The 112,264-nt window shown below is 72.0% G+C and carries 104 protein-coding genes and 2 pseudogenes (2 of these 106 only partly in view); 50 read left to right on the top strand and 56 right to left on the bottom strand.

Going from position 1 to position 112,264, the window contains the following annotated elements; translation table 11 throughout:
• The 4 genes from HHX37_RS24890 to HHX37_RS24875 all read left to right on the top strand — a co-directional run.
• On the top strand, positions 1–82 hold the 3' end of the coding sequence (locus tag HHX37_RS24890) for an ABC transporter permease (RefSeq protein ID WP_111697544.1). 842 nt of this gene lie to the left of the window's left edge; the window shows 82 of its 924 coding nt (coding positions 843–924); its start codon lies beyond the left edge, outside the window; the stop codon is at positions 80–82.
• A gap of 62 nt (positions 83–144) precedes the next feature.
• A complete protein-coding gene (locus tag HHX37_RS24885; RefSeq protein ID WP_182886964.1) occupies positions 145–1,161 on the top strand; it encodes an ABC transporter ATP-binding protein in 1,017 nt (338 codons plus the stop codon).
• The gene (locus HHX37_RS24880; protein ID WP_182886963.1) at positions 1,158–2,186 is read left to right on the top strand and encodes an ABC transporter ATP-binding protein; all 1,029 of its coding nucleotides are present in this window, start codon (positions 1,158–1,160) and stop codon (positions 2,184–2,186) included. The genes HHX37_RS24885 and HHX37_RS24880 overlap by 4 nt, the downstream gene beginning before the upstream one ends.
• The gene (locus tag HHX37_RS24875; protein ID WP_310740508.1) at positions 2,183–3,175 is read left to right on the top strand and encodes a GNAT family N-acetyltransferase; all 993 of its coding nucleotides are present in this window, start codon (positions 2,183–2,185) and stop codon (positions 3,173–3,175) included. Before HHX37_RS24880 ends, HHX37_RS24875 begins: the two co-directional genes overlap by 4 nt.
• Before the next feature lie 38 nt (positions 3,176–3,213).
• Here HHX37_RS24875 and HHX37_RS24870 read toward each other — a convergent pair whose 3' ends face one another.
• On the bottom strand, positions 3,214–4,320 hold the full coding sequence (locus HHX37_RS24870; protein ID WP_182886962.1) for an exo-beta-N-acetylmuramidase NamZ domain-containing protein: 1,107 nt from the start codon (positions 4,318–4,320) through the stop codon (positions 3,214–3,216).
• 30 nt (positions 4,321–4,350) lie between these two features.
• Between HHX37_RS24870 and murQ the strand changes: the two genes are divergently transcribed.
• From murQ to HHX37_RS24855, 3 genes are all read left to right on the top strand, one after another.
• Positions 4,351–5,253 carry an N-acetylmuramic acid 6-phosphate etherase gene (gene murQ / locus HHX37_RS24865; protein ID WP_182880883.1) on the top strand — a complete coding sequence of 301 codons (903 nt, stop codon included), beginning with the start codon at positions 4,351–4,353 and terminating at the stop codon, positions 5,251–5,253.
• A 28-nt stretch (positions 5,254–5,281) separates the two neighbouring features.
• Positions 5,282–6,391, top strand: a complete 1,110-nt coding sequence (locus HHX37_RS24860; protein ID WP_182886961.1) for a serine hydrolase domain-containing protein — start codon at positions 5,282–5,284, stop codon at positions 6,389–6,391.
• 74 nt (positions 6,392–6,465) lie between these two features.
• Positions 6,466–7,278 carry a DUF1206 domain-containing protein gene (locus HHX37_RS24855; protein WP_182880885.1) on the top strand — a complete coding sequence of 271 codons (813 nt, stop codon included), beginning with the start codon at positions 6,466–6,468 and terminating at the stop codon, positions 7,276–7,278.
• A gap of 100 nt (positions 7,279–7,378) precedes the next feature.
• Here the strand turns inward: HHX37_RS24855 and HHX37_RS24850 are convergent, their stop codons facing one another.
• Positions 7,379–8,563: a hypothetical protein gene (locus tag HHX37_RS24850; protein ID WP_182886960.1), complete on the bottom strand. Its 1,185-nt coding sequence runs from the start codon at positions 8,561–8,563 to the stop codon at positions 7,379–7,381.
• A 54-nt stretch (positions 8,564–8,617) separates the two neighbouring features.
• On the bottom strand, positions 8,618–9,124 hold the full coding sequence (locus HHX37_RS24845; RefSeq protein ID WP_182886959.1) for a hypothetical protein: 507 nt from the start codon (positions 9,122–9,124) through the stop codon (positions 8,618–8,620).
• A gap of 184 nt (positions 9,125–9,308) precedes the next feature.
• On the opposite strand from HHX37_RS24845, the gene HHX37_RS24840 reads away from it, so the two are divergent.
• On the top strand, positions 9,309–12,158 hold the full coding sequence (locus HHX37_RS24840) for a BTAD domain-containing putative transcriptional regulator (RefSeq protein WP_182886958.1): 2,850 nt from the start codon (positions 9,309–9,311) through the stop codon (positions 12,156–12,158).
• A gap of 75 nt (positions 12,159–12,233) precedes the next feature.
• Here the strand turns inward: HHX37_RS24840 and HHX37_RS24835 are convergent, their stop codons facing one another.
• Positions 12,234–12,818 carry a TetR/AcrR family transcriptional regulator gene (locus tag HHX37_RS24835; RefSeq protein ID WP_182880889.1) on the bottom strand — a complete coding sequence of 195 codons (585 nt, stop codon included), beginning with the start codon at positions 12,816–12,818 and terminating at the stop codon, positions 12,234–12,236.
• A gap of 141 nt (positions 12,819–12,959) precedes the next feature.
• On the opposite strand from HHX37_RS24835, the gene HHX37_RS24830 reads away from it, so the two are divergent.
• Entirely contained in the window at positions 12,960–13,916 is a 957-nt protein-coding gene (locus HHX37_RS24830) for an SDR family NAD(P)-dependent oxidoreductase (protein WP_182886957.1), read from the top strand.
• Here HHX37_RS24830 and HHX37_RS24825 read toward each other — a convergent pair.
• Positions 13,913–14,908 carry a helix-turn-helix domain-containing protein gene (locus tag HHX37_RS24825; protein ID WP_182886956.1) on the bottom strand — a complete coding sequence of 332 codons (996 nt, stop codon included), beginning with the start codon at positions 14,906–14,908 and terminating at the stop codon, positions 13,913–13,915. The genes HHX37_RS24830 and HHX37_RS24825 overlap by 4 nt on opposite strands.
• Positions 14,909–15,590: 682 nt before the next feature.
• On the opposite strand from HHX37_RS24825, the gene HHX37_RS24820 reads away from it, so the two are divergent.
• From HHX37_RS24820 to HHX37_RS24810, 3 genes are all read left to right on the top strand, one after another.
• Positions 15,591–16,613, top strand: a complete 1,023-nt coding sequence (locus tag HHX37_RS24820) for a zinc-dependent alcohol dehydrogenase family protein (protein ID WP_182886955.1) — start codon at positions 15,591–15,593, stop codon at positions 16,611–16,613.
• A gap of 95 nt (positions 16,614–16,708) precedes the next feature.
• Positions 16,709–17,254: a TetR/AcrR family transcriptional regulator gene (locus tag HHX37_RS24815; protein ID WP_182880893.1), complete on the top strand. Its 546-nt coding sequence runs from the start codon at positions 16,709–16,711 to the stop codon at positions 17,252–17,254.
• Between the two features lie 24 nt (positions 17,255–17,278).
• Positions 17,279–19,435 carry an MMPL family transporter gene (locus tag HHX37_RS24810; protein WP_182886954.1) on the top strand — a complete coding sequence of 719 codons (2,157 nt, stop codon included), beginning with the start codon at positions 17,279–17,281 and terminating at the stop codon, positions 19,433–19,435.
• 90 nt (positions 19,436–19,525) lie between these two features.
• On the opposite strand, the gene HHX37_RS24805 is transcribed toward HHX37_RS24810, so the two are convergent.
• From HHX37_RS24805 to HHX37_RS24765, 8 genes are all read right to left on the bottom strand, one after another.
• Positions 19,526–19,870, bottom strand: a complete 345-nt coding sequence (locus HHX37_RS24805) for an RNA polymerase-binding protein RbpA (protein ID WP_030509898.1) — start codon at positions 19,868–19,870, stop codon at positions 19,526–19,528.
• Between the two features lie 349 nt (positions 19,871–20,219).
• Positions 20,220–21,407 carry an acyl-CoA dehydrogenase family protein gene (locus HHX37_RS24800; protein ID WP_182886953.1) on the bottom strand — a complete coding sequence of 396 codons (1,188 nt, stop codon included), beginning with the start codon at positions 21,405–21,407 and terminating at the stop codon, positions 20,220–20,222.
• Positions 21,408–21,436: 29 nt separating this feature from the next.
• The gene (locus HHX37_RS24795) at positions 21,437–22,696 is read right to left on the bottom strand and encodes an acetyl-CoA hydrolase/transferase family protein (RefSeq protein ID WP_182886952.1); all 1,260 of its coding nucleotides are present in this window, start codon (positions 22,694–22,696) and stop codon (positions 21,437–21,439) included.
• Between the two features lie 195 nt (positions 22,697–22,891).
• The gene (locus HHX37_RS24785; protein WP_182886951.1) at positions 22,892–23,437 is read right to left on the bottom strand and encodes a MaoC family dehydratase; all 546 of its coding nucleotides are present in this window, start codon (positions 23,435–23,437) and stop codon (positions 22,892–22,894) included.
• 236 nt (positions 23,438–23,673) lie between these two features.
• Positions 23,674–25,023, bottom strand: coding sequence for an MFS transporter (locus HHX37_RS24780; protein ID WP_111697560.1), 1,350 nt, complete (start codon positions 25,021–25,023; stop codon positions 23,674–23,676).
• Positions 25,024–25,069: 46 nt separating this feature from the next.
• On the bottom strand, positions 25,070–25,867 hold the full coding sequence (locus HHX37_RS24775; RefSeq protein ID WP_182880896.1) for a glycerophosphodiester phosphodiesterase: 798 nt from the start codon (positions 25,865–25,867) through the stop codon (positions 25,070–25,072).
• Between the two features lie 57 nt (positions 25,868–25,924).
• Positions 25,925–26,506, bottom strand: coding sequence for a TrmH family RNA methyltransferase (locus HHX37_RS24770; RefSeq protein WP_259402832.1), 582 nt, complete (start codon positions 26,504–26,506; stop codon positions 25,925–25,927).
• Complete coding sequence (locus HHX37_RS24765; protein WP_182886950.1) at positions 26,503–27,153, bottom strand: class I SAM-dependent methyltransferase; 651 nt, start codon at positions 27,151–27,153, stop codon at positions 26,503–26,505. Before HHX37_RS24765 ends, HHX37_RS24770 begins: the two co-directional genes overlap by 4 nt.
• A 143-nt stretch (positions 27,154–27,296) precedes the next feature.
• On the opposite strand from HHX37_RS24765, the pseudogene HHX37_RS37915 reads away from it, so the two are divergent.
• From HHX37_RS37915 to HHX37_RS24750, 3 genes and pseudogenes are all read left to right on the top strand, one after another.
• Positions 27,297–27,704: pseudogene (locus HHX37_RS37915) on the top strand (RNA polymerase sigma factor); the annotation flags it as partial.
• Between the two features lie 125 nt (positions 27,705–27,829).
• Positions 27,830–28,321 (top strand): hypothetical protein, encoded by a 492-nt coding sequence (locus tag HHX37_RS24755; protein ID WP_310740530.1) that lies wholly within the window; start codon positions 27,830–27,832, stop codon positions 28,319–28,321.
• Between the two features lie 137 nt (positions 28,322–28,458).
• Positions 28,459–29,928, top strand: a complete 1,470-nt coding sequence (locus HHX37_RS24750; protein ID WP_182886947.1) for a hypothetical protein — start codon at positions 28,459–28,461, stop codon at positions 29,926–29,928.
• Here the strand turns inward: HHX37_RS24750 and HHX37_RS24745 are convergent.
• The 3 genes from HHX37_RS24745 to HHX37_RS24735 are packed head-to-tail and all read right to left on the bottom strand — an operon-like array spanning position 29,870 to position 32,774.
• Positions 29,870–30,817 (bottom strand): VWA domain-containing protein, encoded by a 948-nt coding sequence (locus tag HHX37_RS24745; RefSeq protein ID WP_111697566.1) that lies wholly within the window; start codon positions 30,815–30,817, stop codon positions 29,870–29,872. The two genes, HHX37_RS24750 and HHX37_RS24745, sit on opposite strands and share 59 nt — an antisense overlap.
• On the bottom strand, positions 30,814–31,734 hold the full coding sequence (locus HHX37_RS24740) for a DUF58 domain-containing protein (protein WP_182886946.1): 921 nt from the start codon (positions 31,732–31,734) through the stop codon (positions 30,814–30,816). Before HHX37_RS24740 ends, HHX37_RS24745 begins: the two co-directional genes overlap by 4 nt.
• Entirely contained in the window at positions 31,731–32,774 is a 1,044-nt protein-coding gene (locus HHX37_RS24735) for an AAA family ATPase (protein WP_138460648.1), read from the bottom strand. Before HHX37_RS24735 ends, HHX37_RS24740 begins: the two co-directional genes overlap by 4 nt.
• A 124-nt stretch (positions 32,775–32,898) precedes the next feature.
• Here HHX37_RS24735 and HHX37_RS24730 point away from each other — a divergent pair, with 124 nt between their 5' ends.
• Positions 32,899–33,651 (top strand): hypothetical protein, encoded by a 753-nt coding sequence (locus HHX37_RS24730; protein WP_220499102.1) that lies wholly within the window; start codon positions 32,899–32,901, stop codon positions 33,649–33,651.
• 25 nt (positions 33,652–33,676) lie between these two features.
• Here HHX37_RS24730 and HHX37_RS24725 read toward each other — a convergent pair whose 3' ends face one another.
• Genes HHX37_RS24725 through HHX37_RS37910 form a run of 3 tightly spaced genes read right to left on the bottom strand, consistent with a single transcriptional unit; the run spans position 33,677 to position 38,705 of the window.
• Positions 33,677–34,681 carry a pyridoxamine 5'-phosphate oxidase family protein gene (locus HHX37_RS24725; RefSeq protein WP_182886945.1) on the bottom strand — a complete coding sequence of 335 codons (1,005 nt, stop codon included), beginning with the start codon at positions 34,679–34,681 and terminating at the stop codon, positions 33,677–33,679.
• Complete coding sequence (locus HHX37_RS24720; protein ID WP_182886944.1) at positions 34,681–35,325, bottom strand: hemerythrin domain-containing protein; 645 nt, start codon at positions 35,323–35,325, stop codon at positions 34,681–34,683. Before HHX37_RS24720 ends, HHX37_RS24725 begins: the two co-directional genes overlap by 1 nt.
• Before the next feature lie 44 nt (positions 35,326–35,369).
• Positions 35,370–38,705, bottom strand: a complete 3,336-nt coding sequence (locus HHX37_RS37910) for a BTAD domain-containing putative transcriptional regulator (protein WP_182886943.1) — start codon at positions 38,703–38,705, stop codon at positions 35,370–35,372.
• Between the two features lie 207 nt (positions 38,706–38,912).
• On the opposite strand from HHX37_RS37910, the gene HHX37_RS24710 reads away from it, so the two are divergent.
• Together HHX37_RS24710 and HHX37_RS24705 are read left to right on the top strand one after the other, a co-directional pair.
• Positions 38,913–39,680 (top strand): TSUP family transporter, encoded by a 768-nt coding sequence (locus tag HHX37_RS24710; RefSeq protein WP_182886942.1) that lies wholly within the window; start codon positions 38,913–38,915, stop codon positions 39,678–39,680.
• A 115-nt stretch (positions 39,681–39,795) separates the two neighbouring features.
• Positions 39,796–40,146, top strand: a complete 351-nt coding sequence (locus HHX37_RS24705) for a hypothetical protein (protein WP_182880905.1) — start codon at positions 39,796–39,798, stop codon at positions 40,144–40,146.
• Here the strand turns inward: HHX37_RS24705 and HHX37_RS24700 are convergent.
• The 3 genes from HHX37_RS24700 to HHX37_RS24690 form a co-directional block, all read right to left on the bottom strand.
• Positions 40,107–41,345 carry an MFS transporter gene (locus HHX37_RS24700; protein WP_182886941.1) on the bottom strand — a complete coding sequence of 413 codons (1,239 nt, stop codon included), beginning with the start codon at positions 41,343–41,345 and terminating at the stop codon, positions 40,107–40,109. The two genes, HHX37_RS24705 and HHX37_RS24700, sit on opposite strands and share 40 nt — an antisense overlap.
• Positions 41,346–41,866: 521 nt before the next feature.
• On the bottom strand, positions 41,867–42,646 hold the full coding sequence (locus tag HHX37_RS24695) for a DeoR/GlpR family DNA-binding transcription regulator (protein ID WP_182886940.1): 780 nt from the start codon (positions 42,644–42,646) through the stop codon (positions 41,867–41,869).
• Positions 42,647–42,687: 41 nt separating this feature from the next.
• Entirely contained in the window at positions 42,688–43,080 is a 393-nt protein-coding gene (locus HHX37_RS24690) for an ArsR/SmtB family transcription factor (protein WP_182886939.1), read from the bottom strand.
• Positions 43,081–43,190: 110 nt separating this feature from the next.
• Here HHX37_RS24690 and HHX37_RS24685 point away from each other — a divergent pair, with 110 nt between their 5' ends.
• Both HHX37_RS24685 and HHX37_RS24680 read left to right on the top strand, forming a co-directional pair.
• Positions 43,191–43,628, top strand: a complete 438-nt coding sequence (locus HHX37_RS24685) for an ArsI/CadI family heavy metal resistance metalloenzyme (protein WP_182886938.1) — start codon at positions 43,191–43,193, stop codon at positions 43,626–43,628.
• 56 nt (positions 43,629–43,684) lie between these two features.
• A complete protein-coding gene (locus HHX37_RS24680; protein WP_182880909.1) occupies positions 43,685–44,386 on the top strand; it encodes a Clp protease N-terminal domain-containing protein in 702 nt (233 codons plus the stop codon).
• 190 nt (positions 44,387–44,576) lie between these two features.
• Here the strand turns inward: HHX37_RS24680 and HHX37_RS24675 are convergent, their stop codons facing one another.
• The 4 genes from HHX37_RS24675 to HHX37_RS24660 form a co-directional block, all read right to left on the bottom strand.
• Complete coding sequence (locus tag HHX37_RS24675) at positions 44,577–45,992, bottom strand: xylulokinase (protein WP_182887053.1); 1,416 nt, start codon at positions 45,990–45,992, stop codon at positions 44,577–44,579.
• 109 nt (positions 45,993–46,101) lie between these two features.
• Positions 46,102–47,871 (bottom strand): PQQ-dependent sugar dehydrogenase, encoded by a 1,770-nt coding sequence (locus HHX37_RS24670; RefSeq protein ID WP_182886937.1) that lies wholly within the window; start codon positions 47,869–47,871, stop codon positions 46,102–46,104.
• Positions 47,872–48,037: 166 nt separating this feature from the next.
• A complete protein-coding gene (locus tag HHX37_RS24665) occupies positions 48,038–49,114 on the bottom strand; it encodes a PQQ-dependent sugar dehydrogenase (RefSeq protein ID WP_182886936.1) in 1,077 nt (358 codons plus the stop codon).
• A 132-nt stretch (positions 49,115–49,246) separates the two neighbouring features.
• Positions 49,247–50,785, bottom strand: coding sequence for a nitrilase-related carbon-nitrogen hydrolase (locus tag HHX37_RS24660; RefSeq protein ID WP_182886935.1), 1,539 nt, complete (start codon positions 50,783–50,785; stop codon positions 49,247–49,249).
• Positions 50,786–51,015: 230 nt separating this feature from the next.
• Between HHX37_RS24660 and HHX37_RS24655 the strand changes: the two genes are divergently transcribed.
• The 4 genes from HHX37_RS24655 (at position 51,016) to HHX37_RS24640 (ending at position 54,500) form a co-directional block, all read left to right on the top strand.
• Positions 51,016–52,149 carry a sensor histidine kinase gene (locus tag HHX37_RS24655; RefSeq protein WP_182886934.1) on the top strand — a complete coding sequence of 378 codons (1,134 nt, stop codon included), beginning with the start codon at positions 51,016–51,018 and terminating at the stop codon, positions 52,147–52,149.
• A 4-nt stretch (positions 52,150–52,153) separates the two neighbouring features.
• Positions 52,154–52,834: a response regulator gene (locus HHX37_RS24650; RefSeq protein WP_182886933.1), complete on the top strand. Its 681-nt coding sequence runs from the start codon at positions 52,154–52,156 to the stop codon at positions 52,832–52,834.
• A 66-nt stretch (positions 52,835–52,900) separates the two neighbouring features.
• On the top strand, positions 52,901–53,893 hold the full coding sequence (locus HHX37_RS24645; RefSeq protein ID WP_182876774.1) for a helix-turn-helix transcriptional regulator: 993 nt from the start codon (positions 52,901–52,903) through the stop codon (positions 53,891–53,893).
• A 4-nt stretch (positions 53,894–53,897) separates the two neighbouring features.
• Positions 53,898–54,500, top strand: coding sequence for a class I SAM-dependent methyltransferase (locus HHX37_RS24640; protein ID WP_182880915.1), 603 nt, complete (start codon positions 53,898–53,900; stop codon positions 54,498–54,500).
• A gap of 93 nt (positions 54,501–54,593) precedes the next feature.
• On the opposite strand, the gene HHX37_RS35860 is transcribed toward HHX37_RS24640, so the two are convergent.
• Positions 54,594–55,181, bottom strand: a complete 588-nt coding sequence (locus tag HHX37_RS35860; RefSeq protein WP_259406723.1) for a DUF5937 family protein — start codon at positions 55,179–55,181, stop codon at positions 54,594–54,596.
• Positions 55,182–55,234: 53 nt separating this feature from the next.
• On the opposite strand from HHX37_RS35860, the pseudogene HHX37_RS37905 reads away from it, so the two are divergent.
• Together HHX37_RS37905 and HHX37_RS24625 are read left to right on the top strand one after the other, a co-directional pair.
• Positions 55,235–55,297 (top strand): annotated as a pseudogene (locus tag HHX37_RS37905) (hypothetical protein); the annotation flags it as partial.
• Between the two features lie 258 nt (positions 55,298–55,555).
• Entirely contained in the window at positions 55,556–55,954 is a 399-nt protein-coding gene (locus HHX37_RS24625) for a VOC family protein (RefSeq protein ID WP_182886930.1), read from the top strand.
• Positions 55,955–56,270: 316 nt separating this feature from the next.
• Here the strand turns inward: HHX37_RS24625 and HHX37_RS24620 are convergent, their stop codons facing one another.
• From HHX37_RS24620 to HHX37_RS24610, 3 genes are all read right to left on the bottom strand, one after another.
• Entirely contained in the window at positions 56,271–56,855 is a 585-nt protein-coding gene (locus tag HHX37_RS24620) for a TetR/AcrR family transcriptional regulator (RefSeq protein WP_182886929.1), read from the bottom strand.
• 123 nt (positions 56,856–56,978) lie between these two features.
• Positions 56,979–57,452, bottom strand: coding sequence for a DUF1348 family protein (locus HHX37_RS24615; protein WP_111697587.1), 474 nt, complete (start codon positions 57,450–57,452; stop codon positions 56,979–56,981).
• Between the two features lie 300 nt (positions 57,453–57,752).
• Positions 57,753–59,813, bottom strand: coding sequence for a cellulose binding domain-containing protein (locus HHX37_RS24610; RefSeq protein ID WP_182886928.1), 2,061 nt, complete (start codon positions 59,811–59,813; stop codon positions 57,753–57,755).
• A gap of 190 nt (positions 59,814–60,003) precedes the next feature.
• On the opposite strand from HHX37_RS24610, the gene HHX37_RS24605 reads away from it, so the two are divergent.
• Positions 60,004–60,483 carry a pyridoxamine 5'-phosphate oxidase family protein gene (locus HHX37_RS24605; protein ID WP_182880920.1) on the top strand — a complete coding sequence of 160 codons (480 nt, stop codon included), beginning with the start codon at positions 60,004–60,006 and terminating at the stop codon, positions 60,481–60,483.
• 41 nt (positions 60,484–60,524) lie between these two features.
• Here HHX37_RS24605 and HHX37_RS24600 read toward each other — a convergent pair whose 3' ends face one another.
• The 3 genes from HHX37_RS24600 to HHX37_RS37900 all read right to left on the bottom strand — a co-directional run bounded on the left by HHX37_RS24600 (position 60,525) and on the right by HHX37_RS37900 (position 63,135).
• The gene (locus HHX37_RS24600) at positions 60,525–61,136 is read right to left on the bottom strand and encodes a hypothetical protein (RefSeq protein ID WP_182886927.1); all 612 of its coding nucleotides are present in this window, start codon (positions 61,134–61,136) and stop codon (positions 60,525–60,527) included.
• Between the two features lie 301 nt (positions 61,137–61,437).
• Positions 61,438–62,211, bottom strand: a complete 774-nt coding sequence (locus HHX37_RS24595; protein ID WP_182886926.1) for an SDR family NAD(P)-dependent oxidoreductase — start codon at positions 62,209–62,211, stop codon at positions 61,438–61,440.
• Positions 62,212–62,355: 144 nt separating this feature from the next.
• Complete coding sequence (locus HHX37_RS37900) at positions 62,356–63,135, bottom strand: MarR family transcriptional regulator (RefSeq protein ID WP_310740506.1); 780 nt, start codon at positions 63,133–63,135, stop codon at positions 62,356–62,358.
• Between the two features lie 112 nt (positions 63,136–63,247).
• Between HHX37_RS37900 and HHX37_RS24585 the strand changes: the two genes are divergently transcribed.
• The 3 genes from HHX37_RS24585 to HHX37_RS24575 all read left to right on the top strand — a co-directional run bounded on the left by HHX37_RS24585 (position 63,248) and on the right by HHX37_RS24575 (position 68,921).
• A complete protein-coding gene (locus tag HHX37_RS24585; protein WP_182886925.1) occupies positions 63,248–66,535 on the top strand; it encodes an efflux RND transporter permease subunit in 3,288 nt (1,095 codons plus the stop codon).
• Between the two features lie 137 nt (positions 66,536–66,672).
• A complete protein-coding gene (purB, locus tag HHX37_RS24580; protein ID WP_182880924.1) occupies positions 66,673–68,100 on the top strand; it encodes an adenylosuccinate lyase in 1,428 nt (475 codons plus the stop codon).
• An 8-nt stretch (positions 68,101–68,108) separates the two neighbouring features.
• Positions 68,109–68,921: a GNAT family N-acetyltransferase gene (locus HHX37_RS24575; RefSeq protein ID WP_182886924.1), complete on the top strand. Its 813-nt coding sequence runs from the start codon at positions 68,109–68,111 to the stop codon at positions 68,919–68,921.
• Positions 68,922–68,929: 8 nt separating this feature from the next.
• Here HHX37_RS24575 and HHX37_RS24570 read toward each other — a convergent pair whose 3' ends face one another.
• From HHX37_RS24570 to HHX37_RS24560, 3 genes are all read right to left on the bottom strand, one after another.
• Entirely contained in the window at positions 68,930–69,307 is a 378-nt protein-coding gene (locus HHX37_RS24570) for a VOC family protein (RefSeq protein WP_117408956.1), read from the bottom strand.
• Entirely contained in the window at positions 69,304–70,104 is an 801-nt protein-coding gene (locus tag HHX37_RS24565) for an ArsR family transcriptional regulator (RefSeq protein ID WP_182886923.1), read from the bottom strand. The genes HHX37_RS24570 and HHX37_RS24565 overlap by 4 nt, the downstream gene beginning before the upstream one ends.
• Before the next feature lie 64 nt (positions 70,105–70,168).
• Positions 70,169–70,909, bottom strand: coding sequence for an HAD family hydrolase (locus HHX37_RS24560; protein ID WP_182876787.1), 741 nt, complete (start codon positions 70,907–70,909; stop codon positions 70,169–70,171).
• 156 nt (positions 70,910–71,065) lie between these two features.
• On the opposite strand from HHX37_RS24560, the gene HHX37_RS24555 reads away from it, so the two are divergent.
• The 3 genes from HHX37_RS24555 (at position 71,066) to HHX37_RS24545 (ending at position 73,574) form a co-directional block, all read left to right on the top strand.
• Positions 71,066–71,461: a metalloregulator ArsR/SmtB family transcription factor gene (locus tag HHX37_RS24555; protein WP_310740505.1), complete on the top strand. Its 396-nt coding sequence runs from the start codon at positions 71,066–71,068 to the stop codon at positions 71,459–71,461.
• Complete coding sequence (locus HHX37_RS24550) at positions 71,458–71,904, top strand: SRPBCC family protein (protein WP_182886921.1); 447 nt, start codon at positions 71,458–71,460, stop codon at positions 71,902–71,904. The genes HHX37_RS24555 and HHX37_RS24550 overlap by 4 nt, the downstream gene beginning before the upstream one ends.
• 194 nt (positions 71,905–72,098) lie before the next feature.
• Positions 72,099–73,574 (top strand): pectinesterase family protein, encoded by a 1,476-nt coding sequence (locus tag HHX37_RS24545; RefSeq protein ID WP_182886920.1) that lies wholly within the window; start codon positions 72,099–72,101, stop codon positions 73,572–73,574.
• Positions 73,575–73,698: 124 nt separating this feature from the next.
• On the opposite strand, the gene HHX37_RS24540 is transcribed toward HHX37_RS24545, so the two are convergent.
• From HHX37_RS24540 to HHX37_RS24520, 5 genes are all read right to left on the bottom strand, one after another.
• Positions 73,699–74,889 carry a tyrosine-type recombinase/integrase gene (locus HHX37_RS24540; RefSeq protein ID WP_182886919.1) on the bottom strand — a complete coding sequence of 397 codons (1,191 nt, stop codon included), beginning with the start codon at positions 74,887–74,889 and terminating at the stop codon, positions 73,699–73,701.
• A 97-nt stretch (positions 74,890–74,986) separates the two neighbouring features.
• The gene (locus HHX37_RS37090; RefSeq protein WP_244301850.1) at positions 74,987–75,433 is read right to left on the bottom strand and encodes a ribosomal protein L7/L12; all 447 of its coding nucleotides are present in this window, start codon (positions 75,431–75,433) and stop codon (positions 74,987–74,989) included.
• Positions 75,434–75,609: 176 nt separating this feature from the next.
• Positions 75,610–76,089, bottom strand: a complete 480-nt coding sequence (locus HHX37_RS24530) for a hypothetical protein (protein WP_182880931.1) — start codon at positions 76,087–76,089, stop codon at positions 75,610–75,612.
• 297 nt (positions 76,090–76,386) lie between these two features.
• Positions 76,387–77,253, bottom strand: a complete 867-nt coding sequence (locus tag HHX37_RS24525; protein WP_182886918.1) for a hypothetical protein — start codon at positions 77,251–77,253, stop codon at positions 76,387–76,389.
• An 86-nt stretch (positions 77,254–77,339) separates the two neighbouring features.
• On the bottom strand, positions 77,340–77,945 hold the full coding sequence (locus HHX37_RS24520; RefSeq protein WP_182880933.1) for a TetR/AcrR family transcriptional regulator: 606 nt from the start codon (positions 77,943–77,945) through the stop codon (positions 77,340–77,342).
• A 99-nt stretch (positions 77,946–78,044) separates the two neighbouring features.
• On the opposite strand from HHX37_RS24520, the gene HHX37_RS24515 reads away from it, so the two are divergent.
• Positions 78,045–78,773: an SDR family NAD(P)-dependent oxidoreductase gene (locus HHX37_RS24515; RefSeq protein WP_182886917.1), complete on the top strand. Its 729-nt coding sequence runs from the start codon at positions 78,045–78,047 to the stop codon at positions 78,771–78,773.
• A 208-nt stretch (positions 78,774–78,981) separates the two neighbouring features.
• Here the strand turns inward: HHX37_RS24515 and HHX37_RS24510 are convergent, their stop codons facing one another.
• Positions 78,982–79,122 (bottom strand): hypothetical protein, encoded by a 141-nt coding sequence (locus tag HHX37_RS24510; protein WP_182886916.1) that lies wholly within the window; start codon positions 79,120–79,122, stop codon positions 78,982–78,984.
• A gap of 708 nt (positions 79,123–79,830) precedes the next feature.
• Between HHX37_RS24510 and HHX37_RS24505 the strand changes: the two genes are divergently transcribed.
• Together HHX37_RS24505 and HHX37_RS24500 are read left to right on the top strand one after the other, a co-directional pair.
• Positions 79,831–80,316 carry a hypothetical protein gene (locus tag HHX37_RS24505; RefSeq protein ID WP_182880936.1) on the top strand — a complete coding sequence of 162 codons (486 nt, stop codon included), beginning with the start codon at positions 79,831–79,833 and terminating at the stop codon, positions 80,314–80,316.
• A gap of 672 nt (positions 80,317–80,988) precedes the next feature.
• The gene (locus HHX37_RS24500; protein ID WP_182886915.1) at positions 80,989–83,253 is read left to right on the top strand and encodes a tetratricopeptide repeat protein; all 2,265 of its coding nucleotides are present in this window, start codon (positions 80,989–80,991) and stop codon (positions 83,251–83,253) included.
• Between the two features lie 157 nt (positions 83,254–83,410).
• On the opposite strand, the gene HHX37_RS24495 is transcribed toward HHX37_RS24500, so the two are convergent.
• Positions 83,411–84,496, bottom strand: coding sequence for a diacylglycerol/lipid kinase family protein (locus tag HHX37_RS24495; RefSeq protein ID WP_220503105.1), 1,086 nt, complete (start codon positions 84,494–84,496; stop codon positions 83,411–83,413).
• Between the two features lie 29 nt (positions 84,497–84,525).
• Positions 84,526–84,921, bottom strand: coding sequence for a DUF3224 domain-containing protein (locus tag HHX37_RS24490; RefSeq protein WP_182886914.1), 396 nt, complete (start codon positions 84,919–84,921; stop codon positions 84,526–84,528).
• Positions 84,922–85,147: 226 nt separating this feature from the next.
• Between HHX37_RS24490 and HHX37_RS24485 the strand changes: the two genes are divergently transcribed.
• A complete protein-coding gene (locus HHX37_RS24485; protein ID WP_182886913.1) occupies positions 85,148–85,885 on the top strand; it encodes an ATP-binding protein in 738 nt (245 codons plus the stop codon).
• 30 nt (positions 85,886–85,915) lie between these two features.
• Here the strand turns inward: HHX37_RS24485 and HHX37_RS24480 are convergent, their stop codons facing one another.
• Complete coding sequence (locus HHX37_RS24480) at positions 85,916–86,365, bottom strand: universal stress protein (protein WP_138460676.1); 450 nt, start codon at positions 86,363–86,365, stop codon at positions 85,916–85,918.
• Positions 86,366–86,519: 154 nt separating this feature from the next.
• On the opposite strand from HHX37_RS24480, the gene HHX37_RS37895 reads away from it, so the two are divergent.
• The 3 genes from HHX37_RS37895 to HHX37_RS24465 are packed head-to-tail and all read left to right on the top strand — an operon-like array spanning position 86,520 to position 89,030.
• Complete coding sequence (locus tag HHX37_RS37895; protein ID WP_310740504.1) at positions 86,520–87,455, top strand: ABC transporter ATP-binding protein; 936 nt, start codon at positions 86,520–86,522, stop codon at positions 87,453–87,455.
• A 1-nt stretch (position 87,456) separates the two neighbouring features.
• Positions 87,457–88,230 (top strand): ABC transporter permease, encoded by a 774-nt coding sequence (locus tag HHX37_RS24470; RefSeq protein WP_182886912.1) that lies wholly within the window; start codon positions 87,457–87,459, stop codon positions 88,228–88,230.
• A complete protein-coding gene (locus HHX37_RS24465; protein WP_117409625.1) occupies positions 88,230–89,030 on the top strand; it encodes an ABC transporter permease in 801 nt (266 codons plus the stop codon). Before HHX37_RS24470 ends, HHX37_RS24465 begins: the two co-directional genes overlap by 1 nt.
• Before the next feature lie 73 nt (positions 89,031–89,103).
• Here the strand turns inward: HHX37_RS24465 and HHX37_RS24460 are convergent, their stop codons facing one another.
• A complete protein-coding gene (locus tag HHX37_RS24460; RefSeq protein ID WP_310740502.1) occupies positions 89,104–89,574 on the bottom strand; it encodes a MarR family transcriptional regulator in 471 nt (156 codons plus the stop codon).
• A 93-nt stretch (positions 89,575–89,667) separates the two neighbouring features.
• Here HHX37_RS24460 and HHX37_RS24455 point away from each other — a divergent pair, with 93 nt between their 5' ends.
• The 3 genes from HHX37_RS24455 to HHX37_RS24445 all read left to right on the top strand — a co-directional run bounded on the left by HHX37_RS24455 (position 89,668) and on the right by HHX37_RS24445 (position 93,098).
• Positions 89,668–90,687 carry an NAD-dependent epimerase/dehydratase family protein gene (locus HHX37_RS24455; RefSeq protein WP_220503103.1) on the top strand — a complete coding sequence of 340 codons (1,020 nt, stop codon included), beginning with the start codon at positions 89,668–89,670 and terminating at the stop codon, positions 90,685–90,687.
• A 155-nt stretch (positions 90,688–90,842) separates the two neighbouring features.
• Entirely contained in the window at positions 90,843–92,291 is a 1,449-nt protein-coding gene (argG, locus tag HHX37_RS24450) for an argininosuccinate synthase (protein WP_117409622.1), read from the top strand.
• Positions 92,292–92,387: 96 nt separating this feature from the next.
• Positions 92,388–93,098, top strand: a complete 711-nt coding sequence (locus HHX37_RS24445) for a helix-turn-helix domain-containing protein (RefSeq protein WP_220503102.1) — start codon at positions 92,388–92,390, stop codon at positions 93,096–93,098.
• Between the two features lie 95 nt (positions 93,099–93,193).
• On the opposite strand, the gene HHX37_RS24440 is transcribed toward HHX37_RS24445, so the two are convergent.
• From HHX37_RS24440 to HHX37_RS24420, 5 genes are all read right to left on the bottom strand, one after another.
• A complete protein-coding gene (locus HHX37_RS24440) occupies positions 93,194–93,592 on the bottom strand; it encodes a VOC family protein (protein WP_117409620.1) in 399 nt (132 codons plus the stop codon).
• A gap of 205 nt (positions 93,593–93,797) precedes the next feature.
• Positions 93,798–94,115 (bottom strand): DUF952 domain-containing protein, encoded by a 318-nt coding sequence (locus HHX37_RS24435; RefSeq protein ID WP_182880943.1) that lies wholly within the window; start codon positions 94,113–94,115, stop codon positions 93,798–93,800.
• Positions 94,112–94,756, bottom strand: a complete 645-nt coding sequence (locus HHX37_RS24430) for a TetR/AcrR family transcriptional regulator (protein ID WP_182886909.1) — start codon at positions 94,754–94,756, stop codon at positions 94,112–94,114. Before HHX37_RS24430 ends, HHX37_RS24435 begins: the two co-directional genes overlap by 4 nt.
• A 96-nt stretch (positions 94,757–94,852) precedes the next feature.
• A complete protein-coding gene (locus HHX37_RS24425; RefSeq protein ID WP_138460682.1) occupies positions 94,853–95,176 on the bottom strand; it encodes a DMT family transporter in 324 nt (107 codons plus the stop codon).
• Between the two features lie 118 nt (positions 95,177–95,294).
• The gene (locus tag HHX37_RS24420; RefSeq protein WP_182886908.1) at positions 95,295–96,494 is read right to left on the bottom strand and encodes a cytochrome P450 family protein; all 1,200 of its coding nucleotides are present in this window, start codon (positions 96,492–96,494) and stop codon (positions 95,295–95,297) included.
• 105 nt (positions 96,495–96,599) lie between these two features.
• Between HHX37_RS24420 and HHX37_RS24415 the strand changes: the two genes are divergently transcribed.
• Complete coding sequence (locus HHX37_RS24415) at positions 96,600–97,757, top strand: TetR/AcrR family transcriptional regulator (RefSeq protein ID WP_182887048.1); 1,158 nt, start codon at positions 96,600–96,602, stop codon at positions 97,755–97,757.
• Positions 97,758–97,982: 225 nt separating this feature from the next.
• On the opposite strand, the gene HHX37_RS24410 is transcribed toward HHX37_RS24415, so the two are convergent.
• The gene (locus HHX37_RS24410) at positions 97,983–99,011 is read right to left on the bottom strand and encodes a LacI family DNA-binding transcriptional regulator (protein WP_182876804.1); all 1,029 of its coding nucleotides are present in this window, start codon (positions 99,009–99,011) and stop codon (positions 97,983–97,985) included.
• Positions 99,012–99,452: 441 nt separating this feature from the next.
• Here HHX37_RS24410 and HHX37_RS24405 point away from each other — a divergent pair, with 441 nt between their 5' ends.
• The 5 genes from HHX37_RS24405 (at position 99,453) to HHX37_RS37890 (ending at position 107,793) form a co-directional block, all read left to right on the top strand.
• Positions 99,453–101,525, top strand: coding sequence for an alpha-galactosidase (locus HHX37_RS24405; protein ID WP_310740528.1), 2,073 nt, complete (start codon positions 99,453–99,455; stop codon positions 101,523–101,525).
• A gap of 5 nt (positions 101,526–101,530) precedes the next feature.
• Complete coding sequence (locus HHX37_RS24400; protein WP_220503101.1) at positions 101,531–102,493, top strand: carbohydrate ABC transporter permease; 963 nt, start codon at positions 101,531–101,533, stop codon at positions 102,491–102,493.
• 10 nt (positions 102,494–102,503) lie between these two features.
• A complete protein-coding gene (locus HHX37_RS24395) occupies positions 102,504–103,394 on the top strand; it encodes a carbohydrate ABC transporter permease (RefSeq protein ID WP_182886906.1) in 891 nt (296 codons plus the stop codon).
• Between the two features lie 49 nt (positions 103,395–103,443).
• Positions 103,444–104,811, top strand: coding sequence for an ABC transporter substrate-binding protein (locus HHX37_RS24390; RefSeq protein ID WP_182880947.1), 1,368 nt, complete (start codon positions 103,444–103,446; stop codon positions 104,809–104,811).
• A gap of 261 nt (positions 104,812–105,072) precedes the next feature.
• Positions 105,073–107,793, top strand: a complete 2,721-nt coding sequence (locus HHX37_RS37890; RefSeq protein WP_182886905.1) for a CBM35 domain-containing protein — start codon at positions 105,073–105,075, stop codon at positions 107,791–107,793.
• A gap of 51 nt (positions 107,794–107,844) precedes the next feature.
• Here HHX37_RS37890 and HHX37_RS24380 read toward each other — a convergent pair whose 3' ends face one another.
• The 3 genes from HHX37_RS24380 to HHX37_RS24370 are packed head-to-tail and all read right to left on the bottom strand — an operon-like array spanning position 107,845 to position 110,636.
• Positions 107,845–109,173, bottom strand: a complete 1,329-nt coding sequence (locus HHX37_RS24380) for a hypothetical protein (protein WP_182886904.1) — start codon at positions 109,171–109,173, stop codon at positions 107,845–107,847.
• Positions 109,174–109,182: 9 nt separating this feature from the next.
• Positions 109,183–109,686, bottom strand: coding sequence for a hypothetical protein (locus HHX37_RS24375; protein ID WP_182886903.1), 504 nt, complete (start codon positions 109,684–109,686; stop codon positions 109,183–109,185).
• A 26-nt stretch (positions 109,687–109,712) separates the two neighbouring features.
• Positions 109,713–110,636 (bottom strand): copper resistance CopC family protein, encoded by a 924-nt coding sequence (locus HHX37_RS24370; RefSeq protein WP_259406745.1) that lies wholly within the window; start codon positions 110,634–110,636, stop codon positions 109,713–109,715.
• A gap of 199 nt (positions 110,637–110,835) precedes the next feature.
• Between HHX37_RS24370 and HHX37_RS24365 the strand changes: the two genes are divergently transcribed.
• Positions 110,836–111,948: a radical SAM protein gene (locus HHX37_RS24365; protein ID WP_182886901.1), complete on the top strand. Its 1,113-nt coding sequence runs from the start codon at positions 110,836–110,838 to the stop codon at positions 111,946–111,948.
• Between the two features lie 111 nt (positions 111,949–112,059).
• Here HHX37_RS24365 and HHX37_RS24360 read toward each other — a convergent pair whose 3' ends face one another.
• Positions 112,060–112,264 carry the final stretch of an iron-containing alcohol dehydrogenase gene (locus HHX37_RS24360; protein ID WP_182876811.1) on the bottom strand. Its footprint extends 1,031 nt past the window's final position, so the window shows 205 of its 1,236 coding nt (coding positions 1,032–1,236); its start codon lies off the right edge, out of view; it ends in the stop codon at positions 112,060–112,062.

Here is a 112,264-nt window from a genome sequence, read left to right as displayed (position 1 = left end):
GATCCTGCTGCTCACGCTCGGCATCGTGCTGATCGTCGACGCGATGGACGAGATCTTCAATCCCCGGCTGCGGGAGGAATAGCCCCTATGACCGCTCACACGGCCGCACGTCACACGGCAGCACGTGACATGGAAGCACGTGACATGGAAGCACGTGACATGGAAGCACCGGGGGTCCGCATCCGGGACCTCACGGTCGTCTACAAGACGCCGGCGGGCGAGCTGCCCGCCGTCCGCGGCGTCGACCTCACCCTCGCCCCCGGCACGATCACCGGTGTCGTCGGCGAGTCGGGCTCGGGCAAGTCGACGCTCGCGTTCTCGCTGCTCAACGCCGTGCAGCCGCCCGGCAGGATCGCGGCGGGCAGCGTCGAGATCGACGGGCTCGGCGACGTGCTGGCGCTCCGCGGCGAGGACCTGCGCCGCACCCGCGGCCGCGAGGTCGGCTACGTCTTCCAGGCCGCGCAGAACTCGCTGAACCCGCTCAAGACCATCGGCAAGCAGTTGCTCGACCTCGGCCGCTCCCACGACGTGGAGGACCTGCGGGCGCTGGTGCGCGACGCCAGGGACCTGCTGGCCCGCATGGGCATGGACGGCGCCCGGGTGCTCGACTCCTACCAGCACGAGCTGTCCGGCGGCATGCGCCAGCGGGTCGGCATCATGCTCGCGCTCGTCCTGAACGCCAAAGTCGTCGTTCTGGACGAGCCGACCACCGCCCTCGACATGATCACGCAGGCGACGATCCTGCGGATCATCCGCGAGGTCCACGAGGAGCGGGCGCTCACCACCCTCGTCATCACCCACGACGTCGGCGCGGTCGCCGAGGTCGCCGACGACCTCGCCGTCATGTACGGCGGGCGGGTCGTCGAGCACGGGCCGGTGACCGAGGTGCTCGGCGACGCCCGTCATCCGTACACGCGGGGCCTGATCCGGGCGATCCCGCGCCTCACGGGCGACCTGTCCCTCGCCCGGGCGCTGCCCGGCCGCCCGCCGACGCTCGGCACGCTGCCCGCGCAGGGCTGCGTGTTCCGCGAGCGCTGCGAGCGGCGCATGGACGTCTGCGAGACGGACGACCCCGCCGCCGTCACCCGAGACGGGCGTACGGTCGCCTGCCACGCCACCGGCCGCCCCCTGGAGCTGGTCGGACGAGAGGAGCTGGTGTGATCACGGGAACCGGGATCTCCAAGACCTTCCGCCAGCGCGGCGGCGTGCTCGGCGCCCGCGAGGTGCCCGCGCTGCGCGACGTCGACTTCGCCGTCGAAAGGGGCGGAGCCGTCTCGTTCATCGGCGAGTCGGGCAGCGGCAAGACCACCCTCGGGCGGATCATCGCGGGCCTGGAGACCCACGACGCCGGCGAGATCGTCATCGACGGGGTGCCGATGTCGTCGCTCAGCCACCGGCGGCGCCAGCCGTACTTCCGCCGGGTCCAGCTCATCCACCAGGACCCCTACTCGGCGCTCAACCCCACGCGGACCGTCCACCAGGCGCTGGAGGCCCCGCTGGCGCTGCGCGCCCGCCAGACGGGCCGCCCGCGGTCGTGGATCGACAGCCGGGCGCAGGAGCTGCTGTCGATGGTCGGGATCGACCCCGGCTACGTGCTGCCGCGCTATCCGCACCAGCTGTCCGGCGGGATGCGCCAGCGCGTCGTGATCGCCCGCGCGCTCACCATGGACCCCGAGGTCCTGGTCGCCGACGAGGCCGTCTCGATGATCGACGTGTCGCTGCGGCTGGGCATCCTCGCGCTGCTCAAGGACCTGCGCGAGCGGGTCGGCGTCGGCGTGCTGTTCATCACCCACGACATCGCCACCGCCCGCTACATCGGCGACGACGGCGAGTTGTACGTGCTCTACCGGGGGCAGGTGGTGGAGCGTGGCGCCACCGAGAAGATCATCGCCGACCCGGTCCACCCGTACACGCAGTCGCTGCTGTCGGCGATCCCGGTCCTGCACGGTCTGGAGCGGCCCGGGGCCGAGCGGGTCGTGCCGAAGGAGCCGCGAGGCGAGTCTCAGGGGGAAGGGCGGCCGGGCGGGTGCCTGTTCGTCCCGCGGTGCCCGTTCAGCACCGAACGCTGCGAGCGGGAGACGCCCGTGCTGGGCCGCGACGGCGGGCCCGGACAGGAGACCGAGCAGGAACACGCCTGCTTCCACCCGAGGCGGCGTAGCGTGATCCCGGTGGGGGTGGGTGAGTGACGCAGGCCCAGGTGGAGGCGGTCGAGGTGGACGGGCGGCTGGAGCGCCTGGCCGCCGCCGCGCTGTGGGCCGAGTCCGAGGACGCCGCGCTGCTCGTACGGCGGCTCGCCGACCCGCCGCCGGGCCGTGAGTGGACCGTCCTGGCCGTGCCGGGCATCGAAGGGGCCGGTCGCGAGCGGAACGGCTCTGAGCCGGCCGGTCCCCAGAGCGCGGGCCCGGAGGGCACGGGTCTGGAGGGCACGGGTCTGGAGGGCACAGGTCCGCAGGATGCGGGGCTGCGGGGGGCGGTGTTCGCGTCGATCGGTGCGGACGGCGCCGGGCACGTCGACCTGATCGCCGTCGACCCCGCCGCGCGGGGCCGGGGGATCGGCCGGGCGCTGGTGGCCGCCGCCGAGGAGTGGATGCGGGAGAAGGGCGCCGCAGAGGCGAGGTTCGCCGGCAATCCGCCCTGCTACGCCTGGCCGGGCATCGACGTGCGGTACACCCCCGCGGCCTGCCTGGCCGAGAGCCTGGGCTACGAGCGCTACCGGGTCGCCTGGAACATGACGGCAGACCTGCCGGCCCGGTTCGACCCGGCCGAGCACGAGGCCGACCTGGCGAGGCTCGCCGACGCCGGGGTGACGGTCGCGGCGGCGCCCGCGGGGGAGCGGGGCGACGTCGTGGCCTTCGTCCGCGAGCAGTGGAACGACGCGTGGGCCTGGGAGGCCGAGCAGGCGACCGGGCTGCACTACGCCACCCGCGCCGGGGAGATCCTCGGCTTCGCCGCCTGGGGCGCCAGGCCGTCGTGGTTCGGCCCGATGGGGACGGCGGAGGCCGCCCGCGGGCTCGGCGTCGGCCGGGTGCTGCTGCGCCGCTGCCTGGCCGAGCAGGCCGCCGCCGGGCTGGCCTCGGCGCAGATCGGCTGGGTGGGCCCGCTGCGGTTCTACTCCCGGGCGGTGGCCGCCCGCGCCGAGCGGGTCTTCTGGCTCTACCGCCGCCGCCTCGGCTGATGTCAGCGCCGATGCCCGGACTGATCGCCGGGGCGGGGTCAGCCGTACAGCAGGTCTCCCTCCGGCGGCCCCGGCGGCGGGCACAGCCCGCGGGGGTCGCGTCCGGCCTCCAGGTGCGCGCGCAGCGAGTCGGAGCCCCACAGCAGGTCGAGGAACGGGTCGCAGGCGAAGTCACCCGGATACAGGGTGCGCAGCACGTGCAGCAGGGACACCCCGGTCAGCACCGGCGGGAAGGTCTCCCGGTCGGTCACGTGCAGCTGGACACCCCGCACCGGCACGCCCGCGTGCCTGCCGAATGCCGGGGTGAACGACGTGTCGCGGAAGCGCACGCCCGGCAGACCGAGATCGCTCAGCGCGGCGGCGAGCCGCCCGTCCGCGTACGGCGCGCCGACCAGCTCGAACGGCCGGGTCGTGCCGCGGCCCTCCGCGGCGTTCACGCCCTCCAGCAGCCCGGTGCCGGGGTAGACCAGCGCGGTGTCGAGGGTCGGCATGTTCGCCGACGGCATCACCCAGGGCAGCCCGGTCCGGTCGAAGTGCCACTCCCGGCGCCAGCCCTCCATCGGCACGACCTCCAGCGCGGCGCCGGCCGCGCGGTTGACGGACAGCGCGATCTCGCCCGCCGTGAGCCCGTGCCGGAGCGGCAGCGCGGCGCGGCCGACGAAGCTCGCGAAGGCGGGGTCGAGCACCGGGCCCTCGGCCACCGCGCCGCCGATCGGGTTGGGCCGGTCGAGCACGGTGAACCGCAGCCCGAGGCGGGCCGCCGACCCCATCAGGTCGCACATCGTCCACACGTAGGTGTAGAACCGGGCGCCCACGTCGCCCATGTCGAAGACCAGCTCCTGCACGCCGGACGCCGCGACGAGCGCGTCCAGCTCGGCGCCCGTACGGCCGTAGGTGTCGGCCACGGGCAGGCCGGTGACGGGATCGACGGCGGCGGCCTCGCCGCCGCCCGCCTGCGCCGTGCCGCGCAACCCGTGTTCGGGACCGAAAAGCGTGGTCACGCGCGTTCCCGCGGCCAGCAGGGCCGGTGCGGCGGGGGTCAGATCGGGCAGGACTCCGGTGGGGTTGGTGACGAGACCCACCCGCTCCCGCCCGGGCCGCGGCGTGGCCGTCAGCCGTTCCAGTCCCGTACGCACGCGATCCATCAGTACCAGGCACTCCGAAGCTGAGGAATCATGACGCACTCACTCGCCGCTCTCGCCACCGAACAGAGCGATCCCCGCTACAGCGGAATCGACACCCTGCCGACGGAGGAGATCGCGCGCCTGATGAACGCCGCCGACGCCGCCGTCCCGGCCGCGGTGGGCCTGGCGGTCCCGGCGATCTCCGCGGCCGTCGACGCGATCGCCGCCCGGATGGCCGGCGGAGGCAGGCTGCTCTACGTCGGCGCGGGCACCTCGGGGCGGCTCGCGGTGCTCGACGCCTCGGAGTGCCCGCCGACCTTCGGCACCCACCCCGACCTGGTGCAGGGCATCATCGCGGGCGGTGAGGCCGCGCTGGTGCGCTCGGTCGAGGGCGCCGAGGACGACGCCGGGGCGGGCGCCGCCGTGATCCGCGACAAGCAGGTCGGCCCGCTCGACTCCGTCGTCGGGATCTCCGCCAGCGGGCGCGCGCCGTACGTCGTCGGGGCGGTCGAGGAGGCCCGGCGGCGCGGCGCGCTGACGGTGGGCCTGGCCTGCAACACCGGCACCCCGCTCGCCCGGGCCGCCGAACGGGAGATCGAGGTCATCGTGGGGCCGGAGGTCGTCACCGGCTCGACCCGCCTCAAGGCGGGCACGGCCCAGAAGCTGGTGCTCAACATGATCTCCACGATCACGATGATCAGGTCGGGCCGCACGTACGGGAACTTCATGGTCGACGTCGTGGCCAGCAACTCCAAGCTCGTCGACCGGGCGGCCCGCATCGTCTCCGACATCACCGGCGCGGACGTGCCGGACGCGCGGGAGGTCCTGGAGGACGCCGGACGCGACGTGAAGACGGCCGTGGTGATGATCGAGCGCCGAGTCGGGGCCGACGACGCGAGGGCGCTGCTCGCCGCGCACGGCAACCGGCTCGGCCCGGCACTGCGCGGCGCCTGAGCAACCCGGCGGATCTGGAAGCGACCCCATGTCTTACTTTGTAAAGGCGCGTGGCCCGGTACTGGAAGAGGTCCTGCGCGCGGCCGTGCCCGAGGTCGCCTCGGCGGCGGTCGCCGTGATCGCCCTGAACGGGCGCACGGTCGCCGCGGCCGCCGTGGGGGAGGCGGTCCGGTACGCCGGACCCTCCGGAGAACCGCTGCACGGGCTGGATTCAGTGCTGCCGCCCGGGCTGGATTCAGGGCTGCCGCCCGGGCGGCCGGCCGTGGCGATGGACGCGCTCTTCGACATCGCCTCGCTGACCAAGATGTTCACGGCCGCGGTGGTGGTCTCGCTGGCCCAGGAGGGCGTGCTCGGCCTCGACGAGCCGGTGGCCGCGCGGCTGCCGCGGTTCTACGGGCATCGGCCCGAGATCACCGTACGGCACCTGCTGACGCATTCGGCCGGCCTGCCCGCGAGCCGCCGGGTGGAGAGGGAGCCGGAGGAGGCCCGCTGGGACCTGGTGCTGTCCACCCCCGCGCAGGGGCCGCCGGGCACGCATCTCTACTCGGACGTCGGCATGATCACTGCCGGGCGGGTGGCGGAGGCGGCCGGCGGCGCGCCGCTGGACGTGCTCGTGCGTGAGCGGGTCACCGGGCCTCTCGGGCTCGGCGCCACGACGTACGGGCCGGTCGAGCCGGGGCGGGCCGTCGCGACCGAGTTCAAGCGGGAGCGGTGCGCCGGAGGCTGCGTCAGAGGTGAGGTGCACGACGAGACGGCCCACGCGCTGGGCGGCGTGACCGGCCACGCCGGGCTGTTCTCCACGGCCGCCGACCTCGTGCGCTTCGGCGAGGCGCTCCGCACCGGCGGCGGCCCGATCCTCTCGCCCGAGTGGACCGCCGAGATGCTGCGCGACCAGGGTGTTCCGGGCGCCGCCTTCCGGCAAGGGCTCGGGGTGCGGATCGATGACCCGGCCATCGTGGGCCCGCTCACCGGCGCGTTCGGCCATTCGGGCTTCACCGGCACGTCGCTGGTGGTCGACCCGGCCCGCCGCCTGACCGTCGTGCTGCTCACCAACAACGTCCATCCCCTGCGGGGGCGGCCCGGCATCCGCGACCTGCGGCACGCCGTCGCCGCCGAGGCCCTGCGCCTGTCCGGCTGAGCAGGCAGACGTTTAATCCTCCTCGTCTGGGTCAGCGGGAAGATCGATCCGCCTCCAGAGGGAGAGGTACTGTGATGACGACCGCGCATCAGACCGGCCGGCGATTGGAAGGCGCGGCCCAGAGGGCGGCTGACCATCCCGCTCTCGAGAAACTCGCCAAGGTCGGCTTCGCCGCCCGGGGCGTCCTTTACGCGATCATCGGACTGGTCGCGCTGCAGATCGCCTTCGGCGGCGGCGGGGAGGCCGACAAGAGCAGCGCGCTCCAGATCGTGCGCGACTCGCCCCTGGGCGACCCCCTGCTGTGGATCATGGCCGTCGGCCTGGCCGCGCTGGTGATCTGGCAGGTCTCCGAAGCCGTCTGGGGCCGGCCCGAGGCCAGGGAGCGCGTGGAGGCCGTGTCCAGGGCCGTCGTCTACGCCGCCCTCGTGTACTCGATGGTGGCGCTGCTCACGCAGAACAAGGGCGCCTCCTCGTCCGACAGCCAGTCGGAGGACGCCACCAAGGCGCTGTTCGACCTGCCCGCCGGGCAGTTCCTGGTCGGCCTGATGGCTCTCGGCGTGATCGCCCTCGGCGTGTACTGGATCTACGAGGGCTGGACCGAGAAGTTCATGCGCGACATGCACGTGACCGAGCCCCGCGCCCGCGGTGTCGTGGTGAAGCTCGGCAAGGCCGGCTACATCGCCCGCGGCGTCATCGCCCTGGCCGCCGGCGCCCTGATCGGCCAGGCGGCGCTCACGTACGACCCGGACAAGGCGGCCGGTATCGACGACGCGCTCAAGGCGCTGGCCGACACCCCGGCCGGTCCGTGGCTGCTGGTCGTGGTCGCGATCGGCCTGGTGCTGTTCGCCGTCTACTGCTTCGCGGAGGCCCGCTGGCACCGGGTGTGAGCGGCTTCACCGGGACCCTGGGGCCGGCCGCGCGCGGCGAAGCGCGCGGCCGGCCTCTTGCCGTAGCCGCGGATGATGGGCGGCGCCCTTGGCCGGCTGATCACCCGTCGCGGGGTGGTTCGGCCCACCGAGGTGTCCCGGCGCCGTCGACGACCACGAGGCCTCCCGTCTCCGTGTAGCGCGCGGACGACACTCCGGCGGCGCGCACCAGGGTGCGCCCGGCCTGGTCGACGATCTCCAGGCCCGCCTGGCCGGAAAGCGCGAACTGCCGTCCGGACGGGTGAGCCGCCACTTCCACCTCTGCCGGAACGTCACGTGCCCACGTCTCCCGCCCGGTGGCGTCGACGCCCCGAAGGGCCGTGTGCGCGGTGCCGCCGGCGTCGATCCATCGGGCCAGCAGCACGGCGCCGTCCCGGCCCGCGGCGCATTCCCCCACCTGCGGCAGGTCCGAGGTCAGCGGCGCCGGCGTGCCGTGGGCCAGCAGCGTTCCGCGCGGACCGGCCAGGATCGCCGGACCTCGCACGCCACCCAGACAGCCGCCCCAGGACTCCGCCACCGGCCGGGGCGGACCGCCGGGACGCCACCCACGGCCGTCCCGGCGGAACGCCAGCACGCTCGTTCCGGCGTGGCCCGGTCTGCGGTAGACGGCCAGGGCCGCCGAGCGGCCGGCGTCCTCCACCCACAGCACGCCGGCCGTGTCGGCCACGTCGACAAGCACCCGGGTACGGTCGGTGCGGTCCACCCGGATGCGGGCCCCCCGCCCACCGCGGCCGTCCTCGACGAGGACCGCGTCGGAAGGTCCCCGTACGGCCAGTACGCGCCGCACGGGCGCCCGGGCCGGGGCCGTCAGGCGGGCCCGCGTCCCGGTCCGCAGCCGGACGCGGTTCGTCCCGTCCCGCCCGGCGGCGGTGATCACCGCGTCCGGGCACCGGGCGGCGCAGACCACTTCGGCGTCGTTCCGGTAGGCGTCCCGGTCGATCCAGGAGAGTTCGCCGGCGGAGGTGTAACCGCGGTAGGACCTCGTGGCCGGATCGGCGACGACGGCCCCGCTGGACGACGCGGCCAGGACCACCGCGCCCGGCGCCGCGCCCGGTTCGAGGCCCGCTTCGAGGCCCGCTTCGAGGCCCGGTGCCACGGGCGCGTGCCCCCGCGGCACGCCCGAGGCCGATGCTCCCCGGGACGGTGTGGCCGGAGCCGCTGGGGGCGCGGGACCGCGGCCGGAGCAGGCGGCCAGCATCACCGCCGCGGCCGTGCCCAGGGCGAGCGTCGCGTGGCGCGGGAACACGAATCGGCCCTCCAGGAGGTTCGCCGCCCCGCCCGGGGGCGGGGCGGCCCGTGGTCAGATGTTCTGGGTGTGGCTGCCGCAGCGGGGGTCGGTGCCCTTCTTGTCGAAGACGGCCTTGAACTCGACGTAGGCCTTCTTGTTCTTCGCCACCTTGACGCCGCCCTTCGGCACCGGGCGGTAGTCGTTCGCGGACGTCAGCTTCGAGTAGCCCTTGCGGGTGTTGTCCAGCGAGATCCAGGTCCAGTGGATGGTGTCGTGCCCCGCCGTGTTGTGGTGCTTGACCCGCAGCTCCACGTTGTTCTTGTTGCGGACGCCGCTGCCGCCGATGCTCCAGTCGAAGGAGGTGAAGACGTGGTAGCGGCTGCTGTTGTGGTAGTAGGCGTTGAAGTTGATGAAGGCGCCCTTGTTGCTGCAGGAGCCGCTCGTCGACGCGGCGCGGGCGGTGGCGGCGTTCACTCCCGCGGCCGCGCCGGTGCCTGCGTGGGCCGGCGCGGTGAGCCCGGCCAGAGCGGCCAGCAGCCCCGCCGTCGTCGCGACCGCGATGATTCTCGTGCGTGCCATTTCGCTTCCCCTTCTTCTCGGGTTGTCCATTTACGGAACTGGTCCGAGTGTGCAAACCGCCGCGTTAGTGCCGCTTTCATAACGCCTTAGTGGCTGGTCAGAGCCGTTTGTGTGGAGTGCGGTGATCGAGCGTCAAGTGGACGGGCTAGCGTATGTTTCGCAGGGGCATGCCCTGGGAGGTGGCGTGACGGAAGCCGTTGGAAGGGTCCGGTATTCGCTGCTCGGCCCGATGAAAGCGTGGCGGGACGGGGAGGAACTGGATTTGGGCTGGGCCAGGCAGCAGGCGGTTCTGGCGGTGCTGCTGCTGGAGATGAATCGGCCGGTGTCCGTCACGGCGCTCGTCGACGCGGTGTGGGGCGCCGATCCGCCGCGTAACGCCCGCAGCACCGTGCAGACATATGTCAGCCGGTTGCGTCGTGTCGTGGAACCGGGCCGGGCGTCGACCGCGCGGAACGCGGTGCTGGTTTCCTCCGACGCCGGCTACCAGGTGCGCGGCGACCCGTCGGAACTGGACGTCGCGATTTTCGAGCGGCATCTCACGGCGGCGGAGGACCTGCGGGCACAGGGAGACCTCGCGGCGGCCGCCGGGAAGGTCGACGCGGCGCTGGCCCTGTGGCGGGGTGAGCCCTTCGGCGGCCTTCAGGGCCCGCGGCTGGAGGCCGAGCGACGGAGACTCCAAGAGCGACACGGGTTCGCCGGGGAACTGCGGGCGACGATCAGAGTCGAACTCGGCCAGAACACGGCGGCCATCGCCGAGCTGACGCGGCTGATCGACGAGTTCCCGCTGCGGGAACGCCTTCGCGGGCTGTTGATGCTCGCGCTGTACCGGGCGGGCCGTCAGGCGGACGCCCTGACGGCGTTCCACGACGTCCGCCGGCTGCTCGCGGAGGAGCTGGGCATCGATCCCGGGCCGGAACTGCGGGACCTGCATGAGCGGATCCTGCGCGGAGACAAGGAGCTGGACGGGCCCGCGCCCATGACGGTGCGGCCCCTCGCCCAGGGACCGGGCGGCGGCCCGGAGCCCGTCGGCCCGGACGGCGCGCACCGCCTGGACCGGGCGGCGCTCGAACTCGCGCTGGGGGTCGCTCAGCAGTGGACGGCGGAGGCCGCGGCCCGGTACCTGCACCGTCCGGCACCCGTCCGGCTGCGCTGGTCCAGCACGGGCCGGTCGATCGCCGCCACGGCGTCCGCGGTGCTGGGTGACGACAACGACGCGACCGGCCGCGACGATCGCGTGGACCTCCGCGGCGACCTGGACGACCTGGTCGACGCGTTCCGGCGGCTCCCGGCACGTCAGCTGGTCATTCTCGGCGAGCCGGGCGCGGGCAAGACGGTGCTGGCGATCCTGCTCACTCTCGGGCTGCTCGGCACCGCCCGGCCAGGCGAGCCCACACCGGTGCTGGTGCCGCTCTCGTCCTGGAGCCCGCGACGCGAGCACCTGCACACCTGGTTCGCCCGCAAGCTGGTCGAGGAATACCCGGGGCTGGCCAACAAGGCGGCGTACGGACCGGACGCCGCGGCGCGCCTGGTGAGCACGGGACGGGTGCTGCCGGTTCTCGACGGCCTCGACGAAACCCCGCCCGGCCTGCACGCGGCCGCGATCGACGCCCTCGACGAGGCCGTCGCCGGTGGCCGCCCTCTCGTGGTCACCTGCCGCAGCACCGAGTACGAGAAAGCGGTGCGGCGCGGAGGCGCCATCCTGGCCAGGGCGGCCGTCGTCGAGATCGAGCCTGTGGAGGCCGAGGACGCCATCGCCTACCTCACCGCACGCCGGCTGCTCGGCGAGGACCGCTGGGACCCCGTCGCGGAGCATCTGCGGGCACACCCTCGCGGACCGCTGGCGTCCGCGCTGTCCACCCCTCTCATGGTCGACCTCACGCGCACCGCCTACGCCGACGCCGCCGCCGACCCCACCGAGCTGCTGGACGTCGCCCGCTTCCCCGGCCCGGCCGAGATCGAAGACCACCTTCTCGACGCGTTCCTGCCCGCCGTCTACCGCCACCATCCGCCGGCGCCGGGCACCAGGCCGCACCCGTCCCCCCGGTACCGGAGCGAACACGCCCTGCGGTGGCTCACCTTCCTCGCCGGTCACCTGGGGCGCAGGCACACCCACGACTTCGAGTGGTGGCGGCTGGCCGACACCGTTCCGCACCGCACCAGAGGGGTGGTGTTCGGACTGCCACCCGCGGTCCTGTGCGCACTCACCGGCGGCCTCGCGGCCGGGCCCGTGATCGGGCTCGTCTACGGGCTGTCGTTCGGGCTGGCGGGCGTCGTCGCGAACGCACGTGGCGGGCGGCCGGGGCCGGTACGCGTCGAGATCCGGTTCCGCGGCACCGCGAGACGCTTCCTGAGCCGGTTCGCCATCGGCCTCGCGATCGGTGTGGCGCTCGGGCTCGGCTGGGCGCTGCCGCCGGTCCTGACGCTCATGCTCTGCGTGGTCTTCGGCCTGGCGACAGGGTCGCATGTGTGGCTGGACATCCCCGCTGACGCGACCCGCGCGTCCAGCCCGTCGGCCATCCTGAGACAGGACCGCGTCGCCACCCTGTGGTTCGCGCTGTCCATCGCGGTGACACTGGGCCTGTTCTACGCGACGGCCTACACCTTCAGCCGGGACATCCGGGCGGTTCCGGTCCTCGGCGGCGTCTTCGACCTCGAACTCGCCGTGCCCGCCGGGATCGCGGCGGCGATACTGGGCCGCTCCCTGTTCGGCCGTCTCGGCAGCGTGACCTACGGGCTCGCGGCCGCCGTGATGGGCGGCCAGGTGATGACGCCGGCCGGCGCGCTCGCCACCGGGCTCGCGGCAGGGGGTGTCTTCGGACTCGCGGTCGGGCTGACCGTGGCGTCGTCGAGAGCCTGGGGGGCGTTCACCGTCGCCCGGATCTGGCTGGCCCTGACCGGACGGACACCGCTGCGCCTGATTCGGTTCCTCGACGACGCCCATCGGCGGGGCGTTCTGCGGCAGACAGGAGGGGTGTACGAGTTCCGGCACGCCCGGCTGCGGGATCACCTGGTCGGCAGGAGCGGTCACGCATGACCGGGACGGAGGCGAGCCACGGCGCCGGAGACGGCCGACAGGCCTTCGCCGGCTCCGCCGGGCCGGCTTCGCGCGTCAGCCGGCACCGCCGGCGCCGTGGCGCAGGCCGTCCACGAGCAGGTCGATCACCCGCCCGGCCTGCTCGCGCTGCGCGGGCTCACCCGCGGCGAGGCAGGCGCCGTTCATGCCGGTGAGCAGATCCTCGGCCGCCACGTCCCGCCGGAACACCCCCGCGGCGGCCCCCGCCTCGATCAGCGTGCCGATCGCGCCGACCAGCCGGTCGCGGCTGTGCGCGTACGGGTTGGCGCCGGCGGCGATCACCGCGCGGAGCGCGTCCGCCATGCCCCGCTTGGTCGCCAGGTAGTCGACGAAGCGGTCCATCCAGGTGCGCAGCGCCACGTCGGGCGGCATCTCCTCCAGCAGTCCGGCCGCCGCGTCGCACAGCTTCGCCAGTTCGTTGCGGTAGGCCGCCTCGATCAGCGCCTCCCTGGTGGGAAAGTGGCGGTAGAGCGTGCCGATGCCGACGCCCGCCTCCTTCGCGATCGCGTCGAGCGTGACGTCCGGCCCGTCCTGGGAGAACGCCCGTACGGCGACGTCGAGCAGCCGCTCGCGGTTGCGCCGGGCGTCGGCGCGCAACGGCTTGGGTCCGGGGGTGGACACGGCTCCTCCACGGCGCGGGTTGCTAACCGGAGGAAGCTCCGGTTAGAGTCGTGAGCGTACCGGAGGTTCCTCCGGTTTGTTCTGATTGTAGCGGCCCGGACTCCCAGGGGCCCGCGCCGCCGTACGGGACGGGGAACGAACATGACTCGGAACACGACTCAGGCCACGCGCGTCACCACGCCGTTCACCGCCGGGTCCACCGCCGCCGAGGTGATCGAGGGCGTCGACCTGCGCGGGCGGCGGGCCGTCGTGACCGGCGGCGCGTCCGGCATCGGCGTCGAGACCGCGCGGGCGCTGGCCGCCGCGGGGGCCGAGGTGACGATCGCGGTCCGCGACCTCGGCGCGGGCAAGCGGGTCGCCGACGACCTCGCCCTCGGCACCGGCAACGCGCGGGTGCGCGTGGCGCCGCTCGACCTGATGGACCGGGCGTCCGTCGCGTCGTTCACCGCGACCTGGGAGGGGCCGCTGCACATCCTGGTCAACAACGCCGGCGTGATGGCCTCGCCCGAGGCACGCACGCCCGAGGGCTGGGAGTCGCAGTTCGCCACCAACCACCTCGGGCACTTCGCGCTGGCCGTCGGCCTGCACCCGGCGCTCGCGGCGGCCGGAGGCGCCCGCGTCGTGTCGGTGAGCTCCAGCGCCCACCTGCGCTCGCCGGTCGTCTTCGACGACATCCAGTTCCGGGAGCGCCCGTACGACCCGTGGCTGGCGTACGGGCAGTCCAAGACCGCCAACGTGCTGTTCGCGGTCGAGGCGGGCAGGCGCTGGGCCGGCGACGGCATCGAGGTCAACGCGCTCATGCCCGGCGCGATCCCGACCAACCTCCAGCGGCACGTCACCGAGGAGGAGCTTGAGCGCCTGCGCACCCAGATGGGCGGCGACGGCCCCGCCTGGAAGACGGTCGAGCAGGGCGCGGCCACCTCCGTGCTGCTCGCGGCCTCGCCGCTGGTCGAGGGCGTCACCGGTCGCTACTTCGAGGACTGCCAGGAGGCCGGGCCGCATCGCCCGGGCACCCGCCGCGGCGTCGCCGAGTACGCGCTCGACCCGGAGGCGGCCACCCTGCTCTGGCAGGTGTCGGCCGACCTGCTCGACCTCTAACCGACCCCGGGATCCTCCGAAGGGCCGTCGCCCGCCGCCAGCTTGCGGTGATCGCGGGGTGACATGCCGTACGCGGAGCGGAAGGCCCGGCTGAAGGTGGCGGCGTCGGTGAAGCCCCAGCGAGTGGCGATGGCCTGGATCCGACGGGAACGCTGCCGGGGATCGGCGAGATCGCGGTGGCACTGTTCCAGCCGGCATCGGCGGATCCAGGCCGCCACCGTGACGCCCTGCTCCTCGAAGAGCTTGTACAGGTGCCGGACGGAGATCTGGTGTGCCGCGGCGATCGTCTGAGGGGTGAGGCCGGGGTCGCCGAGCCGCTGCCGGACGAAGTCGTGGATCAGCGACAGCAGGGCCTGGCGTCGCGATTCCGGTGACAGCAGGGCGGTGGCCTCCAGCCGGTCGGCGCAGGCGGCCGCGACCAGGTCGAAGGTGACGTCGGCCACCGTCTCCGCGTCACGAGACGTGAGACCGTCGGCGTTCTCCGCCAGGTGCTTGAGATGCCCGGCCAGGACGCCGGTGATGCCGTTCCGTACGGGAATCGGCGCGGCGGTGAGCTGCCCGACCATGTCGGACCGCAGGCCGAGCGCGGCCCGGGGGAACTGGATGATCAGTGACCTGGCCGGATCGTCGGCGGATCCCCGCCACCCCCCGAACGGCCGGGAGGAGTCGATGAGGAGCAGCTGTCCCGCCTGGAAGGCGGCATCCCGTCCCGCCTGCGTCATGCGGCCACGGCCGCGGAGAATGAGATGCAACTGGAAGACTTCCGGATCCGACTGGCGGATGAGCTTCACGGGCCGGCTCGCCTGCAGCAGGCAGTGGTTCATCAGCGACATCTGCAGTGCGCCGAGACCGAATACCTGCGCTGATCCGTCGAAGCGGGCGGGATGGTCGGTGGCCAGCCGCACCGGCACAAGAGTCCTCGACATGGTGTCGTTCCAGAAGGTGAACCGATCCGGGACGGCCATGTCTCTGGTGTTCCACGCGATTTTCATGTGTCCTCGGCGGTCGTTGTCATGGAATGGCGGCTTTCTTCACCGCGAAGCACCTCCGTGCGCCGCGAATGCGATCAGGTGTGCACAGGAAAACAGCAGGATGATGACTTGGTGACAAGACGCGGTCAATATCGCGTCTGTGACGGGGAAGCCGCGGTGTGTGAGAACGGGAACCCGCCCGGAGGCCGGCGAGCCGCCCAGTTGCCCTGCCGTCTCCCCGGCCGCCGGATGCGAGGACGGACGCCATGCGGGCGCGTCGCCGGCCCGGTGGCTGTAGGCGGGCGTGAGATCGGAGTCTCCCGCCGAATCATTTCTTGCGGAGGTGCCGTACTCTCTGCCGGACGCGACCGCCCTGACACAGGATTGGCGAGCCCTGGATCTGCGGACAATCAAGAAACTGCGATTCATCAAGAACATGCTCATGCCACTCCATGTCATCGAGGAATCGCTGCCCGCGGGGGAGGTCAGGACCACGGTCCGGAATTGGCTGCGCCTGTCGAAGGCCCTGCCCTGACCCAACGGCCCGGCGGTGTGGCCGGGTGACCCGTCAGTACGCCTATCATCAGAGCCTCCCTGCCCTCTGACCAGCGCGTTCACTGGGTTGTGGCCACGCCCGGCCCCAGGGTTTGACCGGCGGCCTGCAGGCAAGCCGCTGAGAGACGCCCATCAAGGAGTAGACGAGATGCGAGCCGTAGTGATGCACGCCCCCGGTGACGTCAGGGTGGAGCAGCGCGAGGACCCGAGGATCCTCGAACAGACCGACGCGATCATCCGGGTGTCCGCGGCCTGCGTCTGCGGCTCGGACCTGTGGCCCTACCGGGGCGTGACCAGGCAGGACGGGCCGGCGCCGATGGGCCACGAGTACGTCGGCGTCGTCGAGGAGGTCGGCAGCGAGGTCCGCGATCTCAGGCCCGGCCAGTTCGTGGTCGGCTCGTTCTTCGCCTCCGACAACACGTGTGAGATCTGCCGGGCCGGCTACCAGTCCCGCTGTGTGCACGCCGTGCCGATGGGCGCGATCGGCACCCAGGCGCAGCGGGCCCGTGTTCCCCTGGCCGACGGCACCCTGGTCGCCACCCCCGGCATGCCCGACGCGGACCTGATTCCGAGCCTGCTGGCCGCCTCCGACGTGCTGGGCACCGGCTGGTTCGCCGCGGTCGCCGCGGAGGCCGGTCCCGGCAGGACCGTCGCGGTCGTCGGTGACGGCGCCGTCGGCCTGCTCGGCGTGCTGGCGGCCGGCAGGCTGGGCGCCGAGCGGATCGTCGTCTTCAGCCGGCACGCCGACCGGCAGAAGCTCGCCGTCGAGTTCGGCGCCACCGACATCATCACCGAGCGCGGCGACGAGGGCGTGGCCAGGCTCAAGGACCTGACCGGCGGGCTGGGCGCGCACTCGGTCATCGAGGCGGTCGGTACCCAGGAGTCGATGATGCAGGCCATCCGCTCCACGCGTCCCGGCGGGCACGTCGGCTACGTCGGTGTCACCCACGAAGTCGAGCTGCCCGGCATCGAGCTGTTCTTCTCCGCAGTGCACCTGCACGGCGGCCCGGCCCCGGTGCGCCGCTTCCTGCCGGAGCTGATCCGGCTGATCTGGGACCGCGAGATCAACCCCGGCAAGGTCTTCGACCTCGAACTGCCGCTGGAGGAGGCCGCCGAGGCCTACAGGGCCATGGACGAGCGCCGGGCGGTCAAGGTCCTGCTGCGCCCCTGACGCCGCCTCTTCGCACCAGGCGCCCACCGTTAGATCCATCACATAGCTGGCCGATCGGTCAAATACTGGCCGATCGGTCAGCTATTGTGTTCCGCATGGCACGCGCAACCACGACGCGCGCGGACATCCTCGACTCGGCCGTGCGGCTGTTCGCCGCCCACGGCTTCCGCGGCACCTCGCTGCAGGACATCGCCACGGACGCGGGCTGCTCCAAGGCGTCCTTGCTGTACCACTTCACGAACAAGGACGCGATCCTCACCGAGCTGCTCGCGCCCGTCGGCCCGGAGTTCGCCGAGCTGGAAGGGCGGCTCGCCGGGCTGCGCGGTGAGGAGGCCGCCCGTGCCGCCGTCACCGGGCTCGTCGACCTGTCCCTGCGCTTCCGGCTCCAGGTGAAGATCCTCCTGCAGGACGTCGACGCGCTGATCAACCGGCCGGAGCTGCCCGACGCCGACCACATCGTGGAACGGCTCACCGAAGCCCTGTCGGGCCGTTCGGACGCCCCCCAGGTCCGCGTCTGGGCATGGATGGCGATGCTCGGGATCATCCTGACCAGCGCCAGTGAATGCGTGATCCCCGAAGAGACACTGCGCGCGGAACTCACCCGCGGCGCGTTGCGGACGCTCGGTCTGCCGACCGGCTGACCCTCCCCGAGAAAGAGATCTGCTGTGGCAACCCTGCTGTACCGGCTGGGCCGGTTCTCCTTCCGCAGGCGCGGGCGCGTCGCCGCCCTGTGGCTGCTCCTGCTGGTGGTCCTGGGCCTGGCCGCCGCGGCCTTCCACGGCCCGGCCGGCGACAAGTTCTCGATGCCCGGCACCGAGTCACAGCGGGCGCTGGACGCCCTGGCCAAGGAGTTCCCGCAGGCCAGCGGTGCCACCGGGGCCATCGTGGTGGCCGCTCCGCAGGGCCGGAAGCTGGAGCCCGCCGCGGTCGCGCCCGTGGTCAAGGAGGCCGCCGCCGTTCCCGGCGTCGTCGCCGCCCTCGACCCGTTCAAGACCGGCGCCGTCTCTCCCGACGGCCGCTACGCCCTGGTCCAGGTGCAGTTCGCCCACGCGGCCAAGGACGTGACCGACGCCCAGCGCGCGGCGTACCTCGAAGCCGGCTCCTCGGCGGCGGGGCTGCGGGTCGAGCACGGCGGAGAGGTCCTGAACGCCCCGCCGGAGGTCGGCGGGTCGGAAGGAATCGGCGTCCTGATCGCCGCCGTGGTGCTGATCGTCACCTTCGGCTCGCTGGTGGCCGCCGGCATGACCCTGCTGAACGCGCTGATCGGCGTGGGCGCCGGCATGGGCGGGCTGTTCGCGCTCAGCGGCGTCGTCGAGCTGACCTCCGTCACGCCGGTACTGGCGCTGATGCTGGGCCTGGCCGTCGGCATCGACTACTCGTTGTTCATCACCTCGCGCTACCGTCAGTTCCTCGCCGAGGGCGTGGCGCCGGAGGAGGCCGCCGGCCGGGCGGTCGGCACCGCCGGATCGGCGGTCGTGTTCGCCGGGGCCACCGTGGTCATCGCGCTCGCCGGCCTGTCGGTCGTCGGCATCCCCTTCCTCAGCGTGATGGGCCTGGCCGCCGCGGGCACCGTGGCCGTCGCCGTCCTGGTCGCCCTCACGCTGCTGCCGGCCTTCCTGTCGTACGCCGGGGCCCGCGTGCTGCCCCGCAGGCAGCGCACCGGGGACGACGCCGACGCGGGGGGCCGCGGCTTCGGCTACACCTGGGGACGGGTGGTCACCCGGCTGCGCGTGCCGATCCTCGTGGCCGGCGTGCTCGCCCTGGGTGCGCTCACGCTGCCGGCCCAGGATCTGCGGCTGGCCCTGCCCGACGCCGGCACCGCCGCCCCCGGCACTCCGGCCCGCGAGGCGTACGACCTGACCAGCGAGGGATTCGGCGAGGGCTTCAACGCCCGCCTGATCGCCGTGGTCTCCGCCGCCGACCGCGCGGCCACGACCGCCGCCGCCGGGCAGGCCGCCCAGTTGATCCAGCGGACCCCCGGCGTGCTGGCCGTGGCCCCGCCGCAGCCGAACGCCGCGGGCACCACCGCGCTGCTGACCATCATCCCCAAGGCCGGGCCCACCGACGCCGCCACCGAGGAGGCCGTCCACGCCATCCGCGCCAAGGTCGCCGCCATCGGCGGCGCCGAGATCGCCGTCACCGGCGCCACGGCCGTGGGCATCGACGTCTCCGACAAGCTCGCCGACGCCATGCCGGTGTACCTGCTGCTGGTGGTCGGCCTGTCGGTGCTGCTGCTGATGCTCGTCTTCCGCTCGATCCTGGTCCCCGTCAAGGCCGCGCTGGGCTTCCTGCTCACCGTCGGCTCGACCTTCGGCATCACGGTGGCGATCTTCCAGCAGGGTCACCTGGCCGGTCTGCTGGGCGTGGACGTGCCGGGCCCGCTGGTCAGCTTCCTGCCGATCCTGCTCATCGGCATCCTGTTCGGCCTGGCCATGGACTACGAGGTGTTCCTGGTCTCGCGGATGCGCGAGGACTACGTGCGCGGCGACGCTCCCCGCCAGGCGACGATCAACGGCATGGGGCACAACGCGCGGGTCGTCACCGCCGCGGCGCTGATCATGACGGCCGTCTTCGGCGGGTTCGTGTTCATGAACGACCCGATCATCAAGTCGATGGGCTTCGCGCTGGCCGTCGGCGTGCTCGTCGACGCCTTCGTGGTCCGGATGACCCTCGTCCCCGCCGTGATGTCCATGCTCGGCCGCGCCGCCTGGTGGCTGCCTCGCGCCCTGGACCGGGCGCTGCCCGACCTCGACGTCGAGGGCGAGCGCCTGCGCCACCACCTCACCGTCGCCGAGCCCCCGGAGCGGGCCGGGGTGTCCTGACGCCTCGCCCGTACCCGCGGACAGGCCGGCACACGCGAAACGCCCCCGGCGGCCCTGGAGACCAGGGCCGCCGGGGGCGTCACAGGCGTCCTACGCGCTCTTGCGCCGCTGCTCCCTCAGAATGGCCAGCCGCTCGTTGAGCACCTCCTCCAGGTCCTCGATCGAGCGGCGCTCGAGAAGCATGTCCCAGTGGGTCCGCGGCGGCTTCGCCTTCTTCTGCTGCGGCTGCTCCGCGTCCACCCGCAGCGCCGGGCTGCCGCAGTGACGGCACTCCCAGGTCGTCGGGATCTCGGCCTCGACGGCGAGCGGGACGGTGGTGAGATGGCCCTTCGGGCACGTGTAGGACACCTCCTGGCGCGGCGCCAGATCGGTGTTGCGGTCGTTCTCGTAGCTGGTCGCGCCGAGCCGGGTACCGCGAAGTGCACGCTCGCCCATGTTCTTAAGCCTCCTGAGGTCCCCGCCTTCGAGGGGGTTCGTTCGCCACCGCGTACAACGCCTGATACCGTGTGTGGATTCCCAGCCGAGACCTGATCCAATCGCGCTTTTTCCGTCCCACTGGTCCCAGCTGTGCGGTATGAAGCGCCGTCCTCAAGATCGAGTCGCACCGCCGGTCGGGATGATGAGGTCGGGGCGGATCTGCTCAACGGTCTCGACCCGCGCGACCTCGGCTACTACGACGAGTTCGCCGACCGCCTCCGGGCCGCGGCGGCGGGCCGCCCGCCGACGGCTCCGGCCGCGGCTGATTCGCGGCGACCGCCAGCGCGGTCGCGCCGATCACGATCGTTCAGTAGGAGCGGGGCAGTCCGAGGACGTGCTGTCCGAGGAACGCCAAGATCATATTGTTGTTGACAGGAGCGACCTGGTAGAGACGGGTCTCGCGGAACTTGCGCTCGACGTCCCAGGTGTCCACGAACCCGTTGCCGCCGTGGATGTCCAAGCAGACGTTGGCCGCCTGCCAGCTGGCCTCGCTCGCCAGGAACTTGGCCGTGTTCGCCTCGGCTCCGCTGTGCTGTCCGCTGTCGAAGAGGGCGGCTGCGCGGGTGCGCATCTGGTCCGCCGCGGCGACCTGGGTGTAGGCGCGGGCCAACGGGAACTGCACGCCCTGGTCTGCCCCGATGGGGTGACCGAAGACGTCCCGTTCCCTGGCGTAGGCGACTGCCCGGTCGAGGAACCAGTACCCGTCACCGATCGCCTCTGAGGCCAGCAGGATGCGTTCGGCGTTCCAGCCGTCGATGACGTAGCGGAACCCATGCCCCTCCTCGCCGATCAGGCTGTCGGCGGGAATCCGCATGCCCTTGTACCAAACCTGGTTGGTGGCGTAGTTGAACATGGTGCGGACCGGTTCGACGACCAGCGTGCCGGGCTGCTCCTCACGAACCCGCCGCAGGTCGACGAGAAAGAGGCTGATGCCCTCGGTCCGTTCAGCGGGGTCCTCCGCCTGTGGACGAGTGCGGGCCAGCAGCATCAGGAGGTCCGACTGGACGATCCGGCTGGTCCAGTTCTTGTGGCCGGTCACCACGTAGTCGTCGCCGTCGCGCACCGCCATGGTCTGGATCCGGGCGGTGTTGGACCCGGCCTCCGGCTCGGTGATGGAGAACGCTTGCAGCCGTAGTCCGCCTGTCGCGATCTCGGGCAGATAGCGCCGTCTCTGCTCCTCGCTGCCGTGTCGCAGCAACGGGGCCATCGTGTACATCTGGGCGTGGCAGGCGGCGGAGTGCCCGCCGGAGCGGTTGATCTCCTGCAGGATGATGCTTGCCTCGGTGACCCCCATGCCCAGCCCGCCGTACTTCTCCGGGATGAGGACCGACAGGTACCCGGCCTCGGTGAGGGCGCGGACGAACTCCTCCGGATAGGCGCGCTCGTGATCGCGAGCGCGCCAGTAGTCGTCGCCGAAACGCTCACAGAGCTCGCGCACCTCGGCGGACAGCCGCTGGTGGGCCGGGTCGGTGTCGTGAATGGCGATATCGGTCATGCCCGGTCCCTCCTCCGCGGTGGACGCGTTCAGTGCAACAGCCCGGCGTGGCGGGCCTCGTAGGTGAGCCGGTCCCGGTGATCGGGGTGGGCTATGGCGATCAGCGCGGCGGCGCGCTGGGAGATGCTGCGGCCCCTCAGCTCGGCGATGCCGTACTCGGTGACGACGTGGTCGATGGTGTTCTTCAACGTGGTGACCGGGGTGGCGTTGCCGAGCTCAACCTTGATCCTGCTGGTGCCGTCGCCGGTCGCCGCGTGGGTGACGAGGAACGCCTGCCCTCCGTCGGAGTACATGGCGCCGCGGGCGAAGTCGGCCTGCCCTCCCGAACCTGACCAGTAACGACCCGCGATGGTCTCGCTGGCCGCCTGGCCCATGAGGTCGATCTCACTGGTGGCGTTGATCGAGATCATGACGGGTTCGCAGGCGACGACGCGTGGGTCGTTGACCCAGTCGACCGGCAGCATGGCCACGGACGCGTTGCCGTCGAGCCAGTCGAAGAAACGCCGGGTGCCGATGCAGAAGGCGGCGACATGTTTGTTGCGCTGGTGCTTCTTGCGCGTGCCGGTGACGACGCCCTGTTCCGCGAGGTGCATGATGCCGTCGGACATCGCCTCGGTGTGCACACCCAGATCACGGTGTCCCGACAACTCGGACAGCAGCGCGTTGGGGATGCGGCCGACCCCGATCTGCAGGCACGCCCCGTTCGGCACCCGCTCGACCACCAGTTCCGCGATGCGCTTGTCCCGGACGTCGGGTACGGCCGGCATCGTCTCCTGCAGCGGGTAGTCGGCGACACACCAGCCGGCGACCTGGCTGACGTGGATCTGGTTCTGTCCGGAAGTGCGCGGCATTCGCGGGTTGGCCTCCAGGAAGAAGGGCACCTCACCGATGAATGTGGCCGCGTAGTCGGCATTGGTGCCCAGGCTGAAGTAGCCGTGCTCGTCGGGCAAGGTCGAAGCGGCAAGGACGAGGGAGTGCCGGGTGTACTCGCGCAGCAGCCTGGGCACCTCGCTGAAGTGTGCCGGAACGAGCTCACACGTGCCGTTCCAATAGGCCTGCCGGCATCCCGGTCCCAGGTAGTAGCTGACGTGGCTCAGCCGCCCCGGGTACCTGCCGTTGATATAGGCGCGTTCGCGGGCCGGATCCATCTGATGGATGCGAACATCGGTCAAGCGGTCGGCGTGGGCTTCGAGAGCGTCGATGACAGTGTGAGGTTCGCCGTGGTGGATCGGCACGATCAGGTCCGCGCCGTCTCGTACCAGGTCCAGCACATCGGTCGGTGCGTTCATGACACCTCCTGTCGGCCGACTCGACGAGCGCGACCACCGGCACGCCGATGCCGTCGACGGCGGTTCGGGCGCCGATCTTGTCGTCGGGTGCGACGGCGTCTTCGAGGTCGAGTACGGCGACAACCGCCCCGGCGGCCGCCGCCTTGCCGAACCGATCGGGACGGTCACCAGGCGTGAGGAGCCACGACCTGGCTCTCACGGCCCCTGCACGGCCCGCCGTGCCCGCTCGTCCCACACCGGCCGCACCGCGGTCACGTCAGGCCCGTGGCCCCGCCGGTAGATCATCATGGTGCGCTCGAAGACGATGACGATCTCACCATGCTGGTTGAAGCCGATGGTGCGGACCGCCACGATGCCCACGTTGCGGCGGGAATGCGACTCCCGGGCGGACAGCACCTCCGACTGTGAGTAGATAGTGTCGCCCTCGAACACCGGGTTCGGCAGCCGCACCCTGTCCCAGCCCAGGTTCGCCATCACGTGCTGTGAGACGTCCGTGACACTCTGACCGGTGACCAGAGCCAACGTGAACGTCGAGTCCACCAGGCGTCGGCCGAACTCGGTCTGAGCCGCATAGTGCGCGTCGAAGTGAACCGGCATGGTGTTCTGCGTCAGGAGGGCCTGCCATACATTGTCCGTGGCGGTCACAGTTCGTCCGAGCGGATGCCGGTACGTGTCGCCCACTGAGAAGTCCTCAAAAAAGCGACCCGACCACGAAACCCGCTCTACCGATTCGGTGGTCATCTGACCTCCCCCTCGGGTCGGCTTGCTCCCCATCTGCTACCCGAAGGGGTTTCGCACGACACATAAACCATCTTTTGCCGATAGCCGGATACGCATTTCAATCAGCGTGGCGGAGGATTTCTGATCGGTGAAGCCGCTGAGGTGAGCACGAGGCCCAACGCGGACAGCTGGCCCTCCATGCGTCGCGGGGTCATGCCCCCAGGCAGCACGGACGGTCCCTCCCAGGATCTCCCCTCTCAGATGTGGTCGGGGACCTCGTTGCCCGCGTCGCGGATGGCCCGGGGCAGGTTGACGGTCGTGAGCAGCACGAATCCGAGAACGAAGAACACGATCAGCGAGACGATCGCGGTGCGGTAGCTGTCGGTGAGCTGGAGCGCCAGCGTGAGCACCAGTGAGCCGAGGAACGCCGACCCCTTGTCGCTCACCTGGTACAGGCTGAAGTACTCCGCCTCCCGCCCCGGCGGGATCACCAGCGAGTACAGCGACCGTGACAGCGCCTGCGTGCCGCCCATGACGATCGCGATGGCGAACGCGATCGCGTAGAACTGCAGGGCCGCGCCCTTCTGCAGGAAGTAGGCCACCCCCACCACCACGGTCCACACCACCAGGCTGGCGAGGACCGTGCGCTTGGTCCCGAACACCGCCGCGAGCCGCCCCAGCCCGAGGGCGCCGCCGACCGCGATGAACTGCACCATCAGGATCGCGCCGATCTGGTGGGTCTGCCCCAGCCCCAGCTCCTGGTCGGCGTACGTCGCGGAGAACCCGATGACGGTCTGCACGCCGTCGTTGTAGACCAGGTAGGCCGCCAGGAACAGCAGCGTACGGGGGTAGCGGCGCGCCTCGGCGATCGTGCGGCCGAGCTGGCGCACGCTGCCGGCGACCGCCCGCGCCGCGGTCGCCTCGTGGACCGGCACCCGCCGGTCGCGCAGGCGCAGCATCGGGATGATCGTGAAGGCGCCCCACCACAGGCCCGCCGAGGCCAGGCTGATCCGCACCGCCAGGCCCTCGTCGATGTCGGCGAACAGGTAGACCACCAGGTTGAGCGCGAGCAGCAGGCCGCCGCCGAGGTAGCCGAAGCCCCACCCCCTGCTGGAGATCGTGTCGCGTTCCTCCGCCCCGGCGATCTGGGGCAGGAAGGAGTCGTACACGACCCGCGCCGAGCCGAAGGTGACGTTGGCGAGCAGGAACAGCGCGCCGCCCAGCAGGTACGCGTCGCCAGAGACGAGGTAGAACCCCAAGGTGGCCACCGCGCCGGTGAAGGCGAGCGACCCGAGGATGCGCCTCTTGCGCCCGGTGTGGTCGGCCACGGCGCCGACGACCGGCATGACCACGATCTGGAGCAGCACCGAGATCGTCACCATCGCGGTGAAGTACGCCTTCGGCCGCAGGTCCAGGCCGAGGAACGACACGAAGCCGTCCGGGCCGCCCGCCGCCGTCGTGGCGACCGAGGTCAGGTACGGCCCGAGGAAGACGGTCAGGACGGTCGTCTGGAACGCCGAGTCGGCCCAGTCGTACCAGTACCAGCCGCGCTGCTCCCGCCGACGCGCGCCGGGAAGCTCCTCCTGAACGACCTGGGGGGCGGTCATCGTCTCTCCTCGCCTGTGGAGCGGTCGTGCCGGGCGGTCCCGCGGGTTACGGGACCGCCGGGCGGGGGTGCCACTGCCCGCGCGACTTGAGGACGTCGCGCAGGCCGCTGATGTTGTCGGTCATGATGCCGTCCACGCCGAGGTCGAGCAGGTGGGCCATCGTCACCGGGTCGTTGACCGTCCACACGTGCACCTGCATGCCGATCGCGTGCGCCGTCCGCACGAGGGCGCGGGTGGTGACCCGCAGGCCGCGGAACCCGATGGGCGCCTGCGCGCACGGCACCCCCGCCCGGGCCAGCCCCGACAGCAGGCGGCCGTACCCGCCGCCCATCGCGGCGGTGCGCAGGGCGGCCAGCCCGCGCGGGCCGAGCGAGAAGCAGACCTCCCCGTCGACCGCGCGCAGGGCGCGCGACAGCCGGGCGTCGGAGAACGACGTCAGGCAGACCCGGTCGTGGGCGCCGGTGCGGCGGATCGCCCGGGCCAGCGGCGCGATCGCGGCGCTCTCCTTGACGTCGATGTTGAACCGCACGTCCGGCCAGGTGCCGAGCAGGTCCTCGATCAGGGGGATCTCGTGCCGCCCGCCGATCCTGGCCGCCCGCACCTCGCGGTAGGGGAGGCGGGAGACACGTCCGGCGCGGTCGGTGACGCGGTCGAGGGTGTGGTCGTGGAACGCGAGCAGTACGCCGTCGGAGGTCGCGTGGGCGTCGGTCTCCAGGTAGGTGTAGCCGAGGCCGACGGCCCTGGAGAAGGCCTCCATGGTGTTCTCCCGGCCCTCGGCGGCACCGCCGCGGTGCGCGAAGGCGAGCGGGCCGGGATGGTCGAGGAACGCGAAACGGCGGTGCACGAAAGGAGTATGCCGGGTCTCGGAGAGTGCGTCAGCGCACGGACATGAACATTTGGGTCACGAGGCGCCCAACGACGCCCATTCCCGTCGCCTGGCCTCGGCCATCGCGATCGCCGCGGCCACCGCCACGTTGACCGATCCGACCCTGCCGACCTGCGGGATGTAGGCCACGGCGTCGGCGGCCTCCAGGCAGGCGGGGGAGCAGCCGTGGTCCTCGCTGCCCAGCACCAGGCAGACGTCCCCATCCAGCGCGGCCTCGTGCAGCGGCGCGGCGTCGCCGGTCAGCTCGACGGCGACGACCCGGTAGCCCTCCTGCCTGGCGGCGCGTACGGCGTCGGTCACCGGGACCGGCTCGTGCCACTCGACCAGCCGATCGGTGCCGAGCGCGGTCTTCTGCGCCTTGGGGTTGGTGGGCGGCGTGGCGTTGCCGGCCAGCCAGATCGTCTCCACGCCGAACGCGGCGGCGGTGCGGAAGATCGAGCCGATGTTGAAGGGGCCCGTGACGGATTCGAGGATCAGCGCCAGCCGGCCCTCGGTGTTGCGGCGCCAGGTGCGGTTGAGCCGCTTGACGTCGGTCGGCTTGAGCTGCCTGCGGGGGTTGGTCGTGGTCGTCCTGGTCGTGTTCATCGGGGCGCTCATCGCTCCTGGTCGCCGGAAGAGCCGCGCACAGAGGAGGGCGCGGGGGAGGGTGCGGGGCGGGCGTCCACCCGCAGGACGCGGTAGGCGGACCGGGAGGCCAGCCGCGAGGCGGGCCAGCCCTGCTCGGTCAGCCAGCGCTGCAGCGAGTCGGAGCCCAGGTGTTTCTGCACGACGAGGTACGCGCTGCCGTCGGGGGTGAGCCGGTCGAGCCACCGCGTGAGCATGGCGTGGAGGGCGGCCTTACCGATCCGGATGGCCGGGTTCGACCAGATCGCCCGGAACCTGACGTCCGCCGGCATCTCGTCGGCGTGCACCGACCTTACTTTGTCAAGGCGGGCGCTCACGGCGTTCCTGCGGCACAGTTCCACCGAACGGCGGTTCACGTCGACAGCCCACACCGTCGCCCCCGGCGCCCGGGACGCCATGGTCAGCGCGATCGGGCCGTAGCCGCAGCCGAGGTCGAGCAGGTCGCCCTCCGGGGGCGGCGGAGGCACGGTCTCCAGCAGCACCCGGGTCCCGGAGTCGATCCGCTCGGGGGAGAACACCCCGCTGTCGGTCTCCAGGCGCAGGTGCAGATCCGGGAGGACCAGGGTGACCGTCCCCGGCCGGCTGTCCGCCTCGGGACGCTCCTCGAAGTAATGGGCCACGTGCCCAAACGTACCAACGCCGCGGAGCGGTGATCTCCACGGACGGCTCCGCGGAGACGGGGGTGAAACACTTCCGGCCTTCCGGACACGTACGAGACGGCGGGAAAAACGGTGAAGGGGGAGCAGCGGTGGGCCGCGGGGACATGAGGCGCCGTTTCGAGGAGATCTATGTGGCGCACTACGCGGATCTCCTCGCCTACGTCCGGCGCCGCACCACGTCCCCCGAGGACGCCGCCGACGCCCTGGCCGAGACCTTCGCCGCGGCCTGGCGGCGCATCGGCGACGTCCCCGCGGGTCCGGCGGCCCGCCTCTGGTTGTACGGCGTGGCCCGGAGGGTGCTGGCCAACGGCCGCAGGGCCGAGACTCGCAGGAGCGCGCTCGTCGAGCGGCTCGGAGCGGAGCTCGCCCTGTGGGACGCGCGGCGGCGGGAAGAGCCGCCCTGGCCGCTGGACCACGGGGAGCTCGACGCCGTACGCCGGGCGTTCCGGCGGCTCGGCGCCGACGACCGCGAGGTGCTGGCGCTGGCGAGCTGGGAAGGGCTGGCGTCGGCGGAGATCGCCACGGTGCTCGGCTGCTCGCGCGGGGCCGCTCGCCTCCGGCTGCACCGCTGTTCGCCGATCCCGCGACGTACCAGCGTGAACTGCGCCAGCGGGGCCTGGACGTGGAGGTGCGGATCGTGTCCACGGCCCCCGCTTCGGCGGGACGGGCGCTCTACGTCGACGGAACCCGCGACAACAGCGCCATCACCCCGATCCAGGCGCCGGGCACGTGCGCGCGCTTCGCCGGCTGCCCGGCCGGGTTCCGCATCCCGGTGGACTTCCGCGGGCACGCCGAGGTGCTGATCGGCCGCGCCGCCCGGCCGGGGGAGCGGTACGGCCTCATGGAGCACATCGACATGGAAGGCCGGCCCTTCCACTGCGTGGACTTCCTCAGCAGGACCGTCGCCGAGGTCCTGCCCCTGTTGCGGGAGCACGGCGTGCGAGCGGAGTTCACCTCCTACGCCGCCGGCGGCGCCCGGCTGCCCGCCCCCGCCGGCTGGTACGTCCACGAGGGGATCATGGTCGCCGACGGACAGGCGCTTCTGCTGGTCGGCCCGGCACCCAACCCCCGGCCACGCGCCAGGGACGCCTACTGCCCGGCGGCCGCCGAGTCACCGTCCCACCCCTGAGCCGCCGAGCCGCCGGGCCGCGCTGAACCACGCGGCTCGGTGAGGCGACCGAACTCCCGCCGCGATCACGGAACCCGGCCACTGGGCGCCGTGCGCGGATGACGCCTGCCCGTCTCCCCTCCCCGATCGGATTCGCCATGCTCGCGTACGCTCACCGCCTGCTCCCGGTCCTCGCCCGGGCCGGGCGGCACCGCGCCTTCACGGTCACGCTGACGATCGCGGCCGCGCTCCGGGTGGTCACCATGCTCGGCTATCCGCCCGCCCGGCTGTACTGGTACGACTCGTTCACCTACCTGCACAACGCCGTCCACCTGCGGCCCGAGCAGGGGTTCCACCCGATCGGATACCCCCTGCTGCTGCGTGCCCTCCTGCCCTTCCACAGCGTCGAGGTGGTCGTCGCCGTGCAGCACGGGATGGGACTGGCGACCGGCGTCGTCGTCTACGCGGCGCTGCGCGGCAGGGGAGCGCCAGGCTGGGCCGCCGTGGCCGCCTCGGCGCCGGTGCTGTTCGACGCGTCGTTCCTCCGCCTGGAGCACGCGGTGCTGTCCGACTCGCTGTTCGTCCTGCTGGTCGTGGCGGCCACGGCCCTGCTGGTCCGCCGCCCGGTGCCGTCCGCGCGGGCCGCCGCGGCCGCCGGCCTGCTCCTCGCGGGAGCCGCCCTCACGCGGACGATCGCGCTGCCGCTGATCCTGCTCGCCGTGCCGGCGCTCGCCGTACGCCGCGTCCCCTGGCGCCGCCTGGCCGTTCTCGCGCTGTCCGGACTGCTGCCGGTCGCCGCGTACGCGGGATGGTACGCCGGGGTCCACGGCAGGTTCGCGATCGGCGGCGGGGACGGGGTCGCGCTGTGGGCCCGCACCATGACCTTCGCGGACTGCGCGCTCGTCCGGCCTCCGCCGGACCTCGCGCCGCTGTGCCCGAACGGCCTCGCGCTCGACGCCGCGAGCGAGTACGTGTGGGCGGGGGAGTCCTCCCTCAACCGGCTCCCCGGCGGGCACGCCGCGCTCAACGAACGGGCCCGCGCCTTCGCGCTGCGCGCCATCGCCGCCCAGCCGCTGGACTACCTGCGCGACGTGGCGAGGGACACCGCGCTCGCGTTCGCCTGGACCCCCGTCGCCCACCCGGCGCGCACCGTCCCCGCGTTCGGTTTCGCCCACGGCACCTGGCCGCTGCCCGCCGATCAGCCGCTCGCCGGGCAGGTCAGGAGGGAGTACGACCCGGACCTCACCGGGATGCGGTCGGTCCGGCCGTACGCGGACCTGCTCGTCGCCTACCAGTACCCGGCCTACCTGCGCGGGCCGCTGCTGGCCGCCGTCCTGCTGCTGGGCGCCGCGGGCGCGGTGCGGCGACCCCGGACGGCGGCGCTGCCGTGGGCGGTCGCCGTCACGCTGCTGGTCGCGCCGGTGGCCGTGCTCGACTTCGACCACCGGTACGTGCTTCCGGTCGTGCCCGTGGCGTGCCTGGCGGCCGGACTGGCCTTCGGCCGAGCCCCTCGTCGCCCGGCGGCGCGGCCCGCGCGGCGCCGTTCGCCGGGACGCGGGCGTGACCCGGTCATGGGATGCGGGCGCCGAGCAGCATGGCCGCGGCGGCGGCGAGCATCGCGGCGATGATCGCCGCGACGAGGAACCGCTGGGTGATCTCCTGGTGCACCACCTTGAACCCGAGCGAGGTGCCGATCTGCGCGTAGACGTCCCGCAGTTCGCTCCCCGACTCGGCGGTGTACGCCCGGCCCCCGGTGCCGTCCGACAACGACTGCAGGGTGGCCTTGTTGACCGGCACCTGCACCGCCCGGTTGTCGATCGTCACGGTGCCCTCCGGCGTGCCGTACGCGATCGTGGACACCGGCACCTTGGCGCCGACGGCCGCCTCCACGGCCTCGTTGACCGACCGGCCGGAGGTGTTGTCGCCGTCCGACAGCAGCACGATGGCCGCGGGCGGCGGGTCGGTCACCGCCCGCTGGTCGAACGACCTGATCGAGTCGAGCGAGTTGAACACCGCCTCGCCGATCGCCGTGCCGGCCCGGGTGGTCAGGCTGGAGATGGCGGTGGTCACGGCCGCGTGGTCGGTCGTGGGGGAGATCACCACGGCCGCCGACCGGGCGAAGGCCACCACGCCGACGTTGAACCGGTCCGGCAGGTCCCGTACGAACTGCTGGGCGGCCTGCTTGGCCGCGACGAGCCGGGTGGGCTCGACGTCGTTGGAATCCATCGACAGCGACACGTCCACGGCGATCATGATGGTGGCCCGGTCCCTGGGCACCTTGACCGCGCCCGCGGGCCTGGCCGCGCCCATGACCAGCAGGGCCATCATGATCAGGAACAACACGGCCGGCACGTGCCGCCGCCACGAGGGCCGCTCCGGCGCCACCAGCGACAGCAGCGCCAGGTTCGTGAAGCGCAGCGTGTAGCGGCGGCGGGCGAACTGCAGCGCCACGTACGCCGCGATCATCGCCGCGACCAGGACGAACAGCCAGAGCCAGCCGGGGGACAGAAAGGTCACGCGCCCGCCCTCCTGCCCGCGGCCCGCCGCATCAGATGGGCCGTGCGCCGCTGCCGCAGCACGAACCCGGCGAGGTCGAACACCCAGTCGCGGTCGGTGCGCAGGACCATGTGGGCGGCCCCGGCCCGGCGCAGCGCCGTACGGATCTCCCAGCGCTGCTCGGCCGCCGCCTCGGCGTACCGCTCCCTGATCCCGCGCGACAGGTGGACGCCGCGTGAGCGGCCGGTCTCCGGGTCGGTGAGGGTGACGAAACCGACGTCGGGAAGCTCCAGCTCGCGCGGGTCGACCACCTCGACGGCCAGCACCTGGTGCCGCGCGGCCAGGCGGCGGAGCGGCGGCTCCCAGGAGTCCGCCGGGTCGAGGAAGTCGGAGACGACCACCCGCAGCCCTCGTTTGCGGTGCGCCGCCGCCATCATCTCCAGCCCCTCCCCGAGATCGACCGAGCCCTGCGCGGGCGGCGCGCCGAGCAGCGAGTGCAGTAACGCGTAGAGCCGGGGCCTGCCCTGCCGGGCCGGATACCGGTGCACGTCGTCGCCGTACAGGATGTAGGCGCCGAACCGGTCGCCCACCCGTCCGGCGAGGATCCCGATCGCCCCCACGGCGGAGATGACCAGGTCGCGTTTGGAGACCTCGGCGGTGCCGAACTCCATGCTGGCCGACAGGTCGGCCAGCGCCCAGGTCTCCAGCTCCCGGTCGGCGATCAGGTCCCGCACGTGCGGGACCGTCGTGCGGGCGGTCACCGCCCAGTCCATGCGGCGCACGTCGTCCTCGCCGGGCACATACACCCGGCTGTCGCCGTGCTCGCTGCCCGGCCCGGGGATCAGCCCCTGGTGGCGGCCCTGCAGCAACCCGTCCAGCCGCCGCACCACCGTGAGCTCCAGCCGCCGGAGCGCCTGGTCGGGGTTGCCGCCGCTCATCGCATGCCCTGGTTCCACACCACGAGGGGCGGCGGCACGGCCCGCAGGATGCGCCCGACGACCTCGGCGGGGTCCACCTCGTCGGCCAGCGCGTCGAAGGTGAGCATCAGCCGGTGCGCCATCACGTCCACGGCGACGTCGCGGATGTCGTCGGGCAGCAGGTAGTCGCGGCCGCGCAGCAGGGCCAGCGCCCGCCCGGCGGAGACCAGGCCCAGCGTCGCCCGCGGGCTCACCCCGATCTCGATCGTGTCCTCCAGGTCGGGCAGGCCGTACTCCGACGGGGTCCGCGTCGCCATGACCAGCCGTACGACGTAGTCGGCCACGAGCTGGTGCACCGAGACCTCCTCGGCCATGTCCTGCAGCCGCAGGAGGGTGGCCGGGTCCAGCACCGGCCTCGGCACCGGCGGCCGGACGCTCATCCGCTGGAGGATCTCCAGCTCCTCGTGGGCGCTCGGGTGGGACACCAGCACCCGGAACAGGAACCGGTCGCGCTGCACCTCGGGCAGCGGGTAGACGCCCTCGGACTCGATCGGGTTCTGCGTGGCGAGCACGACGAACGGGCGGGGCAGCGGGTGGGTCCGCCCGGCGAGCGTGACCTGCCGCTCGGCCATCACCTCCAGCAGCGCCGACTGCACCTTCGCCGGGGCGCGGTTGATCTCGTCGGCCAGCAGGAAGTTCACGAACACCGGCCCGAGCTCGACGTCGAAGCTCTCGGAGCCGGGATGGTAGACGCGGGTGCCGACGATGTCACTGGGCACGAGGTCGGGGGTGAACTGGATCCGGGCGAACGATCCGCCGGTCACGGTGGCCAGCGTGGAGGCCGCGAGGGTCTTGGCCACCCCCGGCACGCCTTCCAGCAGGCAGTGCCCCCGGGCGAGCAGCGCCACCAGCAGCCGCTCCACCATGTGGTCCTGCCCCACGATCACACGGCGGACCTCGGCCAGCGCGTCCATCAGGGAATCCAGCCGAGCCTCCCCGTCCTCCTGCTCCGCGACGCCCTCGCCGGGCTCGGGGTCACTGCGTTCATCGGCAACGGTCATGCTCGTTATTCAACCGTGACTCGGCGGGAGAATCCATTTCTCTCCCATTTGCCCGTCCCGGCGCGTGCCACACCCCCTGTCGCGCCCGTGTGTTGTCGTGCTTGTGTGTTTTGATGTGGAGGAGATGGTGACCCCTCTGCAGTACGGCGACCCGTCCCACGTGGGACCGATCGCGTTGCAGGCACGCCTGCGCACGGCCCAGGGCGGCCTCGTCTACCTGGGCCAGGCACCCGACGGCCGGGTGGTGTCGGTGGCGGTCCTCAGCAGCGGCGCCGCCCTCGACGCCGCGGCCCGGGACCGGTTCGTCACCGCGATCAGAGAGGCCGAGCGGCAGGGCCGTACGGGCGTGCTCGGCTGGGGCGCCTCCCTGGTGGACCGGATGCGCGGCCGGGGCGCCCCCGACACGCCGACCGTCCTGGCCATGCACGACGGTCCCGCCCCCTGGGTCGCCGTGCCGTACGTGCCGAACGCCCCGGGGGCCGAGCGGTTCCTCGACCCGGTCACGGTGTCCGGCACGCTCATCGGGCAGCGGCACGGACCCGACTTCCTGCACTACTGGCAGGGCGACGCCACCCCCGCGGTGCCCGGCCCGCCGGCCCCGCCGCCCCCGGCGGTCGCCACCCGCCGCTCGGTCGTGCTCGCCTCGACGCTGCTCGCCACCCTGGTGCTCGTGCTCCTCGTGGCCGCCTGGCTGCTGCTGTTCCGCGGCGAGGACGAGCAGGAGCCGGCCCGGCCGCTGCCGAACACGCAGTTCGTGCCCAGCCCGCCGCCCGAGCCCGCCTCGCCGGTGCCGCAGCGGCCCACCCCCGGCCCGTCCGGGAGCGGCAGCGAGTCGCCGTGGCCGATGGACCTCGACGACGGCCGCGGTCCCATCTGAGCCCCGCGTACGTCCGGCCGGCGTGTCAGTCAGGCTGGGGGCGGCGGACGCGGGGGACGGGCTGGCCGCGGCGGGCGGCCTCGGCCTTCAGGCGCTTCCTGAGCAGCCTGCCCTGGCCGAGGAACGAGCGGTTCCGCTCGCGGCGGTTCCCGGAGAGGCTCCAGTCGTTCAGGGCCCGCTCGACCCGCACGCCGAGCCGGTCGCCCGCTCCGGTCGCGGTCCCGACGAGCACCACGTTCTCCTGCCACTCCATGGCCGGGCCGTGCCGGTGGAAGGTCAGGCACACTGGCCCCTCGGCCGCCTGGACCCCCGCGGGCAGGCGCAGGTCGAAACCGGCCTCGGTGCGCACGGCCGAGCGGGTGCGCACCGCCAGCGGCATGCCGTCGGCGACCATGGTGACGACGGGCTCGCCCAGGCGGGCCGCGCGATCGGCGAAGGGCCGCCAGTCCGCCGGCGGGGCCGATCGGCTCGGCAGCCGGGGGCCTGTGGGGGCCGGATCGGAGGCGGGGACCACGACGTCCCCGGGGGCCGTCCAGATCTCGGGTGTCCTGGACAGGTCGCCCTCGGGCCACCAGACGATCCTCTCGGGGGTGACCTCCACCCAGATCCGAGCGAAGTACCATCCCAGCCGCTTCACCAGGAACCACGGCATCCCGGCGAACCCGGCGCCGGTCTTGGCGAGCGACTCGCGGACGTACCGGTCGGTATTGGCCTGCAGATCCGCGTCGCGTACAGTCGCCCGGCCCTGCACGAGGACGACGGGCGCCCGGGGACGGGCACCGTCCGGTCCCGTGCCCCCGGCATCGGAGCAGAGCAGCGCGACGCGCGGGTCGCGCCGGGCGCGCTCGGCCTTGTCCGGGTAGGTGAGCCCGGTGCTCACGTCCAGCGTGCCGCCCGCGCCGACGTACGGCGTGACGGGCCAGGTGACGGGCCGGCCGTCGCGGGTCAGCGAGGCGTACTCGCACACCATCGCGCGGTCGAAGAGCTCGGCCGTCTCGCGCGGCCACATGGTCGATACGGGCGTGGTCATCACGACTCCAGGACGGCGTTCGCGGGGGCGGCGGCGCCGTACAGGCGGGCGAAGCGCCGCCGGTAGGCCGGCCACCAGAACAGGCGGAACATGAGCCGGGCCACGACGGGCAGGTCGGCGTACGACGTGGCGAGCAGGCGGGTGTCCGCACTCGAGGCGAGCCAGCCGAAGATGACGGGGATCCGGCGGCGGCCGAAGTCGTCCATCGCCCGGCGTTTGTCGGCCTCGACGTCGTCGAGGGTGAGGTGGCGGAGCATGAGCGGCACGGCGGTCCGCTCCTCGTGGTCGAGGTGCTCGTTGACGAGCTCGTGCAGCCGCCGCAGGGTGGGCGCGCGCCCGGCCAGGGGCACCCCGCGGTCGGAGGCGGCCGCGACGAGCGGGTCGAGCACGGCGTGCTCGGACTCCAGCTCGGCCAGCACGTCCGCCGCCTCCGGGGCGCGGCCGACGAGCCTGGGCCACAGGTGGGCGTCCTCGTGCGAGTGGTGGGCGTGCAGCATGTCCAGCACGAGTGCGAGCTGCTCCTCCAGCAGTTCCTCGTGCGCGTCGTCACGCGGGTGCGTGCACGCCTCGGCCAGGCGGCCGAACTCGGCGCGGAAACCGGCGTGCATCATCAGGAAGCCGGTCAGGTGTTCTGGTGTGATCATCAGTCTGTTCCCTCACTGTCGGGAACAGCGTGCGCGTCACGCCCCTACGCGCACTTGTCGAGGGCTTGTCGGGCCCTTGCCAGCCAGTAGCCCCCGCCCGCCTGCTCCAGCAGGCGCACCGCCTCCCGCAGGTGGGCCCGCGCCCCCTCGCGGTCGCCGAGCGCCAGCAGCGCCTCGCCCATGTGGCCGTCGTACGCGCCGTCGATCGTGGTGCAGGTGCCGCTCACATGCAGCAGCCCGGCGAAGGGACGGAACGCGTCGTAGATCTCCCGAACGATCTCCGTCTCGCCGAGCCGGATCGCCGCGTGCAGCCGGCACATGGCGGACATCGACCAGTGGTAGTCGCGCGGCGGCAGCGGGGTCTCACGCAGGAGCCGCCGGGCGCGCTCGTGCTCGCCCCGGTCCGCCAGCGCGTACGCCAGGAAGTAGGCGAGCCCGGCCATGCCCGTCCGCCGGAACATCTCCTCGATCCATTCCGCCTCCTCGCCGAGGCGGTCCTCCTGGATGAGCGTCTCGGCCCGCACGGCGAGCGTGCCCACCTCGAAGTACGCGAGGTCGGAGAAGGACAGCGTCGCCCTGATGGGCTCGAAGTGGCGAGTCGGGTCCGGCACACCCTGGAACAGGTCGAGGCCCACGTGTGCGATCGCCGCCTGCAGTGCCAATGTGGGGTTGTGCAGGTCGCGCAGCAGCGCGCCGGTCTCCGTCAGCAGCGCGCGGGCCTGCGGCACGCGCCCGTGCTCGACGTGATGGGTGACGAGGTGGAGCTGGGCGATCACCCTGAGCTGGGACGACAGGTCCGGCTCGGCCAGCAGGCGCCGCGCGGTCGCGCCGAGCTGCTCGATGAAGTCCTGTCCCTGCATGGCGAGCAGCCGCAGGTGGAGCACGCGCCGCAGCAGGGCGGGGTCGCCCAGGCGTTCGGCCGCCGCCACGGCCTGCGACGAGACCGCGTCGACCTCGTCCTCGCGGCCGGTCTGGGCGAGCACGACGGCCCGGACGGCCTGTGCCGTCGCCCACGCGGACGTGTCCGGGGACAGCTCGCGTACGGCCTGGTCCATCGCCTCCCGCAGGGCGGCCACATCGAGGCCGTAGCGGAACGGCACCCAGACGCCGTGTCCCATCGCGATGTCGGCGGCCCTGACGGCCTGGTTCAGGTCGGCGCCGGCCAGGGCGAGCGCCTGCTCGACCGCCTCGTAGCCCTCGTCGAACCGCCCGGCGGCGTAGCGGCTCTCGGCCAGCCCGACGGCGAGCTCGAACCGCTCGGCCGGACCGGCCCCGGCCGGCTCGGCCGCCGCCAGCGCCTCCTGCCACGACACGGCCGCGTCGTCGGGCGCGTGCCGCCGCAGGGCCGCCCGCGCGGCGCGGGCGGAGTAGTCCATCGCCATGCGGGCGGGCTCCGCGCCCAGCTCCGCCGCCGCCAGCCAGTGCCGCGCGATCACCGCCGCGTGGTCGTCCCGGTCCCCGTGGACGTGGGTGAGGACGCCGGCGACCTGCTCGTGCACGCGCGCCCGCCACAGCCGCGACCGGCGCGACAGCAACGCGTCGGTCACCAGGGCGTGCGCGAACTCGTACCCGCCCAGCCGGTACGACGACTCCCGGATCAGCCCCGCGTCGAGGGCCGCGTCGAGCGGCGGCAGCAGGTCGCCGACCGTGCCGCCGGCGACCCGGGCCAGGACGCCCGCCTCGAACTCGTCGCCCATCACGGCGCCGAGCTCCAGCACGCGGGCCGCCTCCGCCCCCAGGGCCGCCACCCGGTGCAGCACGACGTCCAGCACGCCCTGCGGCAGCTCCTCGCCCGCCCGGGCCAGCTCCGCGAGGAAGAACGGGTTCCCGGCGGTGCGCCCGCGCAGCTCCTCGGCCCTGCGGCCGCCCGGGTCGCGGCCGGACAACTCCCGGACGAGCGCGCGGACCTCCTCGGCCGTGAGCCCGTCGAGCCCGAGCCTGCGCGCGCCGAGCCGCGACAGCGCCGACAGCGTGCCGGTGAGCGCCGACGCCTCGTGCCGCCGGAAGGTCGCCACCAGCAGCAGACCCGGCCGGGCGGTGGACGCCACGTGGACCAGCAGCCGCAGCGTCGCGTCGTCGGCCGCGTGGACGTCCTCCAGCACGACGATCACCGGGCCGGTGTCGGCCAGGAACGTGCCGACCGCCTCGAAGAACCGCAGCCGCGCCCCCTGCGCGTCGGCCGCCGGAATCGCCTCCAGCCCGCCCGACAGGAACGTGCTGACCTCGCCGGGCAGCGCGGCCTCCGGGAACGCGGCGGCGAGGTCGCGCAGGACCCGTTCCCAGGGCCACAGGGCGGGCGCCGTCTCGTGGTCGGGACTCGACCCCCAGCCGACCGGCACGGCGGCGGTCGCGCGGAACCGCTTCAGCAGGCTCGTCTTGCCGACCCCCGGCTCGCCGTCCACCAGCACGACCTGCCCGGCGTCGGACGACGCCCTGGCCGCCGCGTGCAGGAACTCCAGCGCGCTCTCGCGGCCGACGAAGACCGTCTGGTCCGCCGCGGGCTCGGGAGCGCTGCGCGCCGTCGCCTGTTTCGAAGCCGTCCGCTTCGGCGTCGTCTCTTTCGGGGTCCGCGCCGGAGGCCGCCGCGGGGGTGGCGGTGTGGTGGGCCGCTCCGGCGGGAGCAGCGCCGGGTCCTGGCGCAGCACCGCGCCTTCGAGCTCCCGCAGCCGCGGGCCGGGGTCGATGCCCAGCTCCCCGGCGAGCACCTCCCGCACCCTGCGCAGGCGTTCGAGGGCCGCGGCCTGCCGGCCCGCCCGGTAGTCGGCCAGCACCAGCAGTTCCCAGGCACGCTCCCGCAGGGGGTGTTCGCGGACGAACGAGTCCAGCCGCGCGACCACGTCCGTGTGGCGGCCCAGCTCCAGCAGGGCCGTGGCCAGCCCCTCCACCGCGTCCAGCCGCACCTGTTCCAGTCGGCCGATCTCCGGCTGGGCCCACTCCTCGGACCGCACGTCCGCGTACGGGTCGCCTCGCCACAGGTCGAGCGCCTCGGCGAGGGCGGCCGCCGCCTCCTCGTGCCGTCCCTCGGCCAGATCGCCGGACCCGGCCGACACGAGCGTCTCGAAGTCCCTCGTGTCGAGGCCGAGCCCGCCGGTCATCAGGCCGTACCCGTCGGCGGCGCTGACCAGGACGGCCGGGGTCGCGCCCGGCCGCCGGTCGGGCTCCAGCCGGCGGCGCAGGTTGGAGACGTAGACCTGCAGGCTCCCCTGGGCGCTGGGCGGCGGGTTGCCCGACCACAGCCGGTCGGCCAGGAGGTCCGCGGGGAGCACCCGGTCGGAGTTCATCACGAGGAGGGCCAGGAGGGCTCGCTGCTTCGGCGGTCCGGCCGATACGGCCTGCCCGGCCACGACGAGTTCCACGGGCCCGAGGACGTTCAGCCGCACGGGCCAATGGTAAGGAGCACCGTTCAACCGGTCCAATTGTTACATTTCCGGAGCTGTCCGGTTCTCCAGCGCCACGACCGATCGTCCGGGTCGTGGCCGGACTTCGGCCGTTCTCGTCACCTTCGCCGCCGTCGGCCACACGGCCGCCCGCTAGGCTCGGCTCTGTCCGGCCAGGGTCAAGCCGGGGCAAAAGGGGGGACGCGGCGCATGCACGCCGGGCAGATCGTGCTGCTGCTGCTCGCCGCGGTGGCCGCCGGGTGGGTCGACGCCGTCGTCGGCGGCGGGGGCGTACTCCAGCTTCCGGTGCTGCTGCTGGCCGGCGTCCCGCCGGTCCAGGCGCTGGCGACGAACAAGTCCGCCGCCATCTTCGGCACGGCCTCGGCCGCCCTGACCTACGCCCGCAGGACGAAACTGGACCGCGCCGTGGCCGTGCCCGCCGCGGCGCTGGCGGTCGCCTTCGCCGGCCTGGGCGCCGCGTCGGCGGCCCTGCTCGACGCCGCCGTGCTGAAACCGCTGGTCATGGTCGTGCTGCTCGGAGTGGCCGCGTTCGTGACCCTGCGACCGGCGTTCGGCCGCCTGCCCCAGCCGCACCTGCGCACCCAGGGGCGGGTCGTGGCGGCGCTGGCGGTCTCGGGCATGGCGATCGCCTACTACGACGGCATCCTGGGGCCGGGCACCGGGACGTTCCTGCTCATCGCGTTCACCTCGATCCTCGGGATGGACTTCGTCCACGCCTCGGCCACGGCGAAAGTCATCAACACCGGCACGAACCTGGGCGCGCTCGTCGTCTTCGCCGCGCAGGGGCACGTGCTGTGGGCCGTGGGACTGGCCATGGCCGCCTGCAACATCGCCGGGGCGCAGATCGGCGCCCGGATGGCGCTCAGCCGCGGCTCCGGGTTCGTCCGGGCCGTCCTGCTGTGCGTGGTGGCAGCCCTGGTCGCCAAGCTCGCCTACGACCAGTTCCTCGCCACCTGACCACCCCTGATTCCCCGGGGGAGCCGGGACCGGGCCGCCGCCATGACGGATGTCATGGTCGGCACACGACGCTCGGCACTGATCACGTCGCCCGGCCATCCGTACCGTAAAGGTCATGACGAACACGAACTCATCGCAGCGCACGGACTGGCACGTCTCACTTCTCGGCGGTCTCAGGCACCGCGGGCAGGGCCCGATGCCCGCGGACACGGTCGTCCTCACTCCGGTCGGCGGCGCCGACCTCGACCTCGGCGACGCCGAGATGGCGCCGGTCACCACGGTGACGAAGGTCTCCCTCGTGGGAGGGGTGCGGCTGCGGGTGCCCGCCGGCGCCGCGGTCGAGGTCGAGGGCTTCAGCCTGTTCGGCGGACGCGCGGTGGACCCGGCGACGGCCGGCGCCTCCGGGCCTCTCGTCCGCGTGCGCAGCTACGGCGTCTTCGGCGGCGTCAAGGTCACCCGCGCCTGATCGGCGGGCTCGCGCCGCGGCGCCCGTACGGCCGGCGCCGCGAGGGCGACGAAAAGCGCGAGCAGGGCGGGCACCAGCAGCGCGTACGGGAGGGTGATTGCCTCCGCCAGGCCGCCGATGAGAACCGGGCCGGTCAGGAAACCGGTGTAGCCGAGACTCGCCACGGCTGCCAGCGCCCGGCCCGACTGCGCGGGGTCGCGGTGCCCGGCGGCCGAGAACACCTGCGGGATGATGCACGACAGGCCCGCGCCGAACAGCCCGAACGCCACGACACCGGCGACCGGCCGGGCCACGAGGACCCCGGCCGCGAGACCCGCCCCGGCGAGCACCCCGCAGCAGCGCACCAGCGTGACCGGGCCCAGCCAGGCGGCGAGACGGTCTCCGGCGAACCGCCCGGCGGTCATCATGATCGAGAAGGCGGCGTACGCCGCGGCGGCGAAGCCGGGGGAGGAGCCCAGGTTGTCGCGCAGGTAGACCGATCCCCAGTCGGCCGAGGCGCCCTCGCCGACCAGGCAGCAGAACGCGAGGACGCCGAGGAACAGCACGCCGCCGCTGACGCGCCGCCGGGCCGGGCCGCTTCCGGAGGGCGCGGACGGCGCGGACGCTGCCGTGCGCCCCGGCGGGTCGTCGCGCAGCGCCCAGCGGGCGCTCAGCAGCGCGACGAGCAGGATGACCACGCCCACGGACGCGAAGGTCAGGGCCGGACTCACATCGGCGTGGGCGAACAGCCCACCCGCGGACGCCCCCGCGAACCCGCCGACGCTGAACACCGCGTGGAAGGACGACAGGATCGGCCTGCCGTAGGCGCGCTCGACCACGACGGCGTTGGCGTTCATCGCGACGTCGAGGGTGCCGTGGACCGAGCCGAAGACGAACAGGGCGAGCGCGAGCGCCGGCAGGTTCGGGGCGTACGCGGGGAGCACGAGCACGACGCCCTGCGCGACGGCCACCGGCAGCATCGTCCGATAGCTGCCGTACCTGTCCACCAACCGGCCGACGATCTGCATGCCGGTGATCGCGCCGGCCGCGATGCCCAGCAGTCCGAGGCTCAGCGCGCCGTCGCTGAGCCGCAGGTCGGCCTTGATGGCGGGGATCCGGCTGGTCCACGTGCCGATGGCCATCCCGGACAGCAGGAACAGACCGTAGACGGCCACCCGGGCGCGTACGAGCGCCGGACGGGCGGGGGCGGACAGGGCCATGTCGCATCGCTCCTCGAAGGCTGTGGTCGTGTCGGCAGGGGCCCGGGCCGCCGGGCCTGCCGAGCTGTGGCGGTGTGCGTACGAATGCCGGTGGATGTGCGATCGATCACGTCCGGCGTGCGGGGTGGTGGAAGCACCCGTCCGTGGCCGTGCTTCGGACACGTGTGCTTTGGACACATGGGGGGATTCGGGGTGCGTGTGGGAGAGGGGCTACGCCGCGCCGGGCCGGCGCCGCCTGGCCTCACACGCGGCGCGGTGAGATCGGCGCTGTGCCATCGACGCTAGGGCGTAGGGACTGGGGATCGGCGCCGGCAGGCGGCGCTGTACAGCGCACTGGGACAGCGGTCGGCGCGGTGACCAGGACGGTGAGCGGGACGGTGTGCCGGCCGAAGCCGGGCGGCCGCCCGTCAGGGCGGGACGAGACCCCGCACGACCGGCGGCGAAGTGACGTGGGCGGGCGGGCGACCTCCGTGGGCGTTCTGGTCGGGCGTGTACGGCACGATCCGCGTGGCGTGGATCCGTCAGGGGACGGACGCCGTCCCGGGAACCGTGCGTACGGTGACTCCGGCGGCGGCGAGGGCGTCGTGCTGGTCCTTGGGGATCCCGTCGTCGGTGACGACCACGTCGAGCCGGTCGAGTCCGCAGACCGCGCCGAACGCCGTCCGGTTGAACTTACCCGAGTCGCAGACCACCACCACCCGGCGGGCCGAGGCGATCGCGGCCTGCTTGATGGCCACTTCGGGCAGGTCGTGCGCGGTCAGGCCGTGCTCGGCGGACAGGCCGCAGCAGCCGACGACCGCGGTGTCGAACCGCAGCGCCTTGATGGACGCCTCGGTGAGCGGACCGACGAAGTTCATCTCACCGTGACGCACCTCCCCGCCGGGCAGCACGAGACGGACGCGGGGCGCGGCGGCGAGCTCCTGCGCCGCCTGAAGCGCCAGCGGCAGCACGGTCAGCCGCCGGTCGCGTACGACCCGCGCGACCTCCAGCGCGGTCGTGCCGCCGTCGAGCACCACGGCCTCACCATCGGCCAGCAGGGCGGCGACCTCCGCGGCGATGCGCCGCTTGGCCTCGACCGCCTCACGCTCACGCACCCCGAACGGCGGTTCCTCGCCGCGCAGCAGCAGGCTCAGCGCGCCGCCGCGCACCCGCCGGACCACGCCCTGCTGAGCGAGTTCGTCGAGGTCGCGGCGGATGGTCATCTCCGAGACCCCGTACGCCAGTGCCAGCTCGGCCACGGAGACGCTGTCGGTCGTGCGCAGCGCATTCATGATCGCACGCATGCGGTCGGCACTTTCCATGTGTTCATTTGAACACACGGCCTGTCCGAGAGCAACTAAATCTACTTTGTAAGGCCGGGTGCGAGGATTGAGACGGGGTGGATCAACGTGGACATCCGAGCCAGCACACCGGGGTTGATTCGGTAGTACACCCAGGTGCCCCGGCGTTCGGAGCCGATGAGCCCGGCCTGCCTGAGCACCTTCAGGTGGTGGCTGATCGTCGGCGGGGTGAGGTCGAAGGCGGCCGTGAGATCGCACACGCACGCCTCGCCGCCCTTGTGGCAGGCGATCAGCGACAGCAGGCGCAGCCGTACGGGATCGGCGACGGCCTTGAACAGCGGCGCGAGCTCCACGGCCTCGCGCTCCGGCAGCGGCTCGCAGGTCAGCGGTGCAGGGCATCCCCCGCCGGGCGCATCCGCACCCGCGTCGGCGATCGGCGGCTGTTGCTTCGACATCTCTTTAATTTGACACATCTCTATTCAGGGACACAATCTGCCGATAACTTGATTAGACAGTTGTCGAAGCAGCGGGCCTGCCTGCCGCTTCACGGTCCACGGAGGAACCGATGTCCCGTGTTCAGCTCGCCCTGCGCGTCGCCGACCTGGAAGGGTCGATCGCCTTCTACTCCAAACTGTTCGGCGTCGAGCCCGCCAAGCGGCGGCCCGGCTACGCCAACTTCGCCGTCGCCGAGCCGCCGCTGAAGCTGGTGCTCCTCGAAGGCGAGCAGGGGGAGCCCACCCGGATGGACCACCTCGGCGTGGAGGTCGAGGACGCCGCACAGGTCACGGCCGCGACCGAGCGGCTGAAGGAGGCCGGCCTGGCGACCTTCGAGGAGAACGACACCACCTGCTGCTACGCCCTGCAGGACAAGGTGTGGGTGCACGGCCCCGGAGGTGAGCCCTGGGAGGTGTACGTGGTCAAGGCGGACGCGGAGGTCATCGGCAGGAGCGGGACGTCGACCGCCGACGGTGCCGCGTGCTGCGGCACCTCTGAGAACGATTGAGGGACGGCCGTCAACCGAAGATTGACGATCGAGAATCGTCAAGCTACGGTTGACGCATGAGTCCACTCAACATCAGCCTCGCCGATCTGATCGCCCGTCTCGACGAGGAACTCCCCGACGCCGACCACCTGGCCCGCATCAGCGAGGCGCAACTGCGCGCCCAGACCCTGTCCGACCTCGCCGACCAGCTCGTCGGCCACTACGTCGGCAAGGCCAAGCAGGCGGGCGCCTCGTGGAGCGAGGTCGGCGACGCCATCGGGGTGTCCAAGCAGGCCGCCCAGCAACGCCACGCGCCGAACGTGTTCGATCGGTTCACGGACCTGAACCGGCACACCATCGTGCTGGCCCAGGAGGCCGCCCGAGCGCACAAGCACGACTTCATCGGCACCGAGCACATCCTGCTCGGCCTGCTCGGCGAACCCCGGGGCCTCGCGTACGAGGTGCTGATGGCGAAGACCGAGTCGGAGCAACGCATCCGCGACGCGATCGAGGAGGCGATGCCGCCGGCCGGGCCCAAGGCGCTGCGGGGCCACATCGCGTTCCGGCCGGAGAGCAAGGAGGTCATCGAGCACGCGAGCCGCGCGTCGGCAGACCTCGGCCACGACTGGGTCGGCACCGAACACACGCTGCTGGGCCTGATCCGCGCCGAGGAGAGCCCGGCCGCGCAGATCCTGCGCAACCTCGGCTTCACGTCGGACGAGTTGCACGAGACGGTCAGGGCCGAGATCGCCAAGCGATCCGCGGCCCGCGACGAGTAGGCCGGCTCGACCTGCTCCCAGGAGTCCCCGTCGAGTGGCTTCGCACGCGGGTCGCCCCACTTCGTGGGTTCGGCCGAGACAGGCCGGAACAGATCGCCGGCGCCGCACGTGAACGCCTCGGCGTGGCGCGCGGCTTGCAGGGCCGTCCGCTGACCGGCGCTGCCGCCGTCATTCGGCCGTCAGCCGGCCGTCAGTCAGTGCGGTCGAGGACGTTCTCGCGGGCCGCGGCGTACTGTTCGCGGATCGCCGGCACCGGGTCCGCTTCGTGCGTCTCGATTTGCCCGATCGTCCACGACGGCGGCCGCTGCCCGCCCGACAGCATCCAGGCCGCCTGGCGGGCGGCGCCGTCGGCGACGTACTCGCCCAGTGGTGGGACGAGCACGGGGCGGCCGAAGACCGTCGGCGCGATCCGGCGGACCGCCTCCGAGCGGGCGCCGCCGCCGACCAGGATGACCCGGTCGACCGTCGTGCCCTGTGCGATCATCGCGTCCAGCCCGTCGGCGAGGGCGCACAGCATGCCCTCGACCGCCGCGCGGGCCAGGTGCGCGGCGGTCGAGGTTCGCAGGGTCAGGCCGTGCACGGCTCCGGTGGCGTGCGGGCGGTTCGGTGTGCGCTCGCCCTCCAGGTAGGGCACCAGGACCAGCCCGTCGGCGCCCGGCGGGGCCGACAGCGCCAGCGCCGACAGCTCCGCGTGGTCCACCCGCAGCATGGTCGCGGCCGCGTCCAGCACCCGGGCGGCGTTGAGCGTGCACACCAGCGGCAGGAACCGGCCGGTCATGTCGGCGAACCCGGCGACGATCCCGCTCGGGTCCGCGGCCGGCACGTCGGAAACGGTGGACACGATGCCCGAGGTGCCGATCGACACGATCACGTCGCCCGGCTCGGCACCGGCACCCAGCGCCGCCGCGGCGCAGTCCCCGGCGCCGGGGCCCAGCGGCGCGCCGGTGCGCAGGTGCCCGGCCTGACCGGTCGGTCCGAGCACCTGCGGCAGCAGCACGTCGTCGCGGCCGAACGCCAGCCGGATCAGGTCCAGGCGGTACCCACCGGCCGCGGCCGACCAGTATCCGGTCCCGCTGGCCTCGCTGCGGTCGGTGCGCAGCGCGTCGAGCCCCGGCGCGCCGGACAGTCGCCAGGTCAGCCAGTCGTGCGGCAGGCACACCGCGGCCGTGCGGGCGGCGTTGTCCGGTTCCGCCGAGGCCAGCCAGCGCAGCTTGGTGACGGTGAAGCTGGCCACCGGTACCAGGCCGACCGCCTCCGCCCATGCTCGCCGTCCCGCCTCCCCGCCGCCGAGATCCGAGATCAGGTCGGCGGCGGCGCCGGCCGAGCGGGTGTCGTTCCACAGCACCGCGTCCCGGATCACCCCGCCGTCCGCGTCCAGGCACACCATGCCCTGCATCTGCCCGGCGATCGAGGCCGCCGCCACGTCGTCCAGTCCGCCGGCCTGTGCGACCGCGTCGGACAGTGCGGCCTCCCACGCGGCCGGCGGCACGGCGGTCCCGGCGGGGTGTGGTGCGCGGCCTTCGCGCACCAGTTCCCCGGTGTCGGCGTCGCGGACGACGACCTTGCACGACTGGGTCGATGAGTCGACCCCGGCGACGAGGGGCACCGGTCCTCCGGGGGTGTCGGGCGCGGACGAGCGCGCCGGCTGCGTCGCAAAGATCATGACACACCCGCTACGGGCCACCGAAGCCGATCGTGAGCGGCCCAGCCCGGGGTCAGGTGGCTGTACAGGTGATGGGCGACGGCGCCTCGACAGTGCCGCCGGGCCAGCCGATCGCGAAGTCCGTCGTCACCGACGCGCCTGGCGGCAGCGCGCCGTTCCAGGGCTGGTTCGTGACGGTCACCATGGCTCCCGGCGGGACGCGGCCGCCGTTCCACATCTGCACCCAGCTCAGACCGTTGGGGACCTTGAAGGTGACGATCCACGAGGAGATGGGCAGCGTTCCCGTGTTCCGCACCGTCAGTTGGCCGTATGAGGCCGCCGTCCACGACAGGATGAAACGGATCGTCGCTTCGCACGAGCGCGTGCCGGTGGACGGCGACGGGCTGGGCGAGGGGGAGGGACTGGGCGACACGGAGGGGCTGGGGGAAGGGCTGGGAGAGGGGCTCGGTGACGGTGAAGGACTGGGCGTTGGCGAGGGGCACGGCGAGGCACTGGGCGAAGGGCTGGGGGAAGGGCTGGGCGACGGTGACGGCGAGGGGCTGACTGGCGGCGTCGCTGAAGGGCTCACCGACGGGGAGGGGCTGACTGACGGTGACGCGCTGGGCGACGGCGTCGCTGACGGGCTGGGCGACGGCGACGGCGAAGGGCTGGGCGAGGGGGAGAGGCACGGCGAGGAACCGCCGGACGGCGAGGGGGACGGACCGGCCGACGGTGAGAGCGACGGGCTGGCTGACGGCGAGGCCGGCGGCCAGCCTTCGACGGGCGGGATCCGGATGATCCGGTCGTCGCCGTAGACAGGAGTCCCGCCGGCGTCGTGGTTGCTCGTCGTCACCCAGAGCCAGCCGTCCGGCCCGACGGCCACGGTGCGCAGCCGTCCGTACTTCCCCTGAAGCTCGGCCACCGGGGTGCCCGCCATGCCGCCCGCGACCGGTACCGCCCACAGCCGCGTCCCGCGCAGGGCCGCGGCGAAGACCGTCCCGTTGGCGTACGCGAGGCCGCTGGGCGACGCGTCGGCCGGGCGCCAGGTCACGATCGGGTCGCGCCAGCGTGCGTCTCTGCACACGCCCTGGCAGGACGGCCAGCCGTAGTTGCCTCCCGGGACGATGGCGTTGAGCTCGTCCCAGGCGTCCTCGCCGAACTCCGTGGCGTACAGCCTGCCACTGTCGTCCCAGGCGAGGCCTTGGACGTTGCGGTGGCCGTAGCTGTAGACCGGCGAGCCGGCGAACGGGTTGTCCGCGGGTACCGTGCCGTCGGGCCTGAGGCGCAGGATCTTGCCGCCCAGGGTGCCGTTCTGCGCGTTGACGGGGGTGCCTGCGTCGCCGGTGGCGACGTACAGCATGCCGTCGGGACCGAACGCGATCCGCCCGCCGTTGCGGGACTGGCCGCGCGGAATGCCGCTGAGGACGACCTGCTGCGTGTTGGGGGCGCCCCACCGGAACCGGACCACGCGGTTGTCGGAGGCGCTGGTGAAGTAGACGTAGACGAACTGGTCCTGAAGGAAGGCGGGGGACAAGGCGATGCCGAGGAGGCCGCCGTCACCCGTCGTGTACACGTTCGGGATGGTGGTCACCCGTGTTTGCATGTATCCCGGATACACCCGCCAGATGTCCGCGGTGGCGCGTTCGGTCACGAGGGCGCTGCGGTCCGGCAGGAAGGCCATCCCCCAGGGTGACTGCAGTCCCGTGATGGAGACCTGCGCCCTGGTGAAGTCGAACCCGCCGGTGGCCGCTCCCGCGGGGACCGGCCGGGTCGCGACGAGCACCGCGGCGGCGGTCACGGCGCAGAGGACGGCCGCGAGTGCCGCGGACAGACGCTTGGGCATCACGTGCTCCCGGGAGGAGACGGGGACCGCATACCGGCTTGTCAATCATCGAAAGCGTCCGCCGCGCCCGAGGCAACAGACCGGCGGGAGCCCGTCCGGCGGCCTGCGTGTTCGTCCGCAGCAGGGGCCCGGGTGAGGAAACTTTCAGACCCGGCCACGGTGAGGGTCAGCGGGCCGCCGGCCGGACGCGGATGATCCGGTCGTCGTCGGCGGCCGGGCTCCCGCGGCCGTCGCGGTTGCTCGTCGCCACCCACAGCGAGCAGTCCGGCCCGACGGCCACGGTGCGCAGCCGCCCGTACGTCCCCTGGAACTCGGCCACCGGGGTGCCCACCGCGCCGTCGCTGATCGGCACCGTCCACAGCCGCGTCCCGCGCAGCGCCGCGGCGAAGAGCGTGCCCTTGGCGTACGCGAGGCCGCTGGGCGACGCCTCGGAGGGACTCCACGTCACGAGGGGATTGGTGAAGCGCGGGTCGGAACACACGCCCTCGCAGATCGGCCAGCCGTAGTCGCGGCCGGGGAGGATGCGGTTGAGCTCGTCAAAGGTGTTCTGGCCGAACTCGGTGGCGTACAGCCGGCCGCTGTCGTCCCAGGCGAGGCCTTGGACGTTGCGGTGGCCGTAGCTGTAGACCGGCGAGCCGGCGAACGGGTTGTCCGCGGGCACCGTGCCGTCGGGCCTGAGGCGCAGGATCTTGCCGCCCAGGCTGTTCAGGTTCTGCGCGTTGGCCGAGTTCCCGGCGTCGCCCGTGCCCACGTACAGCCTGCCGTCCGGGCCGAACGCGATCCGCCCGCCGTTGTGGGTCTGGGCGCGGGGGATGCCCGTGAGGATCGGCTGCTGCGTCTGGGGCGAGCTCAGCCGGAACCGGACCACCCGGTTGTCGGAGGCGCTCGTGTAGTACGCGTAGACCCACTGGTCCAAGGCGTAGACCGGGGAGACCGCGATGCCGAGCAGGCCGCCCTCGCCCCCGGGCGACACGTTCGGGACCGTGGCCACCTTCACGGGCGCGGATCCGCGGCGCACCCGCATGATGTCCGCCGTGTCGCGCTGGGAGACGAGGGCGCTGCCGTCGGGCAGGAAGGCGATCCCCCAGGGCGCCCGCAGTCCCGTCGTGACCACCTGCGGGTGGGCGAAGTCGTATCCGTCGGTGTCCGCGCCCGCGGGCGCCGGCCGGATCGCGACGAGAGCGGTGGAAGCGGTGACCGCGCTGAGCGCGGCCGAGAGCGCCACGACGAGACGCTTGGGCATGAGAGGCTCCCGGTGCGGGACATGGGCTTACGGCTCGTGACCGTACAACTCGCGAAGCGGGGAAGCCGCCCGCCGCGCCGGTGGGGACGGACAGACGTCACGCCGGCCGTCCGAGCGGTGACCGCCAGGTGGTCAACCGGGCTGAGCTGCTCGATCCCGGTCCTGGAGATCCCGCCGTGGGGGAGCGGCCGGCGCACGCCGGGTGCCTGCCGCGGCCCGGACGCGGGTCAGGGACGCGAGCGCGAGCAGCAGCAGGAGAGCGCAGGCCCAGGCGAACCAGTCGCCGAACCGGGTGTAGGGCGTTTCGGCCGACCGGGTGGGCAGCGCGGTGAGGACGGACACGAACGGCGCGTCAGCGCTGTGCGCCTCGGCCCGGATCCGGCCGTTGGCGTCGCTCACGACCAGGTCGCCGTCCCGCGCGGCACGCGCCACCGTGAGCCCGGTCTCGACGCCGCGGGTGACCGCCATCCTGCCGTGCAGCCAGCGGTCCCGATCGAAGTCCCAGGCGGGGACGAAGACGGCCGTGGCGCCGCTCCTGCGGTAGTCGCGCACCAGACCGGGCAGATCGAGGTCGAAGCAGATCGCGATCCCCCAGCGGAGGCCCGAACCGGGCACGAAGGCCTTGCGGTTCCCGGGCCGGAACTCGCTTTCCAGCCCGGGGATGAGGTGGTGCTTGAAGTACTCGACCCGCCGGCTCCCGTCGGCGGGGAAGTCGACGGCCGCGTTGCGGAGGCCATCGGAGCGCTTGAGGATCAGCCCGGCGATGATGTCGACGTGGTGGTCGGCGGCGAGCCGCGCCAGCGGCGCCGCCAGGACGGGCAGCGTCGCGTCGTCGGCGACGAAGACCTTCTCCGGCATGACCACGACCCGCGCGCCGCGTGCGGCGAGGTCCGGGATCCGCGCCGTGTACCGCCCGAGGAGGGCACGTCCCTCCGCCGAGGCGACCGGGACCGACCCGTTCCGGTCGGCGGCGAGCAGCGCCACCTTCTCCGAACCCGAGCCGTCCCCGCCCGATCCGTTCCCGTCCGAGCCTTCCCCGTACGGCAGGCGCAGCCGCCAGGCGCCGTACCCCACGGCCAGGGTCAGGACGACCGCGGCGGTGACCGCCACCCGCAGCCGCCCGCCCGTACGCGGTGCGGAGAACGCGGCGACGGCCGCGGGAACCCCGAGGACCAGGAACGTGACCCCCCACGGTCCGGTGACCGAGACGGTCTGCAGGACCGGAAGGACGTCGGCCTGGGTGTAGGCCATGCTCCACCACGCCCCGTTCGGCGACAGCACCGAGAACGCGTACTCGACGGCGACCCAGGCCGCCGGCACGACGGCGGCGGCCGTCAGCGGACGTCCCTTCAGCACCAGCGCCCGGGACGCCAGGACGACCAGCCCGAACAGCAGCGCCGACCCGACGATCAGCGACACGACCATCGGCGGCGGGATCCGCACCGTGTCGAGGAAGTAGCCCCACATCGCCGTCTCGCCGCCGAGCCATGCCGCCGACGCCGCGAGGAACGCGGTGCGAGCGCCGACGTGGTGGGCGAGGACGAGCACCGGCAGCGGTGCGAGCCAGGTGAGCCAGGGCACCGGCGTGAGCCCGGTGCCGAGATGCAACAGCGTCGCCGACAGCGCCGCGGCGGCGAGAGCCACGGTCGGACGCCGAATCCGTGAATTCATCGTGCAGCCTCCTTTTTTCAGCCGCCCCGACCCTCCAGGACCCGGCCTGGACGCGCATCACCGGAGGGAGCGGTCCGGGTGCCGGTCGCAGGGACCGGGGCCGCTCGGAGAGCCGTGGCGGCGGGTCTCACTCGAAGGAGTGAGACGGTCGTCAGCCGAGCGGCGGAGGCGGCGGCGGGGGCCGCGCGCATAGTCTTGCCGGGTTCTCTCCGACAACCCCGGAGCCGGTCATGCGGGCGAGCATCCTGAGTCCATCAAGGGCCGACGTCGCGATCGCCGCCGTCGTCACCGTGATGACGGTGACGCCCGTCCTGGTCCCGTACCGGCAGCCGTGGTGGGCCGTGGCGCTCGCCGTCCTGATGTCGGTGCCGGTGCTGTGGCGGCGCCGCGCCGTTCTCCCCGCCGGGGCGGTCGTGGGCTGCGCCACGACCGTCCTGGCGATCGCGGTGAAGCCGCTGCCGCACTCCGGGGCTCTGGTGCTGCTGCTGCCGTACGGCGTGCTGGTGTGCACCTACACGTTCGCGGCGGCGGACCTCTCCCGGGCGCGCCGCGCCGGGGGCGTCGCGGGTCTCGCCGCCGGCGTGGCCGTGTCGCTCGTCGTCCCGCAGGAGAACCTGGAGACCTACCGTTACCTCCTCACCGCGATCGTCGCCGCGTACGCGCTTGGTGTGAGCGCACGGGCCCGGCGGGCGGGCCGGGAGGCCGAACGGGAGCGGGAAGCGCGCGTCCGCGAGGAACGCGCCGCCGCGGTCGCGCGCGAACGCACCCGGATCGCCCGCGACATGCACGACATCGTCACCCACTCGGTCGGGCTCATGGTGATCCAGGCGGAGACCGGCCCGTTGGTGGCGCGCGACCACCCGGAGAAGGCCGAGGCGGTCTTCGAGGCGATCGCGGCGGCGGGGCGGGACGCGATCGGCCAGCTCCGGCTGATCCTCGGCGCGCTGCGCGGAAGCGAGGGGCCCGGTGGCCCGGCTCCGGCCCGGGGGCCGCAGCCCGGGCTCGACGCCCTGCCCGGCCTGCTGGACAACGCCCGCCGGGCGGGCCTGGACGTCTCCGCCGACGTGCGGGGCGAGCCACGGCGCCTTCCCTCCGACGTGGACGTCGCCGCGTACCGGATCGTCCAGGAGGCGCTGACCAACACGATCCGGCACGCCGGCGCGAGCACCGTCCGCGTACGGGTCCGCTGGTCGGGTGACACCCTGGAGGTCGAGGTCGCCGACGACGGCCGGGGTGTGCGGGAGCTACGGGAAGGACACGGCATGATCGGGATGCGGGAGCGGGTCACGGCCTGCGGCGGCCGGCTCGCCGTCCGGCCGGGAAACCCGGGGCTCACCGTCGCCGCGACCCTGCCGATCGGCTGACGGCGTGCTGCGCGTGCTCGTCGCCGACGACCAGGACCTGTTCCGCGGCGGCTTCGCGATGATCCTCGGCGCCCACGACGACATCGCCGTGGTCGGCGAGGCGGCCGACGGCGCCGAGGCCGTGGCGAAGGCGGTCGAGCTGGAGCCGGACGTGGTGCTCATGGACATCCGGATGCCCGGCATGGACGGGGTCGAGGCCACCGCGCGGGTGTGCCGCAGGACCGGCGCGAAGGTGCTGGTCCTGACGATGTACGACGTCGACGAGTACGTCTACGACGCCCTGCGCGCCGGTGCCAGCGGTTTCCTGCTCAAGGACGTGCGCCGGGACGACCTCGTCCGCGCCGTCCGCTTGGTCGCCGAGGGGGAGTCGCTGCTGGCCCCCGCGATCACCCGGCGCCTGGTCGCCGAGTTCGTCGGGCGTGGACGTGCCCGGCCCCGGCTGCAGCGGCGGCTCGCCGAGCTCACCGACCGGGAGACGGACACACTGCGGCTGCTCGCACGGGGCCGGTCCAACGCCGAGATCGCCGCGGATCTGGTCGTCTCCGAGCATACGGTCAAGAGCCACGTGAGCAACCTGCTGACGAAACTGGACCTGCGCGACCGCGCCCAGGCCGTCGTCTTCGCGTACGAATCCGGACTGGTCGTCGCCGGCGAGCAGGAGATGCCCCGCAGCGACCGGCGCTGACGGAGCGGTACCGCTTCCTGACGAGGCCGTATTGATCTACATTGTAAAGGTGGCAGACTGGTCGACATGCGTGCGAGCCGGTTGCTGTCCCTGCTCCTGTTACTGCAAACCCGCAACAGGGTGACCGCCGCCGAACTCGCCGAAGAGCTCGAAGTGTCGGTCCGCACCGTCTACCGGGACGTCGAGGCGCTTTCCGCCGCCGGAGTGCCGGTGTACGCCGACCGCGGGCCGCTGGGCGGCTACCGGCTGCTCGACGGCTACCGCACCCGTCTCAACGGGCTGACCGCGGAAGAGGCGTCCTCGCTGTTCCTGGCGGGTCTGCCGGGGCCGGCCGCCGAGCTGGGACTGGGCGAGTTCGCGGCGGCGGCGGAGCTGAAGCTGCTGGCCGCGCTTCCGCCCGGACCGCGGTCGCACGCGGCGCGGATGCGGGAGCGGTTCCACCTCGACGTGCCGGGGTGGTACCGCAGCGCCGACGAGGCGCCGTTCCTCACGGAGGTCGCGGAGGCGGTCTGGGAGGAACGGGTGCTCCGCACGCGGTACCGCCGCTGGGGACCGGCCGAGGTCGAACGCCTGCTGCATCCGTACGGCCTGGTGCTGAAGGGCGGCTCGTGGTATTTGGCCGCGGCCTGTTCGGGCACGGTGCGGACCTACCGGGTGAGCCGGATCATCGAGGCCGAGGTCCTCGGCGAGCGCTTCGAACGGCCGCCGGACTTCGACCTCGCGGAGTTCTGGCGCGACTTCGCCGAGGAGTTCGCCGCCCGCATGTACACCGCCGAGGCGGTCGTACGGCTCGCACCCGGTGGGGAGGACCTGTTCCGGTACACCCTCGGCGGCGACGTCGTGGACAAGGCACTGGCGAACGGGCATGCCGAGCCCGGCGGGTGGACGCGGCTGACGGTGCCGATCGAGTCGCTCACGCACGCGCGATGGCTGCTGCTGCGCCTGGGCACCCTGGTCGAGGTGCTGGAACCGGCCGAGTTGCGCGCGTTGATGGCCGAGGCCGTCGCGGACCTGTCCCGCCTGTACGGCACGCGGCAGGAGCCCGGCACGGCAGGATGAGCGCATGTCAGAGATCACCGGCAGACGGTGGAACGGCAACATCCACTATCACCCCCGCATCCTGCGCGCGGTTTCCGGCGGGGCCCGGCGCGCCCTCGACGTGGGCTGCGGCGAGGGCATGCTCGCCCGCGAACTCCGGCGGACGGTGCCGGAGGTCGTCGGCATCGACCTCGACGCGCCCAGCATCGAGCAGGCCCGTGAGCACCCCGGCGACGTCGACTACATCCTCGGCGACTTCCTGACCCACCCCTTCGAGCCGGCCTCGTTCGACGCCGTCGTCTCCGTGGCCACCCTGCACCACATGGACGCCGCGACCGGGCTGGCCCGCATGCGCGACCTGCTGCGTCCCGGGGGCGTCCTGGCCGTCGTCGGCCTGGCCCGCAGCACCATGCCCGCCGACCTGCCGCACGACCTGGCCGGAACCGTCCTCGGCGCCTTCTTCCGCGCCACGAAGGGCCACTGGCAGCATCCGTCCCCCATGGTGTGGCCGCCGCCGGTGACGTTTGCGCAGATGCGGCGGCTGGCCGCCGAGCTGCTGCCCGGCTCCCGGTATCGCCGTCACCCGCTGTTCCGCTACAGCATCGTCTGGCGCAAACCCCAGGCCTGAGCCGGGCCCGCCCACCCGGCCGTCAGCCGTCGAGCAGCGCGTGGCCGCGAGGCGTACGGACGTAGAGCACGGCCCGGCCGACCCGGTGCTTGGTCACCAGACCGGCCGACAGCAGCAGAGTGAGCTGCTCGGAGACGCTCGCCGGCGCCAGGCCGGTGCGGCGGGCCAGGTCGGTGGTGGAGGCGGGGGGTCGAGCTCGCCGAGCAGCAACGCGCGGGAGCGGCCGATGACGGCGGCGAGCGCGCCGGGGACGGGCGCGGTGCCGCGCTCCCACAGGGTGGCGATGGCGCGCACCGGATAGGTGATGGCCGCCTGGCCGGGGGAGTTGGTGCGATAGGGCAGGTGGGGCCAGACGAAGACGGACGGGGCCAGCAGCAGGCCCTCGCCGTTCAGGGTCCGGGACAGCTCCTCCGGGCGATCCTCCAGGTGGAGGGTGCGGTCCTCCCAGCGGATAGCCGGATGCATGTCCGTGAACACGCCGGCGGGGCCGCGTTCGGCGAACTGCCGGGTGCGGTAGAGCAGGTCGCCTTCGAGCAGGTTGCGCATGCGTGCCCAGTGCGGAGCCATGGCGAGCCGCCAGAACGCCTCGACGGCGCGCACCAGCCGGTCGAGGCCCGGGGCCGGATCCTGGTACAGCTCCAGGGCGCCGCCGGTCAGCGAGCCCGGGGCTTCGTCGGCCATACGGCCGAGAATGGGCGAACTCCACCCTGGTCACCACCCCCGCACACGACTACGTGAGCGCCCTGAAGCAGGGGTCCGGCGGCGACATCGGCATCCACGGCAGCATCGCGCTGGCCCGCTCGCTGCTGAGGGCCGAGCTCGTGGACGAGCTGCGGCTGGTCGTCGCGCCGGCGGTGTCGGCCACGGCAGGCGGGTGTTCGACGGCGGTGACGTCCGGTCGTGGCACCTGGTCGAGGTCGAACGGGGCAAGAACGGCACGCTGTTCCTGGACTACAGCCGCTGAGACTCCGTTCAAGCGACGGCGCGGCGTACCGGGCGGTCGCGCCTTCAACCCACCCGTCTAGGCGCCCTTGATCTTGTGACACGATCGCGGAATGCTGCGACTCACCGATTTCATCATCGACTGCCCGGACACGATGAAGCTGGCGGCCTTCTACTCCGAGGTGACGGGTCGCCCGATCAAGGAAGGCAGCCACGAGGACTGGGCCGGCATCAAGTTCGGCGAGATCGAGCTGGCCTTCATCCGGGTGGACGACTACCGCGCTCCTCAGTGGCCCGACAGTGAGCACCCCAAGCAGTTCCACCTCGACTTCGAAGTGGACGAGATCGAGTCCGAGCAGCGCCGCGTCCTCGACCTCGGCGCGACGCTGCAGCAGGACTTCTTCGGCCCCAACGGCTACGGCTGGCGGGTTTACACCGACCCGATCGGCCACCCCTTCTGCCTGTGCCGCAACAAGGGCGTCATCTGGACCGACCAGGGCCTGATTATCTGACCAAAGCGCGACTAGGGCCTGTCTTGAAGCCATCTGCCTTGCTGCGCGACGACTTTGAGAGTGGCCCGGGCCGGCACGCCGATTCGCTTCGAGCGACCAGGGCCACCACTACGGGGCCCCCGCCGCTTCCGCGCCCGAATCAGGGCGTCACGCGAGCAGGCCGTGGCGCCGCGGCTCGGAGCCTGGCGGCTGCCGCACAGCATCACCGGCCCCGTTCAAGCTGTCCTCGCTCTGTGTCCCTACGCCCCGAACCGAGCTGCAAAGGGCCGGAGTGCCCCTACGAACACCCGGGCTGTGAGTGAAGGTGACGGCGTGCTCAGGCAGCGGTGACCACGTCTGCGTGAGCGGCCCGCAGCAGGGTGCGGGCGGCGTCCTTGGCGTGACGGGCGGGCTCTGGAGACCCGGAGATGGCCGCTGTGGTCATCGCGCCCTCGGCGAGGGGAATGAGCTGGTCGGTCAGCCGCGTGGGCGCGTCCGCGGCGGCCACGAGATCGGCGAGATAGCGCCGGAAGGCATCCTTGTGGGCCTTCGCGATGTCGGCCACGGCCTGGGACGTCGCTCCCAGTTCCCCGAAGGAGTTGATGAAGCCGCAGCCGCGGTAGTCCGGCTCGCTGAACCAGCGGTACAGCCAGTCGAAGACCGCCAGAATCCGCTGCGTAGGTGAGTCGTGGGCATCCACGTACCGAGCCAGATCATGGAGCCACCTCGCGTCCCGCCGCTTCAGGTACGCCTCGACGAGGGTGTCCTTGGAAGGGAAGATCTGGTACAGGCGCTTGAGGGGCACGCCGGAGGCGGTGCGGATCGCATCCATTCCCACCGACTGTATGCCTCGGCCGTAGAACAGTTCCTCGGCAGCGTCGAGGATCCGCTGCTCAGTCGTTTCGAGCTCCACTTCGATCATCCATTCTCGAAAACGAACGTTCTCTTACGGGACCGCGCTCCAGGTCGCAAGGCACATTCCCCGGCGTGGGCCCGACCGTCGCCGTAACGCGGCCTGCCCGGATCCACGGCGCGGGGGCGGGCGTCAGAGGCCGAGGTCGCTCAGGCCGGGGTGGTCGTCGGGGCGGCGCCCGAGGGGCCAGTGGAACTTGCGCTCCGACTCCTTGATGGGGAGGTCGTTGATGCAGGCGTAGCGCAGTCGCATCAGGCCGTTGTCGTCGAACTCCCAGTTCTCGTTGCCGTAGGAGCGGAACCAGTTGCGTGAGTCGTCGTGGCATTCGTAGGCGAAGCGCACGGCGATGCGGTTGCCGTCGAAGGCCCACAGCTCCTTGATGAGCCGGTACTCCAGCTCCCGGTTCCACTTGCGGGTGAGGAAGGAGATGATCTCGTCACGGCCAGTGGCGAACTCCGCGCGGTTCCTCCAGCGCGAGTCCACGGTGTATGCGAGGGCGACCTTCTGCGGGTCGCGGGTGTTCCAGCCGTCTTCCGCCAGGCGGACTTTCTGGATGGCGGTCTCCCGGGTGAACGGCGGGAACGGAGGGCGTGCTTCGTCAGTCATGTTGCTTCCTTGGGCCTGTGCGAGAACGAGCGTTCTCGCACGAGAACGAACGTTCTCACCGTCAAGCACGACCGTACGAGAACGATTGCTCTCGCGCAAGCCGGTCCGGCGAGCGGGCCGCCCGGCTGCTCCTCGACCAGCTCTGACCAGCTCTGCCGGTCGCTGACCGAACCGGTCCTGCAAGAACGGCACGCTGTTCCTGGACTACAGCCGCTGAGACTCCGTTCAAGCGACGGCGCGGCGTACCGGGCGGTGAACCCGGTACGCCGCGCCGCGGTCGTCTTCTTCAGGAGGCCCGGGTCACCGGGTGGTGCAGACGGTGCCGTTCAGGGTGAAGGCGGTGGGCAGGACGTTGGGGCCGCTGTAGGCGCCGACGAAGCCGATGGAGGTGGCGGCGCCGGAGGCGAGCCTGCGGTTGTCCGGGGTGCTGGTGACCGTCACCGTCCTCCCGCTCTGCGTCCAGTTGGCGCTCCATCCGCTGCTGACGCTCTGCCACGTGGTGGGCCAGGTGAAGCCGAGGGTCCAGCCGTCGAGGGCGGCGGTGCCGGTGTTGGTGATCTCGACGTTGCCGACGAACCCGCTGCCCCAGTCGGTGGTGTCCGTCAGGCGTACGGAGCAGGAGCTCTCGGCGGGAGAGCCGGTGGTGAAGGTGAGCGGCGCGGAGGCCCAGGAGACGCGCCCGGCGGTGTCGCGGGCGATCACGTTGACCGTGTAGCGGGTGCCGGGAACGAGGTTGTGGACCACGTAGGAGGTGACGGAGGTCTCGCCGAGCTGCTCGGTGACGGCGCCGTTCTGGCGGTGGATCTCGTACTTGGCGACGGGAGCGGCGCCCGGTGCGGCGGCGGGCCAGGAGATGGTGGCGGTCCTGTCGGTGACACCGCTGACGGCGGGCTGCCCGGGAGCCGCGGGAGCGCCCGTGGCCGCTGCCGCGGGGTGCAGCACCAGCGTGGTCACCGAGTACGGCGGGAGGGTCTGGGTGGTGGCGGTGCCGTCGTGGCCGGTGGTGACGGACGTCGCGCCGTTGGTGAGGCTGGACACCGTGGGCGCCTCGTCGGCGGGGGCGAACCCGGCGTACCCGATCTTCACCTGGCGCTCGCTGTCGGGGTCGCGGTTCACCAGCAGCACGGCGAGGTCGCCGTTGGGGCGGCGGACGGCGTGCGCGGCGACCAGCGGCTCGTCGGTGGCCGCGCGGACGAACTGGTCGCCGGGATGCGCGAACGCGCTGACCATGGAGATCGCGTGGTAGGGGGCGAAGGGCGTGTTGAAGGGGGGTTCGCAGACGTCGCCCGTGCAGCCGGCGCTGGACAGCATGCCGAAGTCGCCGTAGTCGGTGTGGCCGGCGACGGTGCTGACGGTGCCGATGCCGTTGTGGACGTTCCACCAGTCGATCGTGAACAGTCCCTGTTCCATGAGAGCCGCGTAGGCGTCGGCGGCGAACAGCGCGGCGGGCTGCGTGTTGTACGCGATCCCGCTGTTGATCTCGGTCATGGCGATGCCGATGTCACCGGCGCGGGCGCCCGCGTGCTTGGCGATCTGCTGCTTGACCATGTAGATCATGTCGGGGATGTGCGCGGTCTTGGTGAGGACGTCGGCGACGTCGGTGTGCGGGGGATACCAGTGCAGGATGACGAAGTCGATCTTCGAGGCGGCGATCGACAGGACGGTGTCGTTCCAGGTGGCCTGGTCACCGTCGGCGACGATGCCGTCGGGCCAGTTGGCGGGGGAGGTGAGCACCGCGCCGATCTTGACGGTGGGATCGACGGCCTTCATGGCGTCCGAGTACTTCACGACGTTCCTGGCGTACTCCGCCGGGGTCTTGTCGGTGTGGTCGTCGGCCTCCCAGTCGGCGCCGTAGTGGCCGTTGCCGTAGTTCTCGTTGCCGATCTCCCAGTACTTGACGCCATACCCCTTGGTGACGTTGGCGTACTTGACCCAGTCGGCGGCCTCCTCGGCGGTGCCGGTGCCGTAGTTGGCGATGACGATCGGCTGCGCGCCGGTGCGCTGCGCCCCGCGGATGAAGGTGTCGAAATCGGTGTTGGGCGCGACGTAGCCGCCGGGGGCGGTGTGGGTCTTCCAGTGGTAGATGTCGGCGTACGACCCGCCGGGGTAGCGCAGCATCTTCACACCGGCGGCCTTGAGGAGGTCCGCGGTCTCGTTCGTCCCGAGGTTGGAGTCCCAAATCGCGTGGTTGGTGCCCACCGCGGTGTCGGACGCGACCGCCAGGGCCGCGCGGGTGTTGACGGTGACGGTGACCGGCGTCGTCTCGGCGCCGGCGGAGGGGATTCCCGCGAGGGTCTGGGCGGCCACCGCTGCGCCCATGAGGAGCGCGAGGGCCGGCCTGGAGGTGCGCAGGGTGCTCATGACGTCCCTTTTCTGGAGGATCTTGCGGTGCGATGGTGATCAGGCCGTGTGGAACGGTCAAGGAGAGCGCCTAGTGCGCAGTCATGAGCTGCGGGGGAGTTAGGCGGGGCGTGCAACTTTCATTCGCCTGGTCTCACCGCCGGCGCGGGTGGATCGGCGGAATGTCGGTGGTGTTCGGCAGGATGGCCTCATGGCTTCCTGGCAGGAGATCGAGAAGGAGAATCCCACGCTGGCGGCGCGAGTGCTGGCGAGCATGGGAAAGGGCAGGCACAAGACCATGGCGACGCTGCGGCGGGACGGCTCGCCGCGCATCAGCGGGACCGAGGTGGAGTTCAAGAACGGGGAGGTGTGGCTGGGGTCGATGCCGGGGGCGATGAAGGCGCTCGACCTGCGCCGCGATCCGCGGGTGGCGATCCACGGCCCTTCGGTCGACCCGGACGAGGCGGATCCGGCCTCCTGGGACGGCGAGGCCAAGCTGGCCGGCCGGGCCGTCGAGGTCACCGACCCGGCCGTGCGTGAGGCGTTCGGCGGGCCGCCCGGGCAGGATTTCCACCTGTTCCGGGTCGACGTGACCGAGGTGGTCTACACGCGCGTCGACGAGTCGGGGGAGCATCTGCTGATCGAGATGTGGCACGAGGGCGCCGGTCACCGGGTGGTCCGCCGCCGCTGACCCCTCCCCTCCGCAGGGGAGGGTGGTGACCGGAAGGGGCGTCAGGACCTGAAGTGGGTGGGCATGTTCTGCCCGACCAGGCAGACGGCGGGCCGGGACCCGCAGACGAGGGCCTGCCCGGCATAACCGCCGACGTCGGTGACCACATGCTGGGTCCGGCCCATGACGAAGGTGGGGGCCTGCAGGCCGTTGAGGTTCTGGTTGGATTTGCCCGCGCCCGACCGGCCCTGCGCACCGGCCGCGCGCCCGCCGCTGATGACCTGCCCTCCGCCGCCGCCACCGCCGGGATGGGGCGCGTGGAACGCCGGGGCCGCCGTACGGGGACGGTGCGAGGCGACCCGCACCCCGGCCGACTGCATCCCGGCCGACTGCATCCCGGCCGACTGCATCCCGGCCGACTGCGCGGCGGAGACCCGCGCGGTTGTGGGCTGGGCGGCGGCGCTTCCCGCCGGTATGACAAGCACGGACACCAGCACGGACACCAGCACGGACACCAAAACGGGCGTCAGCGCGGTGAGGAGCGCGGCCGCGGGTGGGGCTATCGCCAGGGCCGCGGACGGCCGCCGGATCGCGGGGACCGTCGCTGTGCCTCTCGCGGGGGTGGTCGCGAGGACCACGGCGCCGCGCGGGCTCCGCTTGCGGTATCGGGACATCTCGGTGTGTGCCTTCCTGTTCCTGCCCCGGCGCTCGCTGTCGCTCGTTCCGGTTCCGCCGGGACGTGACCCTCCTACCCGGCGGGGATCCCCGGTAGTTGCGCCCAGGGGCCAAGGAGCGGTGCGCTGTCGTCATTCACTCGGCATCACCGGCGCCCGCTGGACCGCCGTGCGGAAGGCCCTGCCAAAAGGCCCTGCCAAAGGGACCGCCCCGATGGGCCGGATCGCATCCACGTGCAGCCGCCGGCTACCGGTTACGGCGCCAGGCGACGCTGGCGCCGGACGTGCTGACCGGCGCCTCCTAGTGGACGCTGAAACCGCCGTCGACGCAGATGGCCTGGCCGGTTACGTACGACGCGGCGTCGGAGGCGAGGAAGACGGCCACGCCGTGGAAGTCGCCGGGAACGCCGTTGCGGCCGGTCATGCTCCGGGCGGCCATCGCCTCCACCCGCCCGGGGACGGCCTGGGCGGGCGCGGTCAGCGGAGTCAGCACGAATCCCGGCACGATCGTGTTGGCGGTGACTCCGCGGCCGGACCACGCCTCGGCCTGGGAGCGGGTCAGCCCGCACACGGCGGCCTTGGCCGCGCCGTAGACGCCGCTGTCGCCGAAGGCGCTGATCGACTGCTGGGAGCCGATGTTGATGATCCGTCCCCAGCCTCGGGCGGCCATCCGGGGGCCGAAGTGCTGCCCGAGCAGGAACGGCGCGGTGAGGTTGACGGCGATGGTCTGGTCGTAGTCGCCGGCGGTGAGGTCGGCCATGGGCCTGCGGATGTTGTTGGCGGCGTCGTTGACGAGGATGTCGACGTCACCGAAGAATCCGTCCGCCTGCTCGCACACGCGGGCGATGGCGGCGCGGTCGCCGAGGTCGGCGCTGATCGTCGCCGCGCGCACCCCGTGGCCGTCGAGCCGGGCGGCGGCTTCGGCGAGTTCCTTCTCGCGGCGGGCGACCAGGACCACGGCCGCCCCCGCCCGCCCGAGGGCCTCCGCCATCGCGTATCCGATGCCGGAGCTGCCTCCGGTGACCAGGGCCACCCGGCCGGTCAGTGAGAAGAGCTCTTCGATGTAGATCGGCACATCGGGCGACGCTAGCAGCGGCCCATCCCGGTCCGGCGTCCGCCCTTGCCTGCTCCGCACCCCGTCCTGGTCACCCCGCACGCCGCGCCCCGGTCACGTACGCGCCGCACAGAGGGGGCGCGAGGCCTGCGCGCCGCGCGGGCGTCAGCCGGGGTCGGGGAGCCGCCCGGTGGCCGCCGACTCCTCCGTGGCTTCCGTGGCCTCGGCGGCGTGGGCGGCGACACCCGAGGACACGTCGGAGGAGATGTCGTCGATGACGCCGTTCACGGCGTCGGTGACGGTCTCCTCGGCGTGCAGGTCGCGCATCGCGTCCTCGATCTTGCGCATGACCGTCTCCATGGTGCGCAGGGTCTCGGTGTCGAGCCGCCGCAGGAGGCGGACGTAGCCGCCCGTCCCGGCTTCGATGATCTCGCTGGTGAGCCGCCGCCCCGCCTCGGTGAGCTCGACCAGGCGTACGCGGCGGTCGTGGGGGTCCTCGTGCCGGGTGACCAGGCCCTGCGCGACGACCCGGTCGACGATGCCGGTGACGGTCGCCAGGCCGACGCCGAGGTGGCGGGCGAGCTCCTGGCCGGAGGTGGGCCCGGCGAACGTCAGGAACATGACGACCTTGAACTGCTGCATGGTCAAGGTGGACGCCATCAGCGGCATCGAGCGGTCGCGCGCGAAGAAGCGGCCCAGGCTACGCTGGAGATCCGCGAGCCTGGTGATGATCGATCCGCGCTCGGCCTCTTCCGAGGTGTCCGGCTCCGGGGTGGCCTGCACCGCGCCGGCGGCGGGGGCATCCGCGCGGCCGGCCCGGGGGCGGGGGCCGCTCGTCCGGGGCGTCTCCGGGGCCGCGTCCCTGCTCACTTCCCGGCTCGCGTACGGGCCCTCTTCGGGTCCCGTTCCGGTGCGGGGGCGTCGCTCGGCTGCGCTGTCGTTCACGTTCCACCTCTCGTCACGAGAGGTTACCAGCGTTTAATACACCGGCTAAATCTTAGGGTCATGCGAAGTGTTAGGGTTGCCCCAAACACTTCCTCCGTTGTCAGGAGTTCGGATGACCTCCTTGGCCAGGCTGAGCCTCGCCAACCGCGCACTCGTGATCTTGGTCGCGCTGGTACTCGCGGGATTCGGCCTCTTCGCGATCCCCTCGCTGAAGCAACAGCTCTTCCCGTCCCTGGAGTTCCCGGCGGCCTTCGCGGTGGCGAGCTATCCCGGCGCCGCTCCCGACATCGTGGAGGAGCAGGTCACCAAGCCCATCGAGAGCGCCTTCCAGGGCATCGCCGGCGTCACCGACATCACCTCCACCTCCCGCGAGGGGGTGTCGCAGGTGCAGGTCGCCTACGAGTACGGCACCGACATCGACGAGATGACCGGCAAGATGCAGCAGGCCGTGAGCCGTATCAAGGCGCAGCTTCCGGCCGACGTCGACCCCCAGGTGGTGGCGGGCAGCACCGACGACATCCCGGTCATGGCGATCGCCGTGGGCGACGGCGGCGACGAGCACGCCATGGCCGACAAGATCGAGCGCATCATGGTGCCGGAGCTGCAGTCGATCGAGGGCGTCCGGGACGTCACCGTCAGCGGCGCCCGCGAGCAGCAGGTCGTCATCACTCCCGATCAGGGCAAACTGGCCCTGCTGGGGCTGTCGGCCGCCGCGATCCCCGACCTCCTGCGGACCAACGGAGTGTCCATCCCGGCCGGCACGCTGACCGAGGACGGCAAGTCGCTGACCGTGCAGATCGGCGATCCCGTCCGTACGGTGAAGGACCTGGAGAACCTGTACCTCACGCCCGCGAGCACGGCCGGTCAGGCGGGCGCGGGCCAGCGCGGCGCCGGCGCGGGAACGGGCGCCGGCCAGGGATTCCCCGGTCAGGCGTCGGCCGGCCGGGGCGCCGCTGCCGGGGGAGCCGGTGCGGCGGGCGCGGCGGCGCCGGTCCAGGCGCCCAAGCCACCCAAGCCGGTCAAGCTGGGCGACGTGGCCGAGATCAAGGTCGAGAACGCCACCGCGACCACGCTCACCCGCACCAACGGCACCCCGAGCCTCGGCGTCTCGATCACCATGGTTCCCGACGGGAACGCGGTGCAGATCTCCCACGACGTCAACGACGCCCTTCCCGGGCTGACCCGCGCCCTCGGCGACAGCGCCGAGCTGAACGTCGTGTTCGACCAGGCGCCGTACGTCGAGAGGTCCATCGAGGACCTCGCCACCGAGGGCCTGCTGGGCCTGGCGTTCGCCGTACTCATCATCCTGGTGTTCCTGCTGTCGGTGCGTTCGACGCTGGTCACGGCGGTGTCCATCCCGTTGTCGGTGGTGATCGCGCTCATCGCGCTGTGGGCGGGCGACTACTCGCTGAACCTGCTGACGCTGGGCGCGCTGACGATCGCGGTCGGCCGGGTGGTCGACGACTCGATCGTGGTCCTGGAGAACATCAAGCGTCATCTCGCCTACGGCGAGGAGAAACGGCGGGCGGTCCTGACGGCCGTGCGCGAGGTGTCCGGCGCGGTCACCGCCTCCACGCTGACCACGGTCGCGGTGTTCCTGCCGATCGGCTTCGTCGGCGGGCTGGTCGGGGAGCTGTTCAGCTCCTTCGCCATCACGGTCACCGTGGCGCTGCTGGCGTCGCTGCTGGTCGCGCTGACCGTCATCCCGGTGCTGGCGTTCTGGTTCCTCAAGGCGCCGGAGCTCACCCCGCAGGAGGCGCAGGCCGTACGCGAGGACGCCGAGCGCCGGGAACTGCGCAGCCCGCTGCAGCGGATCTACCTGCCGGTGCTGCGCTTCGCGACCCGGCGGCGCCTGGTGACGGTGCTCGTCGGCGTCGTGGTGTTCGCCGCGACGATGGCGCTGGCGCCCAAGCTGAAGACCAACTTCCTCGACTCCTCCGGCAACGACACCACGCAGATCAGCCAGCGGATGCCGGCCGGGACCGACCTCGCGACGACCGACGCGGCGGCCAAGAAGGTCGAGGAGGTGCTGGCCGCCGACAAGGACGTGAAGTCCTACCAGGTGACCGTCGGGGGCGGCAACCGCTTCCTCGGGGGGCTGGGCGGCTCCGCCGACCGCGCCTCCTACTCCGTCACCCTGGAGGAGGGCGTGGACACGCCCGTCCTGGAGGAGCGGCTGCGGGAGCGGCTCAAGGGCATGACCGGCATCGGTGACATCACCGTCGGCGGCAACGGCGGCGGCGGGTTCAACTCCGACCAGGTGCAGGTCATCGTGCAGGGGGCGGACCAGGACGCGCTGAAGACGGCCGCCGCCTCGGTCCGCGACGCCATGACCGGCGTGGGCGGCCTGCGGGACGTCACCTCCAACCTCGAAGACAGCATCCCCCGGGTCGAGGTGCACGTGGACCGCGAGAAGGCCGCCGCCCGCGGCCTCACCGAGGCCACCGTCGGGCAACTGGTCGCGCAGGCGTTCCGCGGCGCGCCGGTCGGCTCGATCGACGTGGACGGCCGCTCCAGCGACGTGATCCTGCGCGGGGCCGGCGACGCCCCCGACGACCTCGCCGCGATCAAGAAGCTGACCGTTCCGACCGCGACCGGCCTGGTGAAGCTGTCCGACGTGGCCGACGTCGTCCAGGCCGACGGGCCGACCCAGATCACCCGCCAGGACGGCGACCGCACCGCGACCGTGTCGGGCGCGGCCGACGCCTCCAACCTGGGCGCGATCACCACCAAGGTCACCGAGAAGCTCAAGACGCTGACGCTTCCGGCCGGGGTGACGTACAAGATCGGTGGCGCGAGCTCCGACCAGCAGAAGGCGTTCGCCGACCTGGGCATGGCGATGCTGATCGCCATCGCGATCGTCTTCATGATCATGGTGGCGACGTTCCGCAGCCTGGTGCAGCCGCTGATCCTGCTGGTGTCGATCCCGTTCGCGGCGACCGGCGCCATCGGGCTGCTGCTGGTCACCGACACCGCGCTCGGCGTGCCCGCCCTGATCGGCATGCTGATGCTGATCGGCATCGTCGTCACCAACGCCATCGTGCTGATCGACCTGATCAACCAGTATCGCGAGCAGGGGCTCGGCGTGACCGAGGCGGTCATCGAGGGCGGACGGCGCCGCCTGCGTCCCATCCTGATGACCGCGATCGCGACGATCTGCGCGCTCACCCCGATGGCGCTGGGCGTGACCGGGTCGGGCGGGTTCATCTCCCAGCCGCTGGCCATCGTCGTGATCGGCGGCCTGCTCTCCTCCACGCTGCTCACGCTGGTCCTGGTGCCCGCCCTCTACGTCATCGTCGAACGGCTGAAGGAGCGCATGCGCCGCACTCCCGCGCGGCCCGGCGGCGACGACGGCGAGGTCACGGTGTACGACGAGGAGGCCCTCGAACCCGCCCGATGAGAGCCCCGTCAGGGTCCCGGTGACGGCCCTGTGCGGGCACCATGGAGGAAGGGAGGACCCCGGGACGGTCCCCGCGACGACCGTCCCGGGGTCCTCCCGCGTCCGGCGTCCAGCGGACCTCAATAGACTGGGCCAACGTGAGTGCCAAGCCGCGTATCCCGAATGTCCTCGCCTCCCGTTACGCCTCGCCGGAACTGGCCCGCCTGTGGTCACCCGAGCACAAGGTGGTGCTGGAGCGCCGGCTCTGGCTGGCCGTGCTCAAGGCCCAGGCCGACCTCGGGATCGACGTACCCGAACAGGCGATCGCCGACTACGAGAAGATCGCCGAGCAGGTCGACCTCGCCTCCATCGCCGACCGGGAGAAGATCACCCGGCATGACGTGAAGGCCCGCATCGAGGAGTTCAACGCCCTCGCCGGGCACGAGCACGTCCACAAGGGCATGACCTCCCGCGACCTGACCGAGAACGTCGAGCAGCTGCAGATCCGCGACAGCCTGCTGCTGGTACGCGACCGGGTCGTGGCGCTGCTGGCCCGCCTGGCCCGCCTGGCCGCCGAGCACACCGGCACCGTCATGGCCGGCCGTTCGCACAACGTCGCCGCCCAGGCCACCACCCTCGGCAAGCGCTTCGCCACCGCCGCCGACGAACTGATCGTCGCCTACGAACGGCTGGAGAACCTGCTGGAGCGCTACCCCCTGCGCGGCGTCAAGGGCCCCGTCGGCACCGCGCAGGACATGCTCGACCTGCTCGGCGGCGAGGACCGGCTGGCCGCGCTGGAGGACCGCGTCGCCGCGCACCTCGGCTTCGCCCGCCGCTTCACCAGCGTCGGCCAGGTCTATCCCCGCTCGCTCGACTACGACGTGCTGACCACCCTGGTGCAGCTGGCCGCCGCCCCCTCCTCGCTGGCCAAGACCATCCGGCTGATGGCCGGGCACGAACTGGTCACCGAGGGCTTCAAGGAGGGCCAGGTCGGTTCCTCGGCGATGCCGCACAAGATGAACACCCGCTCCTGCGAGCGCGTCAACGGCCTCGCCGTGGTCCTGCGCGGGTACGCCTCGATGGCCGGGGAGCTCGCCGGAGACCAGTGGAACGAGGGCGACGTGTCCTGCTCGGTGGTGCGCCGGGTCGCGCTGCCCGACGCGTTCTTCGCCTTCGACGGCCTGGCCGAGACCATGCTGACCGTGCTCGACGAGTTCGGCGCGTTCCCCGCCGTCATCGAGGCCGAGCTGGGCCGCTACCTGCCGTTCCTCGCCACGACCAAGATGCTCATGGCCGCCGTGCGGGCCGGGGTGGGCCGCGAGACCGCCCACGAGGTCATCAAGGAGCACGCCGTCGCCTCGGCACTGGCCATGCGCTCGCGCGGCGCCGGCAACGAACTGCTCGACCGCCTCGCCGCCGACGAGCGCTTCCCGCTCGGCCGCGCCGAACTCGGCGCGCTGCTCGACGACCGGTCCTCCTTCGCCGGGGCCGCCGCCGGTCAGGTCGCGGCGGTCGTCGCGCGGGCCGAAGAGATCACCGCGCGCCATCCCGGCGCGGCCGCGTACACCCCCGGCGCGATCCTGTAGGGACGCCGATGCGGCTGAGCCCGCTGACCAGTGAGGCCGCGGTCGCCGCCGCCTCACGCGACGACGACCTCGTCGTGTGGGCGGCGCAGGGCATGCGGCCCGGCGTCCGCGCCTGGGCGTACGGCGAGGCGGTGGCGGTGGCGAGCCCCGCGGCGGCGCGGCGCGACCGGCTCGCGGTCACGGGCGAGCCGGCCCAGGTCGTCCCGCTCCTGCGGCACGCCCTGACCGAGGCGGGCCCGTCGTTCCGGCCGCTCGGCGAGGCCGCCCTCATGGAGGAGGTGGTCCGCGCCACGCCGGAACTGGAGCCGGTGGGTCACTTCACCTGGATGGTGACCGAGAAGCTCGCCCCGCCGCGCGCGGGCGCACCCGGCCTCGCGGACCGCGCGCCGGAAGGGGCGCCGGACGGCTCCTCGGCGGGCGCGCGGCCGGTGGCGACGGAGGCCGCCTGGCTGGAGCCCGCCGAAGAGCGGGAGGTGGCCGCGCTGCTCGCCACCGCCCACCCCCGCTCGTACGCCGTGCCGGGACTGCCGGGCGTACGCCGGTGGGCCGGAATCCGCGACGGCGCGCGGGCGCTGCTGGCGGTCGCGGCCGACGCGTGGTCAGCGCCATCGGTGGGACTGCTCGCCGGTGTCGCGACCGCGGTGCCCGCGCGGGGGCACGGGCTGGGGGAGCGGGTGTGCCGGTTCACGGCGTCCGCGCTGCTCGACGCGCACGGGCGGGTGGCGCTGATGGTGGACGACTGGAACGGCCCGGCGATCGCCGTCTACGAACGGCTGGGTTTCACCCGCCGCGGTCTCGGCGTCGCCGCCGTACGCGGCTGACCCCGGCGTCAGGCGGGCTGGAACAGTTCGATCAGGTTGCCCGCGGGGTCGGCGAGCAGGATCTGCCGCCCGCCGGGGCCGGTGACCACATCGCTCCGGAACGGCAGCCCCGCGGCCCGCAGCCGGGCGACCTCGGTGTCCAGGTCGTCGACGATCAGGTGGACCCGGTTGCGGCCGGCGGCGCCCGCGTCGTCCGGGGTGGCTCGGGCGCCGGAACTGGCGGGCCCGGACAGCAGCAGCCGCAGCGGCCCGCGTACGACGTCGGCGAAGGCGGGCGCGGCGCCGGCCCTCAGGGTGAATCCCAGATGCGTCGTGTAGAAGTCGACGGCCGCCTGGACGTCGTCGACGATGTAGCGGACGCCGGCGAACCGGTCGGGCGATGTCATGACTGGGCCTCCTCGGCCGGGTTCTCCCCTGCGGGGTGGGTGAGGACGGGCAGCAGGTAGCGGATGCGGGTGTCGATCTCGGCGGCGGCGCGTTCGAACGCCGGGCCGTCGGCCTGGCCCGTCTCGTCGCCGGGGGCGGCCGGGTCGGGGATGCTCCAGTGCAGGCGCCGCGGGTGGCCGCCGAACTCCGGGCAGACCTCACGGACCTTGTCGCACAGGCTGATCACGTAGTCGAAGCGGCGGCCGTTCAGCGTGTCCAGATGCCGGGGACGCCGGTCGGCGATGTCGATGCCGTACCGCCGGCGCAGCACCCGTACGGCGCCGGGGTGCGTGCGGGGCTTGGGGTGGCTGCCCGCGCTGGCCACGTCGGCGCGGTCGCCGGCGCGGTGCCGCAGCAGGGCCTCGGCGACGGGCGAGCGGGCGCTGTTGCCGGTGCACACGAACAGCACCGAGGACGTCACCGCGTCGCCGGCCGCGGCCGCCGGCGGGGCGGGGACCAGGCGGAGCGCGGGATGCAGGGCGGTGCCCGCGGCGGCCAGCGCCTCCGCGCAGCGTTCCAGGTCGAGACGGTAGTAGCTGTCGCGGCCGTCGTGACTGCTGCGCCGGGCCGCGACCAGCCCGGCCGAGCGCAGGAGCCGCAGATGGTAGGAGATCACGTTCTGCGGCTCGCCGACCAGCGCCACCAGTTCCCGCACCCGCAGATCACCGTACGCGAGCTCGCTCAGCAGCCGCCACCGCACCGCGTGCGCGGCCAGCCGGACGAACACCGGCGGGACGGCTTGCGCGGACGGCACCATGACGAGCATGGTACATCAAACTGATTTGATTGATCTGTCCCTGTGCCGGGCCGGCCGTTCCCGTTCAGGCGGCGCGGACGGACTCGGCCAGGCGTAGATTCAGGCCGTCCAGCACGCCGGTCAGATCACGCAGGGTGGTGATCCTCGCGACCGGTTCCGCGGACGAGGTGAACGCGGGGGAGGGCTCGGCGCGGTAGCGGTCCAGCCAGACACCGTGCATACCCACCCGTGTGGGCGCGACGGCGTCGAGCAGCAGGTTGTCACCGACCATCAGCACTTCCTCGGGCCGCAGCCCCAGCTTCGCCGCCGCCCGCAGATAGCACTCCGGGGCCGGCTTGAACGCGCCGAGCGTGTCCGGGGTCAGGACGACCTCCATGCGGTCCATCAACCCCAGGCGGCGCAGCTTGGCCTCCTGCTGCACCGGATCGCCGTTGCTGAGCACGCCCAGCGTCAGCTCGTCGCCGAGCGCCGCGAGGGTCGCGGCCACGTCGGGGAAGGCGGCCCAGGCGTCCTCGTAGTGGGTCAGGAAACCGGCGAAGGCCGTGTCCGGATCGGCCGGCGCGGGCATGCCCAGCCGGTCGCAGAACTCCCGCAGCCGCCTGCGCCGCTGCTCGGCGAACGAGCACTCGCCGGCGTGCCAGGCCGGCAGATGCTTGTCCTCCAGGTCGAGCCACAGCGCCGGCGCCTCCGGCAGCAGCTCATGGCCGGGGCAGACCGTCTCCATCCAGCGGGTCGCGGCGAGGGCGACGGCCCGGCGGTGGTCGAAGAGAGTCTCGTCGAGGTCGAACAGAATGGCCCTGATCACGAGTCCCCATCTTCGGGGGGATGTGTTTCCGGTGCGTTTCGGAACCGTGAAAGCCTGGGTGAAGATCGCAGTCAAGTTCCGGCCTTTGGTGGATCGGGTAGGAAATTTCCTACCCGAAGATGACAGGTAGGATATTTCCTACGTATCATGCAGTGTGTGGACACCACTCCCGCCGCCCCGGCGGAAGACGCGATCTTCGCCGCGCTCGCCAGCCCGGTGCGGCGCGAGGTCCTGCGCCTGCTGCGCGAACGGGGCCCCCAGTCCGTGCAGGACCTGGCCTCCGGCTTCGCGATGGCCCGGCCCAGCTTCTCCGAGCACCTGCGGGTGCTGCGGGACGCGGGCCTGGTCAGCGAACGCCGCGACGGCAGGCGCAGGCTCTACCGCCTGGAGGCCGTCCCGCTCGTCCGCGTCCGTGACTGGCTCGACCCGTACGAGCGGTTCTGGCGCGGCAGGCTGAACGGTCTGCGCGACCTGCTCGACGACATGGAAGACGTGAACGACACCCGGGACGCGGCCACCCTCGGCCGCGCCGGAGACGAGGAGACGACATGAACGGCGCCGACGACCCGACCGTGCTGCGGCTCGACGAGTTCCTGGCGCATCCGCCCGCCCGCGTGTGGCAGGCCCTGACCGACCCCGGGCTGCTGGCGCGGTGGTTCATGCCGGGAGACTTCCGCCTGACCGTGGGTCACCGCTACACCATGGCCGGAATGGCCATGCCCGGCACCGGGTTCTCCGGCACCGTGCAGGCCGAGGTGCTGGCCTTCGAACCCGAGCGCATGCTGCGCCTCGGCTGGCGCGACGCCGACCCCGCCAGCCCCTCCGCGGCCGACTGGACGATCACCTGGACACTCGAACCCGAAGGCAGGGGCACCCGGCTGTTCCTCACCCACGAGGGCTTCGATCCCGGCAGCGAACTGCAGCGGCGGGCCCGCTCCATCATGGACGGAGGATGGCGCCACCTGCTGACGGACCGCCTCGCCGTCGTCCTGTGACCACCGGCGCCGCCCGGGGTGAGCGGGTGAAACTTTCCGGGTCGGCCCGCGGCCGAGCAGGGACGACGCGGCGGCATTAGTTTGGACGGTTGACTTATTCCGGCCGGCGATCTTAACGTGCGGAGGCTCTCGCTCCGCGTGCGGTGCGAGCAGCGGCTTTCCGTCCACGATGGCCCGTCCCGAAGGAGCGCAGAATGCCCGACACCACGCCCGGGACGGTGGTTCCCGGCCCGTACGGCGGCCGTCGCGGCGGCACCGCGGCCCTGGCGGCCGCGCTGGTCGTGGGCGGCGGCCTCGTCGCCGTGGCCCCGGGAACGGCGACCGCAGCGACCGGCTGCGCCGTCACCTACACCACCAGCGACTGGCCGGGCGGCTTCAGCGCCGCCGTCACCGTGCAGAACCTGGGCAGCGCCATCGACGGATGGACGCTCGCGTTCACCTTCCCCAGCTCCGGTCAGAAGGTGACCACCGGCTGGTCGGCCACCTGGAGCCAGAGCGGACAGAACGTCACGGCCACGAACGTGGACTACAACGCCGCCATCGCCACCGGCGGGTCGGTCTCGATCGGGTTCAACGGCTCGTGGTCGGGTGCCAACCCCAAACCGACGGCTTTCACGCTCAACGGCGTGACCTGCACCGGGTCCACCACCACCTCGTCACCCACCCCCTCGGTGACGCCAACCGTCACACCCACCGTGACGCCCTCGGCGACCCCCACAGTGACGCCCACCATGACGCCCACGGTGTCACCTTCCGCGACGCCGACGGTGACGCCCACGACCGGGAAGCCCACCGTCGCCGCCGACGGCACCGGCACCTACCGGACCGTGCAGGCGGCGATCGACGCGGTGCCCACCGGCAACTCCAGCAGGAAAGTGATCACGATCAAGCCCGGCACCTACCGGGAGATCGTCACGATCCCGGCGAACAAGCCGTACATCACCCTGCAGGGACTCGGCGCGTCGGCCAGGGACGTCCTGATCGTCAACAACCACGCGGCCGGTGCGTACGGCACGTTCAACAGCGCCACCGCGTTCGTCAACGGCCACGACTCCGCCCTGACCAACCTGACGGTCTCCAACGACTACGTCGAGGACGGCTCCACCGTCAACCAGCAGGCCGTCGCGCTGAACCTCAACGCCGACCGGGCGATCCTGTCGAACGTACGACTGCTGGGCGACCAGGACACCTTCCTGGTCAACGCCTCCGCCCGCGCGTACGTCAGAAGCTCCTACATCGAGGGCACGGTCGACTTCGTCTTCGGCGACGGCACCGCCGTGCTGCACGACTGCGACATCTACGAGAAGCGCAGCACCGGCGCCCCCATCACCGCGGCCAGGACCGACGCCGCCAAGCCCTACGGGTTCCTCATCTACAAGTCCCGGATCAGCGGTGTGACCGGTGACACCACCCAGCTGGGGCGCCCCTGGGGTCCCAACGCCCAGGTGCTCTACCGGGAGTCCACCCTCAGCTCGACCATCAAGACCTCCCAGCCCTGGACCGACATGTCCGGCAACTCCTGGAAGAACGCCCGCTTCTTCGAATACCGGAACACCGGCGCCGGGGCCACGGTCAACGCCAACCGCCCGCAGCTGAGCGACGCCCAGGCCGCCAACTACACCCCGCAGAAGTACCTGGCCGGCTCCGACGGCTGGAACCCCGTGAGCTGACTCCCTGAGCTGAGTGTCGTGAGCTGAGTGTCGTGAGCTGAGCCTGCCCGGCCGACGCACGGGCCAGCGGAGACACGGCCCAAAGGGAGGCCCAGAAGAGCGAGCCGGGGGAGCGGCGCGCAGTTCAGCCCTCCCCGGGACCGCTCTCCCCGCCGTGCGCGGTCTGCCCGGCCGGGCCGCCCCCACGGCGGCGCAGCAGCGGGTGCGACCCCATCGCCACCTCCAGCTCCCCGGGCAGATCGTCGCGGTAACGACCGAGCGTCGACAGGTCGCTGTGCCCCAGCACCCGCCGCACCGCGTCCATGTCCGTGCCGTCGGCCAGCAGGTGCGTCGCCGTCGTGTGCCGCAACCCGTGCGGCGTCACCTCCCTGCTCCGCCCGGGCTCCACCCGCCGCCGCACCCGGTCGATCACCGCCTGCACGTCACCCCGCGCCAGCCGCCTGCCCCGCCACGACAGCAGCAGCGCCTTCTCGCCGGCCCCGGCCGCGCGCACCGCGAGGTACGCGTCCAGCGCGGCGGCCACATCACGGGGGAGCGGAACGTCGCGGGTACGCCCGCCTTTGCCGAAGATTCGCCAGTAGCGCATCCCGTCGTTGGTGTAGAAGTCCTCCACGTTCGCCCGCACCAGCTCCGACACCCGCGGCCCCAGCGCGGCCAGCAACAGCACCACCAGCGCGTCACGCACCTCGGTCCGCTGGTCGGCCCGGCGGCGGCGCCCGTCCGAGCCGCCCGGCTCAGGTGGCGGGGTGGGGGAGCGGGCCGCCTCGATCAGGCCCTCGGCCTGCTCGCGCGTCAGCGCCCGGCGTTCCGGCCGCAGCCCGCCCCGCTCCCGCGCCCGCACCGACGAGGCGGCCATCGGGTCCAGATGCACCCACCCCGCCGACGCGGCATGCCGGAACAACGCCGACACCGATCGGCGGAACCTGGCCTGCGACGCCGCGCTCTGTCCCGGACCACCTCGTGGCGCCGGCCCGCGCGTCCCGCCTCCGCGGGGCAGGCCGTCACGAGCGACGCCGTCGCCCGCCACGCTTCTACCGGCCGTGCCGTCTCCCGCCGCCGCGCCGTTCTCCCCGCTCCGCCGGCGTTCGTCCGGCTTGCGCGCGAACGCCAGCAGCACCGCGTCCACGTCCTCGCCGGTAAGGTCGTCCAGGACCCGGTCGTCTCCCGCCAGCCGTACGAACGTGGCCACGTCCCGCGCGTACACCTCGGCCGTCGCGGGCGACAGTGCCCCGGTCACGGTCTTCGCGCGGACCAGCTCCACATAGCGGTCCGCGGCCTCCTGCACGGTCAGCCGGTTCACCTGCGGGGGCAGCATGATCGACACCGTACCGCCCGGGACCGACAACAATCACCCGGCCCGGAAGCGGCACGGAACCGGCACGGCCGCCCCCCCCTCGACGCAGGCGCCGTTTCTACTCGACCACGAGCGAGTCGACGAACCGCTCCGCCTCGCTCTGGCTCATGCCGGTCTCACCGCGCACCAGGAACACCGCCTGCTCCACCCGGCCGGCCGCCTTCATCTCCCGCGCCCGCGCGGCCAGGTCGTACCCGTGATGCGCCGTCGCCACTGGCAGCGACCGGCCCGCGCCGATTCCGTCGGCCAGGTCTTTCGCCTCCTTCAGTCCCAGCCCGGTCTCCTCGCGGATCAGCTTGATCGCCTCGACCTTCTTGTTCTCCGCGTACAACTCCCGGACGCGCTGCTGCAGAGCGGCCGAAATCGGCGGCACCATGCCGGGACTACGCCAGGCGAGCGGCCCGGCGGGCCGCGCACCGGCCCGCGCGGCCGCGAAGACGACACCGAGCAGCGCGACCACGATGACGGCGAGGACCAGTAACTCGAACGGACCCACATTAGGCATGCGGTGATCGTAAAACGCGCGGCAACGCCACGGTGGTCTCAGCCGGAAGTTCCGGTACACATCGCCGCCGCGCGGAGCCCATGGTCGCGTCGTGATGGTTCCGCAGCAGGCTGCCGACTTCCGGTTGGCCGGCCCTCCTCCCGCTTCACCGTACGAGAGGAGGGGCGGCCGTACGTTCAGCTGTAGGAGACGGACTGCACGGTGCAGTTGGTCTGCCACGGCCCGGGGTAGACAGGGGCGGTGGTGCAGGCCCAGGTGCCGGTGACGGTGGTCGTCCCCGCGGGGATGCTGGCGTAAGCGGACGAGCCGAAGAAGTCGTACTGGTGTCCGCCGCTGCAGATGCCGCCGGCGCCGACGGCCGTGGTCCCGCTGGGCACCGTCTGGGTGAACCGCCACGAGTGCGTGGCAGGGACGGCGGTCGCGCTGCTGTAGGGCACCGACCCGCCGCCGGAAGGAATGGCGCCGAACCAAAGGTCGGAGGCGTACCAGTCGGAGGTGTCCCCGAAATAGTTCACGTTGAGGCAGTCGACCGTGAACTGCACCGTGATGCCGGACGCCATGGCCGGCTGCGGTGCGGACACCAGAGCCAGCACCCCGGTCGTGACCAGCGCAGAACCGAGCGCCAGCGCCCGCCGAGCCGATTTCGCAGCGAACATGTCTATCCCTTCTCCGGCCACACCCGTGCCACCGCGAATTCATCATCGCCGCCGGGAACGGTCAATCACCGAGATTTTCGGCGCCGACCGAAAGTTCTGCCGAAACGGGGAGTGAAATTACCGCTGCGGAGAATGCGGAGCCCGAAACTGCGGGAGTGCTCACCCGCGAGCGCAGTACATGCAGCAGCGATCAATTGGTCGCCTGTCCGCGCCTATCCGGAAACGTGATTTCCGGATGGACGACCAGACCGGAAAGATGACCTGTCGCTCTCGTGAAAAGTTCACTCCCGCGCGTGCTCACCTCGGCAGGAGGCGACGGCGCAGCAGGAGCCCGGCGCCGGCGGCCAGGGAGATCGCGAGGCCGGTCAGCACGTACATCCGCCCGTCCGGCCCGGCCTCGCCGCCGCCTCCGGTCGCGGCCGCGCCGATCGGAGTCGCGACCGCGTCCCGGGCCGCCGGGGCCACCTCGTCGTCTTCGTCGGGCACGGCGGCGGTCACCGTGGCCGTCACGGTCCGCGTCGGCCTGGGGCTGCTGCCGGTGCCGGTGGTGGCGCTCGCCGAGGGAGTCGGGCTCGGGGAGGGAGTGGGGCTCGTCTGCCCGTCCCGGGTGACGGTGAGGGTGTAGGCGGTGAGCTCGTCCACGTTCCGCACCTCGCACTCGATCGTCGGCGAGGTCGGCAGGGGGCCGATGTTGACGGCGGCCGGCCGCACCGAGGCCGTGCCCGCGTTCGACGAGGTCGTCTTCATGTTCACCACGGCCGTCGGCAGCGGGATGATCTGCCCGCCGCCGACCGTGCTCAACGGCTCGCTCACGCCGGTGGCGGATGTCAGGTTCGCGATCCCGGTCAGGGCCGCGTACGCGTACAGCTTGACGCCGGAGAGCCCAGCGGCCGGCGCCCGCAGTTCGCGGCCGGTCACGTACGTCCCGCGCCAGCCGATGGACATCTGCCTTCCCGTCGTGGCGTCGTCCGGCATGATCAGCTCGACGTTGATCTCGACGTTCTGCTTCTCGGTCACGCCTTCGGTGGTGCACTCGTACTCGACGACCTCAGCGGCCAGGCGCAGGCCGCGCTCGGCGGCCGGCAGGGGAGCGGCCTGAACCGGGTGGCACAGCAGCGCGAGGCAACCCGCGAAGACGAACGAGACCACCGCACGCATACGCAACGCCGGCTCCTGAGGGGACTCATGGGACGTCGGGGACCTACATGAGACGTGGCACGGCGAAGATCGGTTGCCAGGCGATCAGCGAATCAGCGAACCGGATGATCGTGGGGGAGGGGACGCGCGGCCTCGGCGCGCAGACCGTCGAGGAAGAAGGACAGGAAGCGGCGCCACGTGTCCGGAGCGGTCTCCATCGACTCCCGGATGACCTGGGACATCGCCCAGACCAGAGTCACCAGGTCCCCGATCTCGAAATCGGCGCGCAGGCGGCCCGCGGCCCTGGCCCGCTCGATGATGCGCTCGACGTCGAGGAAGCCGCGGTGGCACGCCTGGCTGACGTCCGTCGCCAGGGAGAAGCTCTGCGTCAGGGCGTCGTTGAGGCCGTGGTCCTCGGCCTGCAGGGTGAACAGCCCTTCGAGGAAACCGGCGAAGCCCGCCCAGGGGTCGGGGTCGGCCAGGGCCGCCGCGGCGATCTCGTCAAGGGCGGCCATCCGCTGGGGGAGGATCGCGCCGAGCAGCGCCTCCCGGGTCGGGAAGTGGTTGTAGAGGGTCCCGATGCTGACGCCGGCACGGCGGGCGATGTGCTCCAGCGGAGCGTCGAGTCCGCGCTCGGCGAGGACCTGGGTGGCCGCGACCAGCAGTTTGTCGCGGTTGCGCGCGGCATCCGACCGCAGCGGTTTCGATCCGGCTGCCATGCCTCCCATCATATGAACATGAGGGTTGCCTCAAGTTTGTGATAGTGTCCCGACTAAGTTGAGAATGCCCTCAACTTTCCCGTCCTGGAAAGGTGCCTCATGTCTGCAGCAGCACGAAAGACCGTCGTCGTCCTCGGTGCCGGGCCCGGGCTCGGCATGTCCATCGCGCATCGGTTCGGGCGCGAGGGATACGCCGTGGCGCTGATCTCCCGGACGGACGCCCGGCACCCCGGATATGTGGCCGCCCTGGCCGAAGCGGGGGTCGAGGCGGCGTCCTTCGCCGCCGACGTACGCGACCGCGACCGGCTCCTGTCCGCACTGGACGCGATCACCGAACGGTTCGGCACGATCGACGTGCTCTACTACGGCCCGGGAGCCGCTGACCTGGACGCCCCGCGCCGGTCGATCACCCAGACGACCTCCGACGACGCCAGAGAGGCGATGAACATCCTGTATCCGGCAGTCGACGCGGTCGGCGCCGTACTGCCCGGCATGGTCGAGAGAGGGGAGGGCGGGCTGCTGTTCGCCGGCGGGCTGAGCGCCGTCATGCCGATGCCCGCGCTCGGCGACCTGGCGCTGTCGGCGGCGGCGCTGCGCAACTACGCCCTGACCCTCAACGCCGCGCTGGCGGGGGAGGGCGTGTACGCCGGGAGCCTGATCATCGGGGGACTGGTCGAACGGGGCGACATCTATCGGTTGGTGACCTCCCAGCCCGAGCGCTTCGGCGATGTGGGGAGCAGGTCCCTCGACCCGGACATGATCGCCGACACCGCCTGGGACCTCTATGCCAAGCGCGACCGCCCCGAGGCGACGTTCAGCGCCTTCTAGTAGGGCGGGCCGTTGCGGGGAGCTGCCAGGCGGTGCAGGTGATGGCCGAGGGCGGCTCGGCAGCGCCGCCGGGCAGGGCGGCCGACGTCAACGACTGACCCGGCGCCAGGAGAGCGACGAATGCCGCCATAGCCCGGCGGGCTCAGCTCTTCCTGGCCTTCCAAGGAGGTTTCTTATACCCAACAGAATCCACCTTCTGTCCGGTATGTCATTCTTCATCCGCTTTGTCTCTGGCGGCTGACTCCATGGAGACGATCAGCAACGCATTGCCCAGCTCGGCGACCAACGCGATCGTTTCCTCATCCGGCTCACATCCGAGGTTGATGCGGATCCCGACCTTGTCCGGCAACGTGACGCCGCGTTCCTTCAGTCAGGCCTGCCAGGCATATCCGTATCCCGAGAAAGCCTGTTAGGGAGCTATTTGCGCCTTTTACACGGCTTCGCCATCGTCCCCTTCGTGCCTTATCCGCATGGTGGTCAGCTCCATCAGCGACATGGCGAGGAAACTCACCGCCCGATCCAGGGCACGGTGCGCCCGCTCCCAGTCAGGCTCTTGCACGTGCGCACCGCCCGACCCTGCACGAGATGGCCGACGCGGTCGAGCAGGGCTGGGACGTGTGGGGCCAGGCATGCGGGTCGTCGGCCGGCTCCCGCGGAGGCCCCGGGCGCGTACTCGTCCTCCGGCCTCGCCGCCAGGCGTCCCCGTGTTGAAAGTTTCACCAACACCGTCGCGCGAACGACTGTGATGACGCGGATGCGACCGCCACATCGCACGACGTCCCATGGCCTGCGACCGGCCTGTTGATCCGCGGGGCGAGGTCGCCGCCTCTTTACGGGCTGTGCGGAAACCGCGATGCACCGCTTGTTTCGGAGGGCGGTGCTTCATAGAGGTCTGTCCGGTCCATTGCCACTGTGTGATCCTCCCCTCGAGAAGACTTACCCTGCGGCGTCTCCGGCGCCTGGCCCGCGCTCCGGATTGCCACCGGCGGGAGGGAGAGATGGCGGGCTGGCACTCCGGTGAGATCTCCACAGTCAACGGCGCGAAGAAAGGGACCCCATGATTGCTGGCAACCTGATCCGCCGGGCGCTGGCGGTCGGCACGATGCTGGCCACCACCGCCGCGATGGTCGTGACCACGCAGCAGCCCGCCGCCGCCTCAGCCCTGACGCTCAACGGCACGGTGGACTGCCTCAACGTCAACTACTCCGGCGACACCCGGGACTGGTACGCCTCGTACGTCGCGGTCAGTTCCTCGCCTCCTTCATACAGCGTGACTGTGCCCTACAGCTCGATGGTCGCGAACCCGGCGAACCACTCGTGGTCGTTCACGATCAGCCTGCCCGGCGGCAGCACCTCGGTGAGCGTGTCGGCCATCTGCAGCGGCGGTCACCAGGCCGACCAGGTCGGCTGGACCAACGGACCGGCGATCAGCATCCCCTCCTCGGCCACGACTTTGAACGCCACCTGGGGCTGCTACACCCAGCAGGTTTACCCCGGGCCCTACATCACCGGCTGCAGCGCGCAGTCCTACTCGTACAGCTGAGCTCCTGCCGCCCCGAAGGCCATCCGCTTTCACCGCGGGTGGCCTTCTCGCATGCGGCCAAGCGGGCCGATCGTAGATCATGTCGCGGCGGCGGGGGTGGCCGGGTACGAACGGGCGGTGGCAGACCGGGCAGTGGGAAACGCCGTTCTTGTCGCCGGTGAGGATCGCTATGGCGATCCCGGTGGCCTCGGCGTTGTGCCGGCGCTGCCGTGCCTCGGCTGCGCGGCAGGCCGTGCGGCAGTAGATCGATGAGTTCCTGTGGCGGGCCGAACCCGAACGCAGCGGCGACTGGCGCACCGTCAAGTTCGTCTCCTACACCACCAGAAGCGCCGCGCGAGCGGGCGGGCCGCCGGTCCCGCGTCGAGCCCCGTTTTTTCCACGAGTCCAGGGCTCCGCGGGATCGCAGCGCGTGCGGGCGTCTGCTGGGCGGTCGGCTGATCCGGTGCCCCTTTCGCCAGCCCATCGGAATGGCCGATAATGAACATTATGTCAAGTAAGCGAGATCGGGCCGTCCCCCGAGAGGGACGACGACGATCAGGCGGCTCCCCTTGCCCGTTGCCGCCGGCGCGAGCCCGGCCTTCATCTCGGCTCCGAATCGACCATCTCTGTCTCCTTACCAGATGCGCGGCGATCTCAAGGCCGCTTACAACGCCATCCGCCTACGATCGATGTATGGATTGGGATGCCATAGGCGCCATTGCATCGATCGTTGGTATTCCCGTTGCGGTGGTCGCCGGTTTCATCCAGTTGCGCAGCGAATCACCACGAAAACGTACCGAAAAAGCTGCCGCCGCCCCTGCCGAAAGAGATCACTCGGCTCATGTGGCGGAGCCTCCGGCGGCTTCGATCCACCCGCCATTGGGCCGCCTGCCGTCGCATGTGCACGGACGCGCGGAAATCCTGGACCAACTGGGCCGAGCCATAACGTCGGGGTCCGGAAGAATCCAGGTGATCGCAGGATTGGGAGGTGTCGGAAAGACGACACTGGCTCTGAAGCTCGCCGAGGACTCGCGAAATCGGTTCTCAGCGGTCTGGTGGGTGAACGGGGCGGATCGCGTGACCTTCATGACCTCCATGCTGGGTATCGCACAGCACGAGCTGAACGTGCCGGAACCGGCCGTTCGCGAGGCCATGTCCGGTCGCAGGAACGCCGCGGATCTCTTCTGGAACGCGATCGAGCGGACGCCGGTCGACGGCGGCCGTCTGCTGATCATCGACAATGCCGACGATCCGCAGTCGGTGCTGACCATGGCCGGAGACCAGGTCGCCGACGGGACCGGCTGGATTCGGGTCAGCCGGGACTGCTTCGTCGTCGTGACGTCCCGGGACAGGGCACCGACAACATGGGGGCGACTGTGCGAGCTACATCTTCTCGGTCCGCTCTCCCCCGATGCCGCCGCCGACCTTCTCATGGACCTCGTCCCAGGAGACGGCGATCGTGCCGCCGCGCTGGCGGTGGGACATCGCCTGTTCGGACTGCCGCTGGCGCTGCACCTGGCCGGCATCCACATCAGCGCGAAGAGCAGCCGGCACCGGACCTTCAGCGCGTACCTCGATGCCTTGTACGGCGACTTCGCGTCCACAGTGCGCGAACAGCCCCTCACCCCGGTGCGGCAGGGGGCGAACGACCGTCACATGATCACGCGCACGTGGGAGCTGTCCCTGAGCACCCTCGCTGACCAGGGGATCGAGCATGCCCGGGTGGCAGCGGGGACGCTGGCCGAGCTCGCCGGCGGTCAGGTGGTGCCAATGGAGATGCTCCGCGCGGAGCTCCCCGCCAGGGGCAGGCGAGGCCCGAGGACGCCTGCCATAGATGCCGCCGCGCTGGAAGGTCTGGACAGGACGGGGCTCGTCGACTGGTCCTCCCCTTCCGAACCCCGGGGCATCAGGATGCACGATCTGGTCGCGACGACCATACGCCGGCAGACCCCTGCGCCCCGGCGACGGAGCAGGTCTTCCTGGAACACGGCTCTGCACATGCTCACTGCGGCGGCCGAGGCGCTGGACTTCCGTCTCCCCGGCCACTGGCCCGTCTGGCGCCTGTTGGTCGCCCATTTCGAGGCGCTCCTCAGCACCTCGGCCACGCAACCGAAACGCGACCAACGGCGACTGCTCGAACTGGCGCCGCGGTTGGTCGCGATGCTGCGGCTGAGCAACGCCTGGCAGGAGGCCGAACGTTTGGGCGAGGTGGCCATCGCCGCCGCCGGCAAACTTGAGCGGAGCGGGGCCATCGTGGTCGGCGTGCAGCACAACCTGGCCACCATCTTGCAGTGCCGCGGCCTGTATCGGGAATCGGAGCACCTGCTCCGCGACGTCCTGCGCAAACGCGAGAAGATTCTCGGAAGGCATCATAGGGAGACCGCTCACACGAGAGGCAACCTGGCCATCGTCCTCTCCCTGCAAGGGCGCCACGGAGAAGCTCTGTCCATCATGAAGAGGGATTTCCGTGAGCGCACGAGACTTCTGGGTCCGGAACATCCCGACACCCTGCGCGCGGGCCTCAATCTGGCCGACATCTTGCGCGAAAGCGGAGACCTGGACGCGGCCGAATTGCTCATGCGTGCGACCTTGGTGGTGCAGGAACGCACCCTCGGCAGCACATATCCGGACACCTTGATCAGTCGCCACAACCTGGCGCGTCTCCTGCACGTACGCGGCGACTTCGCCGCTGCCGCCGAGGCGTACCGCGACGTCCAGGGACCGTTGGAAGAAGTGCTCGGCGTGAGTCACGAGGTGACGCTGGGCAACCTGCATCACTGGGGCGTGCTGCTCTCCGATCAGGGACAGCAGGCCGCTGCGGTGCACCTGCTCGAACAGGTGCTGGACAGCCGGAGGCAGGCGTTGGGACCGGACCATCCCGACACCCAGGAGACGGCGGAGGCTCTGCTTGCGGCGAACGACCTGCCTCCCTGTGGAGACTCGGCTGAATCCCGGTGATTGAGCCGGGCCCGGGCCGGTCACCTGCGGTGGGCCGCCCTCTCCCCCGGCTCGCGTGCCGAGCCGGGGCGCGGGTGACAGGGCTGTGCCGTCCCGGCCGTACGGGAAAGGTGGTGCGTGGTGACGGCCGGGACGGCGACCTGGTCGAAGCGCCGGGTCAGCCGGTGGCGTCGGGCAGGCAGAGGGTGACGGCCTCGGGCACCACCTTGACCGTGATGCGCTTGACCCGGTCGCGCGCTCCCCCATCGAGTTCGTACGCCATGGGGGTCTGCAGCTTGACCGACACCTTCCTGGCGCGGGTGATGCGGACGAAGGGCGATTTCTCGGCGTTGCCGGCGCTCATCCGGCCGAGGGTGCGCGCCCACTGGATGGGCCCTTCGGCGGTGGAGACGCCGACCTCCAGCCAGCCGTCGTCGTAGCGGGCGTCCTCGAAGACGTCGATGCCTCCGGTGACGGTGCCGACGTTGCCGACGAGCACGCAGCTGGCGTCGCCCTCGAACCAGTCGTTGCCGTCGACCTTGACCTTCATCGGGGTCACGGAGCCGCCGACGTGCCGCAGGCCGGTCCAGATGTAGGCGAGGCGGCCGAGGCGGTCCTTGAGGCCCCGGTCGGCGTCGGCGATCATCTCGGCGTCCAGGCCGACGCCCGCCATGACCGCGAAGTGCTCACCGTTGATCTTGCCGAGGTCGAGCCTGGCGCGGCGGCCCTCGAAGCCGATCCGTACGGCCTCGGCCAGGTCCTCGGGGATTTCGAGGTTGCGGGCCAGCAGGTTGGCGGTTCCGGCGGGAACGATGGCGACGGCGGCGTCGCTGCCGGCCAGGGCGTCGACGCAGCGTTGCACGGTGCCGTCGCCGCCCCAGACGAAGAACAGCTCGGCGCCTTCCTTGAGCGCCTGGCGGACCTTCTTGGGGGCCTTCTTGCTCTTGGGGACCTCGTACCACAGCAGGTCCTCGACCTCGTAGCCCGTGATGAGCTTGCGCAGTTCGTCGAGGCCGCCGCCGATGGTCTTCTTGCGGTGTGCGATGACCGCGACGCGCGGGGCCTTGGTACGTGAGGCTTTGGTACCAAGGTCCTTGGTCGCGGGGGCCTCGGTTGCGGGGGCCTCGGTGCGGGCGGCGCCCGGCTGCTCGGCGCGGGAGGCGTCTGTGCGGCGCGCCACGGTTCGGGGGGCGGCGGGCGCGGGGGCGGCCGGGTCCGGCGCGGCGACCGCGCCCGTGGGCTGCCGATCAGCGGATTTCACCATGGGTCCACGGCTACCCAGCCGGGGACCGATTAGGCCTCGGGCAGGGTGTAGTCGAGGGTGTAGTGGTGGCCGTTCTCGACGCGGATGGTGCCCTCCCCCGTGAGGCCGGTCAGTTCGCCGGTGCCGGTCGCGGGGACGATCTGCCACTTCATCCACTGTTCGCCGTCGTGGCTGGCGGCGCTGTGCTGCAGGACGAAGGTGCCCTTGCGTCCGTGCAGGGTGCCCTCGAAGTGTTCGACGCCGACGTAGGCGGCTGGGCCGTCGGGGGCGACGACGGTCAGGATCTCGGTGGTGCTGGTGCCGGTGAGGTCGCCCTGGAAGGTCTTGGTGAGGCGGTTGCGGCCGAACGTGGCTCCCTGTTTCTCCTCGGTGGCCAGGTCGTTCCAGCTGGTGACGTCGAATGTGCCGGTGGCGTGCGCGTGCATGGGACCAGGGTGGCGGTTGTTCCTGTCATCTTCTGTCAGGTACGCGGCGGGTTCCTGGGGTTGGCTTTCCGAGATGACTTTTCAGTGAGGAGTCGGAGAAAGTTCGACGAATGCGGTCAAGGCTCCCGCTTTACCGCCGGGCATGACGGATGATCGGAGACATGCCTACTCCCCCAGTGGCCGCGCTGTCCGCCGCAGACCGGTCCGTCCAGGGCCGCTCCGCGGGATGCTGACCTCCCCCTTCCCCGCGCGGGAAGGCCGCAGGGTCGCGTACCGGGTGTTCGGGTCGGTCGCGACCGCGCCGCGGCGGGCCCGCGCGTTCGTACGGTGCCAGCTGCGGGGGTGGCAGCTCGGGCATCTGGCGGACACGGCGGAGCTGGTCGTCTCGGAGCTGGTGACGAACGCGGTGCGGGCGACGGACGCCGTGGTGAGCCCGCCCGTGGCGTCGTCGATGTTCCCGGTCGCGCTGCGTACGGTGGCGTTGCGGGTGCGGGAGGCTCCCGGGCCGCGCAGTCTGTTCATCGAGGTGTGGGACGGCAGCGAGCACGAGCCGGTGCCCGGCGGTGACGCGGGGGCCGAGCCGGGCGAGAGCGGCCGAGGGCTGGTGCTGGTGGGGAGCCTGGCGCGGCGCTGGGGGCACTACACGGCGCCGGACCGGGGGAAGATCGTGTGGTGCGAGCTGGCGATCGCGGCGGCGGATGCGGTGGCCTTCGGCCTGCCGGAGGACACTCCCCCGGCCGTGGTGCGGGGGCCGTCGTCCGGGATGTTCTCGGCGGTCGTGGCGGGCCTCGCGTCCGGCGTGTCGTCGGCGCTGGCGCCGGTGGCGGGGCCAGCCGGGGCGCTGCCGCGGCGGGAGCGGCGTCATCCCGTGGGAGTGCTCGCGGACGGCCCGGACGAGGCGACGCTGCTGCGGGTGCTGGAGGGATTGCGCGCCCTCGACGTGTCCGGCCCGGATCACCGCTGAGCGGTGCTGGAATACCGGCTGCCGGGGCGGTCAGGGCACGACGGTGACGGGCCATCGGCCGGCGCGGACCAGGCGGAGCGCGACCGAGCCGATGAAGCGGTGCCCGGCCTGGGTCGAGGCGCCCACGACGACCGCGTCCGCCCTGATCTCGTCGGCGATCTTGGCGAGGGCTCCGGCGGCGTCGCCGTACTCGGTGCGGAAGGTGTAGCCGACGTGGGAGTGGAGGGTCCGGGCGTAGTGCTCCACCTGTTCGCGGAGCTCGGCGGCGACCTGCTCCCCCGCCTCGACGACGGACGCGGAGGCGGTGGGCATCATCGTGCTGATCATGCCGGGGTCGGTCACGTGGACGAGCACGACGTGGGAGCCCTGGCGGCGGGCCAGTCCCCAGGCGTAGGCGGCGGCGCGGAGCGAGGTGTCGGAGCCGTCGATGCCGACGAGGATGACCCGCGGGCCGTCGGTGCCCAGTTCGAACGTGCTCACGCACGTCAGCGTACGACCTGCGTGGAGTACGCGTGCGGGGGCCTGCGTCCCGGCTGGGGAGACCGCCTGGGAGATGGGGACGGCTCGGGGTCGTGGCGGGGGCGCCGATAACCTGTTGCGGAAATGTCGGGGCCGTTGGTTAGGGTCTCGGATCGTGGCTGACCAACCTCTGATCGTGGCGCGTGGCCTGGTCAAACGCTTCGGAGACTTCACCGCCGTCGACGGGATCGACCTGGAGGTGGCGCCGGGCGAGGCGTTCGGGTTCCTGGGTCCCAACGGGGCCGGGAAGTCCTCGACGATGCGCATGATCGGGTGCGTGTCGGTGCCGACCGCCGGGGAGTTGCGCATCCTGGGGATGGACGCGGTGCGGGACGGGTCGCGGATCCGGGCGCGGCTGGGGGTGTGCCCGCAGCTCGACAACCTCGATCCCGATCTGACGGTGCGGGAGAACCTGGTGACGTACGCCAGGTATTTCGGGTTGTCGCGGGCGGAGAGCCGCAGGCGGGCGGACGAGCTTCTGGAGTTCGTGCAGCTCTCGGATCGCGCGAACGGGAAGGTCGAGCCGCTGTCGGGGGGAATGAAGCGGCGGCTGACCATCGCGCGGGCGATGGTGAACGAGCCCGACCTGGTGCTGCTGGACGAGCCGACGACGGGGCTGGACCCGCAGGCGCGTCATCTGCTGTGGGAGCGGTTGTTCCGGTTGAAGCAGCGGGGCGCGACGCTGGTGCTCACCACGCACTACATGGACGAGGCCGAGCAGTTGTGCGACCGGCTGGTGGTGATGGACGGCGGGAGGATCGTGGCCGAGGGGTCGCCGCGGTCGCTGATCGAGACGTACTCGACCGCGGAGGTGGTGGAGCTGCGTTTCCCCGACGGGCTGGAGGGCGTCGCGGGGCATGCCGCCGCGCTTGAGGGGGTCGGCAAGCGGGTGGATCCGCTGCCGGATCGGGTGCTGGTGTACGTGGACGACGGGGACGCGGCGCTGGCGGAGGTGCAGCGGCGCGGGCTGGAGCCGTCCAGCGTGCTGGTACGGAGGTCGACGCTGGAGGATGTGTTCCTCCACCTGACGGGCCGGACGCTGGTGGACTGAGATGGCGCTCACGCGGTCCGTTCATCCGACCTTCGCGGTGCTGGAGCGGCACCTGACCCTGTATCGGCGGCTGTGGCAGGCGTCGGTGTTCTCGTCGTTCGTCATGCCGGTGCTGTTCCTGCTGAGCATCGGCATCGGGGTGGGCGGCTACGTCGGTTCCGTGCAGGGGGTCGACTACCTGTCGTGGATCGTGCCGGGTGTGCTCGCGTCGACGGCCTTCCAGATCGCGGTGGGCGAGTCGACCTACGCGGTGCTCGGGGACTTCAAGTGGGTCCGGGCGTACCACGCGATGCGGGCGACTCCGGTGAACGTGGCCGACATGGTCCGTGGTCACCTGCTCTACCTGGTCTTCCGGGTGACGGTGACGGTGCTGGCGTTCCTGGTCGTGGTGGTGTTCTTCGGGGGGCTGCACTCCCCGTGGGCGCCGGCGACCGTGCTGGTGTGCGCCCTGGTGACGGTGGCCGTGGCGGCGCCGGTGACCGCGTTCGCCGCCTCGATCGATCAGGACAGCTACTTCGCCCTGCTGTTCCGGTTGATCGTGCTGCCGGCGGCGCTGTTCTCGGGAGTGTTCTTCCCGGTGGGGCAGCTCGTGGTGGGGTTTCGGCTGCTGGCGTACGCCTCTCCCCTGTGGCATGCGGTGGAGCTGTGCCGGGCGGCGACGCTGGGGCGGGCCCCGGCCTGGCCGGTCTGGGCGCACGCGGGTTATCTGCTGGTGTGGGCGGTGGTGGGGATCGTGCTGGCGGTGCGGGCGTTCCGCGGGAGGCTGGAGGACTGATGGTGACGACTCTGGTGGTCTCCCGGCTCTCCCCCGGCCGGGTGGGCGCTGTGATCAACCGCAACGTGGGGGCGCTGCGCTCGGGGCCGTCGTACTGGGTCGTGCTGCTGTCGGGTTTCTTCGAGCCGTTGCTGTATCTGCTGTCGATCGGTGTCGGTGTGGGGGCGCTGATCGGTGAGCTGACGGTGGACGGCCGGACCATGTCGTACGCGTCGTTCGTCGCCCCGGCGATGCTGGCGGTGTCGGCGATGTCGGGCGCGCTGGCCGAGACGACGTTCAACTTCTTCTTCAAGTTGAAGTACATGAAGACGTTCGAGGCGGTGCTGGCGACGCCGGTCCGGCCGGTGGAGGTCGCGGTCGGTGAGCTGGTGTGGGCGATCGTGCGGGGTTCGCTCTACACGGCGATCTTCCTCGTCGTGATGGTCGCGATGGGGCTGACCGAGGCGGGCTGGGCGGTGGCCGCCTTCCCGGCGACGGTGCTGGTGGGGCTGGCCTTCGGCGGGCTGGGGATGGCGGTCAGCACGCTGATGCGCGGCTGGCAGGACTTCGACCTGCTGAGCACGGGTCAGTTCGCCTTGTTCCTGTTCTCCGGGACGTTCTCCCCTGTGCGGGATTATCCCGTGGGTGTGGAGGTGCTGATCCAGGTCACTCCCCTGTATCACGCGGTCGAGCTGGTGCGCGGCCTGTGCATGGGGGTGCCGGGGTGGGGCCTGCTCGGTCACGCCCTGTATCTGGCGGTGCTGGCGGCCGTGGGGGTCTGGTTCGCGTCGCGGCGTCTGGAGCGCACGCTGTGCGCCTGAACAACGGGTCGGGGCCGGGAAACTCCCCCGGCCGTCGACGCGGCAGGTGTGCTCGCCGTACGAGGGGTGCCGGTCAGGGGCCGCCTTGGCCGGTGGAGCGGGTGTGCTCGCCGGGATCGAGGGGCGGGGTGGGGCCGGTCATCTGGTCGATGATTTTCTGCAGTGCGCTGTGCAGGTGACGCCGTTCCTCATCGGTGAGGGTCGCGGTCGCGTGTTCGGCCAGCCGCCGTCTCGCTTCGGCTATCGGGCGTTCGGCCGCGCGGGCCCTGGGGGTCAGATGCAGTCGCACGAGGCGGCCGTCGGCGGGGTCACGGCGGCGTACCAGCAGGCCGGCGGCTTCCATCCGGGTCGCGGTGTTGACGACGGTCGGTGTGGTGACCTGCAGGCGGGCGGCCAGCTCCCCCGGTGTGAGGCCGTCGGTCTGCCAGAGGACCTCCAGCACGAGGTTCTGGCCGATCCGTACGCCGTGGCGGCTCATCGCCTCGTCGGCCGCGGCACGCAGCAGCTTCTGGGCTCTCGTGAGCAGCCTCAGCACTTCGGTCACGGGTCGATCCTACGATCCGTTTGCAGGCTAACGACTTCGTCGCTACATTGATCGATAGCCTGCTAATGAGATTGGGGGATCAGCGTGATCCTGGTGACGGGGGGTCGGGGGTTCATCGGCGCGCACGCCGTGCGAGCCCTGCTCGACCTGGGCGAACGGTGCGTGCTCGGGCAGCGGTCGGCGGGACCGCGGCCCGCTCTGCTGCGAGGGGTGCCGGACGGGCACGCCGTGATGGAGCCGCTCGACTGCGCCGACCCCGGCAGTGTGCTGGCGGTGGGCCGGCGGCACCGCATCACGGGTGTCGTGCACCTCGCCGCCTCGGGGCTGGGGGCGTCGCCGCCGCTGGAGGAGGTTCGGACGAACACCGCGGGGCTGTTCGCCGTGCTGCGTGCCGCGCTGGAGTGGGGCGTGGCCCGCGTCGTGGTCGCCAGCACGATCGGCGTGTACGCCGGGGCCGACGGCCCTTCCTACCGGGAGGGCGCGCCGTTGCCGGTCGCGAGTCCGCATCCGATTCCGGCGAGCAAGAAGATCGCCGAGATCGTGGCCGACGTCGCCGCCTCGTCCGGGCAGGAGGTGGTCAGCGTGCGGATCGGCGCGATCTGGGGTCCGCTGGGCAGACCGTCCTCTCCCTTCTTCGCCGCGCCCGGTCTCGTCCATGCGGCCGTGCGCGCCGGGGCGAGGCCCGGCGCAGGAGACGCCGGGGCCGTGCGGGGCGGCCTCGCCCCGGCCTCCCCCGCCGGCGCCACTCCTGGAGGCTCGGCGGTTGACGGGGTGCCACCGGTTTACGCCGAGGACTCCGTCGACATGTGCTACGCCCGTGACTGCGGGCGGGCGATCGCGCTGTTGCAGACGACCCCGGCGTTGCGCCACCGCACCTACAACGTGGGCGGCGGCCGGGCCGTCGCCAACCACGAGGTGGCCGCCGCCGTCGGCAGGGTCGTACCGGGGGGCGTGCCCGCCCTGCTGCCCGGGCGCTCCCCGGGATCACCCGCCCTCGACGCTCATCTGGATGTCACGCGGTTGCGGGAGGACACCGGATTCGTCCCCGAATACGTTCTGGACCGGGCCGTGGCCGACTACATCGGCTGGCTGCGGGCCGGTCACCCCCGCTGACGGCACAGACCGGACGGCGGCGGCGCGGCGGTTCCGCACGCGACGCCGCGCCGCAGCCGGTGCGGAGCGCGGGAGGCACATGGCCTGGTGGTTTTGCTCGGCATGGCCCCGATCCACATTGCATGTCCATGCACTGGGGTGTATATATTCTACTCATGTCCAAGGTCCTCACCTCCCTGCCTGCCGGCGAACGTGTCGGCATCGCCTTCTCCGGTGGTCTCGACACGTCGGTAGCGGTCGCGTGGATGCGCGAGAAGGGCGCGGTGCCCTGCACGTACACCGCCGACGTAGGCCAGTACGACGAGCCCGACATCGCCTCGGTGCCGGGGCGCGCCACCGCGTACGGCGCGGAGGTCGCCCGGCTGGTCGACTGCCGGGCCGCCCTCGTGGAGGAGGGGCTTGCGGCCCTGGCCTGCGGGGCGTTCCACATCCGCTCCGGCGGGCGCACCTACTTCAACACCACCCCGCTCGGGCGGGCGGTCACGGGCACCCTGCTGGTGCGGGCGATGCTCGAAGACGGGGTGCAGATCTGGGGTGACGGGTCCACCTTCAAGGGCAACGACATCGAGCGGTTCTACCGGTACGGCCTGCTCGCCAACCCGTCCCTGCGCATCTACAAGCCCTGGCTGGACGCAGACTTCGTCAACGAGCTCGGCGGCCGCAAGGAGATGTCCGAGTGGCTGGTGGCCCACGGGCTGCCCTACCGCGACAGCGTGGAGAAGGCCTACTCGACCGACGCCAACATCTGGGGCGCGACCCACGAGGCCAAGTCGCTGGAGCACCTGGACACGGGCGTCGAGATCGTCGAGCCCATCATGGGAGTGCGGTTCTGGGACCCGGACGTCGACATCGCTCCCGAGGACGTCACGATCGGCTTCGAGCAGGGGCGGCCGGTGACGATCAACGGCAAGGAGTTCACCTCCGCCGTCGATCTGGTGCTGGAGGCCAACGCCATCGGCGGCCGGCACGGCCTGGGCATGTCCGACCAGATAGAGAACCGGATCATCGAGGCCAAGAGCCGGGGCATCTACGAGGCGCCGGGCATGGCGCTGCTGCACGCGGCGTACGAGCGGCTGGTCAACGCGATCCACAACGAGGACACCCTGGCCAGCTACCACGTCGAGGGGCGGCGGCTGGGCAGGCTGCTGTACGAGGGCCGCTGGCTGGACCCGCAGGGGCTGATGCTGCGCGAGTCGCTGCAGCGCTGGGTCGGGACCGCGATCACCGGCGAGGTGACCCTGCGGCTGCGCCGTGGTGAGGACTACTCCGTCCTGGACACCTCCGGGCCGGCCTTCAGCTACCACCCGGACAAGCTGTCCATGGAGCGCACCGAGGACTCCGCGTTCGGCCCGGTCGACCGCATCGGCCAGCTGACCATGCGCAACCTGGACATCGCCGACTCGCGGGCGAAGCTGGAGCAGTACGCCAGGGTCGGCATGGTGGGCACCCCGCACCCGATGCTGACCGGCGCCACCCTCGTGGCCTCGACCGAGCTGATCGGTGCGATGCCGGAGGGCGGGGCCGAGGTCATCGCCTCGCGCGGCGAGGTCTCGGCCGACGAGGAACTGCTCGACCACGCCGCCATGGAGGCCGGCACCGACTGACCCTTCTCCGTCCCTGTCGCCCTCCCACTCCGCCCGGCCCTGCTGGCAGCGCCGGGCGGGGTGAGGGGGATGATAACGGGGGGATGGAGGAGGCGGGTGTACGAGGAGAGGCGGGCGCGGGTTCCGGAGGCGGTGCTGTGGTGGCAGGACGCCCCCGGCCCAGCTCCGGGATCAGGTCCCCCGCCGGTGCGGCGGGTGCTGCCCGACGGCTGCATGGATCTGATCTGGATGGACGGCGCGTTGGTGGTAGCCGGTCCGGACACGGCGGCGCACCTGGTGCGTGATCACGCGGGCAGCCGATATGTGGGGTTGCGTTTCGGTCCCGGCACCGCACCGGGGATTCTCGGCGTGGCCGCCTGCGAGTTGCGTGACCAGCGGGTTCCGCTGGCCGAGGTGTGGCCGGAGGCCGAGGCGCGGCGGCTGTCGGAGCGGGCGGCCGAGGCCGCCGACCCCGGCGCGGTCCTCGAAGAGGCGGCGCTGGGCCGGATCCGCGCGGCCGGGGGCCCGGCCGACACCGCGCTCATCTCTGCCGTGGTGGGCGGTGTCCGCGCGGGCCTGCCGGTCGCGGAGGTCGCGGCCGGTGCAGGGCTCGGGGTGCGGCAACTGCACCGCCGGTGCCTGGACGCCTTCGGATACGGCCCGAAGACGCTGGGCCGGATCCTCCGGATGAACCACGCGCTGGCCCTTGCCCGCCGGGGGATGCCCTACGTCGCCGTGGCCGGTGCGGCCGGATACGCGGATCAGGCCCATCTCGCCCGGGAAGTGAAGTCGCTGACCGGTGCCACCCTGGGCGAGCTGACCCGCTGAGCCGCGCCGCCGGGCCGGGACGACGGTCGCGTCGGCGGCCCGTTCTCAGGCGGCGTCTGGGCGGACGGGCGGTCAGCACCGGGCGCGGTGCGTCGTCAGGTGCCGGGAAGCGGCGCGAAGAGATCCACCCCGTTGCCGTCAGGGTCGTGGACGACGGCGTAACGCTGCCCCCAGAAGGCGTCCCACGGCGGCAGGTGCCCCGGGTAGCCCGCCTGGACCAGGTCGCCGTACAGGCGGTCGACCTCCTCGGGCCCGTCGCATCGGAAGGCGAGGGACATCCGGGGGCCGCCCGTGGCGGGATTCCACGCGGGGTCGAAGGAGCGGATGGTGTCGACCGTGTCCCAGGCGAGGCGGAGTCCTCCGTCGAGGGTCACTTCGACATGGGGCTCGGTGTCCGCCGAGAGCGGGATGTTCAGGCCCAGCCGGCGGTAGAAGGCCAGGGACGCGGCCATGTCGGCCACGACGAGGCCGATGAGGTCGAACGAGGGTGTCATGGCGGTCACGTTAGGCGGCGGGCGGGTACGGCGTCTTGAACGAATCGGACACGCCGCCCCGGGAACCGCCACCGCTTCAAGTGATCACGCCGCTCCGAGGCATGCCGCGCCGTAGCGGGGTGAGGCCGGGCACGTCGGCGCGGACGTCGACCTGGCCTGGCCTACCGCGCGGATCGCGGTGATGGGGGCGCGGGGAGAGGCGGGCTCATCGGGTGAAGGGCGTGACGGTGGTCACGGCGGTCACCGGGACCGGCCCGTAGATGTGGGGGAACGCCTCCTCCGCGCCTTCGGGCACCTCCAGCCTGACCGGGCAGCCGAGCCGGTCCTCGTCGATCTCCAGCACCACCAGCGGTTCGGTGACCGCGCCGTAGTAGCGGCCGGCGACGCCACGCAGCTGGGTCAGGTCCGAGCAGGCGTGGACGAAACCCTCCTCCTCCAGGGTCAGGCCGAGGGTGGAGACGCGGTATTCGCCGGAGGCGACGGCCGCGTCCCAGTCGGCGGCCAGCGCGAGGTGAAGGATCATGGGTGGCTTCCGGGTGGTCCGAGTGTGGTCAGTGCGCGGGTGACGGCGTCCCGGGCGCGTTCCCGTGAGTCGGGGCGGGCCTCGACGACGTCCTCCACCCACAGGCCCGACAGCAGCCCGGCGACGAATCGGACCTCGGAACGACCGCAGGGATAGCCCGCGCCGCGGAGCGCGGAGGCGACGATCTCGTCGCAGCCGTCGGTCCAGGTGCGGGCGATGGCCTGCAACGCCGGGTCGCGGCCGGCCTGGAGGTACAGCTCCCACAGGCCGAGCTCGCGCAGCCGGTCCGCGGCGTACACATCGGTGAGGGCCTCGGCCACCGCGGCGGCCGAACCGCCCGCCGGACGCCGTACGGCGGCGCGCATGCGGGTGAGTTCGCGCCGGACGAGCAGCGCGAACGCCTCGGCCAGCAACTGGTCGCGGGAGGAGAAGTAGTAGGAGGTGGCGGCGAGCGGGAGGCCGGCCCGTCCGGCCACCGCGCGGTGGGTCACCGCGGCGAAGCCGCCTTCGCCGAGCAGGTCGACCGCCGCGTCGAGCAGCGCCTCCCGGCGGCGTACGGCCCGCAGTTGCGGTCGCCGGGGCGTGACCTGGCGGGATTCGGGCACGCCGTGGTCCTCCCCTGGCTTGTCGGATGCGCGCATCGTCGGAATGCGAGGCTCGCCGGAATGTGCGGGCTCCGAGGAGCCCGGAACCCGTCCGGACCACCCTTACCGGCCCCCGGCGCCGGGGTCAAACGATCAGTGTGCGCCGGAGAGGTTGAGCACGGCCACCCCGGCGATGATCAGAGTGATTCCCGCGACCTTGACCAGGTTCATGTGCTCGCCGAGGAACAGCGCGCCGATCAGCGCGATCGCCGCGGTTCCGGTGCCCGCCCACACCGCGTACGCGATGCCGACGGGCATGCGGAGCTTGAGCGCCCAGGCGAGCAGGATGAACGACGCGAGGTATCCGGCGGCGACGACGATGGTCCAGCCCCAGCGGGTGAGGCCGTCGCTGAGTTTGAGCGCGGAGGTGGCCAGGACCTCCGAGGCGATCGCGGCGGCGAGCAGGAGCCAGGCCATGGAGGAACCTCACAGACAAAGCGGTACGCTTGTCCCAATTTTAGATGCGAGGGCTCTTCCTGGCCATGGGGTTGCCGGGCAGGTGCTCCAGCTATGCCGACCGAGGCGCCCTGTCCGCCTACAGGGCCACCGGCAGCGCGGTCAGGCGGCGGGTGCCGGGATCGACGGCCTGCAGCTCCTCCACCGGGGCGGCCAGAGCCATGCGGGGGAACCGGCGCAGCAGCGCGGTGAGCGCGACCTGCGTCTGCACCCGGGCGATGGAGGCGCCGAGGCAGAAGTGCGGGCCGTGGGAGAAGCCCAGATGACCGGTGGCCGGCACCCGGCCGAGATCGAGCCGGTCGGGGTCGTCGAACGCCCGCGGGTCGCGGTTGGCCGCGGAGATCAGGACGGTGACCTTCGCGCCGTGGGGCACCGTCGTGCCGTACAGCTCGACGTCGCCGCGGGCCTGACGCGGGACCGCCAGCTGCGCGGGGCCGCACCAGCGGGTGAGCTCCTCGACGGCGCGGGGCATGAGGGCGGGGTCGGCGCGCAGGGCGGCGAGCTGGTCGGGGTGGGACAGCAGGGCGGCCACGGCGTTGGCGATGAGGTTGGTCGGGGTCTGTCCCGCGATGACCAGGTGCCAGACCAGGGTGACGATCTCGGTGTCGCTCAGCCGGTCGCCGTCCTCGTCCTGGGCGCGGGCGAGGTCGCCCACCAGATCGCCCCCAGCGGAGTCGGGGTGGTCGCGGCGGGCGGCGACGGCTGCCTTGGCGCCGGCCATGATGCCCGGGATGGCCCGCGCGAAGTCCGCGCCGGCGGCTCCGGCGACGGTGGCGCCGTACTCGCGCCAGCGGGGGCGGTCCTCCTCGGGGATGCCGACGAGGGCGCAGATGACGTCCATCGGCAGCGGGCGGGCGAAGTGGGGCAGCAGGTCGGTCTGCCCGCCGTCGGCGTGCGCGGGAAGCTCGTCGAGCAGCGCGTCGACGATCGCGGCGATCCGCGGCCGGAACTCGGCGGCCCGGCGGGGGGTGAAGGCCGGGGCGACCAGCTTGCGCAGCCGGGCGTGCTCCGCGCCGTTCATCTCGCTCATGGTCCGCAGGTACGGCAGGCAGTCCTCGGGGACCTCGGGGCGCATGTAGCTGGTGGCGTCGAGCTCGAACCGGGCGTCGCCGAGCATCGCCCTGGCACCGTCGTACCTCGTCAGGGCGTAGGTGGGGCCGAAGCCGGGGATCAGCAGCCGCGCGAGCGGGCCGCTTTCGCGGGCCTGCCCGTACGCCGTGAGGGGGTCGCGGAGGACCTCGGGCCGGGATAGGTCGATTTCGGGGAGGGTGTCGGTCATCGTCTACTCCAGATGTTTGTTCCACATGTTCACATCATCTGGATGGTGAGGGTATCTTGGTGGGCGGCGGCCGGCAAGCGTGAGGTCGTCGCGGCGAGGAGGGTGATGGAACGCCTGTCCAGGGTGGAGCTTCAGGCGCGCAACCGGGCCAGGGTGCTGACCGCCGCGCGGGACGAGTTCGCCGAACGGGGATTCCGCGACGCCAAGATCGACGCCATCGCCGAGCGTGCCGGGCTGACGCGGGGCGCGGTCTACTCGAACTTCCCGGGCAAGCGGGCGCTGTACTTCGCGGTGCTGGCCGAACTCGCCGAGGGCGCCGCTCCCCCGGCCGCCGGGCCACGTGGCGGGGCCTTGGCCGGGGAGGGCGCTCCCCCGGACGGCGGGTTGCCCGGAGGGGTCTTCGGCGCCGGTGGCCCGGCCCGGGACGGCGCGCCGCAGGCCGCCGGGGCCCGTGAGGCTCTTGCCGCGTTCGCCCGGGCCTGGGTGTCGCGGCTTCCCCTGGCGACCGACGGCCCGGGCAGGATCGGCATGGACCTGATGCCGGAGATCATGGCCGACGAACGGATCAGGAAGCCGTTCGCGCAGCTCATGAAACTGAGCGGGGTGTTGCTCGGGCTCGCCCTGGAGGAGGTGGCCGCCGGGGGCGGGCGCATGGTGCGGGTCGCGGAGGTCGCGCTGACGACGCTGCACGGCATGAGCCAGATGGCCGACGCCGCTCCCGGTTTCGTGGAGGAGTTCGACGTCGTCAGCGCGTGCGAGCGGCTGGCCGATCTCGACCTCGGCGACCGGTGGGACCCGCCGCATCTGCCCTGGGCGGCCCCTGCCCGGCCCGCGGACGCGCCGTGGGCGCCGCCGGCGGCGGCCGACGCGCTGCGCGGCGGCCCCGCGCCGCTCTCCGGCGACGGGGTGGTGGCGGTCGTCGGGCTGCACCGCCTGGGCGCGGTGGAGGAGGCGGTGCGGGCCGCGCGGGCCGGGGACGAGGTGACCGCCGTGCTGGTGACCGGTGACCCCGGTGAGCTGGGGCCGCTGGTGCGGCTGGTCGTCGCCGACCTGCGCGGCTGCCTGCGGGAGGCCTTCCCCCGGACGGCCTGGCCACGTCTCGGGGTGGTGTTCGACGAGCGGGGGGCCGTGGCGGCGGCGGCCGGGGTGCCCGCGGTGAGCGACGGGACCGAGACGGCGGTGCGGGTGCGGGCCGGGCGGGTGGTGGCCCGCGCCGACGGCCACGGCGCCTGCCACTCCGCCGCCTCCGCCGCAGGTCCCTGACGACGGCCTCGTCGCCGCGATCCCGTGCGCTCACCCGCGATCGTCCGACATCGAATTGCGTTCGGGCGGAGGGAAAGTCGCGGCCGTTGGTCCTCCGCAACGAGGCGCCGGGTTCGCGATGGCCGCTGCCATTGTCCGCGCGTGGAAGACCGTCCTTCCGGAGGTTTTCCTCGCCTGGGGTAGCGCCGCGGCCGGTCCGTGAGAATCGAAAAGCGGGGCGATTCCTCAGGCGCTTCCGCCCTGGAATATCTCGGTCGGCACCAGCACTCCCGGGCGTCCGGTGGGCCCCGCGTCGATTTCGGCCTGGCATCGGTCGATCAGTTCGGCGGCGACCTTCTCCAGCGGAATCCGTACGCTCGTGATGGTCGGTTCGGTGATCAGTCCCATCGCCCCGCCGTCGAAGCCGGTGACAGCGATGTCGCGGCCGGCCCGCAGGCCGAGGGAATGACCGATGTTCACCACGACGGCGGCGATTGAGTCGCTGCTGGTGACGATGGCGTCGGGCCGCTGCCGCCGGCTCAGCATGCGGCGTACGTGGTCGCGGATCGCGTCGCCGGAGCCCTCGAAGACGTCGTCGTCGCTCACCTTGAGCCCATGGCGGTCGAGGCCCCGCCGGAAGCCGTGGAGCCGTTCGCGCTTCCAGTACTCGTCGCCCTCGGCCCCCACGTAGGCGAACCGGCCGTATGCCTTCGCGACCAGGTGGTCCATGAGCATGGCCATGCCGTGGGCGTTGTCGATGTCGACCCACTGCTGAGGAAGGCCGGGGGCGAGGCGGCCGAAGGACACGAAGGGCAGCGTGCCTCGCGCCAGCAGCCGGACGCGGGGGTCGTCCACCTGTGACTCGGAGATGATCAGCGCGTCGATGTTGCCCCGGGTGGTCAGCTCGGTGAACACGGACAAGGGGTCCTCGTCGGTATGGGTGAACACCAGAATCTGGTAACCGCGACGGGCCGCGGCCTTTATCAGCGCCTGGAGGAAACTCAGGGTGAAGCCTTTGACCGTCTCCAGTTCCTCACCGGACATGTGGTAACCGATTTGCATGCTCCGCCGGGAGCGCAGGGTCTGGGCCGCTCGGTTCGGCTTGTATGAAAGCGCTTCCATCGCGGCCACGACGCGGGTCTGCGTCTGTGTCGAGAAGTAATCCTTGCGGCCGTTCAGCACGTTGGAGACCGTCTGCCGGGACACGCCGGCGAGTTTTGCGACATCGTCGATGCTGGGGCGGCGGACTGAGTGACGATCGTTCGCGCCGGCCATTTTCCCCCGATCGGCTGTGTCTGACATTCGCACCACTCATGGTGTCACGGGCGCCCGGACCATCGAATGCCTCCGGACTCTAACACGCACCGCACGCCCCGGAGAGGGTCGCGCGGACCGGTGCGCGCGCCGCCCGTAAGCACCCGAACGGGCCGCGGACGGACACCTTGACGTAACACGGACGGCGTGTCACCCTCGGCTCCATTGAACGATACATGTGAGCGCAAACACACTCCACCACCCCATCGAGACATGTAGCCGGGCCCCAGGCTCTCGGCGGCTGATGCACGCCTGATTCGGGATGAAAAGGACGTAAGTGTGGCAATCGTGGAAGCTGTCGCTGAGGGGGGAGATCCGCACTCCCCCGGTGCGGGCGACGAGGTCACGGCGCGGCCGGCCGGGCGCGGAGCCGACGGCTTCGTCCACCTTCAGGCGTCCGGGGTGAGCCTCGTGCTCGACTGCCGCGGCCCCCGGCTGCCACGGGTGCTGCACTGGGGACCCCCGTTGCCGCACGCGTCGGACGCCGACCTTCCGGCGCTGGCGCTGGCCTCGCTGCCGGCGACGGTGCCGAACTCGCTCGACACGCCCGCTTCGGTGGCGGTGGTGCCGGAGCCGGCGACGGGGTGGTTCGGCCTTCCCGGTGTCCTGGGCCACCGCGACGGCCGGCACTGGTCGCCGCTGTTCGAGACGGAGCACGTCGGCGTCCACGACCGCGGCGCCGGTGAGGGCGGTGAGGTGGCCGTCCTGGCGTCGGACTCCGGCTGCGGGCTGTCCCTCGAACTCCGCCTCGACCTGACGGCCGTCGGCGTGCTCCGCATGCGAGCCGTGCTCCGCAACACCGCGTCCGGCTGGTACACGCTCGACGGCCTGGTGATGGCTCTGCCGGTGCCGGCGGAGGCGACCGAGCTGCTCGACTTCACCGGCCGCTGGAGCCGGGAGCGGGACCCCCAGCGACGCGCGTTCTCGGCCGGCGCCCATGTTCGCGACGGGCGGCGCGGGCGCACCGGTTCGGACGCGTCGTTCGTCCTGGTCGCGGGTGAGAAGGGGTTCGGGTTCCGGTCCGGCCAGGTGTGGGGCGTCCACGTCGGATGGAGCGGCAACCACCGGACGTACGCCGAGCGGCTGCCCACCGGGGATTCGGTCGTCGGGGGCGGCGAGCTGCTGCAGAGCGGCGAGGTCCGGCTCGCGCCCGGCGCGTCGTACGAGACCCCGTGGGTGTACGCCGCCCACGGCGACGGCCTCGACGAGATGGCCGCCCGATTCCATCGCCTGGTGCGGAGCGGGCGGGGCGGCCGGCGACCGGTCATCGTCAACACCTGGGAGGCGGTCTACTTCGACCACGACCTGGGCCGGCTCACGGCGCTGGTCGACGCGGCCGCCGAGGTCGGGGCCGAGCGGTTCGTGCTCGACGACGGCTGGTTCCGGGGCCGCCGCGACGATCGGGCCGGGCTGGGCGACTGGTTCGTCGACGAGGCGCGCTGGCCGGAGGGGCTGCACCCGCTCGTCGAGCGCGTACGGGCGCGGGGCATGGACTTCGGCCTGTGGGTCGAGCCCGAGATGGTCAATCCCGACTCGGACCTGGCCCGCGCGCACCCCGACTGGATCATGGCGACCGAGTGCCGGCAGCCCCCGCCGTCCCGTCATCAGCAGGTGCTCGACCTGCGCCGGCGGGAGACCTACGAGTACATCCTGGAGCGGCTGGACGCGCTCGTGCGCGAGTACCGGATCGCGTTCCTGAAGTGGGACCACAACCGCGATCTCGTCGACGCGGGAGTGCACGAGCAGACCAGGGCGGTCTACCGCCTCATGGACGAGCTGCGGGCGCGCCACCCCGGCCTGGAGATCGAGTCGTGCTCGTCGGGCGGCGCCCGGGTGGACCTCGGCATCCTCGAGCGCACCGATCGCGTCTGGGCCAGCGACTGCATCGACGGCATAGAGCGGCAGGCGATCCAGCGGTGGACGGCGTTGCTCCTGCCGCCCGAGCTGATCGGTTCCCACGTGGGGTCGGCGCGCGCGCACACCACCGGACGTACGCAGAGCCTCGCGCTGCGGGCCGGCACCGCGCTGTTCGGCCACTTCGGCATCGAGTGGGACCTGACCGCGGCCTCCGGGGAGGAACGCGCGGAGCTGCGGCGGTGGGTGCAGCTCTACAAGCGGATGCGCGGCTGGCTGCACCGCGGGCTCGTCGTACGGGCCGACCATCCCGACCCGGCGCTGTGGCTGCACGGAATCGTGTCGGCGGACCGCGACCAGGCGCTGTTCTCGGTGGTGGCGATGGCCACCGGCGCCCGCACCCAGCCCGGACGGGTCCGCATCCCCGGACTCGACCCGCATCGGCGTTACCGGGTGCGTCCGCTGGCCCCGGGCGACAGGCCGGGCACCACCGCGGTGGCCCCGAATCCGTGGCTGGCCGAGGGCGTCGTGGTCACCGGCCGGATGCTGGCGGAGGTCGGCCTGTCCGCCCCGCCGCTCCACCCCGAGCAACTGCTCCTGCTGCACGTCACGAAGGCGTGACCGTCATGAGGACCGGCATCGGACGGCAGAGCGGCACGGCGGAGCCGCGGCCCGACACATCCCCGCCGCGGTCCGGCGCGCCCGCGCCGCGGCCCCGGCGCCGCGCGGGCGACCTGCCCGTCGCGATGGTCTTCCTCCTGCCCGCGGCGGTCGGCTTCGCGGCCTTCTACCTGTGGCCGGCGCTGCGGACCGCGTACCTCAGCTTCACCGACTACAGCCTGCTCGCGCCACCCGAATGGGCCGGGCTCGACAACTACCGGCGCCTGCTCGGCGACCGCCTGTTCTGGAACGCGCTCAAGGTCACGGTCGAGTACGTCGTCGTCAACATCGGGGTGCAGACGATCGCCGCCCTCGGCCTGGCCGTGCTGATGCACCGGCTGACCCGCTCCGGGCTGATCCGGGGCGTGCTGCTGCTGCCGTATCTGGTCGCCAACGTGGTGGTCGCACTGATCTGGTACACGATGCTCGACGCTCAGCTCGGGATCGTGAACCAGGCGCTGGAGTGGATCGGCCTCGACCCGGTGGCCTTCTTCGGGGAGACGAGCACGGCGATCCCCACCATCGCGCTGGTCAACGTCTGGCGGCACGTGGGCTACACCGCGCTGCTGATCTTCGCCGGCCTGCAGGCCATCCCGAAGACCGTGTACGAGGCGGCGGCGACCGACGGCGCCTCCGAGGCGACGATGTTCTGGCGGATCACGCTGCCGCTGCTGCGTCCCGTCCTGGCGCTGGTGCTCGTGCTGACCGTCATCGGATCGTTCCAGATCTTCGACACGGTGGCGGTCACCACCAAGGGCGGGCCGATCAACGCGACCCGGGTCATCTACTACTACATCTACGAGCAGGCGTTCCAGCGCTTCAACTTCGGTTACGCCGCCGCCGTCTGCGTCGCCCTCTTCGCGATTCTCGCCGGCCTCGCGCTGCTCCAGCTCAAGCTGCTCCGCGCCGGCGACTCGGACCTGGACTGAGAGGCGGGCCATGAGCCACACACTGAGACGGCCGAGCCTGCGGCGGACGGCGGCCTGGGCGATCCTCGTGCTGTTCATCCTGATCACGCTGCTGCCGTTCTACTGGATGCTGCGCATCTCCCTGTCCAACAACCGGACCCTCTTCGCGAACCCGGGTTCGCTCATGCCGACGGACTTCACGTTCGGCGCGTTCAAGCGGGTCCTGGGCATCGCGACGCTGGCGGAGGCCACTGCGGAGGGCGGCTCCGGCGCGAAGATCGACTTCTGGCGGTACCTGGCGAACTCGGTGGTCACCTCGGCCGTCATCACGGTCTGCCAGGTGTTCTTCAGCGCCATGGCGGCGTACGCGTTCGCCCGGCTGCGCTGGCCCGGACGGGAGAAGGTCTTCTTCGTCTTCCTCACCGCGCTGATGATCCCGCCGATCTTCACCGCGCTGCCCAACTTCGTGACCGTCAAGCAGCTCGGGCTGCTCAACACGTACGCGGGGATCGTGCTGCCGTACCTGTTCATGACGCCCTTCGCGGTGTTCTTCCTGCGGCAGTTCTTCCTCAACATCAGCAGGGAGGTGGAGGAGGCGGCGATCGTGGACGGCGCGGGACACGCGCACATCTTCTTCCGGCTGATCGTGCCGATGAGTTCGGCGCCGATCGCCACCATCTCCCTGCTGGTCTACATCGGAGCCTGGAACGAGTACTTCTGGCCACTGCTCGTGGGGCAGGAGGACGACGTCCGGGTGCTCACCGTGGCCCTGGGCATCTTCCGCGCCCAGAGCCCGCAGGCCGGGCCGGACTGGTCCGGGCTCATGGCCGCGACGCTTCTGGCCGCGTTGCCGGTCATCGCGCTCTTCACCGTTTTCGGACGATGGATCGTCAACTCCATCCAGTTCTCCGGGATCAAGTGATCCCTCCCTGAACCACCCTCATCCCCCCACCGCAGCAAGGAGATCTGGCATGAGACGGATAACGCGCCTCGCCGCTGTCGCGACGATACTTCCGCTGGCCCTGGCCGGGTGCGGCAGCGGGGACGACAGCGGCGGCGGGAGCGGGAGCGCCCAGGCCCCGGAGAAGACCGAGATCAGCTACTGGCTGTGGGACTCCAACCAGTTGCCGGCCTACCAGGCCTGCGCCGACGCGTTCCACGCCGCGAACCCCGAAATCACCGTGAAGATCTCACAGTTCGGCTGGGCCGACTACTGGACCGGCCTCACGACCAACCTCGTGTCCGGCAACGCGCCGGACGTCTTCACCAACCACCTGAACTACTATCCCGAGTTCGCGGCGAAGCAGCAGATCCTGCCGCTGGACGAGTTCGTCGCGGCCGACGGCACCAAGACCGACGTCTACGCCCCCGGCCTCGCCGACCTGTGGGTGTCGGCCGACGGCAAGCGGTACGGCCTGCCGAAGGACTTCGACACGGTGGCGATCTTCTACAACAAGAAGATGCTCGACGACGCCGGCATCACCGAGGACCAGATGAAGTCGCTCACCTGGAATCCCGACGACGGCGGCACCTACGAGAAGGTCATCGCCCACCTCACCGTCGACAAGAACGGCAAACGCGGCGACGAGGCGGGCTTCGACAAGAAGAACGTCAAGGTCTACGGCCTGGGCCTGGACGAGAACAACGGCGCCGGTGTCGGCCAGCAGATGTGGAGCATGTACGCGCTGTCCACCGGCTGGCAGTTCACCGACAAGAACCCGTGGGGCACGAAGTTCCAGTACGACGACCCGCGTTTCCAGAAGACCATCGCGTGGTGGCGCGGGCTGATCGACAAGGGGTACATGCCGAGCCTGGCCATCGCCCGGTCCGGCACCAGCGTCAACGACGGCTTCGGCGCCGGCAAGTACGCGCTGTCCACGAACGGCTCGTGGATGATCAACACCTACTATGGCTACGACAAGGTCGAGGTGGGCACCGCGCCGACGCCCGTCGGCCCCTCCGGGAAGCGCGCCACCATCTACAACGGCCTGGCCGACTCCATCTACGCCGGGACCAAGCACAAGGACCAGGCCTGGCGGTGGGTCAAGTACCTGGCGTCCGCGGACTGCCAGAAGACGGTCGGCGACAAGGCCGTCGTCTTCCCGGCGATCCCCGAGGCGCTCACCGTCGCCGAGGAGAAGTTCAAGGCCAAGGGCATCGACATCAGCGCCTTCACCGTGCAGATCCACGAGAACACGACGTCGTTGTTCCCGATCACCGACCACGCCAGCGACATCGGTGCGGTGATGGGCCCGGCGATGGACGCGGTGCTGAGCTTCGAGGCGGAGCCGTCCTCGCTCAGCAAGGCCAACGACGAGGTCAACGCCCTGTTCCAGTAGCCCCGGCGTTCCAGTAGTCCCGGCGCGCCACATGCCGACACGGACGCCCGTGGGCGGTAGATCTCCGCCCGCGGCGGAGCCGATACGCCGGACCACATCGGAAATCGCGGTGAACCGGCCGAGAAACGCCTGTGCAAGGGCTCGGCCGGCCACCTTCGATCCGTGAATCCCCCCTACCCCATCGGCCATCGACTGGAGAGCCAGAGGAGAGGCATGTCCAAATTACCAACTGATCGGCGAGCACGGCGAATCATCGCCGCGGTGACAACCACGTTCGCGCTCGTGACGGCAGGGGTGACGGCGGCGGTCCCCGCACAGGGAGACGAGCCGGCGGCCACGCAGCTGGTCGTCGACCTCGGCACGAGGACCGGCGCGTTCCGCGGCGCCGCCGGCGGAGCGCTGTACGGGCTGAGCGACGAGGGTGTGCCCAGCGACAACACGCTGGAGCCGCTGCGGCTGACCACCGTCAACCAGAAGCCGCCCGCGGGCGCCCAGCACCCCAACGGCGACGCGTTGTCGGTGGCGCCCTCGTTCTTCCGCAACGGCGGCAAGTACATCCAGGTCAACGTCCAGGACATGTACGCGCAGTGGACGTACGAGAACGCGGGCGGCGCGATCCCCTGCAACCAGGTCTGCTTCGACAACTACATGCAGAAGCTCGCCTGGGTCGTCGACCAGGTCAAGAACAGCCCGTACGCCGACCGCATCGTCTACGTGCCGTTCAACGAGCCCGACGGCATCTGGTACAACACCTCCACCGGCAACGCCGCGCAGTACCAGACCCGGATGGCGGCCCTGATGGCGCACTGGAAGGCGGCGGTGGAGTACATCCGCGCCAACCACCCGGGCGCGCGGGTCATGGGCCTCAACGACGCCACCTTCCGGGCCCGCAACTACGGTGACTTCCTCACCTACGCCCGCGACAACAACGTGCTGCCCGACTTCGTGTCCTGGCACCAGTTGGAGTCCGGCAGCCTCAACCCCGCGGGCGGCAACTACTACCGCACCAACTACCGGACCTACCGGAACCTGGAGCAGGAACGAGGCATCTCCCCCATCCCGATCAACATCAACGAGTACGGCGGCAACCGCGACCTGACGGTTCCCGGCCAGCTCATCCAGTATGTCGCCATGTTCGAGGACACCAAGGTCGACGCGGGCGGCAAGGCGTACTGGACCGCGGCCGGTCTGCTCGGCGGCGACGTCGTGGAGACCAACAAGCCCGGCGGCGGCTGGTGGTTCTACAAGATGTACGCCGACATGGCCGGCGGTGACACGGTCAAGGTCACTCCCCCGGCCCCGGCCACCCTCGACAAGCTCGAAGGCATCGCGGTCATCGACGACGACCGCAGGCAGGCGCGCATCCTGGCCGGCGGCGGCCCCTCGGCCGACTTCGACGTGGTCGTCGGCAACGTCGACGGCGAGCTGTTCGGCGACAAGGTCAACGTGACCGTGTCGGCGACCACGTGGAGCGGCCAGAACTCCGACGCCCCGCCGCCGGTCGTGCTGCGCGACGTCGACCTCGTCCCCGAGAACGGGTCGCTGACGATCCCGATCCGCGGGCTGGGCGTCGAAGGCGACGGCGGGCCGAACGTCGACCAGATGTCGGTGTACGAGATCGTGCTGTCGCCCGGCGGCGCCGGCACCCGCCAGTCCGTGGACCTGCCCTGGCGGGCCTCGTACGAGGCGGAGCTGGCCACCGTCACGGCCGGAACGGTTCAGACCTTCGGCACCCCGTCGAACTGGAACGCGGCCGCCACCTCCGGCACGCGTCACGTCGGCAACCTCACCCAGAACACCAGCGCGGTGACGTTCGACGTGAACGTGCCCAAGGCCGGCGCCTACAAGCTGGGCATCCTGTACGCCAACCAGACCGGTCAACCCGCCCAGCAGGTGCTCACGGTCAACGGCGCTCAGGCGCAGATGGTCGACTACCAGGCCACGCTCAACTTCCAGTGGCGCACCCGCAAGGACGTGGTGGTCCAGCTCCAGGCGGGCGCGAACCAGATCCGGCTGGCCAAGTCCCACCCCGAGCTGGGCACCGCTGTCGGTCAGGCGACGCTGGACCGCATCGACCTCGAACCGGCCTCCACCGGCCCGGTCACCCGGGACTACGAGGCCGAGCGGTCGCAGACCAAGGGCGACGTGACCTACGAGTACGACCAGCCGAAGCAGTCGGAGGCGGGCTTCCTCACCCTCAAGCGCGGCGGCGAGGCCATGTTCACCGTGTACGCCGAGGAGGACGGGTACTACGACCTGGAGTTCCGGCACAACAGCCCCGGCAAGCCGGGGTCGGTCACCGCGAACATCGGGCTCGACCGGCGCGCGGTCGACGGTGCGGTGCTCCGCGCCAACCCGGGCGGCGGCGCCTTCTGGAAGACCGACCGGCACCGGCTGTTCCTGTCGGCGGGCGTCAACCGGGTGACGGTGGAGCCCTCCGGCCCCACCCCGGTGCGCCTCGACAAGGTGAGCGTGACCCGGGCGACGTCCGGCCCCCGCCCGGTGCAGGTGATCGAGGCCGAGTCCGCCGCCCGGTCCGGCTCGGCCGCGGTCGACAACCACGGCTACGCCTCCGGAGGCAAGTTCGTCGGCTGGATCGGACAGGGGCCGCAGAACCGGCTGACCCTCCAGGTCGACGCGGACAAGGCGGGTGACTACCTGCTCGTCGTGCGCTACGCCAACGACGAGCGGAAGTCCGGCCACGTCTACAACGCCGACATCATCTCGCGGCCCCTCGACATCTCCGTCAACGACGGGGACGCGAAGCGGTACTGGTTCAAGAACACCTGGTCCTGGGGCAACTGGTGGGCTCGCGGCGTGCCGGTGACCCTGAAGGCCGGCACCAACACGATCAGCGTGTACAACGATCCCGCCAACGGCGCGAAGGCCCAGGGATGCCCGGCACCGTGCATCTCCGAGCTCGACAGCCAGTGGGCGCCCAACCTCGACAGGTTCGACATCGCGCCGATCAAGGTCGGCTGACGCGGTGACCCGGGGCGGGAACGGCGGCAGGACAGCCGCTCCCGCCCCGGTTCAGGCGGCGAACAGCAGGAGCAGGCCCACCACGGTGTAGACCACCATCAGCACGAGCAGGGGGACCTGCCCGATGACGGCGGTCCGCCGGGGGAACAGGGCGAGCGCGCGGTCGTGGGCCAGCACGGTGCCCAGCACGTGACCGATGACGATCACCGTCACCTGGAGGGTGGCGACTCCGGCGGGGGTGGTGCCGAGTGCCTGGATCTTCCAGCCGGCGGTGCCCAGCCAGTTGGCTCCGGTGTCCAGCGGGTCGGACAGCAGCGCGATGGTCCGCTGTCCCTCCAGGAGGAACAGCGTGTAGTAGTGGGCGATCACGTACCCGACGGCGATCGGCACGATCGAGTGGGCGATCTCCCCCGCCGTCCCCCCGGCCGTCGCTCCGGGAACGGCCGCGCCCCATCGGCCGGCGAGCGCGGTCGCGATCCGGTACGCCGCGAGCACCAGGCCGATGACGGCCAGCAGCCCGGCGGTGCCGGTGACCGGCGCCGGAATCGGGCTCTCCTGGGTGAACCGCACCCAGATCGGCGCGTTGGACAGGCTGTCGTACATGGTGGAGCCGAGGAGGACGACCACCAGCGTCGTCAGTCCCGGCGCCGGCCGCAGCCCGGCCATGCCGTCGAGCGAGTTGCGCCAGGCGACGACGCCGTCGTCGCGCCGGTGCACCGGGGCGAGCCTGCCCACGAGGCCGCTGTAGGCCTCGAACGGGTCGGCGTGGCCGAACCACCGGGCGCCGAAGACGACCGCTCCACCGAGCATGATCACGGCGTACGCCGCGAGCCAGGCGCCGATCACCGGCAGGGTGGCCCGTTCGGGGGCGACGAGTTCCAGCCAGACGAAGGCGAACAGCCCGGCGCAGGCCGGCCAGTAGCCGACGCCCGGGGGCAGCGGGCGCAGGCCGGCGTCCGGGTCGCGCCGCAGAGCCGCGCAGGCCAGCAGGTGCAGCGTCCGCAGCGGGTTCAGGGCGCGCCACACCGGGCCGAACAGCAGCGACAGCGGCACCAGGCCGACCCAGAACAGGACGTAGAACGCGCCCGCCGTGGGGTTGTCGGCCTTGTCGGGGCCGAAGACCAGTCCGACGCAGAAGTAGGCGGCGGCAAGGAGCCCGGCGATCCGCCAGGCCCAGCCCCAGGCCGGTGTGGCCATGGCCCGCTGGAGCGCGCCGGGCAGGGTGCGGGCGTGCGGGTTGCCGCCGCCCAGCCGCGGCTCCTTCCACAGCGCGCCGAGTGCCACGAACGACACCAGCAACGCCAGCGCCGCGCCGGTCAGCGCGGCCGGGAACGGGATCGGCAGGTCCTGGCGTCCGCCGACCCCGTGCGCGAGGAGCATGAGACGGGCCTACCGCACCACGAGCTGGAACAGCTGAAGTCCCGACTCGTGGGTCTCCATCTCGAACAGGCCGGTCTCGTCGGCCGTGAACTCGATGGTGGCGGGGGTGCCGGGCTTCAGCTCCGCCTCCTTGTCGTACCCGTGCAGGTGCGCCTCGTCGGCCGCGTCGCCGGTGACGGTGATGCGCACCCGCTGCCCCTTGTCCACCTCGATGCGTCCCGGAGGCGGCGTCACCTTGCGTCCGCTGATCGTGACGTCGATCTCCTTCACGTCCGCGTCGGCGGGCGCGTCGGTGGCGGACCCGGCCGGCTCCGTCGCCGCGTCGGTCGCCGCCTCCGTGGCCGCCGGGGCGGGCACTTCGGTGGACGACGCGGTGGTGGGTGCGGCGGCGGGCTCGGCGGTGCCCGACTCGCCGCAGGCCGACACCGTCATCGGCAGCGTCACGCCGATCAGGAGCGCGGCGAGCAGCGGGCGTCGCCGGGCGCGGTGGTGCCGGGCAGGGGTGAACGTCACGACATTTCTCCGGGGGTGTGGGTGGTTCAGCGCCGCTTGGCGGACCTGGGGCGGTTCGCCGTCCGCGACTGGGACGAACTCGTGGGGGTCTTCGGCCGGGGGCGCCCGGAAGGCCGCTTGGCCGCCGGGCCCTTCGCGGCCGCCGTACGCGCGGGGGCGGCGCCGGTGGACGGGGCGGACCGCCGCGCCGCGCGCAGCACCAGGGCGCCCGCTCCCACGACGAGGAGCGCGGGCACCAGCCACACCGACAGGCCGGTGCCGGAGTCGTCCTGGCCCGCCGCCGTCCGCGCGGCGGGGGCCGTGGCGGCGCCGGTCTCGGGTACGGCGGCAGGGCCTGCGGCGGAGCCGGTGCTCGCCTGGGAGGGGGCCACGGGGCCCAGCGCGCCGTCGCCGCTCTGGGGCGTCGCGTCGGCGGTGGTGGCGCTTCCGGGCTCGGCCGAGGCGAGCAGGATGGCGTCGGGCTCGTTGGTGGGGGCCCGCCAGCCCTTGGGCGGCGCCGAGGTCCTGCCCTTGTAGGTGAAGCGCAGTTCTCCCTTGACCGGCTCCCCGTCGGAGGCGATCGAGAGGTAGTGGACGACGTACTCGCCCTGCTCGGGCCAGTAGGCGACGGGGATCACCGCCGGGAATCCGGTGTTGTAGACGCTCGGCTCCCACACGCCGTTGACGAGGTTGTACTCCTGGACCGGCTTGTCGAGCCGTTCCGGCTGCCCGTGTGTCCAGGTCTGGTCGACGCGGGCGCCGTTGGGCGCGGTGACGGTGAAGTAGGCGTTCGGGGCGGGCGCCTCGGTGAAGTAGAGCCGCAGCGACTCCAGCGGCGTCTTCACCGTGCTGTCCTTGGCCGGGGTGGACATCGCGAGCTGGCCGTGGGCCGAGGCGGGAACGGCCAGGGCGACGAGGGTGAGCACGCCGACGACGACCGGCAGGAGCAACCGGCCCAACCACCGTGCCATCGTCACGTCCGCTCTCCATGGGTGTGGCCCCCGGGCTGGGGCGATGCGACGAGATTAGCCACTTATGACGTGGATGAACAGAACTTCATGCGTTCGCAACGAAAGTGGATCGATGCGCTCCCGGCCCTCCCCCGATGCCGCGCCTGGGCCGGGCGTGGGTACTTGGCGTGAGGGTCGAATGCGTGTTCTACTGATCCTCATGCGTCGCGACGCCACTTCCCGCCCCGGCGCCGGCTCCGGGGACCAGGGCACGGCGCGGCCCGCCGAGCGGCATGCGACCGTCAGCGCCGAGCAGCAGGCGATCGTCAGCGCCGAGCAGCAGGCGATCGTCAGCGCCGAGCAGCAGGCGATCACCGGCGCGGGCCCCGCCCGTCCGCGCATCGAGCGGCAGGCCGTCACGCGTGTGTTCGACAGCATCACCTGCTACGAGGTGCCCGCGCGCGCCGCGCTGGAGCGTGTGCCCGACGCCGCCGAGCTGCCCTTCACCTGGGCCGCGAGCCCCTACCGCGGGTGCGAGGCGGGCTGCGGCTACTGCGCGGCCCGGCGCGGGCACCGCTACCTCGGCCTGGATCCGGGCCGGGACTTCTCCACCCGCATCGTCGTCAAGACCGACCTGGCCCGCCGGCTGCGCCGTGAGCTCGCCTCCCCGCGCTGGAGCGGCGAGCCGGTCGCGCTCGGCCTCACCGGCGACTGCTACCAGCCGGCGGAGGAGATCTACCGCCTGATGCCGGGCGTCGTGCGGGCCCTGGCCGACGCGGCCAACCCGTTCACCGTACTGACCAAGAGCCCTCTGATCCTGCGCGACCTGGACCTGTTACGCGACGCCGCGAAGGTGACCCAGGTCGGTGTGATGGTGTCGGTCGGCTTCGTCGACGACCGGGTGCGGCGGGCCGTGGAGCCCGGGGCCGCGACGCCGCAGCGGCGGCTGGAGGTCTGCGCCGCGCTGAACGACGCCGGCATCCCCTGCGGGGTGCTGATGGCGCCGATCCTGCCGCTCGTGACCGACTCCAGCGATCATCTGCTGGCCACGGTCAGGCGCGCGGCGGAGGCGGGGGCGGTCAGCGTGACGCCGGTCGTGCTGCGCCTGCCGTCCGGGGTGCGTGAGGGATACCTGGGCTGGCTGGAGCGCGAGCACCCCGGCCTGGTGCCGCGCTACCAGGCGTTGTACGGCAAGGGCCAGGTCGCCGAGGAGGGCTACCGCCGCCGGATCGCCGAGCAGGTGCGGGCGCTGGCCGAGACCTACGGCGTCGGCGGCCAGGCCCGGCGCTGGCGCCGGCGCCGGTCTCCCGACCGCCAGCTCGCCCTCGTCTGAGCACGCGTCACTCCGCGCCTCGCCGCCGGCTGGTCCCCGTCCGCCCCTGCCCTTGCCTCGGCGCGGCCCGGCCTCGGGCCGCGCTCCTCCCCGGCGGTCGACGGCACCCCCTTATCTCTGCTCCGGAGTCAGGACGTGTCGGGTCCGGTCCCCGGTCCAGGCCGCTTCGAGGATCGCGGTCAGGCTGGCGGTGTCGGTCGGGCCTGGATGGTTCTGGATCAGGCGGGTGACGCCGGTGGCCATCTCCGCGAAGCGCGGGAGGTCGGCGCGTGCCACGCCGATGTCCGCCAGGGTGGCAGGGATGCCGATGTCGGCG

Origin of the sequence: Microbispora sp. H10885 (genome assembly GCF_014161415.1) — a bacterium.
In the GTDB taxonomy this organism is placed as follows: domain Bacteria; phylum Actinomycetota; class Actinomycetes; order Streptosporangiales; family Streptosporangiaceae; genus Microbispora; species Microbispora triticiradicis.
This window is presented reverse-complemented; position numbering and strand designations above follow the sequence as displayed.

Excerpts from the sequence above, each read along its gene's own strand:
- HHX37_RS24885 (WP_182886964.1), top strand. The coding sequence starts at position 145 with ATGGAAGCACGTGACATGGAAGCACCGGGGGTCCGCATCCGGGACCTC.
- HHX37_RS24870 (WP_182886962.1), bottom strand. The coding sequence starts at position 4,320 with ATGGATCGCGTGCGTACGGGACTGGAACGGCTGACGGCCACGCCGCGG.
- murQ (WP_182880883.1), top strand. The coding sequence starts at position 4,351 with ATGACGCACTCACTCGCCGCTCTCGCCACCGAACAGAGCGATCCCCGC.
- HHX37_RS24860 (WP_182886961.1), top strand. The coding sequence starts at position 5,282 with ATGTCTTACTTTGTAAAGGCGCGTGGCCCGGTACTGGAAGAGGTCCTG.
- HHX37_RS24855 (WP_182880885.1), top strand. The coding sequence starts at position 6,466 with ATGACGACCGCGCATCAGACCGGCCGGCGATTGGAAGGCGCGGCCCAG.
- HHX37_RS24845 (WP_182886959.1), bottom strand. The coding sequence starts at position 9,124 with ATGGCACGCACGAGAATCATCGCGGTCGCGACGACGGCGGGGCTGCTG.
- HHX37_RS24830 (WP_182886957.1), top strand. The coding sequence starts at position 12,960 with ATGACTCGGAACACGACTCAGGCCACGCGCGTCACCACGCCGTTCACC.
- HHX37_RS24825 (WP_182886956.1), bottom strand. The coding sequence starts at position 14,908 with ATGAAAATCGCGTGGAACACCAGAGACATGGCCGTCCCGGATCGGTTC.
- HHX37_RS24820 (WP_182886955.1), top strand. The coding sequence starts at position 15,591 with ATGCGAGCCGTAGTGATGCACGCCCCCGGTGACGTCAGGGTGGAGCAG.
- HHX37_RS24815 (WP_182880893.1), top strand. The coding sequence starts at position 16,709 with ATGGCACGCGCAACCACGACGCGCGCGGACATCCTCGACTCGGCCGTG.
- HHX37_RS24805 (WP_030509898.1), bottom strand. The coding sequence starts at position 19,870 with ATGGGCGAGCGTGCACTTCGCGGTACCCGGCTCGGCGCGACCAGCTAC.
- HHX37_RS24800 (WP_182886953.1), bottom strand. The coding sequence starts at position 21,407 with ATGACCGATATCGCCATTCACGACACCGACCCGGCCCACCAGCGGCTG.
- HHX37_RS24795 (WP_182886952.1), bottom strand. The coding sequence starts at position 22,696 with ATGAACGCACCGACCGATGTGCTGGACCTGGTACGAGACGGCGCGGAC.
- HHX37_RS24785 (WP_182886951.1), bottom strand. The coding sequence starts at position 23,437 with ATGACCACCGAATCGGTAGAGCGGGTTTCGTGGTCGGGTCGCTTTTTT.
- HHX37_RS24780 (WP_111697560.1), bottom strand. The coding sequence starts at position 25,023 with ATGACCGCCCCCCAGGTCGTTCAGGAGGAGCTTCCCGGCGCGCGTCGG.
- HHX37_RS24770 (WP_259402832.1), bottom strand. The coding sequence starts at position 26,506 with ATGAGCGCCCCGATGAACACGACCAGGACGACCACGACCAACCCCCGC.
- HHX37_RS24750 (WP_182886947.1), top strand. The coding sequence starts at position 28,459 with ATGCTCGCGTACGCTCACCGCCTGCTCCCGGTCCTCGCCCGGGCCGGG.
- HHX37_RS24740 (WP_182886946.1), bottom strand. The coding sequence starts at position 31,734 with ATGAGCGGCGGCAACCCCGACCAGGCGCTCCGGCGGCTGGAGCTCACG.
- HHX37_RS24735 (WP_138460648.1), bottom strand. The coding sequence starts at position 32,774 with ATGACCGTTGCCGATGAACGCAGTGACCCCGAGCCCGGCGAGGGCGTC.
- HHX37_RS24730 (WP_220499102.1), top strand. The coding sequence starts at position 32,899 with ATGGTGACCCCTCTGCAGTACGGCGACCCGTCCCACGTGGGACCGATC.
- HHX37_RS24725 (WP_182886945.1), bottom strand. The coding sequence starts at position 34,681 with ATGACCACGCCCGTATCGACCATGTGGCCGCGCGAGACGGCCGAGCTC.
- HHX37_RS24720 (WP_182886944.1), bottom strand. The coding sequence starts at position 35,325 with ATGATCACACCAGAACACCTGACCGGCTTCCTGATGATGCACGCCGGT.
- HHX37_RS24710 (WP_182886942.1), top strand. The coding sequence starts at position 38,913 with ATGCACGCCGGGCAGATCGTGCTGCTGCTGCTCGCCGCGGTGGCCGCC.
- HHX37_RS24705 (WP_182880905.1), top strand. The coding sequence starts at position 39,796 with ATGACGAACACGAACTCATCGCAGCGCACGGACTGGCACGTCTCACTT.
- HHX37_RS24700 (WP_182886941.1), bottom strand. The coding sequence starts at position 41,345 with ATGGCCCTGTCCGCCCCCGCCCGTCCGGCGCTCGTACGCGCCCGGGTG.
- HHX37_RS24695 (WP_182886940.1), bottom strand. The coding sequence starts at position 42,646 with ATGGAAAGTGCCGACCGCATGCGTGCGATCATGAATGCGCTGCGCACG.
- HHX37_RS24690 (WP_182886939.1), bottom strand. The coding sequence starts at position 43,080 with ATGTCGAAGCAACAGCCGCCGATCGCCGACGCGGGTGCGGATGCGCCC.
- HHX37_RS24685 (WP_182886938.1), top strand. The coding sequence starts at position 43,191 with ATGTCCCGTGTTCAGCTCGCCCTGCGCGTCGCCGACCTGGAAGGGTCG.
- HHX37_RS24680 (WP_182880909.1), top strand. The coding sequence starts at position 43,685 with ATGAGTCCACTCAACATCAGCCTCGCCGATCTGATCGCCCGTCTCGAC.
- HHX37_RS24670 (WP_182886937.1), bottom strand. The coding sequence starts at position 47,871 with ATGCCCAAGCGTCTGTCCGCGGCACTCGCGGCCGTCCTCTGCGCCGTG.
- HHX37_RS24665 (WP_182886936.1), bottom strand. The coding sequence starts at position 49,114 with ATGCCCAAGCGTCTCGTCGTGGCGCTCTCGGCCGCGCTCAGCGCGGTC.
- HHX37_RS24660 (WP_182886935.1), bottom strand. The coding sequence starts at position 50,785 with ATGAATTCACGGATTCGGCGTCCGACCGTGGCTCTCGCCGCCGCGGCG.
- HHX37_RS24655 (WP_182886934.1), top strand. The coding sequence starts at position 51,016 with ATGCGGGCGAGCATCCTGAGTCCATCAAGGGCCGACGTCGCGATCGCC.
- HHX37_RS24645 (WP_182876774.1), top strand. The coding sequence starts at position 52,901 with ATGCGTGCGAGCCGGTTGCTGTCCCTGCTCCTGTTACTGCAAACCCGC.
- HHX37_RS24640 (WP_182880915.1), top strand. The coding sequence starts at position 53,898 with ATGTCAGAGATCACCGGCAGACGGTGGAACGGCAACATCCACTATCAC.
- HHX37_RS35860 (WP_259406723.1), bottom strand. The coding sequence starts at position 55,181 with ATGGCCGACGAAGCCCCGGGCTCGCTGACCGGCGGCGCCCTGGAGCTG.
- HHX37_RS24625 (WP_182886930.1), top strand. The coding sequence starts at position 55,556 with ATGCTGCGACTCACCGATTTCATCATCGACTGCCCGGACACGATGAAG.
- HHX37_RS24620 (WP_182886929.1), bottom strand. The coding sequence starts at position 56,855 with ATGATCGAAGTGGAGCTCGAAACGACTGAGCAGCGGATCCTCGACGCT.
- HHX37_RS24615 (WP_111697587.1), bottom strand. The coding sequence starts at position 57,452 with ATGACTGACGAAGCACGCCCTCCGTTCCCGCCGTTCACCCGGGAGACC.
- HHX37_RS24610 (WP_182886928.1), bottom strand. The coding sequence starts at position 59,813 with ATGAGCACCCTGCGCACCTCCAGGCCGGCCCTCGCGCTCCTCATGGGC.
- HHX37_RS24605 (WP_182880920.1), top strand. The coding sequence starts at position 60,004 with ATGGCTTCCTGGCAGGAGATCGAGAAGGAGAATCCCACGCTGGCGGCG.
- HHX37_RS24600 (WP_182886927.1), bottom strand. The coding sequence starts at position 61,136 with ATGTCCCGATACCGCAAGCGGAGCCCGCGCGGCGCCGTGGTCCTCGCG.
- HHX37_RS24585 (WP_182886925.1), top strand. The coding sequence starts at position 63,248 with ATGACCTCCTTGGCCAGGCTGAGCCTCGCCAACCGCGCACTCGTGATC.
- HHX37_RS24575 (WP_182886924.1), top strand. The coding sequence starts at position 68,109 with ATGCGGCTGAGCCCGCTGACCAGTGAGGCCGCGGTCGCCGCCGCCTCA.
- HHX37_RS24570 (WP_117408956.1), bottom strand. The coding sequence starts at position 69,307 with ATGACATCGCCCGACCGGTTCGCCGGCGTCCGCTACATCGTCGACGAC.
- HHX37_RS24565 (WP_182886923.1), bottom strand. The coding sequence starts at position 70,104 with ATGGTGCCGTCCGCGCAAGCCGTCCCGCCGGTGTTCGTCCGGCTGGCC.
- HHX37_RS24550 (WP_182886921.1), top strand. The coding sequence starts at position 71,458 with ATGAACGGCGCCGACGACCCGACCGTGCTGCGGCTCGACGAGTTCCTG.
- HHX37_RS24545 (WP_182886920.1), top strand. The coding sequence starts at position 72,099 with ATGCCCGACACCACGCCCGGGACGGTGGTTCCCGGCCCGTACGGCGGC.
- HHX37_RS24540 (WP_182886919.1), bottom strand. The coding sequence starts at position 74,889 with ATGCTGCCCCCGCAGGTGAACCGGCTGACCGTGCAGGAGGCCGCGGAC.
- HHX37_RS37090 (WP_244301850.1), bottom strand. The coding sequence starts at position 75,433 with ATGCCTAATGTGGGTCCGTTCGAGTTACTGGTCCTCGCCGTCATCGTG.
- HHX37_RS24530 (WP_182880931.1), bottom strand. The coding sequence starts at position 76,089 with ATGTTCGCTGCGAAATCGGCTCGGCGGGCGCTGGCGCTCGGTTCTGCG.
- HHX37_RS24520 (WP_182880933.1), bottom strand. The coding sequence starts at position 77,945 with ATGGCAGCCGGATCGAAACCGCTGCGGTCGGATGCCGCGCGCAACCGC.
- HHX37_RS24515 (WP_182886917.1), top strand. The coding sequence starts at position 78,045 with ATGTCTGCAGCAGCACGAAAGACCGTCGTCGTCCTCGGTGCCGGGCCC.
- HHX37_RS24505 (WP_182880936.1), top strand. The coding sequence starts at position 79,831 with ATGATTGCTGGCAACCTGATCCGCCGGGCGCTGGCGGTCGGCACGATG.
- HHX37_RS24500 (WP_182886915.1), top strand. The coding sequence starts at position 80,989 with ATGGATTGGGATGCCATAGGCGCCATTGCATCGATCGTTGGTATTCCC.
- HHX37_RS24495 (WP_220503105.1), bottom strand. The coding sequence starts at position 84,496 with ATGGTGAAATCCGCTGATCGGCAGCCCACGGGCGCGGTCGCCGCGCCG.
- HHX37_RS24490 (WP_182886914.1), bottom strand. The coding sequence starts at position 84,921 with ATGCACGCGCACGCCACCGGCACATTCGACGTCACCAGCTGGAACGAC.
- HHX37_RS24485 (WP_182886913.1), top strand. The coding sequence starts at position 85,148 with ATGCTGACCTCCCCCTTCCCCGCGCGGGAAGGCCGCAGGGTCGCGTAC.
- HHX37_RS24470 (WP_182886912.1), top strand. The coding sequence starts at position 87,457 with ATGGCGCTCACGCGGTCCGTTCATCCGACCTTCGCGGTGCTGGAGCGG.
- HHX37_RS24465 (WP_117409625.1), top strand. The coding sequence starts at position 88,230 with ATGGTGACGACTCTGGTGGTCTCCCGGCTCTCCCCCGGCCGGGTGGGC.
- argG (WP_117409622.1), top strand. The coding sequence starts at position 90,843 with ATGTCCAAGGTCCTCACCTCCCTGCCTGCCGGCGAACGTGTCGGCATC.
- HHX37_RS24440 (WP_117409620.1), bottom strand. The coding sequence starts at position 93,592 with ATGACACCCTCGTTCGACCTCATCGGCCTCGTCGTGGCCGACATGGCC.
- HHX37_RS24435 (WP_182880943.1), bottom strand. The coding sequence starts at position 94,115 with ATGATCCTTCACCTCGCGCTGGCCGCCGACTGGGACGCGGCCGTCGCC.
- HHX37_RS24430 (WP_182886909.1), bottom strand. The coding sequence starts at position 94,756 with ATGCGCGCATCCGACAAGCCAGGGGAGGACCACGGCGTGCCCGAATCC.
- HHX37_RS24425 (WP_138460682.1), bottom strand. The coding sequence starts at position 95,176 with ATGGCCTGGCTCCTGCTCGCCGCCGCGATCGCCTCGGAGGTCCTGGCC.
- HHX37_RS24420 (WP_182886908.1), bottom strand. The coding sequence starts at position 96,494 with ATGACCGACACCCTCCCCGAAATCGACCTATCCCGGCCCGAGGTCCTC.
- HHX37_RS24415 (WP_182887048.1), top strand. The coding sequence starts at position 96,600 with ATGGAACGCCTGTCCAGGGTGGAGCTTCAGGCGCGCAACCGGGCCAGG.
- HHX37_RS24410 (WP_182876804.1), bottom strand. The coding sequence starts at position 99,011 with ATGGCCGGCGCGAACGATCGTCACTCAGTCCGCCGCCCCAGCATCGAC.
- HHX37_RS24400 (WP_220503101.1), top strand. The coding sequence starts at position 101,531 with ATGAGGACCGGCATCGGACGGCAGAGCGGCACGGCGGAGCCGCGGCCC.
- HHX37_RS24395 (WP_182886906.1), top strand. The coding sequence starts at position 102,504 with ATGAGCCACACACTGAGACGGCCGAGCCTGCGGCGGACGGCGGCCTGG.
- HHX37_RS24390 (WP_182880947.1), top strand. The coding sequence starts at position 103,444 with ATGAGACGGATAACGCGCCTCGCCGCTGTCGCGACGATACTTCCGCTG.
- HHX37_RS24380 (WP_182886904.1), bottom strand. The coding sequence starts at position 109,173 with ATGCTCCTCGCGCACGGGGTCGGCGGACGCCAGGACCTGCCGATCCCG.
- HHX37_RS24370 (WP_259406745.1), bottom strand. The coding sequence starts at position 110,636 with ATGGCACGGTGGTTGGGCCGGTTGCTCCTGCCGGTCGTCGTCGGCGTG.
- HHX37_RS24365 (WP_182886901.1), top strand. The coding sequence starts at position 110,836 with ATGCGTCGCGACGCCACTTCCCGCCCCGGCGCCGGCTCCGGGGACCAG.